At 66.4% G+C, this 112,404-nt stretch carries 104 protein-coding genes, 1 pseudogene and 1 riboswitch (1 of these 106 only partly in view); of the genes and pseudogenes, 33 read left to right on the forward strand and 72 right to left on the reverse strand.

Annotation, left to right across the window (positions count from 1 at the left end):
• Positions 1-376: 376 nt before the first annotated feature.
• The gene (locus WG901_RS00005) at positions 377-1,156 is read right to left on the reverse strand and encodes an acid phosphatase (protein ID WP_339584978.1); all 780 of its coding nucleotides are present in this window, start codon (positions 1,154-1,156) and stop codon (positions 377-379) included.
• Between the two features lie 578 nt (positions 1,157-1,734).
• Here WG901_RS00005 and WG901_RS00010 point away from each other — a divergent pair.
• Positions 1,735-3,279, forward strand: a complete 1,545-nt coding sequence (locus tag WG901_RS00010; protein ID WP_339584979.1) for a calcium-binding protein — start codon at positions 1,735-1,737, stop codon at positions 3,277-3,279.
• A gap of 169 nt (positions 3,280-3,448) precedes the next feature.
• Here the strand turns inward: WG901_RS00010 and WG901_RS00015 are convergent, their stop codons facing one another.
• Positions 3,449-3,922 carry a hypothetical protein gene (locus WG901_RS00015; protein WP_339584980.1) on the reverse strand — a complete coding sequence of 158 codons (474 nt, stop codon included), beginning with the start codon at positions 3,920-3,922 and terminating at the stop codon, positions 3,449-3,451.
• Positions 3,923-4,062: 140 nt separating this feature from the next.
• Between WG901_RS00015 and WG901_RS00020 the strand changes: the two genes are divergently transcribed.
• The 5 genes from WG901_RS00020 (at position 4,063) to WG901_RS00040 (ending at position 9,599) form a co-directional block, all read left to right on the forward strand.
• Positions 4,063-5,217, forward strand: a complete 1,155-nt coding sequence (locus WG901_RS00020; protein WP_339584981.1) for a cytochrome P450 — start codon at positions 4,063-4,065, stop codon at positions 5,215-5,217.
• Entirely contained in the window at positions 5,217-6,086 is an 870-nt protein-coding gene (locus tag WG901_RS00025; protein ID WP_339584982.1) for an oxygenase MpaB family protein, read from the forward strand. The genes WG901_RS00020 and WG901_RS00025 overlap by 1 nt, the downstream gene beginning before the upstream one ends.
• A gap of 519 nt (positions 6,087-6,605) precedes the next feature.
• Positions 6,606-6,965 (forward strand): hypothetical protein, encoded by a 360-nt coding sequence (locus tag WG901_RS00030; RefSeq protein ID WP_339584983.1) that lies wholly within the window; start codon positions 6,606-6,608, stop codon positions 6,963-6,965.
• Between the two features lie 234 nt (positions 6,966-7,199).
• Complete coding sequence (locus WG901_RS00035) at positions 7,200-7,817, forward strand: OB-fold-containig protein (protein ID WP_339584984.1); 618 nt, start codon at positions 7,200-7,202, stop codon at positions 7,815-7,817.
• 36 nt (positions 7,818-7,853) lie between these two features.
• Positions 7,854-9,599 carry a flotillin family protein gene (locus tag WG901_RS00040; protein WP_339584985.1) on the forward strand — a complete coding sequence of 582 codons (1,746 nt, stop codon included), beginning with the start codon at positions 7,854-7,856 and terminating at the stop codon, positions 9,597-9,599.
• Position 9,600: 1 nt separating this feature from the next.
• Here the strand turns inward: WG901_RS00040 and WG901_RS00045 are convergent, their stop codons facing one another.
• The 6 genes and pseudogenes from WG901_RS00045 to WG901_RS00070 form a co-directional block, all read right to left on the reverse strand.
• Positions 9,601-10,182, reverse strand: a complete 582-nt coding sequence (locus tag WG901_RS00045) for a hypothetical protein (RefSeq protein WP_339584986.1) — start codon at positions 10,180-10,182, stop codon at positions 9,601-9,603.
• A 147-nt stretch (positions 10,183-10,329) separates the two neighbouring features.
• Positions 10,330-11,526 (reverse strand): toxic anion resistance protein, encoded by a 1,197-nt coding sequence (locus WG901_RS00050; RefSeq protein WP_339584987.1) that lies wholly within the window; start codon positions 11,524-11,526, stop codon positions 10,330-10,332.
• Between the two features lie 143 nt (positions 11,527-11,669).
• Positions 11,670-12,307 (reverse strand): annotated as a pseudogene (locus WG901_RS00055) (tyrosine-type recombinase/integrase).
• 134 nt (positions 12,308-12,441) lie between these two features.
• Positions 12,442-13,815: an efflux transporter outer membrane subunit gene (locus WG901_RS00060; protein WP_339584988.1), complete on the reverse strand. Its 1,374-nt coding sequence runs from the start codon at positions 13,813-13,815 to the stop codon at positions 12,442-12,444.
• Positions 13,815-14,969: an HlyD family secretion protein gene (locus tag WG901_RS00065; RefSeq protein ID WP_339584989.1), complete on the reverse strand. Its 1,155-nt coding sequence runs from the start codon at positions 14,967-14,969 to the stop codon at positions 13,815-13,817. The genes WG901_RS00060 and WG901_RS00065 overlap by 1 nt, the downstream gene beginning before the upstream one ends.
• On the reverse strand, positions 14,966-16,618 hold the full coding sequence (locus tag WG901_RS00070; protein WP_339584990.1) for an MFS transporter: 1,653 nt from the start codon (positions 16,616-16,618) through the stop codon (positions 14,966-14,968). The genes WG901_RS00065 and WG901_RS00070 overlap by 4 nt, the downstream gene beginning before the upstream one ends.
• 382 nt (positions 16,619-17,000) lie before the next feature.
• On the opposite strand from WG901_RS00070, the gene WG901_RS00075 reads away from it, so the two are divergent.
• Positions 17,001-17,252, forward strand: coding sequence for a hypothetical protein (locus WG901_RS00075; protein ID WP_339584991.1), 252 nt, complete (start codon positions 17,001-17,003; stop codon positions 17,250-17,252).
• 157 nt (positions 17,253-17,409) lie between these two features.
• On the opposite strand, the gene WG901_RS00080 is transcribed toward WG901_RS00075, so the two are convergent.
• Together WG901_RS00080 and WG901_RS00085 are read right to left on the reverse strand one after the other, a co-directional pair.
• The gene (locus tag WG901_RS00080; RefSeq protein WP_339584992.1) at positions 17,410-18,399 is read right to left on the reverse strand and encodes a phosphotriesterase family protein; all 990 of its coding nucleotides are present in this window, start codon (positions 18,397-18,399) and stop codon (positions 17,410-17,412) included.
• Positions 18,400-18,478: 79 nt separating this feature from the next.
• On the reverse strand, positions 18,479-19,393 hold the full coding sequence (locus WG901_RS00085) for an SDR family NAD(P)-dependent oxidoreductase (RefSeq protein WP_339584993.1): 915 nt from the start codon (positions 19,391-19,393) through the stop codon (positions 18,479-18,481).
• Between the two features lie 445 nt (positions 19,394-19,838).
• Here WG901_RS00085 and WG901_RS00090 point away from each other — a divergent pair, with 445 nt between their 5' ends.
• The 4 genes from WG901_RS00090 (at position 19,839) to WG901_RS00105 (ending at position 24,098) form a co-directional block, all read left to right on the forward strand.
• Positions 19,839-21,149, forward strand: a complete 1,311-nt coding sequence (locus WG901_RS00090) for a cytochrome P450 (protein WP_339584994.1) — start codon at positions 19,839-19,841, stop codon at positions 21,147-21,149.
• Between the two features lie 2 nt (positions 21,150-21,151).
• Entirely contained in the window at positions 21,152-21,346 is a 195-nt protein-coding gene (locus WG901_RS00095) for a ferredoxin (RefSeq protein WP_339586607.1), read from the forward strand.
• Between the two features lie 122 nt (positions 21,347-21,468).
• Positions 21,469-21,765, forward strand: a complete 297-nt coding sequence (locus WG901_RS00100) for a hypothetical protein (RefSeq protein ID WP_339584995.1) — start codon at positions 21,469-21,471, stop codon at positions 21,763-21,765.
• 542 nt (positions 21,766-22,307) lie between these two features.
• Positions 22,308-24,098 (forward strand): thiamine pyrophosphate-binding protein, encoded by a 1,791-nt coding sequence (locus WG901_RS00105; protein ID WP_339584996.1) that lies wholly within the window; start codon positions 22,308-22,310, stop codon positions 24,096-24,098.
• A gap of 58 nt (positions 24,099-24,156) precedes the next feature.
• Here the strand turns inward: WG901_RS00105 and WG901_RS00110 are convergent, their stop codons facing one another.
• Genes WG901_RS00110 through WG901_RS00125 form a run of 4 tightly spaced genes read right to left on the reverse strand, consistent with a single transcriptional unit; the run spans position 24,157 to position 27,689 of the window.
• Positions 24,157-24,987: a TauD/TfdA dioxygenase family protein gene (locus WG901_RS00110; protein ID WP_339584997.1), complete on the reverse strand. Its 831-nt coding sequence runs from the start codon at positions 24,985-24,987 to the stop codon at positions 24,157-24,159.
• Positions 24,988-25,000: 13 nt separating this feature from the next.
• Positions 25,001-25,429, reverse strand: coding sequence for a nuclear transport factor 2 family protein (locus tag WG901_RS00115; protein ID WP_339584998.1), 429 nt, complete (start codon positions 25,427-25,429; stop codon positions 25,001-25,003).
• Positions 25,430-25,444: 15 nt separating this feature from the next.
• Positions 25,445-25,984: a CoxG family protein gene (locus WG901_RS00120; protein ID WP_339584999.1), complete on the reverse strand. Its 540-nt coding sequence runs from the start codon at positions 25,982-25,984 to the stop codon at positions 25,445-25,447.
• 7 nt (positions 25,985-25,991) lie between these two features.
• Positions 25,992-27,689 carry an FAD-dependent oxidoreductase gene (locus WG901_RS00125; RefSeq protein ID WP_339585000.1) on the reverse strand — a complete coding sequence of 566 codons (1,698 nt, stop codon included), beginning with the start codon at positions 27,687-27,689 and terminating at the stop codon, positions 25,992-25,994.
• A gap of 191 nt (positions 27,690-27,880) precedes the next feature.
• Between WG901_RS00125 and WG901_RS00130 the strand changes: the two genes are divergently transcribed.
• Positions 27,881-28,501, forward strand: coding sequence for a carboxymuconolactone decarboxylase family protein (locus WG901_RS00130; protein ID WP_339585001.1), 621 nt, complete (start codon positions 27,881-27,883; stop codon positions 28,499-28,501).
• 13 nt (positions 28,502-28,514) lie between these two features.
• Here WG901_RS00130 and WG901_RS00135 read toward each other — a convergent pair whose 3' ends face one another.
• From WG901_RS00135 to WG901_RS00145, 3 genes are read right to left on the reverse strand one after another with little or no spacing between them, the layout of a single operon-like run.
• On the reverse strand, positions 28,515-28,934 hold the full coding sequence (locus tag WG901_RS00135) for a response regulator (protein ID WP_339585002.1): 420 nt from the start codon (positions 28,932-28,934) through the stop codon (positions 28,515-28,517).
• A complete protein-coding gene (locus tag WG901_RS00140) occupies positions 28,924-31,428 on the reverse strand; it encodes a CHASE3 domain-containing protein (RefSeq protein WP_339585003.1) in 2,505 nt (834 codons plus the stop codon). Before WG901_RS00140 ends, WG901_RS00135 begins: the two co-directional genes overlap by 11 nt.
• Positions 31,425-32,060 (reverse strand): response regulator transcription factor, encoded by a 636-nt coding sequence (locus tag WG901_RS00145; protein WP_339585004.1) that lies wholly within the window; start codon positions 32,058-32,060, stop codon positions 31,425-31,427. The genes WG901_RS00140 and WG901_RS00145 overlap by 4 nt, the downstream gene beginning before the upstream one ends.
• Positions 32,061-32,188: 128 nt before the next feature.
• On the opposite strand from WG901_RS00145, the gene WG901_RS00150 reads away from it, so the two are divergent.
• Positions 32,189-32,851 carry a hypothetical protein gene (locus WG901_RS00150; RefSeq protein ID WP_339585005.1) on the forward strand — a complete coding sequence of 221 codons (663 nt, stop codon included), beginning with the start codon at positions 32,189-32,191 and terminating at the stop codon, positions 32,849-32,851.
• Between the two features lies 1 nt (position 32,852).
• On the opposite strand, the gene cobU is transcribed toward WG901_RS00150, so the two are convergent.
• The 9 genes from cobU to WG901_RS00195 are packed head-to-tail and all read right to left on the reverse strand — an operon-like array spanning position 32,853 to position 41,381.
• Positions 32,853-33,365: a bifunctional adenosylcobinamide kinase/adenosylcobinamide-phosphate guanylyltransferase gene (cobU, locus tag WG901_RS00155; protein ID WP_339585006.1), complete on the reverse strand. Its 513-nt coding sequence runs from the start codon at positions 33,363-33,365 to the stop codon at positions 32,853-32,855.
• Positions 33,362-34,831 carry a cobyric acid synthase gene (locus tag WG901_RS00160; RefSeq protein WP_339585007.1) on the reverse strand — a complete coding sequence of 490 codons (1,470 nt, stop codon included), beginning with the start codon at positions 34,829-34,831 and terminating at the stop codon, positions 33,362-33,364. The genes cobU and WG901_RS00160 overlap by 4 nt, the downstream gene beginning before the upstream one ends.
• On the reverse strand, positions 34,819-35,757 hold the full coding sequence (gene cbiB, locus WG901_RS00165) for an adenosylcobinamide-phosphate synthase CbiB (RefSeq protein ID WP_339585008.1): 939 nt from the start codon (positions 35,755-35,757) through the stop codon (positions 34,819-34,821). The genes WG901_RS00160 and cbiB overlap by 13 nt, the downstream gene beginning before the upstream one ends.
• Entirely contained in the window at positions 35,750-36,703 is a 954-nt protein-coding gene (locus WG901_RS00170) for an aminotransferase class I/II-fold pyridoxal phosphate-dependent enzyme (protein ID WP_339585009.1), read from the reverse strand. The genes cbiB and WG901_RS00170 overlap by 8 nt, the downstream gene beginning before the upstream one ends.
• Entirely contained in the window at positions 36,700-37,431 is a 732-nt protein-coding gene (locus WG901_RS00175; RefSeq protein ID WP_339585010.1) for an adenosylcobinamide-GDP ribazoletransferase, read from the reverse strand. Before WG901_RS00175 ends, WG901_RS00170 begins: the two co-directional genes overlap by 4 nt.
• Positions 37,428-38,000, reverse strand: coding sequence for a histidine phosphatase family protein (locus tag WG901_RS00180; protein ID WP_339585011.1), 573 nt, complete (start codon positions 37,998-38,000; stop codon positions 37,428-37,430). The genes WG901_RS00175 and WG901_RS00180 overlap by 4 nt, the downstream gene beginning before the upstream one ends.
• Positions 37,997-39,010 (reverse strand): nicotinate-nucleotide--dimethylbenzimidazole phosphoribosyltransferase, encoded by a 1,014-nt coding sequence (gene cobT, locus WG901_RS00185; RefSeq protein WP_339585012.1) that lies wholly within the window; start codon positions 39,008-39,010, stop codon positions 37,997-37,999. Before cobT ends, WG901_RS00180 begins: the two co-directional genes overlap by 4 nt.
• Positions 39,007-39,414, reverse strand: coding sequence for a DUF1636 domain-containing protein (locus WG901_RS00190; protein ID WP_339585013.1), 408 nt, complete (start codon positions 39,412-39,414; stop codon positions 39,007-39,009). Before WG901_RS00190 ends, cobT begins: the two co-directional genes overlap by 4 nt.
• Positions 39,414-41,381: a TonB-dependent receptor plug domain-containing protein gene (locus tag WG901_RS00195; protein WP_417601974.1), complete on the reverse strand. Its 1,968-nt coding sequence runs from the start codon at positions 41,379-41,381 to the stop codon at positions 39,414-39,416. The genes WG901_RS00190 and WG901_RS00195 overlap by 1 nt, the downstream gene beginning before the upstream one ends.
• A gap of 83 nt (positions 41,382-41,464) precedes the next feature.
• Positions 41,465-41,657, reverse strand: a riboswitch (cobalamin riboswitch).
• Positions 41,658-41,725: 68 nt separating this feature from the next.
• Here WG901_RS00195 and WG901_RS00200 point away from each other — a divergent pair.
• Entirely contained in the window at positions 41,726-42,583 is an 858-nt protein-coding gene (locus WG901_RS00200; RefSeq protein WP_417601977.1) for an ABC transporter substrate-binding protein, read from the forward strand.
• Here the strand turns inward: WG901_RS00200 and cobO are convergent.
• From cobO to WG901_RS00220, 4 genes are all read right to left on the reverse strand, one after another.
• Positions 42,580-43,188 carry a cob(I)yrinic acid a,c-diamide adenosyltransferase gene (gene cobO, locus WG901_RS00205; RefSeq protein ID WP_339585015.1) on the reverse strand — a complete coding sequence of 203 codons (609 nt, stop codon included), beginning with the start codon at positions 43,186-43,188 and terminating at the stop codon, positions 42,580-42,582. The genes WG901_RS00200 and cobO overlap by 4 nt on opposite strands.
• Before the next feature lie 110 nt (positions 43,189-43,298).
• A complete protein-coding gene (locus WG901_RS00210) occupies positions 43,299-44,708 on the reverse strand; it encodes an aldehyde dehydrogenase family protein (protein WP_339585016.1) in 1,410 nt (469 codons plus the stop codon).
• A 139-nt stretch (positions 44,709-44,847) separates the two neighbouring features.
• Complete coding sequence (locus WG901_RS00215) at positions 44,848-46,614, reverse strand: thiamine pyrophosphate-binding protein (RefSeq protein WP_339585017.1); 1,767 nt, start codon at positions 46,612-46,614, stop codon at positions 44,848-44,850.
• A gap of 182 nt (positions 46,615-46,796) precedes the next feature.
• The gene (locus tag WG901_RS00220) at positions 46,797-47,975 is read right to left on the reverse strand and encodes a CaiB/BaiF CoA transferase family protein (protein WP_339585018.1); all 1,179 of its coding nucleotides are present in this window, start codon (positions 47,973-47,975) and stop codon (positions 46,797-46,799) included.
• 158 nt (positions 47,976-48,133) lie between these two features.
• Between WG901_RS00220 and WG901_RS00225 the strand changes: the two genes are divergently transcribed.
• From WG901_RS00225 to WG901_RS00240, 4 genes are all read left to right on the forward strand, one after another.
• Entirely contained in the window at positions 48,134-49,300 is a 1,167-nt protein-coding gene (locus WG901_RS00225) for an acyl-CoA dehydrogenase family protein (RefSeq protein ID WP_339585019.1), read from the forward strand.
• Between the two features lie 70 nt (positions 49,301-49,370).
• The gene (locus WG901_RS00230; RefSeq protein WP_339585020.1) at positions 49,371-50,258 is read left to right on the forward strand and encodes an HpcH/HpaI aldolase/citrate lyase family protein; all 888 of its coding nucleotides are present in this window, start codon (positions 49,371-49,373) and stop codon (positions 50,256-50,258) included.
• Complete coding sequence (locus tag WG901_RS00235; RefSeq protein ID WP_339585021.1) at positions 50,258-51,529, forward strand: acetyl-CoA hydrolase/transferase family protein; 1,272 nt, start codon at positions 50,258-50,260, stop codon at positions 51,527-51,529. The genes WG901_RS00230 and WG901_RS00235 overlap by 1 nt, the downstream gene beginning before the upstream one ends.
• A gap of 1 nt (position 51,530) precedes the next feature.
• Entirely contained in the window at positions 51,531-52,298 is a 768-nt protein-coding gene (locus WG901_RS00240; RefSeq protein ID WP_339585022.1) for an enoyl-CoA hydratase/isomerase family protein, read from the forward strand.
• Position 52,299: 1 nt separating this feature from the next.
• Here WG901_RS00240 and WG901_RS00245 read toward each other — a convergent pair whose 3' ends face one another.
• The 4 genes from WG901_RS00245 to WG901_RS00260 all read right to left on the reverse strand — a co-directional run bounded on the left by WG901_RS00245 (position 52,300) and on the right by WG901_RS00260 (position 57,154).
• Entirely contained in the window at positions 52,300-53,223 is a 924-nt protein-coding gene (locus WG901_RS00245; protein ID WP_339585023.1) for a GGDEF domain-containing protein, read from the reverse strand.
• 207 nt (positions 53,224-53,430) lie between these two features.
• Positions 53,431-55,269, reverse strand: coding sequence for a flavin-containing monooxygenase (locus tag WG901_RS00250; RefSeq protein ID WP_339585024.1), 1,839 nt, complete (start codon positions 55,267-55,269; stop codon positions 53,431-53,433).
• A gap of 90 nt (positions 55,270-55,359) precedes the next feature.
• Positions 55,360-56,268 (reverse strand): SDR family NAD(P)-dependent oxidoreductase, encoded by a 909-nt coding sequence (locus WG901_RS00255; RefSeq protein ID WP_339585025.1) that lies wholly within the window; start codon positions 56,266-56,268, stop codon positions 55,360-55,362.
• A 16-nt stretch (positions 56,269-56,284) separates the two neighbouring features.
• Entirely contained in the window at positions 56,285-57,154 is an 870-nt protein-coding gene (locus WG901_RS00260) for an SDR family NAD(P)-dependent oxidoreductase (RefSeq protein ID WP_339585026.1), read from the reverse strand.
• Positions 57,155-57,377: 223 nt separating this feature from the next.
• On the opposite strand from WG901_RS00260, the gene WG901_RS00265 reads away from it, so the two are divergent.
• Positions 57,378-58,970 (forward strand): SMP-30/gluconolactonase/LRE family protein, encoded by a 1,593-nt coding sequence (locus WG901_RS00265; RefSeq protein WP_339585027.1) that lies wholly within the window; start codon positions 57,378-57,380, stop codon positions 58,968-58,970.
• Positions 58,971-58,993: 23 nt separating this feature from the next.
• Positions 58,994-59,404: an EthD domain-containing protein gene (locus WG901_RS00270; protein ID WP_339585028.1), complete on the forward strand. Its 411-nt coding sequence runs from the start codon at positions 58,994-58,996 to the stop codon at positions 59,402-59,404.
• A 47-nt stretch (positions 59,405-59,451) separates the two neighbouring features.
• Here WG901_RS00270 and WG901_RS00275 read toward each other — a convergent pair whose 3' ends face one another.
• Complete coding sequence (locus WG901_RS00275; RefSeq protein WP_339585029.1) at positions 59,452-59,967, reverse strand: nitroreductase/quinone reductase family protein; 516 nt, start codon at positions 59,965-59,967, stop codon at positions 59,452-59,454.
• Positions 59,968-60,153: 186 nt separating this feature from the next.
• On the opposite strand from WG901_RS00275, the gene WG901_RS00280 reads away from it, so the two are divergent.
• On the forward strand, positions 60,154-61,515 hold the full coding sequence (locus WG901_RS00280; RefSeq protein WP_339585030.1) for an aromatic ring-hydroxylating oxygenase subunit alpha: 1,362 nt from the start codon (positions 60,154-60,156) through the stop codon (positions 61,513-61,515).
• Positions 61,516-61,577: 62 nt separating this feature from the next.
• On the opposite strand, the gene WG901_RS00285 is transcribed toward WG901_RS00280, so the two are convergent.
• Positions 61,578-61,736: a hypothetical protein gene (locus WG901_RS00285; protein WP_339585031.1), complete on the reverse strand. Its 159-nt coding sequence runs from the start codon at positions 61,734-61,736 to the stop codon at positions 61,578-61,580.
• A 455-nt stretch (positions 61,737-62,191) separates the two neighbouring features.
• Between WG901_RS00285 and WG901_RS00290 the strand changes: the two genes are divergently transcribed.
• Positions 62,192-62,419 carry a hypothetical protein gene (locus WG901_RS00290; protein ID WP_339585032.1) on the forward strand — a complete coding sequence of 76 codons (228 nt, stop codon included), beginning with the start codon at positions 62,192-62,194 and terminating at the stop codon, positions 62,417-62,419.
• Between the two features lie 5 nt (positions 62,420-62,424).
• On the opposite strand, the gene WG901_RS00295 is transcribed toward WG901_RS00290, so the two are convergent.
• From WG901_RS00295 to WG901_RS00365, 15 genes are all read right to left on the reverse strand, one after another.
• A complete protein-coding gene (locus tag WG901_RS00295; protein WP_339585033.1) occupies positions 62,425-62,574 on the reverse strand; it encodes a hypothetical protein in 150 nt (49 codons plus the stop codon).
• 92 nt (positions 62,575-62,666) lie between these two features.
• Entirely contained in the window at positions 62,667-64,487 is a 1,821-nt protein-coding gene (locus tag WG901_RS00300; protein ID WP_339585034.1) for a response regulator, read from the reverse strand.
• A complete protein-coding gene (locus WG901_RS00305) occupies positions 64,474-65,349 on the reverse strand; it encodes a CheR family methyltransferase (RefSeq protein ID WP_339585035.1) in 876 nt (291 codons plus the stop codon). Before WG901_RS00305 ends, WG901_RS00300 begins: the two co-directional genes overlap by 14 nt.
• Positions 65,334-68,426: a response regulator gene (locus tag WG901_RS00310; protein ID WP_339585036.1), complete on the reverse strand. Its 3,093-nt coding sequence runs from the start codon at positions 68,424-68,426 to the stop codon at positions 65,334-65,336. Before WG901_RS00310 ends, WG901_RS00305 begins: the two co-directional genes overlap by 16 nt.
• A gap of 280 nt (positions 68,427-68,706) precedes the next feature.
• Positions 68,707-70,185, reverse strand: a complete 1,479-nt coding sequence (locus WG901_RS00315) for an aldehyde dehydrogenase (RefSeq protein ID WP_339585037.1) — start codon at positions 70,183-70,185, stop codon at positions 68,707-68,709.
• A gap of 25 nt (positions 70,186-70,210) precedes the next feature.
• Positions 70,211-71,041 carry an HTD2 family dehydratase gene (locus WG901_RS00320; RefSeq protein ID WP_339585038.1) on the reverse strand — a complete coding sequence of 277 codons (831 nt, stop codon included), beginning with the start codon at positions 71,039-71,041 and terminating at the stop codon, positions 70,211-70,213.
• Complete coding sequence (locus WG901_RS00325; RefSeq protein WP_339586609.1) at positions 71,038-72,306, reverse strand: MFS transporter; 1,269 nt, start codon at positions 72,304-72,306, stop codon at positions 71,038-71,040. Before WG901_RS00325 ends, WG901_RS00320 begins: the two co-directional genes overlap by 4 nt.
• A gap of 25 nt (positions 72,307-72,331) precedes the next feature.
• Positions 72,332-73,282 carry an SMP-30/gluconolactonase/LRE family protein gene (locus WG901_RS00330; protein WP_339585039.1) on the reverse strand — a complete coding sequence of 317 codons (951 nt, stop codon included), beginning with the start codon at positions 73,280-73,282 and terminating at the stop codon, positions 72,332-72,334.
• A gap of 24 nt (positions 73,283-73,306) precedes the next feature.
• A complete protein-coding gene (locus WG901_RS00335; protein WP_339585040.1) occupies positions 73,307-74,182 on the reverse strand; it encodes an NAD(P)-dependent oxidoreductase in 876 nt (291 codons plus the stop codon).
• Between the two features lie 24 nt (positions 74,183-74,206).
• Positions 74,207-75,415, reverse strand: coding sequence for a CaiB/BaiF CoA transferase family protein (locus WG901_RS00340; RefSeq protein ID WP_339585041.1), 1,209 nt, complete (start codon positions 75,413-75,415; stop codon positions 74,207-74,209).
• Position 75,416: 1 nt separating this feature from the next.
• On the reverse strand, positions 75,417-76,562 hold the full coding sequence (locus WG901_RS00345; protein ID WP_339585042.1) for a CoA transferase: 1,146 nt from the start codon (positions 76,560-76,562) through the stop codon (positions 75,417-75,419).
• 153 nt (positions 76,563-76,715) lie between these two features.
• Positions 76,716-77,915 (reverse strand): FAS1-like dehydratase domain-containing protein, encoded by a 1,200-nt coding sequence (locus tag WG901_RS00350; RefSeq protein WP_339585043.1) that lies wholly within the window; start codon positions 77,913-77,915, stop codon positions 76,716-76,718.
• Positions 77,916-78,143: 228 nt separating this feature from the next.
• Entirely contained in the window at positions 78,144-78,725 is a 582-nt protein-coding gene (locus WG901_RS00355) for a cysteine hydrolase family protein (RefSeq protein WP_339585044.1), read from the reverse strand.
• Between the two features lie 186 nt (positions 78,726-78,911).
• The gene (locus WG901_RS00360) at positions 78,912-79,553 is read right to left on the reverse strand and encodes a GntR family transcriptional regulator (protein WP_339585045.1); all 642 of its coding nucleotides are present in this window, start codon (positions 79,551-79,553) and stop codon (positions 78,912-78,914) included.
• Between the two features lie 8 nt (positions 79,554-79,561).
• A complete protein-coding gene (locus WG901_RS00365; protein ID WP_339585046.1) occupies positions 79,562-80,788 on the reverse strand; it encodes a CaiB/BaiF CoA transferase family protein in 1,227 nt (408 codons plus the stop codon).
• 86 nt (positions 80,789-80,874) lie between these two features.
• On the opposite strand from WG901_RS00365, the gene WG901_RS00370 reads away from it, so the two are divergent.
• The gene (locus WG901_RS00370) at positions 80,875-81,519 is read left to right on the forward strand and encodes a Smg family protein (RefSeq protein ID WP_339585047.1); all 645 of its coding nucleotides are present in this window, start codon (positions 80,875-80,877) and stop codon (positions 81,517-81,519) included.
• Positions 81,520-81,612: 93 nt separating this feature from the next.
• Here the strand turns inward: WG901_RS00370 and WG901_RS00375 are convergent, their stop codons facing one another.
• Entirely contained in the window at positions 81,613-82,605 is a 993-nt protein-coding gene (locus WG901_RS00375) for an enoyl-CoA hydratase/isomerase family protein (protein ID WP_339585048.1), read from the reverse strand.
• 235 nt (positions 82,606-82,840) lie between these two features.
• Between WG901_RS00375 and WG901_RS00380 the strand changes: the two genes are divergently transcribed.
• Positions 82,841-84,118: a hypothetical protein gene (locus WG901_RS00380; protein ID WP_339585049.1), complete on the forward strand. Its 1,278-nt coding sequence runs from the start codon at positions 82,841-82,843 to the stop codon at positions 84,116-84,118.
• On the opposite strand, the gene WG901_RS00385 is transcribed toward WG901_RS00380, so the two are convergent.
• From WG901_RS00385 to WG901_RS00405, 5 genes are read right to left on the reverse strand one after another with little or no spacing between them, the layout of a single operon-like run.
• Positions 84,115-85,182, reverse strand: a complete 1,068-nt coding sequence (locus WG901_RS00385; protein ID WP_339585050.1) for a phosphotransferase — start codon at positions 85,180-85,182, stop codon at positions 84,115-84,117. The two genes, WG901_RS00380 and WG901_RS00385, sit on opposite strands and share 4 nt — an antisense overlap.
• The gene (locus WG901_RS00390) at positions 85,179-86,375 is read right to left on the reverse strand and encodes an acyl-CoA dehydrogenase family protein (protein ID WP_339585051.1); all 1,197 of its coding nucleotides are present in this window, start codon (positions 86,373-86,375) and stop codon (positions 85,179-85,181) included. The genes WG901_RS00385 and WG901_RS00390 overlap by 4 nt, the downstream gene beginning before the upstream one ends.
• 17 nt (positions 86,376-86,392) lie before the next feature.
• Positions 86,393-87,145 (reverse strand): SDR family NAD(P)-dependent oxidoreductase, encoded by a 753-nt coding sequence (locus WG901_RS00395; RefSeq protein WP_339585052.1) that lies wholly within the window; start codon positions 87,143-87,145, stop codon positions 86,393-86,395.
• The gene (locus WG901_RS00400; RefSeq protein ID WP_339586610.1) at positions 87,142-88,128 is read right to left on the reverse strand and encodes an NADPH:quinone oxidoreductase family protein; all 987 of its coding nucleotides are present in this window, start codon (positions 88,126-88,128) and stop codon (positions 87,142-87,144) included. The genes WG901_RS00395 and WG901_RS00400 overlap by 4 nt, the downstream gene beginning before the upstream one ends.
• Before the next feature lie 35 nt (positions 88,129-88,163).
• A complete protein-coding gene (locus tag WG901_RS00405) occupies positions 88,164-88,943 on the reverse strand; it encodes a glucose 1-dehydrogenase (RefSeq protein WP_339585053.1) in 780 nt (259 codons plus the stop codon).
• Between the two features lie 77 nt (positions 88,944-89,020).
• Here WG901_RS00405 and WG901_RS00410 point away from each other — a divergent pair, with 77 nt between their 5' ends.
• Together WG901_RS00410 and WG901_RS00415 are read left to right on the forward strand one after the other, a co-directional pair.
• Positions 89,021-89,863 carry a GntR family transcriptional regulator gene (locus WG901_RS00410; RefSeq protein WP_339585054.1) on the forward strand — a complete coding sequence of 281 codons (843 nt, stop codon included), beginning with the start codon at positions 89,021-89,023 and terminating at the stop codon, positions 89,861-89,863.
• Between the two features lie 190 nt (positions 89,864-90,053).
• Positions 90,054-90,353, forward strand: coding sequence for a hypothetical protein (locus tag WG901_RS00415; RefSeq protein ID WP_339585055.1), 300 nt, complete (start codon positions 90,054-90,056; stop codon positions 90,351-90,353).
• Between the two features lie 144 nt (positions 90,354-90,497).
• Here WG901_RS00415 and WG901_RS00420 read toward each other — a convergent pair whose 3' ends face one another.
• From WG901_RS00420 to WG901_RS00430, 3 genes are read right to left on the reverse strand one after another with little or no spacing between them, the layout of a single operon-like run.
• On the reverse strand, positions 90,498-91,586 hold the full coding sequence (locus tag WG901_RS00420) for a DUF2332 domain-containing protein (protein ID WP_339585056.1): 1,089 nt from the start codon (positions 91,584-91,586) through the stop codon (positions 90,498-90,500).
• A complete protein-coding gene (locus tag WG901_RS00425; protein ID WP_339585057.1) occupies positions 91,583-92,002 on the reverse strand; it encodes a cupin domain-containing protein in 420 nt (139 codons plus the stop codon). Before WG901_RS00425 ends, WG901_RS00420 begins: the two co-directional genes overlap by 4 nt.
• Complete coding sequence (locus WG901_RS00430; RefSeq protein ID WP_339585058.1) at positions 92,002-92,841, reverse strand: alpha/beta fold hydrolase; 840 nt, start codon at positions 92,839-92,841, stop codon at positions 92,002-92,004. Before WG901_RS00430 ends, WG901_RS00425 begins: the two co-directional genes overlap by 1 nt.
• Before the next feature lie 95 nt (positions 92,842-92,936).
• On the opposite strand from WG901_RS00430, the gene WG901_RS00435 reads away from it, so the two are divergent.
• Positions 92,937-93,620 (forward strand): TetR/AcrR family transcriptional regulator, encoded by a 684-nt coding sequence (locus WG901_RS00435; RefSeq protein ID WP_339585059.1) that lies wholly within the window; start codon positions 92,937-92,939, stop codon positions 93,618-93,620.
• 5 nt (positions 93,621-93,625) lie between these two features.
• Here WG901_RS00435 and WG901_RS00440 read toward each other — a convergent pair whose 3' ends face one another.
• Complete coding sequence (locus WG901_RS00440; RefSeq protein ID WP_339585060.1) at positions 93,626-94,540, reverse strand: isocitrate lyase/PEP mutase family protein; 915 nt, start codon at positions 94,538-94,540, stop codon at positions 93,626-93,628.
• Positions 94,537-95,889, reverse strand: coding sequence for an MmgE/PrpD family protein (locus WG901_RS00445; RefSeq protein ID WP_339585061.1), 1,353 nt, complete (start codon positions 95,887-95,889; stop codon positions 94,537-94,539). Before WG901_RS00445 ends, WG901_RS00440 begins: the two co-directional genes overlap by 4 nt.
• A gap of 163 nt (positions 95,890-96,052) precedes the next feature.
• On the opposite strand from WG901_RS00445, the gene WG901_RS00450 reads away from it, so the two are divergent.
• A complete protein-coding gene (locus WG901_RS00450; protein WP_339585062.1) occupies positions 96,053-96,934 on the forward strand; it encodes a TauD/TfdA dioxygenase family protein in 882 nt (293 codons plus the stop codon).
• Here WG901_RS00450 and WG901_RS00455 read toward each other — a convergent pair.
• Entirely contained in the window at positions 96,931-97,968 is a 1,038-nt protein-coding gene (locus tag WG901_RS00455; protein WP_339585063.1) for a S66 peptidase family protein, read from the reverse strand. The two genes, WG901_RS00450 and WG901_RS00455, sit on opposite strands and share 4 nt — an antisense overlap.
• A gap of 177 nt (positions 97,969-98,145) precedes the next feature.
• Between WG901_RS00455 and WG901_RS00460 the strand changes: the two genes are divergently transcribed.
• Positions 98,146-100,566, forward strand: a complete 2,421-nt coding sequence (locus tag WG901_RS00460) for a PQQ-dependent dehydrogenase, methanol/ethanol family (RefSeq protein WP_339585064.1) — start codon at positions 98,146-98,148, stop codon at positions 100,564-100,566.
• Between the two features lie 429 nt (positions 100,567-100,995).
• Positions 100,996-101,586: a response regulator transcription factor gene (locus WG901_RS00465; protein WP_264442141.1), complete on the forward strand. Its 591-nt coding sequence runs from the start codon at positions 100,996-100,998 to the stop codon at positions 101,584-101,586.
• A gap of 217 nt (positions 101,587-101,803) precedes the next feature.
• On the opposite strand, the gene WG901_RS00470 is transcribed toward WG901_RS00465, so the two are convergent.
• Genes WG901_RS00470 through WG901_RS00510 form a run of 9 tightly spaced genes read right to left on the reverse strand, consistent with a single transcriptional unit; the run spans position 101,804 to position 109,532 of the window.
• Entirely contained in the window at positions 101,804-102,184 is a 381-nt protein-coding gene (locus WG901_RS00470) for a hypothetical protein (protein ID WP_339585065.1), read from the reverse strand.
• Between the two features lie 2 nt (positions 102,185-102,186).
• Positions 102,187-102,630: a chemotaxis protein CheW gene (locus WG901_RS00475; RefSeq protein WP_339585066.1), complete on the reverse strand. Its 444-nt coding sequence runs from the start codon at positions 102,628-102,630 to the stop codon at positions 102,187-102,189.
• 20 nt (positions 102,631-102,650) lie between these two features.
• Positions 102,651-103,022 (reverse strand): response regulator, encoded by a 372-nt coding sequence (locus WG901_RS00480; RefSeq protein WP_264442144.1) that lies wholly within the window; start codon positions 103,020-103,022, stop codon positions 102,651-102,653.
• Positions 103,023-103,043: 21 nt separating this feature from the next.
• Positions 103,044-103,601, reverse strand: a complete 558-nt coding sequence (locus WG901_RS00485; protein WP_339586611.1) for a chemotaxis protein CheD — start codon at positions 103,599-103,601, stop codon at positions 103,044-103,046.
• A 12-nt stretch (positions 103,602-103,613) separates the two neighbouring features.
• On the reverse strand, positions 103,614-104,648 hold the full coding sequence (locus WG901_RS00490) for a protein-glutamate methylesterase/protein-glutamine glutaminase (protein WP_339585067.1): 1,035 nt from the start codon (positions 104,646-104,648) through the stop codon (positions 103,614-103,616).
• Positions 104,645-105,514 carry a CheR family methyltransferase gene (locus WG901_RS00495; protein WP_339585068.1) on the reverse strand — a complete coding sequence of 290 codons (870 nt, stop codon included), beginning with the start codon at positions 105,512-105,514 and terminating at the stop codon, positions 104,645-104,647. The genes WG901_RS00490 and WG901_RS00495 overlap by 4 nt, the downstream gene beginning before the upstream one ends.
• A complete protein-coding gene (locus WG901_RS00500) occupies positions 105,511-107,841 on the reverse strand; it encodes a chemotaxis protein CheA (protein ID WP_339585069.1) in 2,331 nt (776 codons plus the stop codon). The genes WG901_RS00495 and WG901_RS00500 overlap by 4 nt, the downstream gene beginning before the upstream one ends.
• Positions 107,838-108,095 (reverse strand): STAS domain-containing protein, encoded by a 258-nt coding sequence (locus WG901_RS00505; protein WP_339585070.1) that lies wholly within the window; start codon positions 108,093-108,095, stop codon positions 107,838-107,840. The genes WG901_RS00500 and WG901_RS00505 overlap by 4 nt, the downstream gene beginning before the upstream one ends.
• Before the next feature lie 27 nt (positions 108,096-108,122).
• Positions 108,123-109,532 carry a methyl-accepting chemotaxis protein gene (locus WG901_RS00510; RefSeq protein WP_339585071.1) on the reverse strand — a complete coding sequence of 470 codons (1,410 nt, stop codon included), beginning with the start codon at positions 109,530-109,532 and terminating at the stop codon, positions 108,123-108,125.
• A gap of 222 nt (positions 109,533-109,754) precedes the next feature.
• Between WG901_RS00510 and WG901_RS00515 the strand changes: the two genes are divergently transcribed.
• From WG901_RS00515 to WG901_RS00525, 3 genes are all read left to right on the forward strand, one after another.
• Positions 109,755-110,780, forward strand: coding sequence for a chemotaxis protein CheB (locus WG901_RS00515; protein ID WP_339585072.1), 1,026 nt, complete (start codon positions 109,755-109,757; stop codon positions 110,778-110,780).
• A gap of 320 nt (positions 110,781-111,100) precedes the next feature.
• Positions 111,101-111,742 carry a PilZ domain-containing protein gene (locus WG901_RS00520; protein ID WP_339585073.1) on the forward strand — a complete coding sequence of 214 codons (642 nt, stop codon included), beginning with the start codon at positions 111,101-111,103 and terminating at the stop codon, positions 111,740-111,742.
• A 15-nt stretch (positions 111,743-111,757) separates the two neighbouring features.
• On the forward strand, positions 111,758-112,404 hold the 5' portion of the coding sequence (locus WG901_RS00525; RefSeq protein ID WP_339585074.1) for a putative bifunctional diguanylate cyclase/phosphodiesterase. 1,168 nt of this gene lie beyond the right edge of the window; the window shows 647 of its 1,815 coding nt (coding positions 1-647); it begins with the start codon at positions 111,758-111,760; its stop codon lies off the right edge, out of view.

Here is a 112,404-nt window from a genome sequence, read left to right on the forward strand (position 1 = left end):
CCTCGCCAAGGGGCTAAACCCGCGCGCATCCCCGCAGCGTCCAGCTTCGCCTCCAACAAATGCCGAAGTACAGCTCATGCCTGGAGGTGTCCGAGACACGGCGCCTGCGGGCGCGCATCCGGCGCTGCCAAAGGATCTTTTCGATCGCCTACCTGCAGCGCGGCGAAGCGTTTGAGGTCTGGCGATGGGAGCGCGTCACCGGTTTTGCAGCAAGTCCGTACGGAAGGAGCGCATGGCCGGGAACTTCGCGATCTTCGACCTCGAACTGGATCAAGGCGATCTCGCGACGATTGCGGCACTCAACGCCATGGCGTGCCGCGATGCGAGGGCTCTGCGCCCGCGTCGCCGATGGCCGCGGCATCGCTCACCTCGAGGGTCACTCGGCTGCGAGCGCCGCGATCTCCGCCGCGCAATCGCGCTTCATCGCGACCGGCGGCAGGGTCGACAGTTCGCGCCGCGCCGCGTCGAGGTCGGCGGTAAAAGCGGAATTGGTCTGCAGCCGCACGAAGGTGGCGGTAGCCGTGACGCGGCCTTCCTCGATGTCGCTGAGCCAGTGCACGTTGCAGACGCGCCGGCTGTCGCCGAAGGCGCGCGCCCGCGCGACGAGTGCCGTCGTCCGGGCGGGGATGAGCTCGGCCAGGACCAACCCCCAGCCATAGCCGATCGCGCTGTGGCCCGAGGGATAGGACCCGTTGAGGCGCAGATAGCGTTCGGCGTCGGGCGTGCAGCTCGGCCCTCCGTTCTCCATGAACGGCCGCGGCCGCTTGTAGTGATCCTTGGCTGAGGCCGTCGAATTGGAGAAGTCTATCGCCGCGCGGAACAGCAGATTGTAGGTGGCCGGCGTCGCTTCGGCATCGATCTGCCGGCCCGCGGCGCACGACATCGTTCCGGTCGAGGTGGGCGTGAACAGGTCGGCATCGCTCGTCGCGAGAACCCACCGCGCGCTGCCGCGCTGGGCGATGGCCTGTTTGGCGCCTTCGAGGTCGCGCGCCTGGGCTGCCGATCCGGGCTTGGGCGGCGGCGGGACGAGGAGCAGTCCGTCGGGCAGTTCGTCTGCTGCGAGATAAGGCGTCGGCCGCTTCGCCGGGATCGGCACGCCTGCCATGGTCGGCGTGCCAACCTGGGGCGCCCGCTCTGCCGCCTGCGATGCGTCCACGCGCTCGGCCGCCATGAGGACTACCGGAAGAGCGAGCAAGGTGACCCGACGCTGGGTTAGATTTCGGCGGGTAGCGTTTCGGTGCCCGTGTGCGATCATGGACTTCTCCCTGAAGCGTATTGTGGATGGCGAACCCTAAGACGCACGGCCTAGCGCAAACCGAACCAAAAATTGCAGCTTCGATGGCGAGAGCAAATACGAATATTGCATCTTGCGAGCTCTTGGCCGGGCGGTCGCTCGCCCGACGCAAAAGGCGGTTTGCGCCGACTTAGCCGTCGTTCGCCCCGATTTGGACGCGCCTGTAAGCGGGAACGTTCACATTCCCAGCCGTGTGCGGAAAGCCTTGAGCCAGAACCGTTCGAGATCCTTGATCAGGATTAGTCGCGCCGGGCGGTGTCGGCTTTTCCAGTGCAGTCTCGCCAGCCTTTGGTCCGATAATCGCCACGGGTCGATGCCTAAACGAGGCGGAACTGCGCCTCGCCGTCGTGGGCGCGGCCGCCGCGTCATATTCGGCGTGACCCCGGTCGGATAGTCTCTCACGGCGCGCGGCAGACGTCGCACGCTTCGAGGAGACGGCGATGACTGCCCCGATCACCAGCGAACTGAACCTCGCCACCCGCTTTGGCGTGCTGGTAAGCGGAACCGGTGCGGCCGACACGATCACGCCGGACAGCGCCCCACCCGGGCAGCCGCTGGTCGGGGCCGGACCCGACCTGATCCTGGCGCTCGGCGGCGATGATCTGCTCGACGGCGGATTCGGAGCGGATCTCATGCTTGGCGGGGACGGCGACGACACGTACGTGGTCGACGACTTCGGCGACCTCGTGATGGAATTTCCGTTCGGCGGGTGGGACACCGTTCGCAGTTCGATCTCCTATTCGCTCGATGCGGCCCCGGACACGCGCTTCACGGTCGAAAATCTTGCCCTGACCGGCGCAGCGGCGATCGACGGTACGGGCAACAGCCTCGACAACCTTTTGACCGGCAACGCTGCGGCCAACGTGCTCGACGGCCGAGCCGGCAACGATCGCATCGACGGCGGCGCCGGTGCCGACACGATGATCGGCGGTCTCGGCGACGACACCTTCTACGTCGACAATATCGGCGATCGCGTAATTGAGCGCGCCGGCGAGGGCAATGACCGGATCTATTCTAGGGTCGAATACAACCTCACGGGCCAGGCCGTCGAAACCCTCGTGCTAATCGGCACCGCGAGTGCCAATGGCTTCGGCAACGAGCTGGACAACACGCTGATCGGCAATGCCGAGCACAATTACCTCGACGGTCTGGCGGGCGCGGACGTCATGCGCGGCGGAGGCGGCGACGATGCCTATAGCGTCGATGATCTCGGCGATGTGGTCGACGAAACCTATGGGACCGGCATCGATGCCGGCGGTCACGATCAAATCTTCACGTCGGTCTCGATCTCGCTCACGGGCACGGCGCGCTTCGTGGAGGACGTCACGGTCTACCGCCCGGAGCCTGTCACCGTGATCGGCAACGATCTCGTCAATTTCTTCATGGGCGGGTACGGCGATGACACGCTCGACGGGGGCGGCAATGACGATCGCATTTGGGCCAGTGTCGGCAACGATCGCGTCTTCGGCGGCGATGGCAACGACGATCTCGACGGCTACACGGGCGATGACGAGATATTCGGCGGCGCCGGCCGCGACTACATCCGCGGCAGCGAGGGCCTCGATCGCCTGACCGGGGGCACCGGTCCCGACGTGTTCCGCTTCTTCGGCTTCAGCACGACCTATAGCGGCTTCGGCGCGGATTCAACACTCGCGACGATCAACACGATCACCGATTTCAATCGTGCCGAAGGCGATGTCCTGGAACTGCGCTCGGGCGGCTTCGCTGGCAAACTCGCCTTTCGGGGCGAGGTGACCACGCCCGGGTTCAGCCTGACCGCTGGCGCAGCGCTGGGCGGCGAGGACCTGGGACCGGGCTTCAGCCAGATCTGGTCCCATCGCGAGGGCGAGACGACCTACCTGATCGGTGATCTCAATGATAATCGTCGCCTCGACCTGACCGACATGGTCGTCGCCATGAACGGCCCGACCGCGCCGCTGGTACTCGCGATAACCGACTTCATACCAGGGTCATTCACGGTTTGAGGCGTGTGTGGACCATGCTGGTATCTATCTTCACGGTTCCACCGCAAAGCTGACATTGCTTCGGTTCGATATCAAATTCGCTGCCTGTAGAGCGGTCACTCATTCAGGTTGACCGATCTCGGCTTGCGAGGCGGCGGCTAGGCAGCAGAGGTGGAACCGCGACGGCCGATCACGATACTGTGCTGATCCTGGCGATGATCAGTCGATCGAGAAGGTTGGCAACCGTGTCCAAGTCGAGGAGCGGTTCCTCGCGGAGCCACCAGTCGAGCAGTTCGATCGTCCCGACGATGGCGAAGCGGATGGCGAGCCGTCTCGGCAGCCAGTGTGGCGACAGATCGGGGAGATTGGCCATGCGGTCGAACAGGTAGCGGACGAGCATGCCGCGCGTGGCGTCGCCCGCGCCGTTCAACAGCGCGAAATACGTCGCGCGCTCGACATCGACCGTCTGCACCAGTTCCCGCGCCGCAGCATGCGTACCGCCGTTAAGCAGCGCCGGCATCATCTGTTCGACGAGCCCGCCCGCCAGATGCGCGACCGTATCCACAAGCAGGTCGCGCGGGTCCGCATAGTGCCGGAAATAGGTCGCATAGCCGACCCCGGCACGCTCAGCGATCATGGCGCCCGTGACGGTATCGAATGCCATGTCAGCCAGGAGTTCGAGCAGTGCCTGCCGCATCGCCGCGCGTGATCGCACCACCCGCGCATCCTGTCGCTCACTCGCCCTTGACACTGCAGACATCGTTCCAATTTATGATAAGTAACTTATCAAAAGTGGGGTCGAAGATGGACGCCATCGTTTCGCAAGTCGAGCGGCAAAACGGTCAGAAGACCCAAAGCAAATCGGCGGGCGCCGCGCGCAGCGGACCCGTGCGCGAAGCGCTGCCGGTCCGCGGTTACGAGGCCGTACGGCGCGTGCTGCGCGATCCGGGCCTTCGGCAGGCCGGTTTCAAGGCCGATCTCGTGGAGCGCGCGGGCAGGGCGGTGCGTCCGCCGATCCTGTTCCTCTCGGGCGAGGCACACCGGCGTCAGCGCGCCGCCACCGCGCGCTTCTTCACGCCCCGCGCGGTCAAGGAACGGCACCGGCCGGTGATCGAGGCCTGCTGCGATCGATTGATCGGCGAACTGCAGCGCAACGGCCACGCGCAGCTCGACACCATGGCGCTAGACCTCGCGGTGACCGTCGCCGCCGGCATCGTCGGGCTTACCGACAGCGACAAGCGCGGCATGATAAGGCGTCTCGATGCCTTCTTCTCGCCGGCGCTCGCCACGCGCCACGATCTAATTTCCGGCGTGATCGCGACCGTGCTGGGCCAACTTCGCATGTTCCATTTTCACGTTCGCGACGTCCGCCCCGCCATCGCGGCGCGACGGCGTCAGCCGCGCGAGGACGTGATCTCGCACCTGTTGTCCGAAGGATATTCGGACCGCGATATCCTGGTCGAGTGCTTCACCTATGGCGCGGCGGGCATGGTCACCACGCGCGAGTTCGTGACCATGGCAGGCTGGCACCTTCTCGAGAATGCGGAACTGCGCGGTCGTTTCCTGGCGACCAATCGCGTGGGCCGCGTGGCCATGCTCGAGGAAATTCTGCGGCTCGAGCCGGTGGTCGGCACGCTCTATCGCCGCTCTGCGGGTGAGGAAGCGCCGCTCGCGCTCGATATTCGCTCGGCCAATATCGACAGCGAGGCGATGGGTGTCGATCCGCAGCGTCTCGATCCCGGCCGGCTGCGCAGCGAGCGCGTGGGCGGAGCAGGCCTTGCCTTCGGCGATGGCGAGCATCGTTGCCCGGGCGCGGGCGTGGCGCTGAACGAGGCCGAGGCTTTCCTCGATCGTCTGCTGCGCGTGCCCGGACTGCGGCTGGCCCGCGCACCCGACCTCGGCTGGAATCCCCTGGTCACCGGTTACGAGCTTCGCGATTGTCGCCTTGAGATCGTCTGATGCTGGGCGCTTTGAAAGAGCTCATGCGCCCGCCTGCGGGCATGGTGGCCGATTTCAGCGCACCGATCGGCGCGCCGTCGCTGGCGCCTGCCCATGGTGTGTCCTGGCGGGTTTTCGCCAATCCGGTGACGGTTTTCATCGGCGGCACGGCCGCGGTGCTGATGGAACTGGCCGAGCCGTCGGTGCGCGCGGGCGTTTGGGGAAATAGCAGTTTTCGCCACGATCCGCTGGGCCGACTGCGCCGCACGGGCTTCGCCGCGATGATGACGGTCTATGGGCCGCGCCGCGATGCCGAACGGATGATCGCGCGCGTGGTGGCGATGCACGAAGGCGTTCACGGCACGACGCCCGACGGGTTGCCCTATCGCGCGAACGATCCGCAGCTATTGAATTGGGTGCAGGCCACGGCGATTTTCGGCTTCACCGAGGCTTATGCTGCCTATGCCTCCGCCTTTAATCCGGCCGAGAAATCAGCGGCCTTTGCTGAAGGCCTGCCCGCTGCGAAACTCTACGGTGCGGTGGACGCGCCCGGGTCGTGGGAGGCGTGGGAACGGCTGCTGGCAGCGACTGCGCCGACGCTCGAAGGATCGGATGTACTTGCCGAGTTCCTCGACATCATGGCCGATGAGGCAGTCCTGCCGGTCTCGGTCCGATGGCTACAAAGGCTGCTCGTCCGCGCGGCGGTGGAGATCGTGCCCGAGCCGGTCAGGAGTCTTCCGCAATTGCGAGAGCGCGGACTTAGGACATCCGAGCGGTTGCAGGTTCGCGCCATCGCCCTAGCGGCGAAACTGCTGCGGTTCTCAAGGTTGCCGCCCGCCCAAGCTGCGAAGCGTATGCGCCCAAGTTATCGCCTCAGATCGCCGACATAGCCGCCGTAGTAGAGCGCAGGCGGCACACCTGATAGCGGCCGCTGGTTGATGTCGAGCATTCACGACGTCGTGCTTCCCCGAGGGGTGACGGCCACCTCCGCCGACTTAGCGATCGTTGACCAGTGCTTTTGAGGCCGCCAAAAGCGGCGTCGTGACGCTCGAAACCGTGTCCATCTGGCTGGCTGTTTCGGCAGGGATCTTAACTGCATGCTGTGTTGCCATGTTTCATCTACATAGAGATATGACTGCAGCCATCGCCTCTATCTATTCTTGGCGGTGTGGGGGCTCAGCGCGCCGTCGCTTCGCCGCTGCTGCTGCTCATCTGGATGCTAAAGCTGCGCCTCTAGCTTAGCGCCCGCGGGCAAAAGACCAATCCGATGCCCGGCTCAACGATTTAAAACCAGTCGTTGACACGATGATAGGGGCGGCGGTCATGACGTTCGGACGGCAGATACTTGCCGATCGTGCAACCGTCAGTCCGCGCTTGCCTTTCCGGAAATCCGGGTGTCAGGAAGCGCGATGTCACCGCACACCCGCGCCATGATCGCCGCCGCAGCTTTTGCCTATGCCACCGGCCAAACAGTCGCTGGCGTTCACGACCATGCGGCAGGCCGGGACCTTCGGATCGGAGCTGAAGCGCGCGGTGCTCACCTCCAAGGCTATGACGGCGACCGCCCAGCCAAGTTCGGCGGTACGCTTCCCGAACTTTACGATGGCGGTGACAAGGCCTTCGTGACCCTTGAGATCGATGGCCTGAACGCGAAGGGATATGATCGCGGTTCGTCGAGCCACTATTCGCTGACGATTACCGACCAGATCGTCCAGCTGTACGACCATGGGCAGGCCGAGTGGTTCGACTACAGCATCCAGCCCGCCTGAGCGCTGGCTTGCAAGTGGCTCCTATCCTACCGCAATCGAATGCGTAAGTTCGCCGACCTAGCAGTCGTTCCTGGCTAGCTTTGCTCATCGAGAGCAGGCGCTCGTTCATAATCTCGGGGTGGCTCGACCCAACGGACCTAGCAGTGCCGACTAACGCCCAAGGCGATTGCGACTCGATCTGAACTGGAACGGGTTTCTCTATCCTCGCCGAGCTCGCGCTGCTAATTCCTGCTTATGCTCGAACAGCTTCTGACACCCGGCTATCTCGCTTTTTCGGCGAGCTTTGTCTTGATGATAGGCATCGGTCTCGTCGAGGCGGTCGGACTCGGAATCGGTGCTCTCGATCTCGATGTCGACATGCCGGAACCTGACGGCTGGGCGGTCCTCGATTGGCTCGGTCTAAGAAGCGGCTTGCCGATCCTCATTTGGCTGACGTCGTTGCTGGCCTGCTTTACCTTCGTCGGAGTCGTCCTGCAGCAGAGCGTTGAAGCACTGTTCGGCGCTCCTCTGCCCATCGTTGTCGCCGTGGGTTTCGCCTTGGTTCTCGGCCTAATTGCGAATGCATTCTGTGCCGGCGTGGTGGCGCGATTAATGCCGGAGTACCAAACGACCGTCGTCGATCGAGAGGCTCTTCTTCGGCGAAGGGCCACAGTGCTCGAAGGCACGGCGCGCCGCGGTTCGCCGGCTCGTGCAAAGGTAACCGACCAACATGGTCAGGCTCATTACGTGATGGTCGAACCGCACGAGGACGGCGATGCGGTAGCGCAGGGCGAGATCGGCCTGCTCGTACGCCAAGATGGGCCGCTGTTCTTCATCCTGCCAGAAACCAATGCAACGCTGTCCGTCGTCTGACAGGTCGGCCTCTCGGCAAATCAATAGGAGAGTTTGATGCCCGCACCGTTGGTGAACATTCTCGTATACGCGGGAATCATCCTCCTCGCCCTGATAGTGATCGGCGTGATCCTCACGCGCCTCTATCGGCGTGCGACCAAGGATGTCGCCCTGATCCGGACGGGTTTCGGTGGCGAGAAAGTGGTGCTCAACGGTGGCATCATGGTGATTCCGGTATTGCATGAGCTGATGCAGGTGCGCCTTTCAACCGTGAAACTGGAAGTCTCGCGTCTAAACAAGGATGCGCTGATCACGCAGGACAAGCTGCGCGTCGACGTTGTCGGTCTGTTTCACATCAAGGTGAAGCCCGATGCGCAATCGATCGCCGCCGCCGCACAGACGCTCGGCAATTCGGTCAACAACCCAGACGCGGTGAAAGCCTTGCTCGATGGCAAGCTGGTTTCGGCGCTCCGTTCGGTCGCGGCAACGATGACGATGGAGCATCTTCACGCCAATCGTGCGGACTTCATCCAGAAGGTCCAGGAAGCGCTGATGACCGATCTGGACATGAACGGCTTCCAGCTCGAGTCCGTTAGCATCACCCATTTTGACCAAACCGCCTTCGAGCATTTCAACGAGAACAATGCTTTCGACGCGGAAGGTCTCACCGTGCTCACGCGCACGATCGAAGAGCGCAAGAAGATCCGTAACGACATCGTCGCGACCAACCGCGTCGAGATCGAACAGCGCAATCTCGATGCCAACAACCAGTCGCTCGCGATCGCCCAAGAGGCGGAACAGGCGCGCCTGTCTCAGCAACAGACCCTGGCCGCGCGGCGTGCCGAGCAGGCCACCGCCATCGCCACGGCCGAAGCGGAGCAGACCCGACTGGCCGAGATCGCGCGCATTAGCGCCGAGCAAGCGCAGACCGTTGCGCAGACCGAGGCCGACAAGGTCATCCAGACGGCGACGATTGCCCGCGATGGCGCGGTTCAGACCGCGACGATCGAGCGCGATCGCAACATCGAACTCGCCCGCATCACGACCGCCGTGCAAACCGCGCAGAAGTCCGAAGAGGAATCCACCGCGACGGCGGCCGCCAACGAGGCGCGTGCGCTCGCCGTGAAGGCCGAGGAAAGCGTTCAGACCGCCAAGGCGACCGAGATCGCCAATCGTAACAAGAACGTGGCGGTTATCGCCGCCACGCAGCGAGCACAGGAAGAGGCCGTCCAGATCACGGTCGCAGCCAGCGCCGAGAAGGAGGCGGCCGACGCCAGGGCAGCAGCGCTGCGCACCGAAGCCGCCGCCGAAGCCGAGGCAGAGAAACTGCGCGCCGATGGCCGCGCAGCGGCATTTTCGGTCGATGCGGCCGGTCAGACCGCGCTCAATGAAGCCACAAACGTGCTGAACGCCGAGCAGACCGCGCTGCTGCTGCGCCGCGCCATGCTCGAGGCGCTGCCCGGCATCATCGCCGCGGCCAGCAAGCCGATGGAGCAGATTGACAAGATTTCGATCCTCGATGCTCGGGGCCTGCACGGCGATGCCGGAGTGCCAGACGGCTCGAGTGGCTCGGGCAACCTAGCTGACGCCGCGGTCGCCGCGGCCATGAAGTACCGCGTCGGCGGACCGCTGATCGACGCTCTGATGGCGGAGCTGGGCATGTCTGGCGGCAGCGTCGGCGGCCTACTTTCGGGCGCTGCGCCGGTTGCGCCGATCCCCACCCCGAGCATTGCCGAGAAGAACGATGAAGGTGCCAGGCGGGCTCGCTCGAGCAGCACGAATGGCGACGCCAGCAGGGTGTAGGTCAGTCCCTGTCGTGGTCGCCGCTCGTGTCATAACGCGTATCGAGATAGCGGCCACGGATCGCCAGGGCGTCGAGGTCTGCGGCGGCAATGGTCTTGCCGATGGTTTCGATCTCGCGGGCGACCGTCTCCAATCCGGCATGCAACTGGGCGGCCGGGGTGGAGCCGGCATGCGGCTGATGCGTGAGCGCGGCGGGTAGGCTCGTGTAGCTCTTGATTAGCGAGGGGACATGCTCCCCAAGCAGCTTGCGCAGCTCATAGGCCGCCGGATCGCTCGCGCTCAAGCCGCCGAGCCTTGGTGAGACTTCCTCCAATCGGCTCTCGAGAAGGTCTATGACCGTTTGGGTCTGCTGTGGAAGCCGGCGGCGCTGCATTTCCAGCCAGTCTTGGGTCTGGCTGATCAGCGTGGGCAAGTCCGACCCGGGGCTGGGTATGACCTCACGACCTCGCGTGCGCGGAAACAGCGCGAGCAGCACAAATGCAGTGGCCATGACGAGGAACGTCAGGAGAATGCCACCAGAGTCGAGGCCACCAGAATAGTCGGCAAAAATCAGGGCGCTGATGAAAATGGCGAATGTGGCCAAAACTGCCCGCAAAAGACGCTTGAGCCGATAGCGCCAGCGAAGCCGACTGGCTTTTCGCACCCGCGCCCAGCGCTGCCGCCGGAGTTCGCGGGCTGGGATTCCGGATTGAGATTTAGAGCTATCGGACATTCTCACGAACGGTCTCGATCAGTCGAGGGATTCCAGCAAACTGTTCCGCTCTGCCCCAGTAGAGCCCTGCGCCTGCCCTTCAGCCCGCGCGATATAGTCCTTCGACTTGGAAATCTCGCCTTCGAGCGAGGTCACGGTCTGCTTCATGCTGTCGAGCGCCTTCAGCTTGAACGTATCGATGCTGTCCATCGTGTCGTAGATCGTCTGGAACGCGCGGCTGAGGGTTTCGAGCGGCACTGCCGCGTTGACCGATTGCTCGTGAATGCGTGCGGTGTTGTCGCGCATCATCTGTCCGGTGGCGTCGATGATCTTCGCCGTCGTCGTGTTGAGCGCGGTGATCTGATCTAGGACCAGCTTTTGGCTCGTCAGGGCCTGGGCGACCGTGACGGCCGTACGCAGAGCGCCCACGGTCGTGGTCGAAGCACGGTCCACGCCCTTCACCAGCTCGATGTTGTTCTTCTTGACGAGATCGAGCGCGAGATAGCCCTGAACGCTCAAAGCCATCTGCGTCAAAAGGTCCTGAGTGCGCTGTCGGACGTAGAACAGCGCACTCTCCTGAACGGCCTTCGCCTTGGCCGGATCGGTCAACTGGAGTTGCGCCGCGCCCGTTTCGAGCTTCTCATCGAGCAGCTTCGACATGAAGATCATCTGTTCGAGCTTGCCCAAGGCTTGCCAGAGCTTCTGCCGCTCCACGTCGATCGCGGCATTGTCCATCAGCAGTTCGTCTTTCCCGCCCTGCAGGCGGGTGAGGATCGTGCTGATGTGGCTCTGTGCATTCTTATAGCCGTCGAAATAGTTGCGCAGTTTGTTGCCGAACGGGATTATGCCAAACAGTTTCCTCGGCGCGAGCAGGTTTCCGCGCGTGGAGGGATCAAGGTCCTCTACGGTGCGGCGCAGCTCCGCGAGGTCGGCTCCCACTCCGGATGTTTCGTCCATCGCCCGCACGGGCCGGTCGAGGAAGCGGTTCGATTGTCCTGCGGCCTCGGCGATCTCTCGGCTGCCAAGATGAGTGAGTTGATCGACCCGGCGTCCGAATTCGGGAGAGTTCACGTCCTGGGCGATCAGATCGGCGATAAAATCGTCGACGCGGCTCTCAAGGATCGTCTTCTGTTCGTCCGCTACCGGAACGAGGCCCGCAGCCCGTTCTGGCCGAACGATGGCTACAGGCTCGGGCGGCGTCAGCTTGAGTTCGTCAATCTGCACTTCGCCCGTCATCTCCGCGTCCTTTTCAGCTGTGCGTAGTGCACCTGCAAATTTCTAAGGGGGCGATGGGGGAAGTACAAGTTTTGCCGCTTGGTCATTGGCACCTCGCGATCTTCCGGATCGAAAATCGGCCAAGCAGCACGGCCGGCGAATTTTCAAATCTCCGTCCTCTCAGAGAGTGTTAGTGCGTCATCTATGTCCACGCCGAGGTAACGAACCGTGTTCTCGATGTCAGAACGGCGCGTAGGTTTCCGGTCGCTTTGCAGATCATCGACGCTTTCGTGCGGCGCAGCGAGTGCGTGCCGTACTCCCGGCGATCGAGCCCGATCGTCGAAACCCATTCATCGACGAGCCTGGCATACTGCCGAGTGCTGAGATGGCCGAGATAGTCCACGCGGCTTGGAAAGAGAAAGCCGTGTATATAACCTCGGCGTCGCTCGAGATATGATGTCAGGCTCTTTCGCGCTTCCGACATTATCTCGAATTGCACGGGACGCCCTGTCTTCTGCTGGATCACAGTCGATCGATTGCGGATGGTACCGCCGCTCACGACGTCACCGATCCTGATTTTGACGAGATCGCAGCCGCGCAGTTTGCTGTCGATCGCCAGTTCGAACAGCGCCCGGTCGCGCAATTGGCGATGCTCGTCGAGATAGAACCGAATGGCCCAGATATCGCACGGTTTCAGGGGGCGCTTTGGTCCCACGTTTTGGCCCGCATTCCAGGGGCGCCGTTCATGCACTGCAGGGTCAAGGTCTGAGTGTCCCGTGACGCTTCTCCAATGGCCGGAAATGGCCGATCAGAGGGTCGCATTCGACTGGGGCGTAAGCGTGTTCCGCCGACATAACCACCGTTCCAATGGCAGTACCTGCTTCCCGAAAGCGGTCATCTGTTCATCTTAGGCTGCTGCTTTGCTGATCGTAGAAGCTACGCACCAGGCTGCCAGCCGCCGCCGAGTACCTGATACAGCGTGACCAACGCGGTTATCTGGTCGGCGCGCAACTGGACAAGGCCGAGATCGGCCTGGAGCAGAGCGCGCTGGGCGTCGAGTTCCTCGAGATAGCTGGAGTAGCCGGCGCGATAGCGGTTGCGCGCGTGGCGGCGGGCATCGGCGATGGCGGCGCGCTGGGCCTCGGCGATGGCGCGCTGCCGGCCCAGGCTGGCGACATTGGCGAGAGCGTCCTCGACTTCGCGGAAGGCGGTAAGCGCGGCCTTGCGATAGGCGAATGCGGCCTGGTCGCGCCGCGCCGCCGCGGTCTCAACTCCGGCGCGCAGCCGCCCGCCTTCAAACAGCGGGGCGAGGACGGAGCCGCCGACAGACCAGATCGCGATCGGATCGAGCAGCAGGCTGTTGAACACCTCGCCCGCAGACGCCGTGAGGCGGACGCTCGGCAGGAACTGCTTTCGGGCGGCGGACAGCGTCGCGTCGGAAGCGGCCAGCGCCAGCTCGGCCTGGCCAATGTCAGGCCGGCGGCGCAGCAGCTCGGAGGGCAGCCCCTGGTCGGGCACCGCCGGGGCGGTCAGCGCGGTTAGCGAACCCCCGCGCTCGACCGGGCCAGGCAATTCGCCCGCCAGCAGGCGCAGCGCGTTCTCCTGCCGGGCGATCGCTAGCTCGACCTGCGGCAGGATCAGTGCGGCGGCCTGGGATTCCGCCTCGGCCTGCCGCAGTTCGAGCTGTGAGGTGTAGCCGACTTCGGCGCGCGAACGGGCAATGCGCAGGCTCTCGCTGCGGGCGTCGATCGTGTCCTTCACCACCACGCGCCGGGCGTCGAGCGCGAGCAGGGTGGCATAGCCCGAGGCCGTCGCCGATGCGACGGAGAGCCGGGCCGCATCGCCCGCCGCCTCGCTCGCCAGCCAGTTCGACCGCGCGGCCGAGACCTGGTCGGCGATGCGGCCGAACAGGTCGACCTCGTAGGCTGCCTGGACCACGGGCTGCGCCGAAGTGGACTCGCTCGGCTGGCCGAAGGCGTTGACCGAGCGCGCGCGCGAAGCGCCGGCACTGGTGTCGAGCGTGGGTAACAGCTGGGCGCGGGCCAGGGTCTCCTGCGCCCGCGCCTCCCGCACCCGTGCGATGGCGATAGCCACATCAACATTGTTCGCCACCGCCGCCTCGACCAGCCGAGTCATCGCCGGGTCGCCGAAGGCCTGCCACCACCGCGGATCGACCGTGCCGTGCCCAGGCAGGCCATTGAGCCACTGCTCGGGCGTCGCCACTGTCGCTGCTTCGGGCCGCGGCGTGGCGGGGCGGGGGGCCATGCAGCTGGCGAGCGGCAGCAGCAGCAGCAGGGCCACGCGGCGCATCACGGCCTCGACGCTCTGCCGTCGCTGGTATCGACCCGCGCCTCCACCGACATGCCCGGTCGCAGTCTTGCATAGAGCGGATCTTTCGTATCGAGCGCGATGCGGATGGTGATGCGCTGAGGCACCTTGACGAAATTGCCGGTCGCGTTGTCCGACTTGATCACCTGGAACTCGTTGCCCGCGGCCGGCGCCATCCGCTCCACCTTGCCGTGGATCTCGGCGCCGTCGAGTGCGTCTATGCGCAGCCTTGCCGGCTGGCCCGGCGCCATGTGCGCGGTCTGCGCTTCCTTGAAATTGGCCGCTACCCAGACCTGCGGCGGCACCAGGAACGTGAGCTGCGAGCCTGCGGTGACATATTGCCCCAGCCGCACGCCGACCTCGCCCAGCCGCCCGTCTTGCGGCGCGCGGATCGCCGTGTTGGCAAGGTCGATCTCGGCGAGGCGCAGCGCCGCCTCGGCGCCTTCCACATTGGCGCGTAGCCCGCCGCGGCCGACGGTCACGGTGCGCACCTGCTCACCCGCCACCTGTTGCTGCGCCTGGGCTTGGAGCACGCCGGCCTGTGCCGCGCGCAACGCCGCCAGGGTCTGATCGCGCTCGCGCAGCGACAGCGAGCCTTCGCCGACCAGTTCGTTCACCCGCCGCATATCCGCCTGAGCGCGGGCGAGCTGGGCGCGGGCATTGGCGACATTGGCGGTCTGCCCGGCGAGCTGCGCCTGGCTGGAGCGCTCGCTTTGCGTCGAATTGTCCAATGTCGCGTTCTGCGTGGCGAGCTGCGCGCGGGCCTGGTCGACCCGCTGCCGATAGATGCGGTCGTCGATCCGGGCGATCACCTGGCCGCGCTTCACCTGCTGATAGTCCTGCACCAGCACTTCCACGACATAGCCGTTCACCTGCGGCGCGATCACCGTGGTCTGGCCTCGGACATAGGCGTTATCGGTAGTCTGCAGGCGCGAGGCGAACGGCGGCAGGCCCCAGGCATAGAGCACCAGCAGGATGGCTGCGACGATGAAACCCACCGCCAGCAGAGTGACTGTGCGCCCGGCCCTCGGCGGCGCCCAGCCGCGCCGGGGGGCCTCGGCCTCGTGCACTTCGGCTTCCTGCGGAAGCTCGGTTGGGTCATCCATGCGTTGGTTGTCGGGCTCTTGCTCGGTCATTGCGCGGCTCTTTCCCTCATGGCCTGCATCGCCGCCAGCTCCGCAGCGAGCGGGGTCTCTCCCCGCCGACGGAAATAGATCCAGCGCGAAAGAAGATAGAGGAAGGCTAGCGTGGCCAGAACCCCCACCAGGATGAAAACGTCGTTGAAGGCAAGGATGTTCGCCTCGCGCGCAACCTGCTGGGAAAGCAGCAGGCCGCCCTCCGCTTGGCGCAAGGCCGGATCGCCCAGGTTGCGGGCATAAGCGCCGCTCAATTGCTGCAGCCGCTGGGCCACCAACGGATCGGTTGCCATCATCGACTGGACGATGTCTTCCGAATGAAACCGCTCGCGCACGACTTGGAAAGAACCGAGTAGCGCCGCCCCGCCGATCCCGCCCAATTGCTGCGAGATGCCAAAGATCGCGGAGAAGCTGACGATATGGCTGGGCCCTTTGGCCATGGCCTGGACAATGCCGGCCATCAGCGTGGGCCCAATGAAATAGATTGCCGCGAACGAGATCATCGCCTGGGTGACATAGAGCTGCACCGGCCGCGTCAGGTTGCTGGCGTCGGTGTCGAAGAACGAGGCGGCCGCGATCAACACGCAGGAGAGCATCACCGGTTCCAGCAGCCGCGTCGGGTTCAGCTGGGCGATGCCTGCCACCAACCCGGCGATCGATGCCAGGGTGACCACCACGAAAAAGCCGACGAGTTGCTCTTGCCCCATGCCTACCACGCTGAGCAAGCCGGCGGCGCCGAAGCTCTGCTCGGACAGCAGGATGCGCATGGTCGCGGCGATCAACGCGAAACGGATCACGCCCGCGGTGCCCATCCAGCGGGTGTTGAGCAGCGGATTGGCGCGGTTGTGCTCGACGATCAGGGCTGTGCCGATCAGGAGGATCGCACCGGCCAGCGCCACGCCGATCCACGGCGTCGACCACCAGACGATGCGCCCCTGCACCAGCACGGCGCAGAGCAGCGCCATGCCCGGCGCGAAGAGGGCAAAAGTGAAGAAATCGAGCGGCTCGAAGGCCTCGATCCGTTCGCTTGGCGGCAGGCGCAGCAGCGAAACGCAGGCGAGGCAGGCCAGTGTCAGGCCGAATTCGAACAGAAACAGGTTCTGGATGTCGCCGTTGGCCAGCAGCGCTGGCGAGATCACCCGTGCGAGAGGAGTCGCCACTTGCGCCACACCGACGCCCAGCACGAAGCCGACAAGGCGGGCCGCGGGCGGCATGGCTTGCATGAAATAGAACAGCGCTAGGGTCGACAGCCCGCTGGCGACGATGCCGCTGACGCCGCGCACGACGAGCTCGGTGCCATAGGAATGGACGAACAACTGCGACAGGTTGAGCGCCAGCAACGCGGCTAGCACGGTGCGGGCGAAGCGCTGGATGCCGAATTGCTGCCGCGCCTTGATCAGCAGCAGCGACATGCAGATGTTGGTCATCGAATAGGCCGCAGTGATCCAGCCGCCCTCGACATTGGTCAGTCCCAGCGCGCCCTGGATCTGCGGCAGGTTGGCGGCGAGCAGCCCGTTGATGAAGCCGCCGGTCAGCGCCAGCAGCGTGCCGATCAGGAAATAGCCGATCCGCCGCCGCCTGGGGTGGTCGGGGGTGGCCGGCGAGCCGGGCATCATCGGCCGCTCGTGCGGCTGGAATTGATATTCCACTGCCTTCGAACGGCTGTTCAAGCGCGACCTCGTCTTTCGCATTCAGCGCTCCGGCGCATGCGCGATCTCGGATGTTGGCCTGTCGCGGCCGAATGTCCATAAGGATGGTAACGCGCGCGGGGGCAAGCCATGCTGCTGATATCCGCCCCTTGCATGCCTTGGTCGTGGCCGGTCTGGAGCGTTGATTTCAATTGCCCTGCTTGTGGGAACAAGTCTGCCCGCCACTTTGCTGGCCGAACATAGCAAATGATCCGCGACTTCGCCAGGAGCATGCTCACTGTCCGGGACGTTCAATCCGTTTAGTCTAACAGCTGCCGTCAACGCGGCCCCGCTTGCGACTGCGACCAACTGGTTCAACTACGGGCGGGGCGAGGACGAGCTGTTGACCGCGCGTCTCGTCGCAGATGGCGCGCTCGTCCACCTGCCCGCGGGTGACCTGCGCGTGTACGAGGTGCCGGACAGCAGTTCGCTCCTCAAGGACCTGGCATTCACGGTCAACGTCGACAACGTCTTCGACAAGGCTCCGCCGCTCTATCGTGGGACCTATTCCGGCGGTGGCAACACGTCGGTCGGTTTCGCCAACGGCTTCACGCTCGGTCGCCTGGTCCGGGTCGGCGTGTCGAAGAAGTTCTGACCAGCTCTCCGCGAGGGCGGCCGGGTTTTCCCGGCCGCCCGTTCGGACGCCCTGGGGCAGGCGAGAGACTTTCTCCCATAACGTCGAAAGCCATGAGAGCGGGGCGAAACTACGACGCCGTCCGGGATCCCATCAGCGCCGTAGGCCGAGCGCGCGATCAGCGCTCGCTGAAGTGCCGCGCTGCGCTTTCGAAATGGCGGCGCGGGTTGTCGATGAACATCGTGTCGAGATCGCGCTCGCTGAGATCGGCCTCCCGCAGCGCCGGAATCACGTCGTCGTGGATGTGGAGATAATGATGCCGCGGCATCGCGGCGTGGTAGTCCGAAACCTTGGGGAAGAAGTCCGACCAGGCGCAGCAGTCGTGTGACAGCGCCAGACTGCCGACGTAGCCGCGACGGACCATCTCCGCGATCGTCGCGACGCGTTCTTCCATGGTGATAGCAAACTCGACGCCGAAGCGGTCCATTCCGAGCAGCGAACCTTTGTCGGCCAGCCTCATCAGATAGTCGATGTCCTTGCTGTCGCCGCAGTGACCTATGGTCACGTCCTCGAGATTAACGCCCTCTTCGGAGAGGACGCGCTGGGCGATCAGCCCGGTCTCGGCCTGCGGCGTCGTATGCACGGTTATCGGAACTCCCGTCAGCACGTTGGCGCGCGCGACGGCGCGCATGATCCGCTCGACCCCAGGGCGCAGCCCCTGCATGTCGATCGCGCACTTGAGTTCGCCAGCCTTGAGTGCGGTGCCTCCAACGCCCTCGGTGATGTCCCGGACGAAGAGATCGACCATCGGCTCGGGCCCGTCGAGCAATAGGCCGGGGCCGTGGAAGGCGAAGGGGCCGGGCACCGCGTCGAAGGTATAGGCCCCCGTCGAGATGACGATGTTGAGATCGGTCAGCGGCGCGACCTTGGCAAGGCTCGGCACGTGGCGACCGAGGCCGAGCACGGTCAGGTCGATGATCGTGTCGACACCGCTGGCCTTTAGCGCGTTGAGCCGCGCGGCGGCGTCGGCGATCGTCTGGTCTTCGAAGAAATCGGGCCGGTAGTTGTAGGTGTATTCCATGTCCATGAGGAAAATGTGCTCGTGGATCAGCACTTTCCCCAGCGCTGTCGTGTCGACAGGCCCGCGCAGCGTTTCCACTTTGGACATCGCATTTCTCCCACGCCGTGCCCCGAGCCCATCGATAAGCGACGGAACTCATGGGCTCGCGCCCTCGCCGGGGCGCTGCTCAGTTGGCGCCGCGCGCCATCGCAAAACTCTTCGTCAGGTGCTCGGCGAAGCCATTCTCGGCCGGGTGGAAGGTCCAGGCCTCGGCGGGATCGCGAATGGCTCCGATCTCTTCGGCGACGCTCTCGATCGACCATTCCGGCCGCCAGACGCCGCGGGTCTCGGTCACGTAGGCGCGCGCCAGGCGGCCGGCCACGGACACGTAGAGCTCACCTGTGACCGCGCAGTCCTCATGGACCAGATAGCCCACCATCGGCGCCACCATGTCGGGGCCCATGGGCGGGTACTGCGAGATATCGAGACCCTCGGCCATGCGCGTGACCGCGCCGGGCAGGATGATGTTGCTCTTCACGTCGCGATCTGCGCCTTCGATGGCGATCACGTTGTTGAGCCCGATCATGCCCGACTTCGACACCGCATATCCGACCGTCTGGGGCATCGTGTAGAGACCGCCGATCGAGCCCGTCAGCACCACGCGGCCATATCCGGCCTCGCGCATGTGCGGGAAGGCCGCGTGGGTGACATGGAATGCGCCGAGCAGGTGGACGTCGACCACACTGCGGAAGGCCTCGGTTTCGATGGTCGCGAAGTCGTCGAAGCGGGTGTTGCCGGCATTGTGGATCAGCACGTCAATGCGGCCCCAGCGATCGAGCGCGCTCTCGACGATCGCGCGTCCGCCTTCGGGCGTGGCGACGCTTGCCGTGCAGGCTATTGCCTCTCCGCCTTCGGCTTCGATCCGGCGAACGGCCTCGGCGGCGATGCTTTGGTCGGCGCCCGATCCGTCGAGCGTGCTGCCATTGTCGTTGATGACGACGTGCGCGCCGCGGCTTGCGAGCAGGCGCGCATATTCGAAGCCGAGCCCGCGGCCCGAGCCGGTGATGACGGCCACCCGTGCATCGAAGCGCATGTCGACCATTCCTCTTCCCCTTTGCTCTTTCGACCAGGCTTGCCGTGCGCTGAACGCGCCGCAACCGGCGTCCGAAGTTCTTTCCAGCCTTTCATGCGCTGAACTTTATTGCACTCAGCTTATGCTCGGTAGCGCATAGGAAGCTTGATCTTTCTGGACAATCGGCGGTGAATTTCATCTGAGTTCGATGCAATCAATTCATCGCAAGCGCCGACGAAGTCGACACTCGACCATGAAAATCCTTTCGTCCAAAGCGGTCGCCCATTCAGGGGTGGGCCCGCACGCAAACCGGCAACGGGGAAGCTAGTAGGCTACGCCTTGCCAAAATCGTGCGGGTCAAAGCAATCCGCCGCGTTTGCATCGCGCGCCGGTTGTCTTTGCAAAAGTGACAACGGTTCGGCTATCGCCTTGCATGGGAACGAGCGTCGCAAACAGCGCTCAGTGAGGAGCGATCATGACGGACCAAGCTCAGGATTTCGAAGCGTACGATTTCTTTCTCAGCGACCGGTGGGTCGCCGACCCTTATCCGTATTTTGACTACCTTCGGAACCAGTCACCCGTGCACCGCGAGCCGCATCACGGGATTCTCATGGTCACCGGTTACGCTGAAGCCCTGGAGATCTACAACGATCCCGAGCGCTTCTCCTCCTGCATGTCGACCACGGGGCCTTTCGGGGGCTGCCCGATCCCGCTCGACGATCATCGCGACGAGGACATTTCCGAGCTGATCGAGCAGTGGCGCGACAAGACACCGTTCCATGACCAACTCCCCACTATGGACCAGCCGGTTCACTCGGCTCACCGGTCCCTGCTGATGTCGCTGATCACGCCGCGGCGCCTCAAGGAGAACGAGGACTTCATGTGGAAGCTGGCCGACGAGCAGATCGACACGTTCATCGCCGACGGCGAGTGCGAGTTCATGAATGCCTTCGCCCAACCCTTCGCCGTGCTCGTCGTTTCCGACCTGCTTGGGGTGCCGCCCGAGGACCGGGTCGAGTTCCGCCAGCACCTCATTCGCGTGGAGCAGCAGAGTGGCGGCGCCGTGGTCGGCGGTACCGATGGCGAGGTGACCCACGGTCCCTTGGAATTTCTCTACGACAAGTTCTCGGCCTATATCGAGGATCGCCGGGCCAATCCAAAGGACGATGTCCTCACTGGCTTGGCCAAGGCGTTGTTCCCCGACGGTTCGGTTCCCGAGCCGATGGACGTCGCCCGCATCGCCGCCAACGTCTTCGCCGCCGGGCAGGAAACGACGGTGCGGTTGCTAAGCTACGCCTTCCAGCTGATTGGCGACCGCCCCGACATCCAGCAGCGATTGCGCGAGGATCGCAGCCTCATCCCCAATTTCGTCGAGGAGTGTATGCGCACAGAGGGGCCGGTCAAGGGCGACTTCCGCCTGACCAAGATGCCGACAACAGTGGGCGGCATCGACGTTCCGGCAGGCACTTTCCTGTTTATCGCAAACGGCGCGGCAAATCGCGACGCCCGCAAGTTCGACAATCCGGCCGAGTTCCGGCTCGACCGCAAGAACGCCCGACTTCACGTCGGCTTCGGCGCAGGCCGCCACGCGTGCCCCGGTGCGCCGCTGGCGCGAGCCGAGACGATCGTTGCGCTCAATCGCATGTTCGACCGGACCAGCGATATCCGCATTTCGGAGAAGGTCCACGGGCCTCGTGACGCGCGGGAATATCGCTACCTGCCGACCTTCATCCTCCGCGGACTGACGCACATCGCGATCGAGTTTGATCGAAAGGAGGCGGCTTGACCATGAAAGTTCAGGTAAATCCGGACATCTGCGCCGGTTTTGGCATCTGTACCGGCATAGCGCCCGAAGTGTTCGAACTGCACGAGGACGGCTATGCCGTGGTGCTGGTCACCGGCGTGGCAAAGGAAGACGAGGACACGATGCGCCGGGCGGAAAACCAGTGCCCGGCGCGCGCCATCTCAGTTTCTGAAACGTGATCTGCCCGAAAGGCCGGCCAGGATGTTCCAGAGTATGACGCCTCGCGCCAACTTTTCGGTCATTGCTGCTCCTTTAGCAGATGCCTAAAGGCGGACGCTGCCGAGTATGAGAGTTTATTGCGATGATGCCGAAGCGTGATCGACGATTGCTCGCAGCAATGCTCTTGCTGGTAACGGCCGCCATTGCCGGATTGGTGCAAGCATGGATCATCCGCCTCCACCTTGATGCTGCGATACTCGGCCATTGGGATTGGTTCGCCGATACGTTCGGCGTCGAAGCACCCGCGTCAGGGCCAGACAAATTCTGCTTCGATAATTGCGCGCCGCCCCTGCCGCTTTGGGCGGGTTGGATTAGCCTTGCGACGTTCTTCGCCGGTTTGCTGGCGCTCACCCGGGCGTGGTGGAGACCAAGGGGCTGATGCCGCCGACAACCCCGTCACTCGGCGTCTCGCTAGCGTACCCCAATAGCGGATATCGATGAGAGGAAAGATCTGAGGCCGCGATTCAGGCTCGAATGCCGAACCACTGAGCTCCTGCTGCGGTCAATCCGGAGAGAGTTGCCCATACTCCGCACCAAAACGCTAAGTGGATTGATGGGCTGTCCCAGTAACCTTGAGACATAACACGCGACAATGGGAATCTCGTGAAGATGTCTTCGGTTATCGATATTAGAAGCAATAACACCGGAAGACCCGCGCTAACAGCTATAAGCGATTTGAGCCATTGACCCGATCGGCGCGCGAGTGCGACATTGCCAGAATCCCATCCCCGCAACCAACATGAAACCATCACAAACAAACATCGAACCCCAAGGCGCTTCGCCAGGGGGCTAATTGCGGCCGCATGCCGGACAGGCGCCATCCGCAGCCACATTGCCATTGACTCGCCGCGCAAGACCGCGAAGTGCCGCAATGATTCCAGCCGGTATCATATCGTGCCGGCGGCAGGAGGATGATCAACGATGCCCAGCCAAACGATGCCCGAACGCCTTCTCGACCTGATCCAGGCGGAGGGCATCGATACGCTGTTCGGCATTCCCGATCCCAGCTTCTTCGCCTTGTTCATCGAGGCCGAGCGCCGCGGCATCGAGGTGGTCTCGCCGCACCACGAACAGGCCGCGGGCCTGACCGCCGACGGCTTCTTCCGCATGACTGGCAAGCCGGTCGTCCTGTGCATGAACAAGGGCCCGGGCGTCGGCAACATCGCCGCGGTCGCCAACTTCTTCCGCAAGGAGAACATTCCCGCGGTCTTCATCATGGCCCAGCGCCAGCGCATCTACGAGCAGCGCGTGCGCCGCGGCAAGATGCAGTACATGAGCCAGCCGCCGATCTTCGAAGGCGTGATGAAGTACATCGGCGTCATCGAATATCCCGACCAGACCGACGAGATCATGCACGAGGCGTTCCGCCAGGCGATGACCGGCGTACCCGGGCCGACCTATGTCGAATTGCCGCTGGGCGTGATGCAGGCCAAGTTCGACCTGCCCCCCGTCGCCGCGCCGAGCCGCTACCGTCTGACCCGCCAGCGCGCCGACGACCTGTCGATCCAGGAAGCCGTCGACCTGCTGCGCGGCGCCAAGGCGCCGGCCCTGCTGTTGGGCCAGGGCGTCTTCGTCAGTCGCCAGCACGAGGCTGGGGCCGCGCTCGCCGCGAAGCTCGGCTGTCCGATCCTGCAGTCGAACGCGGTCGAGGCTGTACTGCCGGGCTTCGACGACCGTACCTTCGCTTACAGCTCCGAAGCCGGCGGCCAGATCGCGTCGGCGTCCGACGTCGTCCTGGCAATCGGCACCGAGCTGGGCGAGGCGCTCAACTACGGCCGCGGCCACGCCTGGAAGGACGGCGATGCGACGCGCAAGTGGATCTACGTCGAGCGCGACGCCACGGCCTTCGGCGTCAACCGCCCGATCGACGTGCCGCTGGTCGGCGATCTCAAGGACATCGTGCCCCAGTTGACCGAGGCGCTCGGCGATCTCAAGCGCGAGGCTCCGGCCCGGCTTGGCGAATGGACCAAGATCCGCGACGACGCCAAGCAGGCGCTGACGGACCGCATCCCAACCACCTCCGAGCCGGTCCACACCGGCCGTCTCGCGATCGAGGCGACCAAGGTGCTGCCCGAGGACACCATCCTCGTGCGCGACGGCGGCGCTGCGTCGATGTGGTTCTCGGCGCTGCTGCAGTGGACCCCGCGCGATGCGATGTGGAGCTCCAACTGGGGCGCGATCGGTAACGGTCTGCCCATGGCGCTCGGCGCGCAGCTTGCTGCGGGGGACAAGCGCCGCGTCGCGCTGCTGACCGGCGACAGCGCCTTCCTGTTCCACATCTCCGAGCTGGAAACCGCGGTCCGCAAGAACCTGCCGCTGATCTGCGTGGTCGCGGTCGATCATGCCTGGGGCATCGAGGCGGCATCGTACAAGGCGAACTTTGGCGACAACACGGCGACGCCCGAAGCGCGCTGGGGCCAGGACGTGCGGCTCGACCTGACCGCGCAGAGCTTCGGCGCCCACGGCGAATACGTCACCCGCGCCGAGGACATCGGGCCGGCGGTCGAGCGTGCGCTCGCCTCGGGCAAGCCGGCGGTGATCCACGTCGAGGTCGATCAGGCGGCGAACAGCTCGTTCAACGGAATTCCGGGCTTCCTCGAATTCCGCAACTGGTTCGGCGAGGAAGGCGACTTCCTCGGCGTGCCCGGCGCGGCCCCGGCACCAGCCGCCGGCAGCGGTGGCGGTTCGACCGAGAACAGCAGCGGGTACTAAGGGAAACGCCGCCGCCGATCGCAAGGTCGGCGGCGGTTCTGCGTTCAGGCGTTTGCGTTCAGGCCAGGGCTTCGACACCGGCGATGCCGGTGCGGTGCATGCGGCGGCCGGAGTCGACGGCATAGGGCACCACCCTGTGCAATGCCGAAGGATTATCCCAGATCACGCAGTCGCCCTCCTGCCACTCGTGGCGATAGGAAAAGGCAGGCTGTGCGGTCCAGTCGAGCAGGCGGGCGAGAAGCGCGCGCGCCTCGGCCTGGTTCATCCCGGGTATCTGATCGGCGGTCGAGCCGATGATCAGCGACTTGGTGCCGTCGCGGCGCGTCCAGACCAGCGGATGTTCATGGCGCAGCGCGCGGCGCGCCTCGTCGATGCCTTCGGGTCCGCAAACCTCGCGGACCGAGGCGGTGACCGTATGGACGACGCGCAGGCCTTCGAGATCGGCCTTCTCTTCGTCGGACAGCGCGGCATAGGCGGCCTTGGTGGTGGCGAATTCGGTCTGGCCGCCCTTGGCCGCGAGCTGACGCGCGCTGAGCAGCGAGGCCTTGGGCGGCGGCACGTCGACGGTGAGTCCGTCCATGTGCCAGAAGAAGGTGCCGAAGACGTATTCGCGCTCGATCGCCGCGCCCTCGTTCAATGTCACCTCGTAGACCGCGGCGGCATCGGCGCGGCCGGGGACCTGCGCCGCGACGTTGACGCGCTCGCCCAGGGCGTCGGTCAGCGCCAGTTGCTCGGCGTCGGACAGGCCGATCTGCGGCAGGACCAGCACGGTGTGCCGTTCGAGCAGCGCGAGCAGTTCCTGGCTCACCGCGGGATCGCCGATCATGGCACGGTCGAGTTGGACCTTGGCGCCGATCGCGGGTTTGAGCACTTCGACTTGCAGAGTCATGACAAGCTTCCGATCAATTGCCGTGCGCGAGTTCTTCGCCCATCTGCGCGAGCAACGGCATGATCGTGCGGTCGGCGAGCACGGTGCAGAAGTACTCGTTGAGCTGGCGGATCTTCCCGTCGCGGAAGGTGAAGATGAAGACGTACTGGTTGCAATAGGGCTCGCCGTTGCTGAGCACCGCGTCGCCCTCGAATTCGAGCACGACGCGGTCACCCTCGGCGGTCAGGCTGTGCACCGTCGGGCGGAAGCCCGTCGGCACGACCTGGCGGAAGGCTGCGACGGTGGCGAGCATCGTCTCGCGGTTGCGCCAACCCGAGACCTGGCCGAAGCCCTTGGTGAAGGTCTCGGCGTCCTCGGTGGTGCAGCGGGCCATGCCCTCGGCATCGCCGTCGCTCATCGCCTGCAGGAAATCGAGCGCGATCTGCTTGTCGGCTTCACTCATCGTTCTCTCCCGTTGTCATGACTTGGCGCCGAAGAGCGAGCGCCACAGCTGCCGCAGCCAGGCGAGGAAGCCCTTCTCGGCGGCAGGCTCGGCGCTCGCGGCCCCGGCCGGTTGTGCCTGGGCTTCGATCGTGTCGCGCAACTGGCCGGCGAAGCCCTTGGCGAGCTGCGGCAGCAAGGGCTTGCCCATGGCCTCCCACATCGGTGCCATCGGGCCGCTGCCTTGGACCTGGACCGTCAGTTTGACCTCCGTCTCGCCGGGCCCCGTCGCGGTCGCCAGATAGGAACCGCCGCCCTGGACCGGGTCGCCTTCGAGCTTGTAGGTGAAGGCCACGCGCTCGGGTCCGTCCCATTGGTCGACCTTGACCTGGACGCGGACCGTGCGGACGAGTCCGCCGACGCCGACCTTCAGGGTCCAGCGCGAGTTGTCGTCGTCGATCACCTCGCAGTCCTGCATGCCGGGCATCAAGCTGGCCCAGCCGCGGATGTCGCGCGCGAAATCCCAGACCTTTGTGATCTCTTCGCGGATGGTGACGGTCTGTTCGGTCTCGATCATCGGACGATCACAGTCCCATCCGCGCGACTTCGCGCTCGAGCGACGTGCTCGGTTCGCCGCAGGCTTCGCGCGCGGCCAGCCAGCCGTAGGTCATGCCGCGGGCGTTCGAGATGCCGCTCTGCATCACCGCGCCGGTTTCCATGCGCGCGGTCGAATTGCCCGCGGCGTAGAGGCCGGCGATCGGCCTGTCGTCCCAGCCGATCACGCGTGCGTGGTGGTCGATCATCAGGCCGGCTGCGGCGATGCCGGTGCCGCCCATGCGGCGCAGCTCGACCGCGTAGAACGGGCCCTTCTCGAGCGGGGCGAGGTTGGGATTGGGCTTGTGGTTCACGTCGCCGCACATCCAGGCGCTCCACGGGTGGGTGCCGCGGCCGAAATCCGGGTCCTCGCCCTTTTCGGCATGGGTGTTGAACCGAGCCACGGTCGCCTCGAGGTTTCGGGCGTCGATGCCGATCTTGCCTGCGAGTTCGGCCAGGGTGTCGGCCCTGGTGCCGAAGCCTTCGGGGAAGTCCTGGCCCGGGGTCACCGAGAAGAACGGGTATTTCGCCAGGACCTGGCTGTCGATCACCACCCAGCAGGGGAAGTTGGGATGGGTCTGGGTGCCGCCGTCGATTTCGTCGATCTTGTAATAGAAAGAGCGGTAGAAGGCCTCGTTGCCGAAGCGCTTGCCTTCGCGGTTGACCACGATCGTGTGCGGTTGGCCGATGACGGGCAGGGCGCTGCGCCAGAGCGGGCGACCTTCCTCGTCCTCCTCGCCGGGCACGGTGACGCCGAGCGAGGTGATGTCGGGCACGGTCGCGATCCGCGCGCCGAGCGGGCCGGCGAGGCGGAAGTTGGCGCCGTTGATCCCGGAGAACAGCATCGATCCCTGCTCGAGCTGGCGGGCGAGGGTCTTGTTGAGCTCCTGGTTCTGCTCGTAGCTGCTGACCGCGACGACCACGGCCTTATTGGCCTTGATGAAGCGTTCTTCCCCATCCTGAGTGACGCGCACGCCGACGACGCGCGTGCCGTCGGAGATCAGCTCTTCGGCGTTGGTCCCCGTCAGCAGCGGAATGCCGCGGTCGATCGCGCCCTTGACGAAATAGGCTGCGAGGCCGGCGCCGAGGCAGCGTTCGTCGTTGGTCAGGCGCTCGCCCATCTTGGCGAAGTCCCACTGCATCATGTTGGCGGTGCCGCCGCCCGCGGCCATGTCGGCATGGGTAAAGCCATAGGGCATCTGCGGCGAGACGCGCGTGCGGCTCTGCCAGTCGCCGAGCGTCTCGCCCTTGAACGGCTTGCATTCGAGCATGCGGCCTTCGGCCACGGCATCGTTCGAGACGGTGTAGTAATAATCGGGGCAGTCGCGGATCACTTCCATCTCGAGGCCGATGCGGTCCTCGAAATAGCGCAGCGCTTCGCGCGCGTGGACGACCTTGTTGAGGATCGACAGGTCGCTGCCGTAGTCCATCGACAGGCGCTTTACATAGCGGAAGCCGCTGTCGACCGAGTCCTCGATGCCGAGCTCGGTGGCATGGTGATTGCCCGCGACCCAGACCTCACCCATCGACAGCGCGGTGACGCCGCCGACCTGGGCCGATCGTTCGAGCACTACGGCGCTGGCGCCGTTCTCGTGCGCCGTGATCGCCGCCGAAAGCCCGCCGATTCCCGAGCCGATCGCGACGAGGTCCACCTCCATGTCCCATTGCGACGGCAGATTGTTCAGCATTCCTGGAATCCTTTTCCCAACCCCGGCGCCATCCTGCGCTTGCGAGTCCCGCCGCTGGCCCGTTTATCTCGCGTTTGCTGCCTCACTTGCCAGCGGCGGGCAAGATTAAAAGATACGAAAGAGTATTTTTATGAGCAAAAAAGATCCGCCCGTCTGGCGTGATTGACAAGCCTGCTGAACAACTGCTTAGCATGCCCGGCAAAAAGGAAGAGGATTTCGCGATGCTGCCCAACGATCCGCCGCCGCGGCTGCCGCCCGTCGATGCCGATGCGATCGCCCCGGAGGCGCGCGCCTTTCTCGAGAAGTGGACCGGCGGCTTCTTTCAGGGAGCCGACAAGCATCCGGTCCTGTTGACCTTCGCACACAATCCGAAGCTTGCCGATGTGTTCTCGGCGTTCAACATCCATCTGCTGACGACCAGTACCCTGCCGGTGAAGCAGCGGCAGATCGCGATCATGCGGCTCGCCTGGATCACCAAGGCGGTCTACATGTGGTCGAGCCACCTCAACACGAGCATTTCGTGTGGGCTCGACGATTCCCTGTTCGAGCCGATCAAGGTCGGCGCATCCGATCCCTATTTCACCGACTTCGAGCGGCACGTGATCCGCGCGACCGAGGAACTGATCGCGAACTACGAGATCAGCGAGGAAAGCTGGGCGGCGTTGATGAGCGAATGGAGCGAGGCCCAGGTGCTCGATTTCCTGTTCACCGTCGGCTGCTACACGACGATCGCCTACGTCATGCGTTCGACGGGCGTTCAACGGCTGCCCGATCTGCTCGCTTCGGCCGAGCGATACGGCGCTCCCGAATAGGCGGATCGCCGGGCTATTCGCTTTCGCGCAAGGCGCTGATGCGTTCGTAGTGCTCGCGCACGTTGCGCGCGAGCGAGAGCGGATCGAACGGCTTCGTGATCACGCCGTCGGCGCCTTCGTTGATATAACGGTCGACGTCGGCCTGGCGGGCGTTGGCGGTGATGAACAGCACGGGCAGCCTGGCGAATTGCGGCATGTCGCGCAGGCGTGCGAGCACGTCCTTGCCCGACATTTCGGGCATCATCAGGTCGAGCAGTGCGATATCGGGCACGAAGCCCTTGGCGATGATGTCGAGCGCCTCTCGCCCCGAAGGCGCGATGCGGACGTCGAGGCTCGGATCGAGCGCGAGCGCCATCTCGACGATGATCCGGATGTCGGGCTCGTCATCGACGTAGATCACCTTCAACCGGTCGCCCAAGCGCCTAGCGCCCATCGCTGATCTCCGCTGCCTGCTTCTGCCGATCCAGAATTTCGTTGATTGTCTCGACCAGCGTGAACAGCGATCGGCGCGACTTGGTGAGCACGGCCGCCACCTCGTTCGCGAAGGCGCCGTTCCGTTCCTGCGCCGAATAGATGATCACCGGAATCGGGGCTTCACCGCCGAGCTCGGCCAGCAGTTGTTCGCCGCAGCCGTCGGGTAGGCCCAGGTCGACGATGACGACGTCGGGCCGATCGCGGGCGATCATCTCGCGGGCAGAGGCGAGGTCGGTCGCTCGTGCCGTTCGCGCACGACCTTCGAGCGCCGCCGCGGTGATCTCCAGCGTATCGGTATCGTCGTCGACGTGGAGGATCAGCGGCATGGAATGGCGCGCACGTGCGATGACGCTCGCCATCGCCGTGTTGAGACGGGCGGCGTCGAGCGGGCGCGGGATCCAGTCGATGACGTCGAGCGAAGCCAGCTGGGCGCCGGGCTCGTCGCCGCCGGCAATGGCGATGACGGGCAGGTTGCGCAGCGTCGGATCGCTGTGGATCTCGTGGAGCAGCCGCGGATTGTCGCCCAGGTAGTGGTAGTCGAGCAGGAGTGCGACATAGTGCTGCCGCGAGAAGGCGGTCATGAGCGCCTCGGTGGTGTCGACGACGTCGGCGCGGATCGAGCGGTTCTCGAGCGCGTCGGCGATGCCGCGCGCCTCGCTTTCGTGTGCGCAGATCAGAACGCGCGGCGCCGCGCCGTTTTCGGGCTGGCCCGTCACCGTGTTCCACAAAGGCAGGTTGAAGCTGAACACGCTGCCGCCGCTCGGCGCCGGGGTGTACCAGATGCCGCCACCGTGATTGCGGACGATCTCGCGCGATATGGCGAGGCCCAGCCCGGTTCCGCGCGCCTGGCCCGCCGGGCTCTGGATCGACTGGGCGAAGCGGGTGAACAGGCGATTGCGCAGTTCGGCATCGATGCCGGGACCGCTGTCGATGACGCTCGCCTCCGCATGGCCGTTGCGTCGGATGATCTGCAGCGAGACCGTGCGTTCGGCGGGGGTGAAGCGGATGGCATTGGCGAGCAGATTGTTGAACACCTGGATCAGCCGCTCGGCATCGCCGCGGATCATTACCGGCTCTTTCGCGAAATCCGATATCAGTTCGACCTGCTGGTTCTCTGCCATGCCGCGCACGGCGTCGAGCGCACGCGCACCGACGTCGCGCAAGTCGATAGGCTGGAAATCGAACGACATTTCGCCCGCCTCCAGCTTCTCGATGTCGAGAAGGTCGTTCACCAGGCGGATGAGGCGGTTGGCGTTGTTCTCGGCGATTACCACCAGCCGCAGCATGGCCGCGGGAAATTCCTGCCCGAGACTGCCGCGCAACAGGCCGAGCGAACCGACGATCGAGGTTAGCGGCGTGCGCAATTCGTGGCTGACGGTCGAGAGGAACTGGTCCTTGATCTGCTCGACCTTCTCGCGCTCGGAAATGTCCCGCAGCGCGGCGACGATGTGGACGCCGTCAGGCAGGGGCATGATCCCAAGCGCAGCCTCGACCGGTATCGTCGTTCCGTTGGCGCCTCGCGCCGTGAGGTTGTGGCGAAACGGTTCGATCAGGCCCTTGTCGGTCAGACCGATACGATCGAGGAATAGGCCTTCGCCGGGGGCAAGATCGACGATCAGAGAAATGTCGCGGCGGATGAGCTCGTCCTCGGCATAGCCGAACAGTTGCGAGGCCGAGCGGTTGATCGTCTCGATGCTGCCGCTGGGATTGATCAGGATGATCGCGTCGAGGGTGCTGTCGAAGATCGCACGACGACGCGCCGCGGCTTCGCGCGCGGCGCGCTCGAAGCCCGCTCGACGATGCTCGCTGCGCCAATAGAGGACGCCGATGCCGATGAAGGTCAGCGCAACCATGGCGACGATGAACCAGCTGATCTGCTCGGTCGCGCGCGTCCGCTCGTTCTGGCGCGCCAGCGTCTGGGCCAGTCGCTGCGCTTCGGCCGCCCGCGCTTTGGTCGCCTCGCTGCGAAGCTCGTCCATGAGCGCCTTGCCGTAGCCTTCGCTCACCGAGGCGGCGGCCGGGCCGAGGCCGCCGCTGCGACGCAGCCCGATCACTCGCTCCATTTCGCCGAACTTGGCGTCGCTGATCTGTTTGAACCGCTCGAGGTGGCGGCGTTCCTTGTCGGTCGTCGGTAAGGACCACAAGGCCTGGAGCTGTTCCTGCACATCGCGCCGTCCCTCGCGATAGGGTTCGAGGAAGGTTTCGTTGCCGGTGATGACGAAGCCCCGCTGGCCGGTCTCGGCATCCTTGATCGAGGAGAACAGCTCGCTGATCAGAAGCTGGCGGGCATGGGCCTGGCGCGCCTCGTCCTCGGTGCTGCCGAGCCGGCGGTATTCGGTGCTGAACCAGAACGCGAGCGCCGCGAGCAGCAGCGGAATAAGCAGAAGCACTGCCAGGCCGGCGCGCAGTTCGAAGCTTCGCGGCCCGCTTGTCTGGTCGTCTTCGCCGATCACGGCTCACCCTCGGGATCGAGCAGTGGCTTGACCGAGAGAATCGCCTGCAGCCGATTGCTGACCCCGAGCTTGCGGAAGATCGCGGTCAGATGCGCCTTGATCGTCGCTTCGGTCAGTTCGAGATCGGCGGCGATCTGTTTGTTGAGATCGCCGCGAACCAGAGCCGCGAGCACGCGCTTCTGGGCCGAGGACAGCGTCTCCATTCGCGCGCCCATATCTCGCAGCGCATCCGGGATCGCGGGTGCGGCAGGGAAAACCACACCACCGGTGACGAGGGTGCCGATCGCCATTGCGATCTGATCGAGTGGCTGGCTCTTGGAAATGAAGCCCGCTGCCCCCACGGCCTTGGCCGCGTTGATGATTTTCGGCTCGTCGAAGGCCGAGATGATCGCGATAGGCACGTTGCCGAGTACGTGCTGGAGGCGAAAGAAGCCCGAGAAGCCTTCGGCGTCGGGAAGCTGATAGTCGAGCAGCAGCAGGGCGATGTCCTGGCGCGTCTGGGCGATGCGTTCGGCCGACTCTATTTCCGTCGCCTCTTCGACGACGAGATGCGGAAGCTGCGACATGATCGCCATCCGAACCGCATCTCTTACCATGGGGTGATCGTCAGCGATCAAGACCCTGCGTCGCATCAGCTGCCAATCCCCATTGCATTTAAACAGTGTTTATCTGGGATCCAGCGGTCAATATGTTCGTGCACTCCCCCGCTGTCGAGGGAGGCAAAGCTCCATTTCGGTGTCATCGACGAGGTGAGCGACATATGTCGGCAAGATCGATCCTCTTGATCGTCACGGAAGACGCGGCCCTAGCCGCGGCGGTCTGCGGTTTCGTGGAGCCGCTGGGCTGGAGCTGCCGGCCCGTTCGGGACAGCGCCAACGCGTCCCGGGCATTGGCGGAATCGCCCGCGGCGGTGCTCGTCGACCAGCGCTTTCCCGATGCGCCGGGCCTGATGGCGGGAATCCGCGAAAAGCCCGCGCCGATCAATGGCACGCCGATTCTGACGGTTGGCGGCGCGGATCGCGGAGCCGTGGGTTCGGGCGGCCAGCTCGACCTGCCGCTCGATCGCGCGGCCTTTCTCGCTCTGCTGCGGCAATGGGTTGGCCCGGTCGAAGATCACGCCTCGCGCGGCGAGCCTTGGCATTTCCGCTACAAGCTCCTGCGGCTGCTCGGGCTCGACAATGCCGATGCGATGCTGCGGCGGCTGCGATCGAACCTCGGTGAGGCGGTGGAACGCGCGTTGACCGACGGTAGCGCGATTGCGGCGCATCGCCTGGCGGGGCTTGCGGGAATTTGCGGCTTCGCAGACGTGAGCCAGGCCTGGAGCCGGGCCGACCGTCACGAGGACGGCGCGCTGGCCGCCGCGATCGCGGTCTCGCAGCGCGCCATGGCCGATATCGATGCCGCGCTGGGCCCGTCGGCCTAGGTTACTTGAGCCGCAGCGGCAGGCCGGCGGCGACGAAGACCACCTCGTCGGCGGCCGCGGCCACTGCCTGGTTGATCCGCCCCGCGAAATCGCGAAACCGGCGGGCGAGGGCATTGTCGGGCACGATGCCGAGGCCGACCTCGTTGGCGACGAGGATCAAAGTTCCCTGGAAGCCGCTCACGGCCTCGGTCAGCGCCGCGAGCTCCGCGTCGAGCTCTCGCTCGGCCAGCATGACGTTGGTCGCCCAGAGCGTCAGGCAATCGACCAGCAGCGTCTCATCCGACGCCGATCGTGCGGCGATGGCGGCAGCGAGGTCGAGCGGTGCTTCGAGCGTCGCCCAGTTCGGGCCGCGATCGGCGCGATGCAGCGCGATGCGCTCGCTCATCTCTTCGTCCCAGGCCTCGGCCGTGGCGACGTAGGTCAGGCGCCCGCCGTGTTCTTCGGCGCGGCTCTGAGCCAGGCGGCTCTTGCCCGAACGCGCGCCGCCGAGCACGAGCAGGCGATGAGCGGTCATGACCAAGGCTCTCCGGCTTGCCGTGCGAGGGTGATCAGCGCGGGCACGTCGAGATGCCGTTCGAGTTCGGCGGCGATATCATCGAGCGCGGCATCGACATCGGCATCATAGTCGACGCCCGCCCCCTCGACGCCGATCCGGCCGAGCAGCGTACGGCGCAGATCGGCGCTGGCGAGCAGGCCGTGGACGTAAGTGCCGAGCACGCGGCCGTCGGCACTGATCGCGCCGTCGTCGCGGCCGTCGTCGAAGTGGGCGAAGGGACGCGCCCGGTCCGCGCCCGTCGTTTCGCCCATGTGCATCTCGTAGCCGGTAAAGCCCGCATCGAGCGCCTGTCCCGCGACCTGGCGCAGCGCTTTGCTGCCGGCGAGCCGCGTGTCGAGATCGAGCAGGCCTAGCCCGTCGATCGCGCCCGGCGGACCTTCCAGGCCGTCGGGATCGTCAATCCGCCGGCCCAGCATCTGATAGCCGCCGCATAGCCCGAGCACGAGACCGCCGCGCCGCCGATGCGCGAGGATGTCGACGTCCCAGCCTTCGGCGCGCAGCGCGGCCATGTCGGCGACCGTGGCCTTCGAGCCGGCGAGGACGACCAGCGCGGCTTCGGCAGGGATCGGCTGGCCCGGAGGAACCATGACCAGCTCGACGCAGGGTTCGAGCTTGAGCGGATCGAGATCGTCGAAGTTCGAGATCCGTGGCAGGATCGGGCAGGCCACGACCACGCGGCCCTGGCCGCGATCGGCGCGTTTTTCGAGGATCACCGCGTCCTCGCTGGGTAGCCGCACGGTCGCGCGCAGCCAGGGCACCAGGCCGAAGCCGCGCCAGCCCGACAGCGCCTCGATCTGGCGGTAGCCGTCCTCGAACAGCGCGGGATCGCCGCGGAACTTGTTGATCACGAAGCCGCGGATCATCGCCGCGTCGGCCGGATCGATCACCGTGCGCGTGCCGACGACCGCGGCGATCACCCCGCCGCGGTCGATGTCGCCGACGAGCACCACGGGCACCCGCGCCGCGCGCGCGAAGCCCATGTTGGCGATGTCGCCCGCGCGCAAGTTGATCTCGGCGGGCGAGCCGGCGCCTTCGACCACGACCACATCGCACTCCGCTCGCAATCGTCGGTAGCTCTCCATCACTTCGGTCAGCAGGGCGCCACGCGCCTCGCGGAAGTTGCCCGAGCCGAGCGTGCCGCGGACCTTGCCGTGGACCACGAGCTGCGAGGTGCGATCGGCCTGCGGCTTGAGCAGGACGGGGTTCATGTCGGTATGCGGCTCGACCCGGCAGGCCAGGGCCTGGAGCGCCTGGGCGCGGCCGATCTCGCCGCCGTCGACCGTGACCGCCGCGTTGTTCGACATGTTCTGCGGCTTGAACGGCCGCACGGTCAGCCCGCGGTTGGCTAATGCGCGGCACAGACCGGCGACGAGCACCGACTTGCCGACGTCCGAGCCCGTGCCCTGGAGCATCACAGCGCCCATGCGACGCCTCCTGACATAACCCAGAGCAGCAGGCAGGCGCGGACATAGACCGCCAGTGCGCGGCGGATGTCGCGCGCGCCGGCCTGCGACGAGCCGTCTCCGATCCAGGACTTGTCGTGCATCACGCCGTCATAGGCGATCGGCCCCGCCAGGCGAAGCCCCAGTACGCCGGCCATCGCCGCTTCGGTCCAGCCGGCATTGGGCGAGGCGTGCAGTCTGGCGTCGCGCCACATGGTCCGCCAGCCACCGACGCCGGCCAGGCAGATCACCGCGCCACCGATCCGCGCTGGCAGAAGGTTCAGCAGGTCGTCGGTCCGCGCCGCGGCCCAGCCGAACAGGCGCCAGCGTTCCTCGCGGTGGCCGATCAGACTGTCGGCGGTGTTGATCGCCTTGTAGGCCCAGACCCCGGGCAAGCCGGCGACGAGCAGCCAGAACAGCGGCGCGGCCACCCCGTCGCAAAAGCTCTCGGCCAGGCTCTCGATCGCCGCGCGCGCGATGCCGGCTTCGTCGAGTGCGGTCGTGTCGCGGCCGACGATCATGCCGACCGCCCGGCGCGCGGCGGGCAGGTCGCCGGCGGCAAGCGCCTGCGCGACCGGGCGGACGTGATCGAACAGGCTGCGCTGCGCGAGCGCGGGGAAGGCGGCCAGCGCGACGCCGATCCAGCCGAACGGGCCGAGCGTGGCAAGCAGCGCGCATTGGATCAGCCAACCGCCACCGCCGGCGATGGCGATCAGCAGCAGGACGGTGAGGATGCCCGCGAGCAGGCGGCGACGCTCGGGGCTCTCAGGGCGGTTCCATTTGCTCTCGCAGCGGGCGATGATCCGCGCGAACAGGCCCACGGGGTGGCCGATCCGGCGATAGAGCGCGCCTGGCCAGCCGATCGCCGCGTCGAGGGCGAGCGCGACGAGGGCTACGGGTTCAGCCAAGCGTCAGCGCCGTGTCGAGCCTTGCGAGGTCGGCCTCGCTGCCGGGCAGGCCCAGCCGCAGCCAGCGCGGATCGTAGTCGAACGGCCGCGTCAGGATCGCGCGCCGGGCCAGGCGTTCGAACAGCGCCTCGGCTTGGTCGGTCTCGACCAGGCGGAACAAGGGGCAGCAGCCACGCGCGGCGAGGCCGTGACGCGCAAGCACCGCGTCGAGCGCCGCCGCCCGGCGGCGCAGGTCGGCGCGGCTGGAAGCAATCCAGGCCGCGTCGCGATAGGCCGCGATACCGATCGCGATGCTCGCGGCCGAGACCGGCCAGGCGCCGAGCCTCGCGCGGAACTTTGCGATCACCGCGCGCGGTCCGATGACGAAGCCCAGCCGCAGTCCGGCGAGGCCGAAGAACTTGCCGAACGAGCGGAAGATCACCAGCCGGCGCTCATCCGACACCGCGCCGGCTAGGCTCAGCTCGGGTGCGTGGTCGGCGAAGGCCTCGTCGATCACCAGCCAGCCGCGATGGACCAGGAGGCTTTCGCGCGCGTGGGTCGTGCCATCCGGGTTGTTCGGATTGGCGACGATCAGCGTGTCGTCGCCGGCCTCGGCCAAGGTGGCCGGTCGCGCGCCGCCGAACATGTCGCCGTGGGTGCGGTAGGACGGTGCGAAGTAGGCGGCAGGGGCGGGCAGCACGTCGCCGGCCAGACGCAGACCGATTTCGGTGCCGGGCAGCGCGCAGACGTGCTGCGGGTCGGCGCCGAAATGGTCGGCGGCGGCGCGTTCGAGCGCGGCGAGGCCGGATTCGTCGGGCAGGGCCTGCCAGTCGATCGCGAGGTCTGCGGGCACGGGCCAGGGATTGGGGTTGATCCCCGTCGAGAGATCGAGCCAGGGCGCATCGCCGTCGCCGAAATGCGTGCGCGCCGCCGCGATGCCACCGCCGTGCCAGGTCCAGCGCGTCATATCAGTCTGGCCCCGACGATCGCGGCCAGCAGCAGGCCCGATTCAACGATCTCGATCCCTGCGCCGTGGCCATCGCCCGAGATTCCGCCAAACCGTGCGCGCAGCCAGACGGCCCAGAGCGGGACGAACAGGAGGGCCGCGAGCAGTCCGGGTACGAACCAGCTCGCCGTGAGCAGGGCGGCGCTCCACAGCGCCAGATCGAGCGGCCGCACCGCGTCGCGGAAGCGGGCGCCGAGCCCTTCGTGCAGCGGCGGCAGCCAGCGTGTCCAGGCGAGCGGGCCGATCCGCGCGGCGAAAGGCACGAGCAGCAGCGCGATTGGCGGTGCGGTGACGAGCAGGGTGCGGATCAGCACGAGCTTGGCGACGAGTTGCAGGCCGATCGCCACGACGGCGAAGCTGCCGACGTGCGGATCGGCCAGGACCGCGCGCAGGCGTTCGGGATTTCCCTGGGCAAGCTTGTGCGCAGCGCCCGAAGCGTCGGCCACGTCGCCGAGGCCGTCGAGATGCAGCGCGCCGGTGACCGCTACCCATAGCACGAGCCCGACCAGCGCGCCCAGCCAGGGGTCGATGCGCGCACCGAGCACGGCGCCTAAGCAGACGATCGCGCCGACCGTTAGCCCCGCGGCCGGAAACCAGCGCATCGAGGCGGCGAATTCGGCATTGCTCACGGTCACGCGCGGTAGCGGCAGCCGGGTGAGGAACTGCAGCGCGATCACAAGTCCCTTCACGTGCGCAGCCCGACGATCTGACCCGCAGGTTGTGTGCCGGGCCAGACGCGGATCGAGAGCAGCGCCGCATAGGGCAGGTCGAAGGCCCAGCCGAGACGGTGGTCGAGACCGCAGAGCAGACTCAGCGCCGCGCGCATCGCGCCCCCGTGGGTGACAACCAGCGTGGACCTCGGTTCGAGCGCGGTCAGCGCGACGCGGACGCGATCGAGCAGCGTCGACCAGCTTTCGCCCGCGGGTGGGGCGTGGGCATCGGGATCGTCCCAGAAGCGCCCGAGCGCCTGGCGGTCGATCTCCTGGGCGGCCAGTCCGTCCCATGCGCCGAAGTCGAGCTCGCGCCAGCGCGGATCTTGCCGCGCCGTCAGGCCGCGCGGCTCGGCGATGGCCGCGGCGGCTTTCGAAGCACGGGAGAGGTCCGAGCTGACGATCGCTTCCAGCGCCAGGTCCTGCGCACGCGCCACGCAGACGGCGATGCCGCCCGGGGTAGGGGCGGCGTCGGTATGGCCGAGGAACAGCCCGGGCGTTTCCGGTGCGCCGTGGCGCAGCAGGTGGAGGAGGAAGCCCTCGCTCATGCCGCGCCGGCGATCCCGGCTTCGGCGAAAGTGGCCATGAGGTCGTGCGCGGCCAGCGCCGAGCGGACGATCTGCGCCGCCACGGCTGCGCCGCTGCCTTCGCCGAGCCGCATTTCGAGCCGGAGCAGGGGTTCCAAACCGAAGCGCTCGAGCAGCCGCGCATGGCCGGGCTCGGCCGAACAGTGCCCGGCCAGGCAATGGTCGGTGATCGCCGGATTGACCGCGGCCAGCGGCGCAAGGGCCGAACCGCTGATGAAGCCGTCGAGCATGACCGGCACGCGCAGCCGGCGTGCGGCAAGCACGGCGCCGGCGATTGCGACGATCTCGCGCCCGCCGAGCCGCCGCAGCGTCTCGAAGGCGCTGCTCGGTGCGTTCGCGTGGAAGGCGAGCGCGCTTTCGACGGCTGCGATCTTGCGCTCCATCCCGGCCATGTCGAGCCCGGTACCCGGGCCGACCCAGGTCCGCGCACGGCCTCCGAAGCTGCGCGCGCAGAGGGCGGCGGCGGCGGTCGAATTGCCGATGCCCATCTCGCCTACGGCCAGCAGATCGAGATCGGGCGTTACCACCGAAGCGCCGATCGACAGGGCTTCGAGGCACTCGGCCTCGCTCATTGCCGGCGCGCGGGTGAAGTCCTCGGTCGGCCGGTCGAGCGCGATCGGCACGACCGTCAGTTCGAGCCCGGCAGCCTCGGCGAGCGCGTTGATCGCGGCGCCGCCGGCGGCGAAGTTGGCTACCATCAGCGCGGTGACGTCGGAAGGAAAGGCGCTGACCCCGCGCGCGGCGACGCCGTGGTTGCCCGCGAAGATCGCGACGCGGCCGCGATCGAGCCGCGGCTTCTCGCGGCCCTGCCAGCCGGCGAAGAACACCGCGATATCCTCGAGCCGCGCCAGCGAGCCCGCGGGCTTGGTGAGCTGCGCCTGCCGCGCCGCGGCCGCCGCAATCGCCGCCGGGTCCGGCCCGGACAGGTCGGCGAGCGCGCTTTCGAAATCGGTGATCGAGGAAAAGCTCATTCGGCGACGAATCCCTCGGGCGGCGCGCGCGTAATGAAATGGCCTTTCACACCCTGTGGCCAATCGCGGAACGGCACGCGGCCGTGTTCGCTGGTGGCATAGCGGACGGCATAGTCGAGGATCGCACGCGCGGCATCCTCGTCCGGTGCGAAACGGCCGAGTACGTAGGAGATCTTGCCCGGTGCGCGCAGGTGGATCGTGCAGAATTCGGTGCAGGCGAAGAGGCAGGGCATTTCCTGCACTGCGATATCGGCATAGCGCGCGTCCGAGGCCTTGACCGCCTGCAGTGCGGCGACGAGCAGCGCGCCGCCGCGGCGGCCTTCGCTGTCCTCGCGTTGGTCCGCGGAGAGCTTGCAGGTGTTGCAGGCGACGACGGCGGGGCCGGGTGTGACGGGTGTCAGCATCAGAAGCGTCCCCGCAGGCCGGCATAGAAAACGCGGCCGAGAGCGTTGTAGCGGATCGCGGTCGAATAAGTCTCGTCGAACAGGTTCTCGACCCGGCCGATCAGGCGCAGACTGGGCGACAGCGCATATTCGGCGCGCAGGTCGACCAGCGTATAGGCGTCGAGCACCGTGGTGTTGGCCGCATTGTCGAAGGTCTTGCCCGACCAGCGGATCGCGGCGCCCGTGGTCAGCCCGAAGGGCCATGCGTAGGAAACCGAGCCGTTGGCCGTGTCGCGCGGGCGGCGCGGCAGCCACTTGCCGAAGTTGGCGCCCGGCGAGCGATCCTCGGCGACGGTCCAGCTGTAATTGCCGTCGAGTTGGAAGCTGCCGAGCTTCAGCGCGGCGGCCGCCTCGATCCCGTGCGCCTCGGCGCGCGAGACGTTGGCATAGTAGCCCTGGCGGCGCGTCGTAGCGTTGCCGGGGACGAAGCAGAGCGCGTCGGTCGATGTGGCGGCGCAGGAGTTGAAGATGATCTGATCGCGCGTCTTGCGCTGAAACCAGGTCGCGCCGAAGACCAGCTTGTCGTCGAACAGGTGCTGTTCGGCGCCGGCCTCCCAGCCCTTTGCCCGCTCGGGCGCGAGGCTCGCGACACCGTATTCGGAGAACAGCTGGTAGAGCGTCGGCGCCTTGAAACCCTCGCCGTAGCTCGCGCGCAGAACCGTGCCGGTAGGCAAGTTCAGCACGCCGCCCGCGGCGAAGAGCCACTTGCCGCCGAAGCGATCGTGATCGTCGTGGCGCAGGCCGGCGTTCAGGGTGAGGCCCCCTATCGGCTGGGCGCTGAGTTGGCCGTAGAAGCTGGTGATGTCGGCGCCGCCGCGCACGGGGGCGGGAACCGGCGTGGCCAGGGCGGCGGGCGGCGAGGCCGAACGGAAGCGCGAGCGCTCGTTCTCGGCGCCGGCGAGCAAGGTCCAGCCCTCGGCGATCGCGAAAGCGCCCTGGTACTCCAAGCGGCGGTTGTGGCCGGCGGCGTCGAAGGTCTGCGCACGCGCGCGGGTGGGGTTGAAGTTGTCGCGGTCGGTGTCGGTATAGGTATAGCCGATGCGGTTGCGGAAGCGGCCGTCGAGCAGGTCCAGGTTGATCCCGGCATACCCTACGAATTCGCGGTTCAGCGAATATTCGAGGCTGTCGGCGGTGGATGCGTCGATCTCGGTCTGCGACGAGGCGTAATAGCCGCGCAGGTCGGCCGAGATCCCCGGTGCGAGTTCGATCACGGCGCGGCCGCTGACGTTGCGGTTGATATAGCCGTCCGCCTCCTTGCCGCCGAAGGCCGGGGCGAGCGCGCTAATGCCGTCGGTGGTGAAGGCCTGGCCGCCGAGGCGCCAGGCCAGCGGGCCGGTCTTGCCGCCGATCGCGGCGCGCGCGCTGACGGTCTCGTGCGAGCCGGCCTCGACGTCGAAGCTGCCTTCGAGCGTCTTTGCGGGCAGGGCCGTCACGACGTTGACCACGCCACCGATCGCCTGGCTGCCCCAGAGGATCGATTGCGGCCCGCGCAGGACCTCGATCCGCGAGGCGTCGCCGGCGAGCAGGTTTGCGAAGTTGTAACCGCCACTGCTGGCCGAGGGATCGTTGAGCTTGACCCCGTCGATCACGACGACGGTCTGCTCGCTCTCCGCGCCGCGGATGCGCAGCGCGGTCGTGGTGCCGTAGCCGCCGTTGCGTGAAATGCTGATGCCCGGCGTGCGCAGCAGCAGTTCGGTGACGCCGATGTCCTGGGCACGGTCGATCGCCGGCTTGTCGAGCACGGTCAGCGAGGCGGGAACCTGATCGACCGGGATCGCGAGCCGCGTCGCGGTGACGAGAATCGTGTCGGAAGAGGACGGGACCGGGGCGGCCGCGTCGGGGGCGGGGGCTTCCTGCAGTTCGTCGGCCTGGGCCGCGAGCGGCAGTGCCAGAAAGGCAACGGAAACGAGATATTTCAGTACGCGCACGACCAAATCTCCCCCACGCATGCGTGGCTGGACTTGTCGTCGCTCGGGTTCACCCCCGTCCGCTCGGCACACCCTGTCCGCGCGAAGGACGACCGCGACGGGCAGGTCTCCTGGCTTGCGGGTCACTGCCGGTTCGCGCCGCCTTCTCGCGATCCGAGGATCGCAATGGCCTATGGCGCGATGGCTCGCCGCTCACAGTTGCAGGGGCAGCCGGGGTCTCGAACCCCGTTCCCTTTTCATCACCCTTGCGGGTGAACCTGTCGCAGGGGCGGCGTTAGGCACATCGCTGCATTGCGTCAATGACGGCGCTTGCCGCCGGCGCGGGCTCGGCTATGTCCCGCCGGATGCGTCTGGTCCTCCGCACCCTGATCCTGCCGATCGCCCTCGCCGCCATGGCGGGTGGCGTGCTCGCGACGGGGAAGGTTCGCCCGGCACTGGCCCGGCCGCCGCAGCGCATCGTCTCGCTCAATCTCTGCGCCGATCAGCTCGTGCTGCGGCTGGCCGATCGCAGCCAGATCGCCGGGCTGACGCGCAACGCCACCGACCGCGAGATGTCGGCCGAAGCGGTGCGGGCGCGGGGCTTGCGGCTGCTCAGCAAGTCGGCCGAGGAGATCGTCGCGCTCGATCCCGATCTGATCGTCGGCATGCCCGCGCGGCGCAGCGCCGCGATCAAGGTACTCGAGGACCAGAACTACCGCATGGTCGATCTCAAGCCCGCCGAGCAGTACGACCAGATCCTGTCCTCGATCCGCAGCACGGCGGCGGTGGTCGGCCATTCCGATCGCGGCGAGGTGCTCATCGCGCAGATGGACCGCGAACTCGCCGGCATTCCCCGGCTCGGCCGTGGCCGCGTTGCCGCCTATTACCAGCGGCGCGGTTTCATGACGGGCACGGGTACCCTGATCGACGAGGTCATGGCGCGCGCGGGGCTGGTCAATCTCGCGACGAAGCTGGGCAAGCCGGCGCTGTCGCAGGTCAGCCTCGAGGAGATGGTCGCCGCGCGGCCCGACTTCCTGATCGTCGAAAGCGCGACCGATGTTGTCCGCGATCAGGGCACCGAGATGCTTCACCACCCGGCGCTCGCCGGTATTCCGCGAATCTCGATCCCCCAGGCCTGGACCGTCTGCGGCAGCCCGGCTTACGTCCGCGCGGTGCGGGGGATTGCCGAGCAGATCGCCCGGCACGACCGCGGCAGGCGCTAGAACTCGATCCCCGCCTGCGCGCGCACGTTCTGCTCGCGGAACGGGTGCTTGACCAAGGTCATTTCGGTGACGAGATCGGCGATCTCGACGAGGCCCTCGGGCGCATTGCGGCCCGTGACGATGACGTGCTTCATCGGCGCGCGCGCGGTGACCGCTTCGAGCACCTCATCCAAAGGCAGGTAGTCGTAGCGCAGGACGATGTTGAGCTCGTCGGCCAGGACCATGTCGTAGCTCGGATCGGCGATCATGCGCTTGACCTCGTCCCAGGCCTCGCGCGCCACGGCGATGTCGCGCGCGCGGTCCTGGGTGTCCCAGGTGAAGCCTTCGCCCATCGGCTTGAACTCGACCTGGTTCGGGAAGGCGTCGAACACGGCCTTCTCGCCCGTGGTCATCGCACCTTTGACGAACTGCACGACGCCGACCTTCTTGCCGTGGCCGATCGCGCGCACGACCATGCCGAGCGCCGCCGTGGTCTTGCCCTTGCCCTTGCCGGTGTTGACGATCAGCAGGCCCTTATCGACGGTCTTGGTCGCGCCGATCTTCTCGTGCGCGGCCTGGCGCTTCTTCATCTTCTCGGCGTGCTGTTCTTCGGTGCGTTCGGCCATGGGATGGGCTCCTTCGGGCGCGGCGGATAGCCGAAGCGACCGAGGCCGCAAACGGAAAAGGCCGGGCGTGGTGAAACGCCCGGCCTTCATGAACCGTTCGAAATACCGCGTCAGCCGATGATCGACTTGATCTCGAGATATTCGTGGAAGCCGTATTCGCCCCACTCGCGGCCGTTGCCCGAGCGCTTGTAGCCGCCGAACGGCGCGTGGAAGTCGAAGCCGCCGTTGATCCAGATCGCGCCCGTGCGCAGCTTGCGCGCGATCGCGCGGCACTTGTCGGCATCCTGACCCGAAACGTAGCCGCCGAGGCCGAACAGGCTGTCGTTGGCGATGCGGATCGCGTCGGCCTCGTCCTCGTAGGGGATGATCACGAGGACCGGGCCGAAGATCTCCTCGCGGCTGATGACCATGTCGTTGGTGCCGACGAAGACGGTCGGCTTGACGAACCAGCCCTTGTCGAGACCCTCGGGACGGCCGAGGCCGCCGGCGATCAGCGTCGCGCCCTCGTCGAGGCCCTTTTGGATATAGTCCTGGATGATGTTGAACTGGCTCTTCGACACGACCGGGCCCATCGCCACGTCACTCAGCGGATCGCCGACGGTGACGGCGTTGCAGGCCTCGGTCGCGGCGTTGACCGCTTCGTCGAGCCGCGATGCCGGCACCAGCAGGCGCGAGCCGGCCGAGCAGGTCTGGCCCGAATTGCCCATCATGCCGCCGGTCGCGCCGGCGACGTTGGCGGCCAGGGCGTCGTCGTCGAGCACGATCCAGGCGCTCTTGCCGCCGAGTTCGAGGCCGACGCGCTTGACCGTCTCGGCCGCGTCCTTCTGGATCTGCACGCCGACCGGCTCCGAGCCGGTGAACGAGATCATGTCGACGTCCTGGTGCGTCGACAGTGCCGTGCCGATCACCGAGCCCTGGCCCTGGACCATGTTGAACACGCCCGCCGGGGTACCGGCGTCATGAATGATCTCGGCCAGGATCTGCGCCGAGTAGGGCGCGAGTTGCGGCGGCTTCAGGATCATCGTGCAGCCCGCGGCGAGCGCCGGGAAGATCTTCACGCAGGTCTGGTTCATCGGCCAGTTCCACGGCGTGATCAGGCCGCAGACACCGATCGGCTCGTAGCGGATCAGGCTGGCGCCCTTCTGCTGCTCGAAGGGGAATTCCTTGAGCACGTCGATCGCGGTCTGCAGGTGGCCCGCGCCCAGGCCGACGTGGAAGCCGCGACCGAGGCCGACCGGCGCGCCCATTTCCTCGACGACTGCGTCGCCGAGCTCGTCCGAGCGCTTGGCATATTCGGCCTGGATCGCCTCGAGGATCTCGAGACGGTCCTTGACCGAGGTCTCGCCCCAGGTCTCGAAAGCGCGGCGGGCGGCGGCGACGGCCTTGTCGACGTCGGCGGCCGAACCCAGCGAGATCGTGCCCGAGACCGCTTCGGTCGCGGGATTGATGACCTCGGCGGTCTTCGCCGTGACCGGATCGACCCATTGGCCGTCGATGTAGAACTTCAGATACTCGCGCATAACGTCTCCCGAAACTTCACGGAGCGGCGGGCGGGGGAATCGCCCTGGCCCGAAAGGAAGTGCCCCAAAGAAATAGGCCCGCCCCGTACTGTGTCCAGTATGGCGCGGGCCTGAATTTTCGTCCTGGTGGCGAACCCTCTTACTGGGTGCCTTCCGCGTACCAGGTGCGGAACTTCTCGTACTTGGGCATCTCTTCCGAGTTGGCCTTCGGATCGATCGGCACGTGGATCACGGTCAGGCCGCCGCGCTCGTAGGCCGCCTTGATCGCCGGGCCGAGGTCCTTGGCTTCGCGGACATATTCGCCGTGGCCGCCGAAACCTTCGCCGATCTTGTCGAAGCGGACCTTGTCTGACCAGTGCGTGCCGGTTTCCGCGGTGCCCTGGCCGAAGGTGCGCTTGTAGACGCCGACCTCGAGACCCCACTGGAAGTCGACGCCGACGACGCAGACCAGAGTCAGGTTCTTGCGCACGGCGACTTCGAGCTCACCGACGTGGAACAGGAACGAGCTGTCCGAGGTCAGCAGCATGCCCGGGCGCTTCTTGCCGGTCGCGGCTTCGTCGGCGAGCATGGCGCCCGTCGCATAGGGCAGACCCGTGCCGATGTGGCCGTAGTTCTGGTTCCAGATGACGTCGTGCGGCTTCGACTGCGAGTAGGTCCACTGGTAGATCACCGTGGCGCCGCCGTCGCGGATCAGGATGCCGTCCTTGGGGAAGGCCTTCGTGGCTTCGACGACGAACTGCGCGGTGTTCATCGCGACATTGCCCGAACCGTCGGTCTTCTCGCCGGCTTCGACCGCGAGCTCGTCGAGCTCGGCCTGGCCGTCCTTCATGAAGCGGCGCAGGCTTGCGGCCTCGGGCAGGGCATCGCCGATGGCGCGGCTGAGCTGCGGCAGCACGGCGCGCAGATCGCCGACCAGCGGCACGTCGATCGGGCGGTTGACGCCGATCGCGGTGGCATCCTGCTGGATGTAGATCCACTTGCGGGTGGCTTCGCCCGCGTACCAGTGGCGCCAGCGACCGTAGTGCAGCGGCTCGCCGAGCTCGGTGCCTACGGCGACGACGAGATCGCTCTCTTCGACCGCGTCGATCGAGGCGTCGGAGAACACGTACTGGAAGGTGCGGTCCTCGATGCCTTCGATATAGGCGGTGCCGCCCGAGGTCTGGATGACCGGGCAGTTCATCTTGAGCGCCAGCTCCTTGAGCTTCTCGCCCGACTTGGTCGTGTGGACGGCGTGGCCGACCAGCAGGATCGGGTGCTTGGCGGCCTTGATCAGCTTTACGGCCTCGGCGATGCGGTCACCGTCGGCGCCGGCATCGGTCAGGCGGTAGCGTGCGGGCGGCAGGGCCGCTTCGGGCTCGAGCTCTTCGAGCAGCACGTGGCTGGGATATTCGATGTAGGCCGGGCCCGGCGTGCCCGACATGGCGACGCGGATCGCCTCGCGGACGATCTCGTCGGTCTGGTCGGCATATTCGATCGACGAGGAGAACTTCACCGAATCCTCGATCATCGGCTCCTGGCGGACGAACTGGATGCGGCCGCGGCGCACGCGGCGCTCGGTCACGCGGGCGCGCTGGCCGCCCAGGATGATGACCGGGTCGTTCTCGACCTTGGCGCACTGGATGCCCGGCATGGCGTTCGCCAGGCCCGGCCCGAGCGTCGCGATGCACAGCGCCGGCTTGCCGGTGATGCGCGCGGCGGCGGCAGCCATGTGGACGGCCGAGGCTTCATGGTGCGGCGAGACGACGGTCCAGCCGCGCTTCTCGGCTTCGAGGAACAGGTGGACGAAGTTCGGATCGGGGATGCCGAACAGCGTGTTGACGCCTTCGGCCTCGAACAGTTCGAGGATGCGCTTGTAGACGGGGGTACCGCCCTTCGATTCCGCCTGGGGCTGGTCGTCGTATGACATCGTCTGGATTTCCTCTTCAGATGATATTCGAAATGGATTTCAGGGAGTTGTCGGGCGCCGGCGGTCGACCGGGGCAGACGGGTGCTTGCCCCGCAGAATCGCCTTCACTCTCCCAATGACTGTTTCGGCACCGCTCCTAGCTCAAGAGAGCAGGGTCGCCAACACTTGATCAACACACCTGTTCATTGACTCTCCGTATCCAATCCGAGCTCGGTCAGGAGCGCGGCATTGTGTTCGCCGAGCCGCGGGGCAGGCCCCTGGACCTGGCCGGGCGTGGCCGAGAACCAGGTCGGCACGCCGGGGAAGCGCGTCGGCCCCTGCGGCGTGTCGATCGTCTCGAAGAAGCCGATCGCGTTGAGGTGCTCGTTATCGAACAATTCGTCGGTGGTGCGCAGGATCGCACAGGGAATGTGCAACTCGCGCAGCAGGTCGAGCCATTCCTGCGTGGTGCGGGTCAGGAAAGTCTCGCCAAGCAGGCCATAGACGCGGCCGATCTGCTTCGCGCGCTTCTCGAGCGTCGAGAACTCGTCGGTCTCCCAGGCCGGTTTCACCGCGGCCATGAAGGCATTCCAGTGCTTGTCGTTGTATACGAGCGCGGCGACGTAGCCGTCCTTGGTCTTGTAGGGACGGCGGTTCTTCTCGACCGCGCGGTGATAGTGCGCGGGGGTCGTCGGCGGATCGAACATTGCGCCGTTGGCGTGCTCGACCAGCATGAACGAGGACATCGCCTCGAACATCGTCACCTCGACCTCCTGGCCCTCTCCCGTACGCTCGCGATGGAACAGCGCCATCATCGTCGCGTGGAGCGCGTGGAGGCCCGCGACCTTGTCGGCCATGATCGTCGCGACGAAGCCCGGCTCGCCGTTCATCAGCCCCTGGACGTGGGTGATGCCGCATTCGGCCTGGATCGTGTCGTCGTAGGCCGGCTGGTCGGCCTCGGGCCCGCGGCGGCTGTAGCCGTAGCAATTGGTATAGACGATGTCGGGGCGGATCGCGCGGACGGCCTCGTAGGAGAAGCCGAGCTTGGCGATCGCGCTGCCGCGCATCGAGTGGATGAAGACGTCGGCCGTGGCGATCAGCTTGCGCAGGACCGCCTTGTCCGCCTCCTGCCGCAGGTCGAGCATCAGGCTGCGCTTACCGCGGTTCACGTTGACGTAGATGCCGCCCATGCCGGCCTCGGGGCCGACCGTGATGTGGCGCGTGTTGTCGCCCGCGGGCGGCTCGATCTTTATCACGTCGGCGCCCATGTCGGCCATGATCTGCGTGGCGTAGGGACCGAACACGACCGAGGTCAGGTCGACCACGCGGATGCCGGCCAGAGGCCCGGACCCTGCTCCCTTTTTCGCGGCGCTGTTGCTCAAAGAATCCTCCAGGGTTCACCCGCCTGCTAACCGATCGGCGTGCTCAGGTCTATGCGTATTTTGGTTCAGTGTGCCAATATCGGGTTGAGCTTGGTTGTCTTGCTTCCCTCTCGCTGCTAGGCGGGCGCAGACACCCGCTCAAGCCAGAGGTTGCAACCGTGGACTTTGCCTTCACCGAGGACCAGCAGAACATTCGCGAAGCCGTGCTCAAGCATTGCTCGCAATTCTCCGAGGACTACTGGCTCGAGCACGACCGGAGCGGCGAATGGCCGGTCGAGTTCCACAAGGCGATGGCCGAGGCCGGCTGGCTGGGCATCGCCATGCCCGAGTCGGTCGGCGGCGCGGGCCTCGGCATCACCGAGGCGGCGATCATGATGCAGGCCGTGGCCGAGAGCGGCGGCGGCCTCGCCGCTGCCAGCGCGATCCACGGGCCGGTCTTCGGGCTCGAGCCCGTCGTCCTGTTCGGCACCGAGGAGCAGCAGCAGCGGATGATCCCGCCGATCCTCTCGGGCCAGGAGAAGATGTGCTTCGCGGTGACCGAGCCGAACACCGGGCTCGACACCACCAGCCTCAAGACCAAGGCCGAGAAGGTCGAGGGCGGCTATCGGCTCAACGGCGAGAAGGTGTGGATCACCAATGCCCATGTCGCCGACAGGATGTTGATCATCGCGCGCACCACGGCGCTCGAGGACGTCAAGAAGAAGACCGAGGGTCTGACCCTCTTCTACACCAAGCTCGATCGCGATCACATCGAGCACCGCCTGATCCCCAAGATGGGGCGCCACGCGGTCGGATCGAACATGCTGTTCATCTCGGACCTGTTCGTGCCCGAGGAGGACCGCATCGGCGCCGAGGGGCAGGGCTTCAAGATCCTGCTCCAGGGCCTCAACCCCGAGCGCGTGCTGCTCGGCGCCGAAGCCACGGGCCTCGGCAAGGTGGCGATCGCCAAAGCCTCGAAGTACGCGCAGGAACGCATTGTCTTCGGCCGGCCGATCGGCCAGAATCAGGGCATCCAGCACCCGCTGGCCAGGGCCTGGATGCAGGTCGCCGCGGCCGAGCTGATGGTGTGGAAGGCCGCGAGCCTGTTCGACCAAGGCAAGGAATGCGGCATCGAGGCCAACACCGCCAAGTACCTCGCGGCCGAGGCCGGCTTCGAAGCCTGCCAGACCGCGGTGATGTCGATGGGCGGCATGGGTTATGCGCAGGAATACCACGTCGAGCGCTATCTGCGCGAAGTGCTGATCCCGCGCATCGCCCCGGTCAGCCCGCACCAGATCATGAACTTCATCGCCGAACGCGTGCTCGAGCTGCCGAAGTCCTATTGAGCCGATAACGGTTGAGGTTTGCGCGGATAATGCATTATCCGGCCGGCGAACTCTGCCAAGGAACCTGACCATGCCCATCGCCCACGAACCGATCTCCGCGCGCTCCTGGCTCTTCGCCCCCGGCGACAGCGAGAAGAAGATGACCAAGGCGATGGAAGGCACGGCCGACATCGTGCTGATCGACCTCGAGGACGCCGTCGCGACCGAGAACAAGGTCGCGGCGCGGGGGATGGTGCACGATTTCATCAAGAACAACCCGGCTCAGCGCGCGCGGCTATGGGTGCGGATAAATCCGTTCGACGGCCCCTATACGCTCGGTGATCTCGCCGCGATCCTGCCGGCCGCGCCGGGCGGAATCATGCTGCCCAAGGTCTATGGCCGCCAGGAGGTCGAAAAGCTCGACCACATGCTGTCGGTGCTCGAAGTCGCCAACGGCATCGAGGAGGGCTCGACCCCGGTCATCGTCCTGATCACCGAGACCGCCGAGGCCATGTTCCACACCGGCGACTACAAGGGCGCGCCGCGCGTGGTCGCGCTGACCTGGGGCGCCGAGGACCTGGCCGACTCGATCGGCGCGAGCTCGAACAAGAACCCCGACGGTTCCTACAGCTTCACCTACGAACTCGCGCGCAGCCTGACTGTGCTCGGCGCGGCTTCGGCCGGGGTCACCGCGATCGAGACGATCTCGGCCGACTTCAAGGACCTCGAGGCTTTGCGCAAGCGCGCCGAAAGCGTCCGCCGCGACGGTTTCCGCGGTATGCTGGCGATCCATCCGGCGCAGGTCGACGTGATCAACGAGGCTTTCACGCCGACCGAGGCCGAGATCGCCGAGGCGCAGGAGATCGTCGACGTGTTCGCCGCCAACCCCGGCGTTGGCGCGATCGGCTGGAAGGGCGGCATGCTCGACCGGCCCTATCTCGCGCGCGCGCAGCGGCTGCTGAAGCTGGCGGGTAAGTAATGCAGGCGATGGAGGCTTCTGGCGACCTCGACCTCTCGCGCTATCTCAAGCCCGGCGATCGCATCGTCTTCGGCCAGGCCTGCGGCGAGCCGACGACGCTCGTCGAGGCACTGATCGCGCAAGGGGCGGGGATCGGTAACCTGTCCGCCTTCATCGCCACCTCGTTCTCGGGCCTGTTCGTGCCCGAGACCGCGGGCGCCTTCCGTCTCTCTTCGATGGGCGCGATCGGCGCGCTGCGGTCCATGACCAAGGCCGGCGCGCTCGACGTGATCCCGGTCCACGTCAGCCAGGTCGGCCCGCTGATCGCCGCAGGGGTGATCCCCTGCGACGTTGCGATGATCCAGGTCAGCCCGGCCGACGCGGACGGCAACCACTCGTGCGGCCTGATCAGCGACTACGTCCGCGCCGCGATCGACAGGGCGCGCGTCGTCATCGCCGAGGTCAACGACCAGGTTCCCTATAGCCACGGCGAGCTGATCCCCGGATCGGCGATCGACGTGAAGGTCGCCGTTTCACGCGCGCCGGTCGAAGTCGCGGCGGCCAAGATCGGCGAGACCGACGCGGCGATCGCGCGCCACTGCGCTGGCTATATCGGCGACGGCTGCGTGATCCAGACCGGCGTCGGCGCGGTACCCGACGCGATCCTGCGGCTGCTCCACGACCGCAAGGACCTCGGCGTCCACTCGGGCATGCTCGGGGACGGACTGGTCGATCTGTTCGAGGCCGGCGTGATCACCAACGCACGCAAGGAGATCGACCGCGGCGTCACGATCAACGGCGCGCTGATCGGCACGAAGCGGCTCTACGATTTCGCCAACAACAATCCGGCGATCCGCATGACGCCGACGAGCTACACCCACGATGCCGCGGTGCTCGGCCAGCTGTCGCGGCTGGTGACGATCAACTCGGCGCTCGAGGTCGATCTGACCGGCCAGGTCAACGCCGAGCAGTCGGGCGCGGCCTATCTCGGCGGCACCGGCGGCCAGGTCGATTTTGTCCGTGCCGGCGCGCGCTCGCCGGGCGGGGCGGCGCTGATGGTCCTGGCCTCGACCGCCAAGGGCGGGACGCTGAGCAAGATCGTGCCCACGCTGGCAGGCCCGGTCACCACGGCGCGCACCGAGGTCGACGTCATCGTCACGGAATACGGCGCGGCTGAGCTCAAGGGCCAGACCCTAGCCGAACGCACCAGGCGCCTGATCGCCATCGCCCATCCGGACTTTCGCGAAGAGCTCGACCGGGCGGCTCACGAAATCCAGACCCGGGGGTTCTGATATGACCGACGCCGTCCTGTTCGATGCCCGCGAAGACGGCATCGCCATCATCACGATCAACCGTCCCGAGCAGCGCAACGCGCTGAGCCGTGAGGTCCGTGAAGCGCTGTGGGATGTCTGGCGGCGGTTCGAGGCCGACGACGGCTTGCGCATCGCGATCCTAACCGGTGCCGGCGAGAAGAGCTTCTGCGCGGGCGGCGATCTCAAGGAGATGGTCGAGGCGGGCATGACCGTGCCGCCGGCCGACTTCATCCCCGCGCCTTACGACAACCTCCAGCTGACCAAGCCGACGATCGCCGCGGTCAACGGCTTCGCCTTTGCCGGCGGCTGGCTGATCGCGCAGAACTGCGACCTCTGCGTCGCCAGCACCAATGCCAAGTTCGCGATCACCGAGGTCAAGGTCGGTCGCGGTTCGCCCTGGGCGGCGCCGCTGATCCACATGATCCCGCAGCGGATCTTCATGGAGATCGTCCTGACCGGCAAGCCGATTACCGCGCAGCGCGCTTACGAGATCGGCCTGGTCAATCGCTTGGTCGAGCCGGCCGAACTGCTCGATAGCGCGATAGCGCTGGCGCACGAGGTGCTCGAAGGCGCGCCGCTGTCGGTCAAGGCCGCGCGCGAAACGGTCATGCTGTCGACCGAGATGGGCCGATCGGCCGCACTCCAGGCCGCGCGCGCCGCGCACGAATTTGCCTATAGAAGCGACGACGGCCAGGAAGGTCCGCGCGCTTTCGCCGAGAAGCGCAAGCCCGAGTGGAAGGGGCGCTAGCTCAGGCGCGAACGAGAACGCCCGCGCGATCGGCCTTGGCGGCGTAAAGCGCACGGTCGGCGCTAACGAACAGCGCCTGCGGATCGAGCTCTTCGGCTTCGGGCGCGAAAGCGAGCCCCGCCGAAACGCCGATCGTCAGCCACTGACCGTCCCAGGCCACCGGCGCGAGCAGGTTGCAGATCCGCGAACGCACCTTGGCCTCGATTTCGGCGTGGATTCCGTCAGGCGGAAGCAGGACGGCAAATTCATCGCCGCCGATACGCGAGACAAGCGAGGCATGCGGGAAAGCCCGGCGCAGTCGCTCGCCGAGTGCCACGAGACAGGCGTCGCCCGCGGCATGACCCCAGAGATCGTTGATCTGCTTGAAGCCGTTCATGTCGAACAGCAGCAGCGCGCCGACGCGGTCTGTCTCCGGCTCGTCCTTCGCGCGATCGAGGAAGCGCTGGAACGCGGCGCGGTTGGCCACGCCGGTCAGCGGATCGCATTCGGCTTGGGCGCGCAGGCGTTCCCATCGCTCGTAGTCCTCGGTGATGTCCTGTTTCATCCCGAACAGCGTCACCGCGCGCCCGTTCGCATTTTGCGTGGCGGCGGTGATGCGGATCCAGCGCCGACTGCCGTCGGGACGTATGATGTCTGCGTCGAGCGAGAAGCCAGCGCGCGCTTCGATCGCGCGGTGACGCTGGCGTTCGAGTCGTTCGCGCGATTCCTCGCCGTACATCTCGACCACCGCGCGTCGCTCGGGAATTTCGGACAGGCCGAACAACGAGAACACGCCACCGGTCCAGGTAAGCCGCTCGCTGTGGAGGTCGCAGGACCAGGCGCCGATCGATACGAGCGGGGCCGCCTGCTCGTAGAGTTCAAGCGCGGACAGGCCGTTGTCGTTGAAAGTGGCGGTGCCGTCGTTGAGAGCTCTCGATACGAGCATGGCTTTGACGGCTCCGTCCGCGGATCTGGCCACGAGCTTGGCCGCGACGGATGAAGCCTAGGGATCGATGGTAAAGACGACGTTTACCGCAGCAGCGTGAACTTGCGTTATCGCTCGGAAACAAAAGGAAAGGCGCCACAGGAGTCTTCGCCTTTTTGGAGAAGTCCTGCGACGCCTGATATCCTTCGCGCCCGTGTGTGGAGCGGTTTACTTCTCCACCGTCATCCCGGCGAAGTCGCGCTTCTGGCGCCAGTCCTCGAGCATTGCCTGCCAGTTGTCCCAGCCCAGGCCCCAGCCGCGGAACAGGAACCACTTGGCTTCCTTGTCGCCCTCGTTGGTGAAGTAGCTGGGCGTGCAGTCGTTGAGGATGCCCGAGAGGTCGAGCTCCAGTTCCTTGAACCGCTTGAGATAGGCGTCCTGGCCTTCCTGGCTCGGCTCGATCGACTTGACGCCGCTCTCCAGCGCTTCGCGGATCACCCAGGCGGCATGACGGCCCTGTTCGCCGAACTGCAGCGTCGTCGTGCCGTTGAGGCCGCCCTGAACGTAGCCGGTGAAGAACATGTTCGGGAAATTGTGCGCGGTCATGCCGTGCAGCGTCTTCGGGCCATCGGCCCAGTAGTCGTAGATCGACACGCCGTTGCGGCCGACGACATCGTCGAAGCCCCAGCGGCGCTTGAGGTCGCTGGTCACTTCGAAGCCCGAGGCGAAGATGATCGCGTCGATCTCGTATTCCTGACCATCGGCGATGAAGCCGTTCTCGGTCATGGCTTCGAGGCCCTGGGTGGCCGAGACGTCGATCAGCTTGACGTTGGGCTGGTTGAACGTGTCGAGATAGTCGTTGTTCGACAGCGGCCGCTTGCACATGAAGCGGTAGTAGGGCTTGAGTGCCTCGGCCGTGGCCGGGTCCTTGACGATCGAATCGACGCGGCGGCGGACGCGCTCCATCACCTGGAAGTCCATCTTCTCGCGGCGATCCCAGAACTCGGGCATCGGGTGCTCGGTCGCGCCCTCGGCCTTGAGGTCGGCGTTGATGTTGCGGTTCACTTCGGTCCAGAAGTCGCAGATCAGGTCGGGCGCATCGAGCGGCAGGATCTCGTTCGCCGCGCGCAGGAAGTTCTCCTGGCGCGCCGCCTGCCAGCCGGGCTGGAGCGAGGCCGCCCATTCGGGATCGGTCGGCGGATTGTCGCGCTTGTCCACGCCCGAGGGCGTGCGCTGCAGCACGTAGAGCTGCTTGGCATATTTGCCGAGGTAGGGCACGGCCTGGACCGAGGTCGCGCCCGTGCCCAGGATGGCGACGCGCTTGTCGGCCAGCTTGGTGAGTTCGGGATTGCCCCATTCGCCGCCGGTGTAGTCATAGTCCCAACGGCTGGTGTGCGACTTGTGCCCCTTGAACTTGTGGATGCCGGGGATGGCCGGGAACTTGGGCGTCGACAGCGTGCCGCCGGCCATGATCACGAACTTGGCGCGGATCGAATCGTCGCGGTCGGTGGCGACGTGCCAGCGCTTGATGCTCTCGTCCCAGGTCAGGCCCTTGATCAGCGTGTGGAACACGCCGTTGTCGCGGAAGCCGAACTTGTCGACGATCATCTGGATATATTCGTAGATCTGCTTGCCGTCCTCGAACTTCTTCGAGGGCAGCCAGCCCATTTCCTCGAGCAGCGGCAGATAGCAGTAGGCGTCGTTGTCGCACTGGATGCCCGGATAGCGGTTCCAGTACCAGGTGCCGCCGAAGCCGCCGGCGTGGTCGATGACCTTGAAATTGGTCACGCCGGCCTTGGTCAGGTGATAGGCGGCGAGAATGCCTGTCCAGCCGCCGCCGAGGATCGCGACGTCGACCTCCTCGTCGAAGGCATCGCGCGGCACGACCGGGGTGAACGGATCGTGCGCATAGGTGTCGTGGGTCAGGTGATCCTCGGGTGCGGCATACTGCTCCTGGCCTTCGCGGCGGATGCGCTTGTCGCGCTCCTGCGCGTACTTGGCCTTCATCGCCGGGATGTCGATTTCCTCGGCGGGTGGAACATTGGTCGGTTCGCAGACGAAGGTCATGGGCAGTTCCGGCTCTCTCTCGGGTGTGTCTTGGTGCGGGGAGGGCCTTAGCGCGCCGCGGACCCCAATGGCAGCATTTTGTGCGAGCGTTCAGCCGCCCTTTCGCGCCATGTCGAAGCTGTAGACGATATGGCCGACGTGGCCATGCAGGCCGAAGTCCTGCACGTCGCTCTTGTCGTGGACCTGGGGCATGGCCTGGTCGACCTCCTCGATCGTCCAGCTCGGCTGGTAGACGCCCCTGGTCTCGGCGATGAAGGCGCGGGCGATGCGGCCGCCGATCGCGGCGATCATCTCGCCCGAGACGTCGCAGCGCTCGTGCGCGAGCCAGGCGACGGTCGGCGAGACGAGCTCGGGCTCCATCGGCGGATACTGCGACACGTCGAGGCCTTCGGCCATGCGCGTCACCGCCGAGGGAACGATGACGTTGGACTTCACGTCGAATTCCTCGCCCTCGAGCGCGGCGACGTTGTTGAGGCCGATCATGCCCGACTTGGAGATGCCGTAGTTCACGCAGCGGTTGTTGCCGTAGATCCCGCCGATCGAGCTGGTCAGGACGATGCGGCCGTAGCCCGCGTCGCACATCAGCGGGTGGACTGCCTTGACCATGTAGAAGGCACCCATCAGGTGGACGTCGATCACCGACTGGAAGTCTTCGAACGAAAGCTCGCGGATCGTGCCGTAGCGGACATTGCCCGCATTGTGGATCAGGATGTCGACCTTGCCGTAGGTGTCGAGCGCGGTCTGGACGATCGCCTGGGCGCCTTCGGGCGTAGCCACGGAGTTGGTGTCGGCCACGGCCTCGCCGCCCGCCGCCTTGATCTCGTCTACCAGCTGCTGCGCGACGCCGACGTCGAGGCCGTCTCCCTTGATCGGCGCGCCGAGGTCGTTGACCACGACCTTGCAGCCCTTCTCGGCGAGCAGGCGCGCATAGGCCGCGCCGAGCCCGCGGCCGCCACCGGTGATCACCGCCACGCGGTCGTCGAAACGCAGTTCAGTCATCGGGATTCCTTCAAGGTTAGACCGGCTGCCAGATCGGCGAGCCGCGTTCGGCGCGGTTGGACGGGACGACGCGGCCGTCGATGTCGGTCAGGCCGTACTCCTGGGCCAGTTCGGCGTTGATGAAAGTTCCGCCCGATCGCGCCATGATCGCGGGATCGGCGGCGAGCGCGGCGACAACGCGGCCGGGAAACTCGGGCGAGCTGCCTGCCGAACTGCGCAGTTGCGCGGCCATGCCCGGAACCGACTTGAGGTTCTCGATCGCGCGCTCGGTATAGGTGAAGCCCTGCCACAGCGACAGCGAGGCGACGCCGTGTTCCTTGAGTTCGATGGCCATGTCGCGCGCCATGCGGTCGAGGCCGGCCTTCGCCGTGCCGAAGATCGGCCCGTAGGTATAGGTCACGCCGACGTAGCCCGAAATGCCGACGATCAGCCCCGACTTCTGCGGCACCATGATCCTGGCCGCATGCCAGGCGGCGACGTAGGCGGCGCGCAGACCGATGTCGAACATCTCCCAGTTCGACAGCGGCTTTTCCCAGAAGCCACCCGGCTGGGTCAGTTCGGGCGGAATGACGATGGCGTTGTTGACGAGCAGGTCGAGCCGACCCTGTTCGTCCTGCACTCGCGCGAACAGCGCGGCGATCTGCGCATCGTCGGCAAGATCGAGCTGGACGGCAATGCCTTTGCCGCCGCGCGCATCGACTTCTGCAGCAGTCTCGCCGATCGTGCCCGAGAGGCCCTCGTGGCCCGCGGCGATGGTCCTGCCGGTGACGTAGACGGTGGCGCCCTGCTCGGCGAGCGCGAGCGCGATGCCCTTGCCCACCCCGCGACTGGCGCCGGTGACGACCGTGACCTTGCCGGCCAGTGGTTTATCCGCGCCCGAAGCCATCGTCTCTCCTCTCGCACTCTTATGCCGGCGAGGAATGCCGCGCATCGGTGTGAGCGTCTTGACCTATGCAGACAAAATCGGGCGTTTCAACCCGGGCCGCGGTCTCGACGGCAAGATTGTATACGTTCGACGAGTCCCGGGCTTGACGCTCGCTCGTACAGCCGTCCAGAAGATCGCCGAGCTTGACCGGGAAGCCCGGTCGAGGAGCCGGGAGAGCACGACAATGACCCAGACCACGCCGCGCTATGTCTCGACCAATCCGGCTCAGACCGTCGAGGGCTGGACGCTCGATCGCCTGACGCGGCCGAGCCGCCTGTTCAGCGCCAACGGCCTCCACACGGGCAAGGACGGGCGCGTCTATATCGCATCGGTTGGCGGCAGTCAGGTCAGCGCGATCGACGTCGACACCGCCGAGATCGAGGTCATCAGCCCGATGGGCGGCGCGATCATCGGGCCCGACGATCTGACCTTCGACGACGAGGGCAACCTCTACGTGACCGAAATCACCGAGAACAAGGTCAAGGTGCTGCGGCCCAACGGTACCAGCGAGGTTCTTGCCGACCTGCGCGTGGCCAACCCGATCACCTTCCATCAGGGACGGCTGATTGCCGGCGAACTCCACTATGGCGGCCAGATCGTCGAGGTGAACCGTGGCGGCGGCATCGAGCGCGTGATAGCGGACAACGTGCCGATGGCGAACGCCTTCCAGGTCGGGCCCGACGGCAAGCTCTATTTCCCCGCGCAGGCGGCGAACGAGATCTGGCGCGTCGATCTCGACGGTGGCGAGCCCGAAGTGGTCGTGAAGGATCTCGGCGTGCCCGACTCCGTCAAGTTCCACCCCGACGGCTATATCGTCTCGACCCAGGTCCATAGCGGCCAGGTGCTGAAGATCGATCCGCGCACGGGCGCGAAGGAGGTTCTGGCGGACATCGGTCCCGGGCTCGACAACGTCGCCTTCGTCGGCAACCGCACCTTCGTCTCGCACATCACCGGCTCGATCCACGAGATCGTCGCGCCGGGCCAGGCCAAGCCGCTGGTCGAGAAGGGCATGCAGTGGCCGCTCGGCCTTGCCGTGGCCGAGGATGGCGAGCTGTTCATCGCCGACGGTGGCTTCACCTATACGCTGCAGCCGGGCGGCGAGCCCGAGCTGGCGGGCATGCTGTTCTCGCCGGGCTTCCCCGGCTGGGTGCGCGATGTCGCCGCCGCGGGCGCGGGCGAGTGGATCGTGACGACGGCCAACGGCGACGTCGCCCGGTTCCGCCCGGCGGCGGAGGAAAGCGAGATGCTGGCCCAGGGCTACGATCGCCTGATGGGCTTGGACGTGGCGACGAGCGGCGCGGTGGTCTTCGCCGAGATGCCGACCGGACGCCTGCTCTCGGTCGAAGGCGGCAACGTCAGCGAACTGGCGCGCGGACTGGATCAGCCGATGGGCGTCGCGGTCGGTCCCGATGGCGCAGTCTATGTCGCCGAGGCCGGTGCGGGCCGTGTCACCAAGGTTGCGGGCGGCAAGACCGAGACCGTGATCGACGGCTTGGGCACACCCGAAGGCCTGGCGATCGTCGGCGGCAAGCTCTACGTCGTCGATACCGACAGCAAGCAGGTGATCGAGAGCGACCTGGCGGGCGGCAATCGCCGTGCGATCGGCGCGAACCTGCCCGTCGGCGCGCCCGCGGGGATCATCCCCAAGCAACTCGGCAGCGTCGGCGACATGTGCGGTCCGATGACCACCTTTGCCGGTCTAGCGGCGGGCGGCGATGGCACGATCTACGTTGCCGGCGCGGCCGAAGGCAGCGTGCTCGCGCTGCGCCCGGCCTGATAGAACATCAAAGGAGAGAAACGATGCTGAAGCAGATCTGCTTCTTCAAGAAGCGGCCCGACATGACGCTCGACGAGTTCATGGACTACTACGAGAACCAGCATTCGCAGCTGGCCAAGAAGTCGGGCGCCAAGCCGGCGATCCCCAACGCCGTGCGCTATGTCCGCCGCTACCTGAAGCCCGAAATCAACCCGGTGACGGGGCAGGTCCACGATGCCGGCTACGACTGCATCATGGAGATCTGGTGGAACAGCCGCGAGGACTTCGAGAACTCGCAGCGCATCATCGCCGATCCCGAACGCCTGCCGATGACCAAGGCCGACGAGAAGAACCTGTTCGCCAGCCACGACAATCCCATCGTGACCTGCATCGAATACGATTCGCCGATGGGCCCGAACGGCGAGACCGGTCGGGTGGAAGTGGTCTACGATTGATCGTCAATTCCTCCCCGAGACAAGCTCGGGGAGGAACTACCTCTCGCTCAATACTGCCGCAGCCCCGTCGCGTCGTCTTCCTTGAAGACCGGGATCGGCTCGATCGCCTTCATCACCACCAGCGGAATCTTGCGGCTCGTCGACTTCTGATAGTCGGCGTAGAACGGGAAGCCGTCGACCATGAAGTCCCAGATCTTCTGGTATTCCTCGCCCTCGGGCTCGCGCCAGGTAGCGCGGAAGGCCTGGGTGGCGACCTGGAACTCGACCTCTGCCATCTCCTTGATGTTGAGATACCAGTCGGGGTGGGTATCGGCGCCGCCCTTCGAGGCGACGATCACCACTTCGCCGGCGATGTCGCCGTAGCAGAGCGCGGTGATGAAGATCTTGCCGCTCTTGCGGCCCTTGTACTTGATCATGCAGTGCGTCGCGAAGGAGCGGCCGCCCACGGCGGTGATGTCCATGATATGGCCCTCGGCGCCGCCCGACTTCAGATACATTTCGCGGTGCTCGGCCACCCAGTCCTTGCGGACCGCGGCGATGGCGGATGACGATTCGTCACTCATGTCACTCTCCGTGGATACATAGTCTGCCGGCCATCTTCGGCATTTCACCCGGGCTGTCCAGCCTGCAGAACCCTCGCTTTCTTGACCGAGGTCAATTATATGCTGAACGGGTGTGCAGTATTGCGTGCCTGTGCCAATACCGACATAGCGAGCCGATATAGGGCCGAACATTTGCGAGGGAATGCGATGACCGAGATGGGAAAGATCGTTGAGGTGGCGGACGAGCTGACCGCACCGGTCACGATCGGGCCGGAAGCCTACATTTCCGAGGAATACGCAAAGGCCGAGGCCGATAAGCTCTGGCGCAAGGTCTGGCTCCAGGCCGGTCGGCTCGAAGACATCCCCAATGTCGGCGACTACATCACCTACGACGTGCTGGCCGACTCGGTGATCATCATGCGCAGCGGCGAAACCGAGCTGCGTGCCTTCCACAACGTCTGCCCCCACCGCGGTCGCCGGCTGATCGACACACCCAAGGGCCAGCGCAACGCGCGGGGCAACAAGACCAATATCGTCTGCGGGTTTCACGGCTGGACCTTCGATCGCCAGGGCTCGTGCACCTATATCGAGCACCAGGAAGACTGGCAGGGCAAGCTGACCGAAGAGCGCACCGCGCTCGGCAAGGTCCAGGTCGACACCTGGGGCGGCTGGCTGTGGATCAACCTCGATCCCGATGCCGGCACGCTCGCCGAATACCTCGAGCCGGCGGCGGGCCTGCTCGATCCGTTCGAGCTCCAGAACATGCGGCCGCGCTGGCGCAAATGGGTGGTGTTCGACTGCAACTGGAAGGTCGCGATGGAGGCCTTCAACGAGACCTACCACGTCTCGACCACGCACCCCGAATTCATGGAATTCGGCCAGTTCCGCGGCTGGGGCCGCAACCAGGGGCTGCACTCGAACATCGGCTACGATGCGCCGAAGGGTCGTGAGGAAGACCAAGCCAAGCTGCGCCTCGGCGCCGGCGACGATCCGCGCAAGTCTACCTGGGAAATGCAGGACTTCACCTGGAAGAACGCCAATACCAACACGACCATGACCCTGGTCGAGGCGGCCAAGCGCCTGATCGACGAACTGCCCGAGGATACCCCGGCGCCCGAGGTCTCGAAGCACTGGCTGGCCTCGGCCCGCGCCGCCGACGAGGCGCGCGGCGTGGTCTGGCCCGTGGTCGATCCTTCGCACACGGCGAAGAGCGGCACCTCGTGGCAGATATTCCCGAACACGCAGATCGGCCATGCGGTGAACAACATGCTGGTCTACCACTATCGGCCCTACAAGGCCGATCCCAACAAGTGCATCTTCGAGGCTTCTGTCTACGAACTGTACCCGGAAGGCGAAGCGCCCGAGACCGATTGGGAATATACCGAACCCGGCGACTGGCCGCCTGTGCTCCAGCAGGACTTTGCCAACATGGCCGCGGTGCAGGAAGGCATGAAGAGCTCAGGCTTCCGCGGCACGCAGCCCAATCCCTACATGGAACGGACCGTGCCGAGCCTTCACTACAATCTGGCGCGCTTCATGGGCACAGGGGCGCCGCGCAAGATCGATTGATCCAGGCCGTCGTTCCCGCCTTGGCGGAGATGACAGGGCTTCACGCGACGCGGCGCGGCGCCCTAACGCCGGCCGCGCGTGGCTTCGCGCACGCGCCGCAGCAGATCGTCGAAGTCGCCATCACGCGGGACGAGGTAGATGTCCTTGAGATCGCGCCCCACGGTTTTCATGTCCCTTTCGGTCAGAAGCCCGATGGCGACGATCTTGTCGGTGCCCGTCATTCGTTTGCCCTCGAATACTTCACTGGAACCATGTTCCGGGTATCAAGCGGTTCAGGATTCCCGCCTCGTCCTTGGATGGGGTCGGGGTCGTTATCATCAAGGCGATGACGTAAAACGTGGTCAGGCCGACCAATACCCAGACCACTTTCCGCAGCATCATCTTTCGATCGAAACGATGGCGGACATGTCATTGGGCGACCTCGATAAATAAAGCGTCATGAAGAATGTACGCGGTGGCGGCGTTAGGGTTCCTGCCGCGATGGCTCGCCTCGTCGCAAGACGGCGCGGGTCGGTCGACCGGCCCGGTGCGCGAGCAGCGGGATCGGGCTTAACCCATGTTGGTGGCAAACCGGCGGAAGCCATGGTAAAAGGCAAACAGCGCCGGCCGTAATCGGCCAGTCGGCGCCTGAGAGACAGCAGACGTATGCGCTCCCGCCATAGCTCGGAGCATCACCATGCCTTTGTTTACGATAACGCCATCGGATACCGATCATGCGCCGGTCGAAGTCTCGTCGCCGGACGCGGCTGCCGTGCTCCACACGATCGCGCGCTTGAACTGCGGCGAAGCCGAAGTGCTTGAAGACGGGATTTACGTCTTTTCGGTGCGGCTCGACAACAATGGCCTCTGGCATATCCACCAGCGTAGCGAGGCGGACGCCGAACCGATCCCGGTTTACGGCTGACGCGTCTAACGTCCGCCGCGTGCGATCGCGCGAAGCAGATCCGCGAACTCGTCGTCGCGCACAGGATCGTACAACTTGCGCATCCCTGTATGGAGATTGCGGCGCTCCTCCGCGTCTATGCGGCGGAACCGGCGAGGGGCGTTGAAATCGGGCATGTCGGTAGCAATAACGTCAGTAGCGGCGAAGCGTTCCCTGACGGCGGCGAGTTGTGTCGTTGATCCGTCCAGCCGTGGGCTCGTCGAGCCTTCTATTCGCTGGTTTCGAGGCGCTGGCACATTGTGCCGATCTCCAGCAGCAATAGCTTGGCATCGAACGGCTTGCCGATCAGTGGTGCTTCGAGATGGCCGACGGGCAGGTGGTCGCGGCCGTAGCCGCTGACGAAAAGGAACGGTATCCCGGCACTGGCAAGCGCGTCGGCCACGGCATCGACCGGTTGGCCCTGGAGGTTGCCGTCGAGAATGACCCCATCGATCGCCAGATCGGCGATCAGGCGCAAAGCCGCGGCGGGATCCGACGCCGCGCCGACCACCACCGCGCCGGCATCCTCGACGATTCCCGTAAGTTCGAGCGCGATCAGGGGCTCGTCCTCGACGATGACCAGCCGTAGCCCCTTGATGCCCTGACTCGCGCTGGCGGCGCCCGATGAAGCCGCCGTGCTAGAGCCGCCCGCCGCGATCGGGGCGGTCTTGGCCGAGCCGAGATAGGGCAGGGTCAGCCGCCAGACGATCCCGGCCGTGTCGTAGGTCGCGGTGGCGCTGCCGCCGTCGGCCCTGAGGCTGCGCTCGATCAGCGCCGTGCCGAAACCCCGGTGCGTCGGCGCCGCGAGTGCAGGGCCGCCGCGCTCGATCCAGTCGAGTTCGAGCAAGCCGTTCGCCACGCGCCAGGTCAGGCCGACACTGCCTGCAGGCACCGACAGCGCGCCGTACTTGTGCGCGTTGGTGACCAGTTCGTGGAGCACGAGCGCGAGATGCAGCGCCGGCTCGGGGGCGAGGTCGATATCTGGGCCTCTGGCGGCGAGCCGCTCTGCCGCGAAGGTGCCGATCGCGGCCTGGCCGGCGATCAGTTCGCGCAGGCTAGCCCCTTGCCAGGTCGCGCTGCTGAGCAGCGAATGCGCGCGCGCGAGTGCCTGGACCCGACCGAGGAAGGTCGGCGCGAAGTCCGAAGGCCCTGAAGAGTGACGCAGGGTCTGCTGGGCGATCGCCTGGACCGACGCGAGCGTGTTCTTCACGCGGTGATTGAGCTCGCCGACGAGCAGGCGCTGGGTCTCCTCGGCGCGCTTGCGCTCGGTTACGTCGAGCATCTGGACATTGATCGACATCAGCCGGCCACCAGCGTCGCGGAGTGCCGAGCAATAGCATTCGCAGTCGAGCGTATAGCCTTCGGCCGTGCAGAACCTGAGCGTGCGGGTCGCGCGCTCGGTCGCGCCGTCGATCATTCCCGCCAGCAGTTCGGCGAAGTGGCCGTCGTCGTCGGGGCAGATCCACTTGATCCGCGCGGCACGGAAGCCCGCAACCTCGGCCGAGCGCCAGCCGAACAGCCGCTCGGCGCCCTGCGACCAGGCGATGATGCGCTGCTCGCGATCGAGCTCGACGATGGCGAGCGGCGAATTGTCACGGTGCGCGGTCAGCCGGGCGAGGGCAGCGGCGTGCTCGTCGCGCTGGCGCGCGAGTTCCGCGCGCTGCCGGTACAGCTCGACGAAGATTTCGACTTTGCTGCGCACGACCTGCGGGTCGACAGGCTTGAACAGATAGTCGACCGCGCCGGCCTCGTAGCCGCGGAAGCGGCGGCGCTCGTCGGTGCCTACGGCGGTCAGGAAGATGATCGGCACGCGCCGCGTGCGTTCGGCCCCGCGCATCAGCTCGGCCAGCTCGAAGCCATCCATGCCGGGCATCTGCACGTCGAGCAGCGCGAGCGCGACGTCGTGAACCAGCAGCAGTTCGAGCGCCTCGATCCCCGAGCGCGCCTGGAGCAGCTGGACCCCTTCGTCGCGCAGCAGGGCTTCGAGTGCGATCAGGTTCTCGGGGACGTCATCGACCGCGAGGACGCGGACCAGGTCAGGCGGCGTCATCGGCGATCCCCCGCAGTGGAGCCGTGTTGCGGCGGTAGATCTTCTCGCGCTCGTCGAAGTCGGCGAAGGCCTCGGAATGGCGAGAGAACCGCAAGGTCTCCTTCGAGCCGAGCCCGAGGAAGCCGCCGCGCACCAGCGATTCCCCGAACAGCCCGAGCGCGCGATCCTGCAGGTCGCGATCGAAGTAGATCAGCACGTTGCGGCTGGAGACGAGGTGGACTTCGGAGAAGACCTCGTCGCTGGCCAGGTTGTGCTCGGCGAAGACCGCGCGGCGGCGCAACGACTTGTCGAACACCGCGGCGCCGTAAGCCGCCGTGTAGTAGTCCGAGAGCGAGGCCTTGCCGCCGGCGAGGCGGTGGTTCTCGGTGAACTGGGGGATCCGCTGGAGATCGTAGATCCCCGCCTCGGCCTTGGTCAGCGCGGCGGGGCTGATGTCGGTGCAGTAGAAGATCGTGCGATCCTCGAGCCCTTCCTCGCGGAACAGGATCGCCAGCGAGTAGAACTCCTCGCCATTGGCGCAGCCGGCAATCCAGACCTTGAGCGAGGGATAGGTGCGCAGGTGCGGCACGACCGTCTGGCGCAACGCCAGGAAATAGGCAGGATCGCGGAACATCTCGCTGACCTGAATGGTCAGGAAGCCCATCAGCTCGGCGAAGGTGGCGGGCTGTCGCAGCAGGCGGTGCTGGAGCTCGGACAGGCTGGCCAGGCCGAAGCGCGCCAGTGCGCGCGCCATGCGCCGGTGCAGCGAGGCGCGCGAATAGCCGCGGAAGTCGTAGTGGTACTGACGCCAGATCGCTTCGAGCAACAGGTCGAGCTCGATGTCCTCGTGCGGTTCGAAGGTTTCGATCAGCGCGGCATCCATACCCGTACCAGACTGAGCAATTTGTCGACGTCGAGCGGCTTGGCGAGATAGTCGTTGGCGCCGGCATTGAGGCATTCCTGCTGGTCGCGCTCCATCGCCTTGGCGGTCAGCGCGATGACGGGGAGGTTGCGGCCCCAGTCGCGCCCGCGGATCTCGCGCGTCGCCGTGAGCCCGTCCATCTCGGGCATCATCACGTCCATCAGCACCAGGTCGATCGGCTCGGCCGGATCGCGCGCGGCCGCGTCGAGCGCCTGCAGCGCCTCGATGCCGTTGCGCGCGATGCGCACCTCCACGCCATGCGGTTCGAGCACCGAGGACAGCGCATAGATGTTGCGGATGTCGTCCTCGACCACGAGCACGCGGCGGCCTTCGAGCGCGGCGTCGCGGTTCAGCGACTTGACGATCAGCTGCTGCTGCGGCTCGGGCAGCTCGGAGACGATCTGGTGGAGGAACAAGGTCACCTCGTCGAGCAACCGCTCGGGCGACTTGGCGCCCTTGACGATGATAGACTTCGAATAGCGCCGCAGCCGCAGCTCCTCGTCCTGCGACAGGTCGCGGCCGGTGTAGACGATCACCGGCGGGAAGCCGACGCTCTCGTCGGCGCTCAGCCGCTCGAGCAGGTCGAGCCCCGAGGCGTCGGGCAGGTTGAGGTCGAGCACCATGCAGTCGAAGGTCTCGCGGCCGAGCATGTCGAAGCACTGCGCGGCCGAATGGGCCTCGACCGTCTCGACGTCGCGCGAGGCGAGCAGCAGGCGCACGCTCTCGGCCTGCTGCGCATCGTCCTCGACCACGAGCACGCGGCGCAAGCGGTGCGCCATGCGCTCCTCGAGGCTTTCGAGCATGCCGACGAGCTGCTCGCGCAGCACGGGCTTGAACAGATAGCCGATCGCCCCGCCCGACAGCGCGGCCTGGCTGTCGTCGTCGACCGAGACGACGTGGACCGGGATATGCCGCGTGCGCACGTCGCGCTTGATCCGGTCCAGCACCGAGAGCCCGGTGTGGTCGGGCAGGTTCATGTCGAGGATCACGGCGCTGGGCACGTACTGCCGCGCCAGCAGCGCGCCTTCGTCGGCCGTGCCGGCGATCAGGCACTGGAAGCCCTGCTCGTGCGCGAGATCGGCGAGGATCTGCGCGAAGACCGGATCGTCTTCGACGATCAGGATCACCCGGCTGTCGCCGCTCAGGCCCTCGCGGTCGTCCTCGGGGACATTGGCCGGGCGGCGCAACGCGGGGGCGGGATTGGTCGGCTGGGGCCGCGCCGCGATAGGTGTCGGCGCGGCCGCCTGCTGGAAGAACCCCGGCTCGTAGCGCTCGGGCAGGGCCAGCGAGAAGGCGCTGCCCTGGCCCTCGGCGCTCTCGACGCCGACGTCGCCGCCGAGCAGACGGGCGAGCTCGCGCGAGATCGACAGGCCCAGGCCCGTGCCGCCGTACTTGCGGCTGATCGTGCCGTCGGCCTGGCGGAAAGCCTCGAAGATCACCTGCTGCTGCTCGACCGCGATGCCAACGCCGGTGTCGCGCACGGTGAAGGCGATCCGCCCATCGATTTCGCGCGATACCTGGAGGGTCACGCTGCCGCGATCCGTGAACTTGATCGCGTTCGACAGGAAGTTCTTGAGCACCTGTTCGAGCCGCTGTGGGTCGGTTTCGATCTCGGCGGTATCGGCCCCGGTTTCGATCGCCAGCTCGAGCCCCTTGGAGGCGGCCGAAGGCGCGAACAGCGCCTTGAGCTTGTCGAGCATCGGCCCGACGCGGATCTTGCGCGGCTGCAGTTCGAGCTTGCCCGCCTCGATCTTCGAAATGTCGAGGATGTCGTTGATCAGGGTCAGCAGGTCGTTGCCCGAGGTCTCGATCGTCTGCGCGTGCTTGACCTGGTCGGCCGAGAGATTGCCCGCGCGGTTCTCCGCCAACAGCCGCGCCATGATCAGCAGCGAGTTGAGTGGCGTGCGCAGCTCGTGGCTCATGTTGGCGAGGAATTCGGACTTGTAGCGGCTTGCCGTTTCGAGCTCGCTGGCCTGCGCGCGCAAGGAGGCCTGGGTGCGCGAAAGATCGTCGCGCTGGCCTTCGAGCTGGCGCGTCTGGTCCTCGAGCTGGGCATTGGTCTGCTCAAGCTCGCTCTGCTGCGCTTCGAGCCGCGCCGCCGATTCCTGAAGCTGGCGGCTCTGCGTCTCGAGCTCGTCATTGCTCGCGCGCAGCTCCTCGCTCTGCGCCTGCAGTTCCTCGGCCTGCTGCTGGGTTTCTTCGAGCAGCTCCTGCAGGCGGGCTCGGTACTTGCCCGAGCGGATCGCCACGCCGAGCTGGCCGGCGACGCGCGTCATCAGCGTCTCGGCGTCGGCCAGGCGATCGGCGGGCAGGCCCAGCTCGACCACGGCGTTGACCACGCCGTCGGCGAAGGTCGTCGCCAGCAGCAGTGACTGGGGCTTGGCCGCGCCCAGGCCCGAGCCGAAATAGAGATAGCCCTCGGGCACTTCGGTCAGCACGAAATTGCGGCGGTCGGTCACCGCCTGGCCGAGCAGACCGTCGCCCAGGTCGAAGCGCTCGGGCACCTTGGCGTCGGCGGGAACGCCGTAGGTCGAATAGCGGCGGAAGCCTTCACCGTTGCGGATGAACACGGCGCCGGCGCGCGCGCCGAGATAGTCGCAGAGGAAGCGCAGCGCCTGGCCGCCGAGCTGGTCGAGCGGCAGTTCGCCACCCAGCGCTTCGGCGAGACCAACCTGGCCGCCTTGCAGCCATTCTTCGCGGCGGATCGCCAGCCGGTTGCGGATGAAGAAGAAGCCCACGCTCGCGAGAATCCAGGCGACGGCCACGCCGATCGAGCGGTTGATGATGGCCACTTCGGGATCGACCCCGGCGGGCGCGAGGCTGAATCCGGCGATGGTCAGCAGCGTTGCGATCGCGGCCATGACCAGCGGTACCTGCGCGCGTGGCGCGAGATAGGCGAGAACCACGGGCAGGAGGTAACTGACCCAGACCGCGGTTCCGAGCGGGAACAGCATGTCCGCGACGAAAGGCAGCGCCAACAGCGCTGCGAGGGCCGTGTAGAGCCACGGCGCGCGATCGCTAACGTCGACCGGCTTCATGCTGCGCTCGGCTTCGAATGGCTATCTTTGGAAGATGCGACGTTGACGGCCGTCGCAGCCGGAATGCTTATCGAAAACACATGAAATCCCACCGTTCTGGCGCGAACGCCGGGCCGGGCGAATGGTTCCAGAGAAGGTGAGATTTTTTCGTGGAGGGATCGGCGGTTAGGTGCGGCTGGCTATTTGCCTTCGTACACACTCTCTGTCGGTCGCCTCTGCGCAGGGGCGGCCGACAGGGAATAAGGCGGGAGAGGGGAGCGGTCTCGCCGTGCCCCGATGATCAGAACTTCATCGAGAACGGATCGCGCTTGTCGCCCGAGAAGTCGATGAAGACGTTCTTGGTCTGCATGAATTCCTGGATCCCGGCCTCGCCGCGCACGCGGCCGAAGCCCGAATCCTTCATGCCGCCGAACGGGGCCTGCGGTGCGGCGACGCGGTAGGTGTTGACCCAGACTACGCCCGACTGGATCGACCGCATCATCCGCAGGCAGCGGCTGATGTTCTCGGACCAGATTCCCGAGGCCAGGCCATAGGGCGTGTCGTTGGCGATCGAAACCGCCTCGTCCTCGTCGTCGAACGGGATGATCGACAGCACCGGGCCGAAGATCTCCTCGGCCGCGACCTTCATCTCGTTCTTCACGTCGGCGAAGATCGTGGGTTCGATGAAGAAGCCCTTTTCAAGCCCAGGCCCCTCGGCGCGGCCACCACCGGCGACGAGCCGCGCGCCGTCACCCTTGGCGGCTTCGATGAAGGAGAGGATCTTGGCGAACTGCGGCTCGTTGGCGGCGGTGCCCATTTCGGTCTCGGGCAGGCGCGGATCGCCCATCCTGATCATCGCCGCGCGCTTGGCCAGGCCCTCGACCATGCGATCGTAGACGCCGCGCTGGACCAGCAGCCGCGAGCCGGCGATGCAGGTCTGCCCCGTCGCGCCGAAGATGCCGGCGAGCGCGCCGATCAGCGCGCGGTCGAAGTCGGCATCGTCGAACACGATGTTCGGGCTCTTGCCGCCCAGTTCCATCGTCACGGGCTTGAGGTTGCTGCCCGCCTTGGCGGCGATCAGCCGGCCGACGCCGGGGCTGCCGGTGAACGAGATCTTGTCGACCAGTGTCGAGCCGGTCAGCGCCGCGCCGACGTCGCCCGCGCCGGTGACGACCTGGACCACGCCCGCGGGGAAGCCGGCCTGCTCGCAGAACTTCGCCACTTCGAGCGTGGTGGTCGAGGCGTGCTCGCTGGGCTTGAGGATCACGCAGTTGCCCGCGGCGAGCGCCGCCGGCAGCGTGTTGGTCAGGATCGCGACGGGCGAGTTCCAAGCGGTGACGCAGGCGACCACGCCGTAGGGAACGCGGATCGCGAAATCGAGCGTGTCCTTCTGGTCGAGCGGGATCACGTCGCCGTGCATCTTGTCGGCCCAGGCCGCGTAATAGCGGAAGATCCGCGCGGCATAGCCCATCTGGTTGTGCGTCTCGCGAATGACCTTGCCGTTGTCGGTGGTCTCGAGCAGCGCCATGCGATCGGCATCGGCGTCGAGCAGGTCGGCCACCTTGTTGAGCAGCTTGGCGCGCTCGCCAGGCGTGGTCTTCGACCAGGTCCTGTCGAAGGCGCGGCGGGCGGCGTGGATCGCTTCCTCGACGTCGCCCACCGTGGCGACGGGGATCGTCGCGTGGACCTCCTGGTTGTAGGGATTGATCGCGGGCAGGGTGCCGCCGTCGGCAGCGGGCCGCCACTGGCCGTCGATGAAGAGCTGGTAGGTCGTGGTCACGGGTATTCTCCGGGGGAGGAAAGGCTCAGACGGCAGTGGTGCGGACGGTGGCGACCATGTTCCGGGCCTCGCCCTGCTGGGTCCAGACTTCGGCGCCGTCGTCGGTGACGTCGCCGCAGACGTGCAGCGGCGCGCCGTCGAAGGCGGGCTTTTCGCCGCGGAAGTCGAAACCGGTGATCGGCGCCGACAGCTTGCGCGCGGCGAGGTCGATCAGCAGGGTCGCCTGCAGCGGACCGTGGACGACGAGCGCCGGATAGGCTTCTTCCTCGATCGCATAAGGCCGGTCGTAATGGATGCGGTGGCCGTTCATCGTCAGCGCCGAATAGCGGAACAGCAGCACCGAATTGGGATCGAGCGTCTCGGCCCAGGCCGCAGCCGGTGCCGGGCCGGCGACGGGCGCGGGCAGCGAACCGGCGGCGGGCTCGCGATAGACAAGGTCCTGCTCCTCGCGGATCGCCACGCCGTCGCCCGCGTCGAACTCGTGCTGGACGGTGACGAAGACGAGCGTGCCCGAGCGGCCGGTCTTCTCGGTGACCGACAGGATCGTCGAGGTCTTGGTCACCGTGTCGCCGACATGCAGCGGCTTGAGGAAGGTCAGGCGGCCGCCGGCCCACATGCGGCGCGGCAGGGCCACCGGCGGCAGGAAGCCGCCCTTGGCCGGATGGCCGTCGTTGCCGAGGCCCTGCGGCGGCTTGACGTCCCAGAAGTAGAGCCAGTGGTGGAGCAGCGGCAGTTCTTCGCCGGCCTTGAGCGCGCCGTCGCCGCCGAGCGCCACGCTCAGCGCATTGCTGCGCGCGGGCTCCAGCACGTCCACAACGCTCTGGCTCTTGCCGATCCAGCTGTCGAATTCGCTCACGCAGTCTTTCCTTCGATGATGGGCCGCGAACGGCCGAAGATGGTGCCGGCCAGGGTCGCCAGGCCGGCGGTCAGCAGCAGCACGCTCGTGGTCTGGGACGATCCCTGGACGACGAGCAGCTGCGCGATGAACGGAACGACGGCGCCGCCGAGCACGCCGCCGAGATTGAAGGCGAGCGAGACGCCGGTGTAGCGCGAGCGCACGGGAAACAGCGTCGCCAGCCAGGCGCCGAGCGGGCCGTTGTTGAGCCCGAGCACGAACATCGCCGCGCTCAGGGTGACGCCCGCCACGGCCATCGAGCCCGAGCGGAGCCCGGCCTCGAAGACCAGGCCAAGCAGGGCGGTGCAGGCGGCGCCGATGATCAACACGCGACGCGGGCCGGCGCGGTCGGCCCAGACGCCGGCGATCAGGATGCCGCCGACGTAGAAGCAGTTCGCCAGGATCTGCAGCAGCAGGAAGCTCTCGCGTTCATAGCCGAGACTCGACACCGCCAGCGCCAGGGCAAACGAGGTGGCGAGGTAGAACACTGCGAACGTCGCGACCACGCCGCCGGCGCCCGCGAGGACCTGCCAGCCGTGGCGCGAGACGATCTCGACGATGGGCACGCGCACGACCTCTTCGCGCGCGACGGCCTGCCGGAACTGCGGCGTTTCCTCGATCTTCAGGCGGATCCACAGGCCCAGGATCACGAGCACGGCGCTGGCGATGAACGGCAGGCGCCAGCCCCAGGCCATGAACTGCGCGTCGCTCAGCAGCAGGCCGATCAGCAGGAACACGCCGTTGGCGGCGAAGAAGCCGATCGGCGAACCGAGCTGCATGATCGAGACGAAACGCGCTTCCCAGCCTGGCGGGGCATGTTCGGCGGTCAGCAGCGCCGCGCCGCCCCATTCGCCGCCGAGGCCGAAGCCCTGGCCGAAGCGCATCAGGCAGAGCAGCGCCGGCGCGATCCAGCCCGCCTGTGCATAGGTCGGCAGGAAGGCGATCGCCAGGGTCGAGACGCCCATCGTCAGCAGCGAGGCGACGAGGGTGGACTTGCGGCCGATCCGGTCGCCGAAATGGCCGAAGACCACGGCGCCAAGCGGCCGCGCGAAGAACGCAAGGCCGAAGCTCGCGAAAGCCAGCAGCGTCTGCGCCGCGGGCGACTGCGCGGGGAAGAACAAAGGGCCGAAGACCAGCGCCGCGGCCGTGCCGTAGATGAAGAAGTCGTAGAACTCGACCGCCGTGCCCATCAGCGCGGCCAGCAGCACGCGCCGCTTGGCCTGCATGGGATGAGGGGTGGCCGCGCTCACGTCAGCCCCGCTGGTGCAGCAGCGGCAGGCCCGCGCGCGGCCAGTCGACCGCGATCAGCAGGCCGCGGCCCGAGACGGTGATATAGGCGGTCTTCATGTCGGGCCCGCCGAAGGCGATGTTGGTGCAGTAGGGCTCGGGGCCCTCCCAGTATTCGAGCTTCTCGCCTTCGGGCGAGAATACGGTGATGCCGCCGGTGACCAGGGTCGCGACGCAGATGTTGCCATTGGCCTCGAGCGCCATCGAATCGAAGCGCTGATAGCCGGTGGCCTGGCCGAGCATCTGGCCGCCGTTGGGCGAGGGCCAGGCGATCTTCTCGACCTCGCCGCGGCCCGTGATCGGCCAGTGCCAGAGCCGGCCGGTCTCGGTCTCGGAGACGTAGAGCGTCTTCTCGTCGGCCGAGAGCCCGCAGCCGTTGGGCGTGACCATCGGGAAAATCGCCTGCTTGATCCACGAGCCGTCGGCCGCGGCGTGGTAAACCACGCCCTGGTCCATGACGCCGTCATAGGTCTTGCCGTGATCGGTGAACCACAGGTCGCCCTGCGCGTCGAAGACGATGTCGTTGGGGCCGTTGATCGCTTTGCCGTCGCAGTGGGTGTAGAGCGTGGCGACTTCGCCCGAGGCCAGGTCGACGCGCTGGATCGAGCCGCCGGTGTAGTCTTGCGCGCGGCCGTGCGGGCGGTCGTAGCCCTGGGTCGCGAAGATGTCTTCCTTGAGCCAGTGGAAGCCGCCGTTGTTGGCGACGTAACAGGCGCCGTCGGGGCCCATCGCCGCGCCGTTCGGCCCGCCGCCGAGCTCGGCCGCGACCGACTTGGTGCCGTCGGGCAGGATGCGGACCAGCCGGCCGCCCTTGATCTCGACCACGAGGACCGACCCGTCGGCGAGGACGATCGGCCCCTCCGGGAAGTCGAGCCCGTCGGTGACGATCCGGTAGTCGAGCTTGAAGGTCTGCATCGTGGTTTCCTCTCCCGATCGCCGCTATTTGCGGTCGACCACTTCGATGATCGCCGGAAAGTATTTGTCGCCGATGCCCGCGTCGATCGCCGCCTGGTAGTATTCGGAGACCAGCCGCGGCAGCCGCGGTTCGACGCCCATCTGCTCGGCCAGTTCGATCGTGTAACCGATGTCCTTGAGCGCATAGGCCATCGGGAAGGCCTTGGCCGGGAAGTCGCGCGGCGCCATCGCCTTCTTGGCGTGGGTCTGCAGCGCGAAGGAGTTGCCCGAACCAAGCCCGACCGCCTGGATCAGCGTCTCGGGCGCGACGCCTGCGCGTTCGGCCATGACCATCATCTCGGCGATCGCTGCGACCTGTTCGAACAGCAGCGTGTTGTTGACCAACTTGACCACCTGGCCGCAGCCCACTTCGCCGCAGAGCGTGACGTCCGAACCCATGTAGCCGAGCAGCGGCGCGATCTTCGCGAACAGCGCTGCGTCGGCGCCGACCATGATCGACAAGGTGCCGTCGATCGCCGCCTGGCGCGTGCGTGCGACCGGCGCGTCGGCGAAGACGAGGCCCTCGTCGGCCAGGCTCGCCGCCACCGCGCGCGCCTCGGCGACCGAAGTGGTCGAGAGATCGACGATCACCGTGCCGGGCCGGGCATGCTCGGCGATCTCGGCTGAGACCGCCGCGACCTGCTTGCCGCCGGGCAGCGAGAGGAACACCACCGTCGCGGCTCGAGCGACCTCGGCCACCGAAGCCGCCGCCACGGCGCCCGAGGCGACCTGGTCCGCGACCGCCGCAGGCACCATGTCGAACACGTGCACGGGCGCGCCGTGCTTGGTCACGGCGTTGCGGCACATTCCCGATCCCATCACGCCGAGGCCGATGAAGCCGAGGACAGGCACTTCACTCATTCCCGCACTCCCATTGCCGATCGTTCAGTAGATCACTTCGGCGTCTTCGAGCGCCGTTCGTTCGTCGCGGCCCAGGCCCAGCAGCTCGCCGTAGACGTAGTCTTCGTCCTCGCCGAGCTTGGGCGTGCCGCGATGGATGCCGATCTCGGCGCCCTTCGACAGCCGCATCGGCACGCCGACCGCAGCGCGGTGCTTGCCGTCGGGCTCCTGCACCTCGCAGATCGCGCCGCGCGCACGCAGGTGCGGGTCGGCGGCGATCTCGGGCGTGGTCCACGAACTATGCGCGGCGACGCCCAGACCCTGGAGCAGTTCGGACGTGTCGTCGGCCGGCCGCGTCGCGGTCCAGGCCGAGAGGATCGGTTCGAGTGCGGCGCGGTTGGCGTTGCGATCGGCGGCTTTCAGGAAACGCGCGTCCGTGGCCAGCCCCCCCGCAAAGGCGCCGTCTTCGTCTATCAGCGCGGCCAGCGCCTGCCATTCGGCATCGGTGGTCACGGCGATCGAGACCCAGCGATCCTCGCCCTGCGCCGGATAGACGCCGTGCGGCGCGTGGCTCAGGTGCGCGTTGCCGATGCGGCGGGGCTCTTCGCCCGCGGCGGCCATCAGCAAGGCCTCGCCGAGCAGCGACGAGGCTACCTCGCGCGCCGAAACGTCGACGAGCCCGCCCGCGCCGGTGATCCGCCGCCGCTGCAGCGCGGCCATCACCGCAACGGCCGAATTCATGCCGACCGTGTGATCCATGACGTGGCGCATCTCCACGGGAGGCCCGTCGGCATAGCCGGTCATCTCACCCAGGCCGCCCCAGGCGCCGAACAGCGGCGCATAGCCGGCGAAGTGCCTGTCGGGCCCGCTCTGCCCCGAGGACGAGACGCAGAGCATGATGATGTCCTGCTTGACCGCCTTGAGATCCTCGAAGCCGAGCCCGAGCCGGCCGATCACGCCGGGGCGGAAGCTTTCGGCGGCAATGTCCGAGACCGCGACCAGCCGCTTGGCCAGCGCGACGCCTTCGGGCTTCTTCAGGTTGATCCGCACCGAGAGCTTGGTCGAGGCGACCTGATCGAAAGTCGCGGGCCCCATGCGGCCATAGACCGGATGCGGTTTGCGAAACGCGTCGGGCCGCATGGCGGACTCGATCTTTACAACCTCGGCGCCGAGCTGGCTGAGCAGGTGGGTGCAGAAGGGGCCCGCGTTGTGCACGGTGAAGTCGGCGATGCGGATGCCGGCGAGGGGTTTCATGTCAGGCCTCCACCGCGATGTTGTGTTCGCCCAAGGCCGGCGGGCCGCTGCGCAGTTCCAAAGCCGCACCGTCGAACTGGAACGGCGAGACCAGCATGTCGAACACGCCCGCGCCGGTCTCGACCGGCTGGAACAATCCGCGGACCTTCTCGTGCGGATCGCGCACGACTTCGGCCGGCGTGTAATACTTGGCCAAGGGCACCGACAGCGCCTGCCCTTCGCGGACGATGTCCTCGACCTTGCGCACGGCGGCCCATTCGCGAATGTGGCCGTTGATCATCGGCCCCTGGCGGCTGCGTTCGAGCGAGTCTTCCAGAGCCGGATCCTGCGACCATGCGGGCTTGCCCAGCAGTTCGACCAGCCCGTGCCACTGGCGCTGTTCGAGAGTAAGTAATTCTACGTATCCATCGGCGCAGGGGATCACCCCGCCATAGCGGAACGAGCGTTCGACCCGGTGCTCGATCGAGCCGTCGCCGAGCCGCTGAATGGCGAAGGCGCCAACCGCCAAGGTCGCATCCTGGCTGGCGACGTCGACGAACTGGCCGCCGACCTCGGGCCGCGCCCAGAGCGCCGACAGCGCGCCGAGCGCCGCGGCGATCCCGCCCTGCATCGCGCCGAAATGGCCGTGGACCTTGAGCGGCGCGCGATCGGGAAACATCTCGACCGCGAGGCCATTGGGCAGCAGATAGCCCTCGCCCGAGGCGTGCTGGACCTGGATGTCCTCGCCCTTCCACTCGGCCTTGGGGCCGTGCGCGCCGAAGGGCAGGACCGAAACGTGCACGAGATCGGGATGACTTTGCGCGACGGCAGCCTCGTCGAGGCCGAGCGCCTGGCGCTCCGCGACGGGGGTGTCGTCGATCAGGATATCGGCCTGGCTCAGCAGCGCGCCAAGCGTGGCGCGGCCCTGCTGGGTGTCGAGCTCGGCCACCTGGCTGCGGAAACCCGCGGAAAGATAGGCGAACAGCGCGGAAACGCCGTCCTTGAGGAATGGCGGCTGGCGGCGGAGGGCGGAGCCCTGCGGCGGCTCGACCAACAAGACCTCGGCGCCCATCGTGCCGAGCAGCCGCGCGGCATAGGCCGCAGCGACGCCGCGCGCGATGACCACGATGCGCAGGGAGGCGAGGGGGGCGTTTGTCGAGGCAGTCATAGTTCGATCCGATCTTCAAGGATCCTCCCCTGCAAGGGGAGGGGGACCGCCGCCAAAGGCGGTGGTGGAGGGGTGTCGCCCTCTCGAGAGCGGGACACCCCTCCGTCAGCCCGGCGGGCTGCCACCTCCCCTTTTAGGGGAGGATCAGATAGATCAGCGCACCACCGGCAGTTCGAGATCGAGACCCGAACCGTCGACGAACACCCTGGTGCTCGGATCGAGCGAAGGCAGGATCACCGTGGCGAGGCCCGGCGTGGTCAGTTCGCCGCGCTGGTTCTCGCCCCTGATCTCGATGTCGACGAGCGCGTAGCCGTCCTTCATGTACTTGCGCGTCACGGTGCCGCGGCCCCAGGTGCAGTCACCCATCGTGTTGAAGCGGCTCATGCGCGTCTTGATGCGCTTGAGGAAGCCGGCGTCGCCCATCCAGTTGGTGACCAGCGAAGCCATCCACGACGAACGCTGTGGGCCGTAATCGTAGACGCCGGGGACGCCCACTTCCTTGGCCGTCGACTCGCGGTGGTGGCCAATGCCCGTGTATTCGATGCCGCCGCCGGCTTCCGGGTTGCGGAAGAAGTGGCCCGGGTGCTTGACCGCGTTCTTGAAGATCACGCCGTGGGTGTGGCCGCGGCCGCAACCCACGAGGAAGCCCATCGTGTCCATCAGCGACAGCGGGCCGCGGACGATCTCGGGAAGCTTTTCGCCCTCCTGGACCTCTTCCCAGTAGCGGACGTTGCCGCCGCGGATGTTCTTCTCTTCGTCGAGGATCGCCTGGTCGATGTGCTCGAATTCCTCGGCGGTGTATTCGTGGGTCTTGATGTCCGAATACTTGCCGGCGTCACGCGCGGCCTTGCGCTCGTGGCGGGTGCAGGTGCCGAGAGCGCGCGAGACGAGCTCGCCGCGCTGGTTGTAGTAGCTGGCCTCGACGTACTGGAGCACGAGGGTGCCCGAGAACTGGCTTTCCTTGACCTCGACCCCGACGACGCGCTCGATCGCGGTGATGCGATCGCCCGGACGGATCTGGCGGAAGATTTCCCAGTCGTTGCCGGCGTAGAAGCCGTGGACGCCCGGCAGGCCCCAGCGCGTGCGGCCGACCCAGCCGAAGGCCATCGGGAAGTTGGGGTGCGCCAGGATCGAACCGTGGCGCGTCAGACGCGCGGATTCGAGGTCACGGTAGAGTGGGTTGAGATCGCCGATGCCGTTGCAGAAGTTGCGGATCGTGTCCTCGGTCGCGTCCTGCAGATAGGGCCCTTCGGGGCGCAGCTGCATGCCGATCATGTTTTCGGCGGCCTTGATCGCCTCGGGAGTGATCTTTCCTTCGGCGGCGGCGTGGCCGATGTCTTTGTCTGCGCTCATCGCTTGGCTCCTGATGCGGCGCGGGGATGCTCGGCGCCGGCTGGGGTGGATTCGATGAGTTGGTGCATAATGCATTATCTTGAGGGGTCAAGCGGGCAGCGCATCGTTCCGCGCTTGTTTGCAGGCCGAGCGTTACCTGGGGTTGTCGGGCCGTTGCAGTGCGTTTGCAGTGGCGTGCAGAGCGCTTGCAATTTGCTTGCAGAGGCGCCTTTCGGGCCGCGCGGCGGGTCAGGCCTGCCAGTCGAAATCGGTGCTGTCGACGATCGATCCGTAGCGGCCCATGCAGGCGACAGCGTGCAGGTGCTCGTCGGGCGTGACGCCGGCGCAGCAGTCTTCGAGCACCACGACCTCGTAGTCGCGATCGTGCGCTTCGCGCGCGCCCGAATGAACGACGCCGTTGGTCGAGACGCCGCACATCACGATCCGCTCCACCGCGTTGGCGCGCAGGATCGGTTCGAGCGACGTCCCGTAGAACGGACTCACGCGGTGCTTGATCACGTCGAAGTCCTGCGGATCGGGCGCTAGCGCGGCGTGGACCTCGCTGCCCCAGGTGCCGAGCTGGAATATCCCGTTTTTGCGCGCGCCCGAAAAGATGGGCGAGGCGGCGGGAGCCTCGCGATAGTCGGCAGAAAAGCCGACGCGGACATAGCCGATCAACGCGCCCGCCGTCCGCGCGGTGGCAATGGCCTTGGCGGTGTTGTCGAGGACGTTTCGTTCCTTGACCTGAGTGCCATAGGTCTGCGCGTTGAAGCCGTCCTCGGCGACGAGATCGTTCATCATGTCCATGACGAGGAAGAGCGTTTTCTTCATGGGTTTGGCCTTTGATTACAGTAGAAAAGAAGGGGTATCTCGCACGATGACACAAAGACGCGAAGAGGTCGGCATTGCGGCGAAGCCGCCGCTCTCTTCCCGTGATGTTTCAGGGAGAAAACTGGCCTTCGGCCGAGCGCAACCTCTTCGTCCCTTCGTGTCTTCGTGCGAAAAAATCCTTGTTCTTCAGGCGGCCGAAACCGAATGCTTGAGCTCGGTCCAGCCCGCCTCGATATGCTGCCGCGTCGCCAGCATTGCCGCCGCGACGTCACCGCCGATGAAGGCCTGGAGCAGGTCGCCGTGCTCGTTCGCCGCGCGGCTGACGCGGCCCTTCAACTGGTTGATCAGGTCGAACGGATAGCGCGCCCACAGGATCTGCACGAAGTGCAGGGTCTGCGGCATCCGCGCGATCTCGAACATGCGGTGGTGGAAGCGGTAGTTGGCAGCGCGCGCGGTCTCGTTGTCGCCGGCGTCGAAGGCCGTGGCGAATTCGTCGGCCATCACCTTGAGTTCGGCGATGTCGGCCGCGGTCGCACGCTCGACCGCGCCGCGCACGAGCTGGGTTTCGAGCAGGATGCGCAGGTTCAAGGTCTCGGTCGAAGCCTCGATGTCGAACGGCGCGACCACCGCGCCGCGGTAGGAATCGCCGGCGACATAGCCTTCGGCCTCGAGCAGCTTGAGCGCCTCGCGCACTGGCGTGATCGAGGTGTTGAGCAGCGTGGCGATTTCCTGCTGCTTGAGCCGCGCGCCACGGGCGAAGCGGCCCGATATGATGCCTTCGCGCAGGAAATCAGCGACTTGCTCTTCCTTGGTGCGAAACTGCATCATCGTATCGGTCAACTCTTCTGTCGCACCGGGGCCCAGGCGAAATCGCCGTCCTGATAGGCCTTGGCTGCGCCCGAAGACAACAGCGCCTCGATTTCGGCAGGGGCATAACCGAGCGCTTCGAGGAGCGGGCGCGTGTGCTCGCCGATCTCGGGCGGGGGCAGATTGGGCACGATCTCCCCGTCACCGGCAAACTCCGGCACTTCGAACTGCAGGCCGCGGAAGGTCAGCTCGCGCAGCTTGCCCGGCTGGCGGGCCTGCGGCGCCTCGAGCACGCGCTCGAGCGGCACGACCTCGTTGAAGCCGAGCCCGGCCGCGCGCAGCCGGCGTTCGGCCTCGGCCTGTGAATAGCGGCCGACCGCCGCGCTGACTGCCGCCTCGACCGTCTCGCGCGCGGCCTTGCGGTCGCGCAGCTTGGCATAGGCCGGGTCGCCGTCCTCGGGCATGTCGAGCGCCTTTGTCAGCTTGGCCCAGTGGGCATCGGTCAGGATTAACAGATAGATCCAGCGCGAATCTGCGGTCAGGTATGAACCATAGCCGGGCATCGAGAACTCGCCGCCGCCTTCCTTCTCGAGCCGGCCAAGCAGCTGGGTCTTGAGCTGCATGCCCGCCAGGTCGCGCGCCGCGAGGTGCAGGCCGGTCTCGTAGAGGCCGATCTCGATGCGGCGGTCGGCCGCGGTGGGTGCCGGGTTGAGCAACGTCGCCAGCACGCGGATCACCGCATAGGTGCCGGCGAACTGGTCGTGGTACGACGGCCCGAAGCGCGTCGGGCGGCCGTCGACCCGGTGGTCGTCCATCGCGCCGGTCGCGGCTTCGGCGATCGGGTTGGTCATCAGGTCGTCGGCCTGGGGACCGTGAGTATAGCCCTTGACGTGAACGTGGATCACGTCGGGATTCGCCGCTGCGCAGTCGTCAGCCGTGACGCCGAGCTTGCGTGCCGCCGAGGGCGCGAGGTTGTGGATCACGACGTCGGCGGTAGCGGCGAGGCGGCGGAACACCGCCTTGCCGTCGGCGGTCGTCAGGTCGAGGCAGATCGCCTGCTTCGAATGGCTATAGGCGACGATCGTCCCGCTCGGCCCCCCGCGCACCAGCGAGCGCGTCGTGTCCCCCGCCGGCGGCTCGATCTTGATGACCTCGGCCCCAAGCTGGGAAAGGATATGCGTGGCGAACGGCGCGGCAATCATCGTGCCCAGCTCAAGCACGCGCTTCCCCGCCAACGGTCTGGATCGATCGGTCATGCGGCTCTGCTGACAGATAATGCATTATCCATCAAGAGGGTATCGGGCGGCTGGAGCCTGTGGTCGGCTTGTCCTATAGCGCTGGCATGACGAACACGAAGCATGACGAAGTGACGATCGACCGGCAGGCGCTGGCGCAGGAGGTGATCGTCTCGGCGGGGAAGCTGCTGCGGGCCGCTGGCTTCGATCGTGACGAGATCGGCGATTTCTTCCGGCAGGCGGCCGATATGCTCGGCGATGGCACGGGGGCGGCGACCGTGCCTTCGCAGGGCCGGCCAGCGCGCGGGCTCGCCGGCGTGACGGCGCAGTTCGCCGGCCATTCTGCGGTGCAGGAACTGGCGCGGCTCGGTGCCGAAGCGCAGGGCTTGCTGCCGCTGGCGGAGGACAGTCCGCAGCTCAAGCAGGCGTTCGACACGGCGATGCAGATCGTGCCGCTGCTCGCCGAGGCGCAGAACGCCTTGCGCGTCCTAGCCGGCGACGCGGACCTGCCGCTGGTCGCGAATCTGTCCGAGGCGGCCGATGCCGGTGGGGAGATCGTCTGTCTCGAGCAGTTCGAGACAGCCTATGACGAAGCCCTGGCCGTGCTCGGTGCGGTGATCGAGGCGCTGATCGAGCGCCGCGACGGCGAGGCTTTCGCGTTCCTGCTCGGCCACTTCGCCGAGAACGGCGTAGTGATCGGCGGACCGCTGGAAGCCGTGATCGCCAGAGGCGCCCGAACCTTCGTCGGCTAGCCCGTCACAAAAAGAAACGGCCCCCACAAGGGGAGCCGCCAAGGTTTACGCGATCGCTCGCGGGGTGACTTTCACACGGCCCGAAGGCACGGGTCATTCGGCCTTCTTGCGGCCGCCCATCGACAGGCGCCAGTCGGGCGGGAACAGCGAATCGTTGTCCTTCACCGCGTTGTTGAGGCCCTTGTCGAAGGTCTCGTCGCCGAGCGTGAGCTGGTCCTCGTTCTTGACCATGCCAAGCATCGATTCGAGCCAGGCTGCCAGGATCGAGCCCTTGTATTCGCCCTGTTCCTGCTTGAAGACCTCGAAGAAGGTCTTCTGCATCATGACGGTGTCGGTCGGGCGGCAATTGGCGCAGGCCATCGCATATTTCATCGTCTCCGCTTCGAGCTGATCGCGCGGGACTACCGAGTTGACGAAGTGCAGTTCCTTCATCTCGGCGGCGGTGAAGGGGCGGCCGGTGAAGACCATTTCCTGGAACTTGCGCAGGCCCATCATCGTCGCCCACTGCCACATGCGCGGCGCCCAGCCGACGTAGCGGAACGAGGGGTGGCCGAACAAGGCGTCGTCCGACGAGACGATCAGGTCGACGTCGGCCGCCTGGTAGAAGTGCCAGCCGTAACAATAGCCCTTCACTTCGAGGATCGAGATCTTCTTGAAGTCCTGCAGCGCGCGGTTGCCGAAGTTCGAATTGGCATAGAGTTGCACGAGCGAGGCGAGGTAGCGATAGGAATCGCCGGCCGGATACTTGACGCCTTCGTCCTCACCGATGCGGAATTCGCGGAGCAGCGAGGCGCGCGAATCCGCCGAGAGCATGTCGGCCTGCTCGGGCAGGTCGCCGCCGCCCCCGAAGTGCTTGCCGTTGCCGCGGATCACCAGGACCTTGACGTCGTCGTCGACATTGGCGCGGTGGATCAGGTCCGAATAGCGCAGCCGCATGTCGACGCTCATCGCGTTGAGGTCGTTCGGGCGGTTGAAGGTGATCGTCGCGATCTTGGTGCGCGGATCCTTCTCGTAGAGGACCGCTTCCTCTGCCGGCGGAATCTTGGACGCGGCGCGCGCGGCACCCGCGGTCGTTGCAGAAACCATTTTCCTCTCCTCGATGCGACTCTGGCCGGCGCACGCAGTCGACTCGAAGTCGGTTGGCGGCGTGGTCAGGTGGATCATTGCCTGGAAAATTTTGTGGGGCAATCCAGAGGGACGATCAACGCGCGCGGAGGCGAAGGGCGGTCGCAGGTCAGCGCGATTGCGAACACAATCAATTACCCGCCGGCTATCATGGGATAGGCAGCAGCGCTAATCGAAGGCCAGAGGTGTCGACGGAATGGATTGGATCGAAGGTGATATGTTCGGCATGGCGATGCCGGCCCATCCCGAGGCCTTGCTCGCTGCCGGCGCGGCGTTCCTGACCGAGGCCTTCCACAAAATCGGTTCGCTGTCCGCCGATAACGCCGTCGCGCAGATCAGCCGGTTCGAGGACTGCCCGCGTGGCAGCACGGGGCGCAAGGTCCTGCTCTCGGTCGAATATGCCAGGCCCGATCCGGCGCTGCACACCGACCTCTTCGTCAAGTTTTCGCGCGCTTTCGACGATCCGTTGCGCGACAACCAGCGCTACGAGATGGAAGATGAGGCGCGCTTTGCGGCGCTTTCGGTCGGCGACTTTCCGATCGATGTGCCCGCCTGCTATTTCAGCGACTTCCACCACGAGAGCGGCACCGGCATCATGATCACCCAGCGCATTCCGTACGGGGAAGGGCGCAACGAGCGGCACTACGAGAAATGCCTCGACTGGGAGATGCCCGATCCGCTCGATCACTACCGCGTGATCATCGCGACCAACGCGCGGCTCGGTGTGGCGCATCGCGCCGGCCGGCTCTCCCCCCGGATCGACGAATATTTCGGTTTCGACCGCGCGGCGGCGATCGCCTCGGATAGAATCCGCTACGATGCGCAGAAGCTGAAGAACCGGGTCTCGCGCTATGCCGAGTTCTGCCGCAATTACCCGCAGCTCCTGCCGGTCAACATCCGTGCCGACAGCTTCCACGAAGCCCTGATGCGCGACGTGCCGCGCTTTCTCGAACACGAGCAGGCGATCAAGACCTGGCTCTATGCGCGGCCCAAGAACGTGGTCTTCGCGCACTGGAACGCCAACGTCGACAATGCCTGGTTCTGGCAGGACGAGGACGGCCAGCGGCATTGCGGTTTCATCGACTGGGGGCGCGTCGGCCAGATGTCCGTCGCCCAGGCGCTGTGGGGCACGCTGTCGGGCGCCGAGCCCGAACTGTGGGACGCGCATCTCGACGAACTGCTCGCGCTCTACGTGGCGCAGTTCGATCCCGCGCAAGGGCTCGATCCGGCTGAAATCCGGCTCGAGATGGACATGCACGTCGGCCTGCTCGGGATCTGCTGGCTGCTGGACGCCGTGCCGCTGATCCTGCGCGAGATCCCCGATCTCGACCAGGCCGAGAGCCGGCGTGACCGCCGCTTCGTCGAGAGCGAACGCGCGCGCACCCAGCTCCACATGCTCACGGTGTTCATGAACCTGTGGGAGACGCACGATCTCGGCCGCAGCCTCGATACCGTGCTGGCGCGGGTCGCCTAGCCGCAGGCCTCCATCGCCTCGGCTGCCAGGCGGGCCAACAACGGGAACTTCTGTCCGCGTTCATGCGCATGCGCAGAGGCGGCGGTGCCGCGGATTGCACGGCCTTTGATGCCGTGGAAGATCGCGGCGAGGCGGAAGAAGTTGAAGGCGATGTAGAAGTCCCAGTTGGGGATCGCATCGCGGCCGGTGCTGCGGCAGTACATGGCGATGTATTCGGCCTCGCTCGGGATATTGAGCGCGGCAAGATCGGCGCCTTTGAGGCCGGCGACGATGTCGGGCGGCATGCGGTACATCATCGCGTGGTTGGCAAAATCGGCGAGTGGATGGCCGAGGGTCGAGAGCTCCCAGTCGAGCACGGCCAGGACTCGCGGCTCGGTCGGGTGGAAGATCATGTTGTCGCAGCGATAGTCGCCGTGGACGATCGAGGATTCGTCGCCTGCCGGGATGTTGTTCGGCAGCCATGCGACCAGTCGGTCCATGTCGGGATCGCGCCCGGCTTCCTCGTCGGCGAGGTACTGTTTCGACCAGCGGCCGATCTGGCGCTCGAAGTAGTTGCCAGCCTTGCCGTAATCGTCGAGGCCCACCGCCGAAACGTCGACGCTGTGAAGCTGCGCCAGAGCGCCGTTCATCGCCGCGAAGTAGGCCGGCCGTTCCGCGTTCGAGACTCCGGGGAAGGTCGCGTCCCAGAAGATCCGGCCCTCGACCATGTCCATGACGAAGAACCAGGTGCCGATCACCGAATCGTCGGTGCAGGTGCCGAAGACGCGCGGCACCGGAAAGCGAAGCGGCGACAGCGCGCTCATCACCCGCGCCTCGCGCTCGACCGCGTGGGCGCCTTTGAGGATGTCGCCCGGCGGCTTGCGGCGCAGCACATAGCGGCGGTCGGGGGTGACGAGCTGGTAGGTCGGGTTCGACTGGCCGCCCTTGAACTGGCGGACCTCGAGCGGCCCGGCATAGCCCTCGACGTTCGCCTCCATCCAGCGCGCCAGCGACGCCGTGTCGAAGCCATAGCCCTCGCGGACTGCGGTCGTGCCCGAGTTCGCCGCTTCGTCGTGCGTGCTCATGCCTCTTGCGCCTCGCGCCATTCGCGGCGGATCTTCTTGGCGAGGCTCCATTTGTGGACCTCGGTCGGGCCGTCGTAGATGCGGAACGCGCGGATCTCGCGGAAGACCTGCTCGACGATCGTGCGCTCGGTCACGCCGATCCCGCCCATCACCTGCACGCAGCGATCGGCAATCCGCATCAGCGCCTCGGACACCGCGACCTTGGCCATCGAGCTTTCCACCGTGCCGAGATCGCCGGTGTCGAGCACCTGCGCGCACCAGTAGATCATCAGCTCGGCCTGCTTGAGGTCGATGCGGTTCTCGGCGAGCATGAAGCCCACGCCCTCGTGCTCGATCAGTTGCTTGCCGAAGGCCAGGCGGCGGCAGGCATAGTCGGTGGCGATCTCGTGCGCGCGGATGCAGGCGCCGAGCCAGCGCATGCAGTGCGAGAGGCGCGCGGGGCTCAGGCGGATCTGCGCGTACTTGAAGCCTTCGCCGGCCTCGCCGAGCATCTGGCTGGCGGGCACGCGCAGGCCGTCGATCGTCAGGGTGGCGTGGCCGCCGGGCATCGAGCTGTCGATCGTGTTCGGCACCTCGTCGATGCGGATCGCTGGATCGGGCAGGTCGACGAGGAACATGCAGGCACCTTCCTCCGCCTTGGCCATGACGATGCCGACCTTGGCACCGGCGAAGCCGGTGATGAAGGTCTTGCGGCCGTCGACGATCCAATCGCCCGAACCGTCTTCGGCGCGGCGGCAGGTTGTCTTCATCATCGAGGGGTCGGAGCCCGCGCCCTGCCAGTCGGCCGGCTCGGTCATCAGGAAGGCCGAGCGCGCCTCGCCCGCGAGCAACGGCCTGAGGAAACGCTCCTTGATCGCGTCGCTGCCGACATGGCCGAGCAGGTACATGTTGCCCTCGTCGGGGGCGCTGGTGTTGCAGCCGTAGGGCCCCAGCGGCGAGAGGCCCGAGCGGATGAGCAGGTAGGCGGTCTCGACCTGCGTGCGGTGCGAACCGTCGGCTTTCACATGCGGCGTCAGCAGACCTTCGGTGCGGCCGAGCGCCTTGAGCTCGGCGACCAGCTCGTCGGTCGGCGCGCCGTGGTGATCTCGGCGCGGGTCGCGCTCGTAGGGCACGATCTTGTCACGCACGAAAGCCTCGATGCGCGCGCCGAGCGTGCGGACCTCTTCGGAAATGTTCATCGTCGCGGCGTCCATCGGCCGTCGTCTCCCGGTTAAAGCGTGCTGGTGAGATGGCCCCCGTCGACCACGATCGTGGAGCCGGTCATGTAGGCTCCCGCGTCGGAGGCGAGGAGGAGAAGTGGTCCGTCGAGGTCTGGCAGGCTACCGAAGCGGCGTTGCGGCACGCGCTTCATCATGGCCTGGCCGAGGTCGCCCGACAGGAAGGCATCGTTGAGGTCGGTCTCGAAATAGCCGGGTGCCAGCGCGTTGACGCGGATCTTGAAGCGCGCGAATTCGAGCGCGAGGACCTTGGTCAGCTGGATAACGCCGGCCTTGGATGCGGCATAGGAGGCCACGGCACCCGCCTGGCGCAGTCCGAGGATCGAGGCGACGTTGACGATCGACCCGCCGCGGCCGTGCGCCTTCATCCCGCGCGCGGCCGCCTGAGCGACGAGGAACACGCCCTTGAGGTTGGTATCGACGACCTGATCCCAATCGGCCTCGGTCATGTCGATCGCCGGTCCGTCTGCTACGACGCCGGCGTTGTTCACCAGAATGTCGGTTTCGGCGAAGACCGATGCGGCGGCTGCGATCGAGGCGGGGGACGTGACGTCGAGCGCGAGCGTGTCGCAGGCGCCGCCGATTTCGCTCGCCGCTTCGGCAAGCTTTTCGACCCGCCGCGCCGCCAGGGTGACGTGGGCGCCGGCCTCGGCGAGTACCTTGGCGAAATGGAGGCCGAGGCCCGAGGAGGCGCCGGTGACGAGCGCGCGCTTGCCCGCGACCGAGAAGCGATCGGCGGTGCTCATGCGGTTTCTCCGGCCTTGACGATGACCTTGCCGGTTACCTGGCGGTCCATCATCGCGCGGATCGCTTCGCCGCCTTGGGCGAGCGGGTAGCGCGCCGATATCAGCGGCTTGATCCGGCCTTCGGCGAGCATGGCGTAGAGCTCGGCCATGTTCTGCTGGTGCAGATCGGGCGTGCGCGCGACGAAATCGCCCCAGAACACGCCGACGATGCTCGCGCCCTTGATCAGCGGCAGGTTGAGCGGAAGCTTCGGGATCTCGCCGCCGGCAAAACCGATCACGAGATAGCGACCGCCCCAGCCGATCGTGCGGAAGGCAGGATCGGCGAGTTTGTCGCCGACCGGATCGTAGATCACGTCGACGCCCTTGGGCGCGAGTGCCTTGACCGCGGTCTTGAGGTCGGCGGTGGTGTAGTTGATCGTCTCGTCGGCGCCGTGGGCCTTGGCGATAGCCAGCTTTTCCTCGGTCGAAGCGGCGGCGATCACGCGCGCGCCCATCGCCTTGCCGATCTCGACTGCGGCGAGGCCAACGCCGCCGCTCGCGCCGAGCACGAGCAGGGTCTCGCCCGGCTGGAGGTTCGCGCGCTGCTTAAGCGCGTGGTGCGAAGTGCCGTGGGCCAGGGTGATCGCCGCCGCGACGTCGAGATCGACGCCGTCGGGGATCGGCGTGGTCGAGGCGGCCTTGGCGACGACATATTCGGCAAAGGCGCCCCAGTTGGTCAGCGCAGATACCGTGTCGCCGAGGGCGAAGCCGGTCACGCCTTCGCCGAGCGCGGTCACCGTGCCCGAAAGCTCGCCGCCGGGGGCGAAGGGCAGGGCGGGTTTGAACTGGTACTTGTCGAAGATGATCAGCGAATCCGGGAAATTCAGCCCGGCGGCGTGGATCTTGATGAGGACTTCGCCGGGGCCGGGCTGCGGCACCGGGGCATCGCTGCGCAGCTTGAGCGCTTCGGGTGGGCCGTGCTCTTCGCAGAGCAGCGCGGTCATCGTAGTGGGTATGGAGGTGTTGTCGGTCATGGGGCTCACATTGCGGAAAGGCCGCCGTCGAGCTTGAGCTCGGACGCGGTCATCATCGAACTGTCGTCGGAAGCGAGATAGAGCACGGCTTTGACCACGTCCTCGACCTCGCCGATGCGGCCGATCGGCACCTGCCGGGCCAGCTTGCCGAGGATCTCGTTGCGGTCGCGGTCGCCGACGAAGCCGTCGAGCAGCGCAGTGCGCACGAAGGTCGGGTGGATCGAATTGCAGCGGATCGGCCAGCCCTTGCGCGCGCAGTGCAGCGCCACCGACTTGGTCAGCATCCACAGCGCGGCTTTCGAGGCGTTGTAAGCGGCCATGTTGTGCGAGGCGATCATCGCCGAGATCGACGACATGTTGACGATCGAGCCCGGACCGCTCTCGCGCATCAGCGGCAGGGCATATTTGCAGCCGAGGAACGGCCCGTCGGCATTGATCGCCATCGAGCGCCGCCAGGTCTCGAGGTCGAGGTCCTCGACCGAGCCGACCGCGACGATACCGGCGTTGTTGACCAGCACGTTGAGGCCGCCGAAGCGCTCGCCGCAGGCGGTGATGGCGGCTTGCCAGTCTTCCTCGTTGGTAACGTCGAGTGCTTGCGCGGCGGCCCGGCTTTCGCCCCACACGGCCGCGATGCGATCCGCCGTGGCCTGCGCGCCGGCGCCATCGCGGTCGGTCGCGAGCACGCTCGCACCCTCGCGCGCCAGGCCTTCGGCGATGGCTGCGCCGATCCCCTGCGCAGCACCAGTCACCAGCGCCACTCGTCTTTCGAGGCGGAGCGCGGTCATCGTTTCTCGCTGAATTTGAACGTCGTGCGAATCATTCCGGGTCCTCTCCGGTCGGCCTTACGATCCGATGCGCTATCATGGAACAATTTCGTGGGGCTATATCACCTGCACGAATTGTCAGTATGCTCGCGTGCCCGGGCAACGCTCTTTCCTGCAAGCCAGGCTTGACTGGTCATCTGGCCGACAATCGCGTAGGGCAATGTCAAGGTCGATCGGAGTTCGCAGGACAGATGGAGGAGTTGTCGGGAGAGGGCGCGAGCCACTCCGTCTATCGCGGTATCCTCGAAGCGCTCGAGGCCGGATCGGTCATTCCGGGGCAGCGCCTCATCGAATCCGAGCTCTCCGCGCAATTCGGCGTAGGCCGCAACGCCGTGCGCGAGGCCATGCAGCGGCTGGCGGCGCGCGGTGTCGTCAATCTGCACCGCAACCGCTCCGCATCGATACGCCAGATCGATACCGACGAGGCGAACGAAATTTTCGACGTCTCGGGTGCGATGACCGAGCTGCTGTTCGGCCTAGCGGCTGCGCAATATGATTCCGACCGGCATCAGACCGAATTGCAGGGTGCACTCGACGACTTGAAGGCAGCCTATGCCGACGGCAAGGAGTTCGTCTTCAGCCGCGCGCGCCGCGGGCTCTATCGCGTCGTCCTCAAGATCGCCGACAACCGTGAACTGAGCCGCATATTCCCCGCTGTCGGGACGCACATCATCAACGCGAAGTACCAGTCGCGCAAATTGCAGGCCATCCGCATCCGCGACTATCAGAAGATGGTCGCAGCCGTGATCGATGGCAACGTCAAGCGCGCCGGGGCGCTGGCGCGCAAGCATAACGAGGCCGTGCGCGAGGCGGTCAGCGAACATGCTGCTTTCCATCAGCGGCCCCTGCTCGGCAACCGCAAAAGCCCGGCCGGACTCTGATATTCGCACTCGAAAACAAGGCCTTGGTGGCCCCTCTGTTCGTCGATGGCAGTTTTCCGGGCTTTGCACCGTGGAAACGCGCCGCGATGCCGTCAGCCGAGCATCTGGCGCGATGGTCCGATGATTTACGCTTAGGACTTTGCAAAAAATGGGGTTAGCCTGCGCCTCCCAATACACAGGAGGGGACCTTATGAAGCGTTCGATCATTTGCTTGACTGCTCTCGCAGCATTCTCGCTGGCCGGCTGTGGCAAGAAGGAAGATGCTGCCGCCGAAGCCACCGAAGCGAGCAGTGAAGCCGCCGCGGCTGCTGGCGAAGCCAGCGCTGCCGCCGGTGAAGCAAGTGCAGCGGCGAGCGACGCAGCCATGGCGCCCGAGGGTGCTGCCAAGGAAGCTGCCGGCGATCACGCTGCTGCCGCGGGCGACAAGGCCGAAGCGGCTGGCGAAAAGGCCGAAGCTGCTGGCGAGAAGGCCAAGGACGCAGCTCACTAAGCTGCGTTGGAACCCGGGCGCGTGGACCCGCCCGGGTTCTCCTGGCCGCGCGGCATGAGCCCCGGCCATCCCCACACCATCAACCGTCCTGCCGAAGCCGCTTTGTCCAGCGTGCTTCGGCGGACATCCCGGCTCTTCGGGCCATCAGACCTTCCAGTCGATCACCCCATAGTCTGCGTTCGGCCAGCCGAGCACTTCGCGCGCGGCCTCGCCGTCGCGATAGCGTATGAGGTTGATGCCGCCGGTCTTGAGATCGTGCGATGGCGATGCAGCGCCACCGGGCTGGTTCTCCCAATCCTCGAAGACATAGGCGGGTTCGATCGCGATCCGCCAGATTGGGCGTTCGCGGCTCGCTTCGCGTAACATAGCGTCGAGCTTGGCGCGCGCTTCGGCCGGCCAGTAGAACAGGCAGGCCGAGTGGAACACGCAGAGCGGGTCGCGCGTGCCGGCCAGCGCCGCCGGCAGATGAACCAGTGCATCGCCCTCCATCATGCGGATGTCGGTCTGCGCGACGATGCCGAGCGCGGTAGCCAGCCGCTGCTGCTCGGCGCGCAATTCGGGGAAGCAGAGCGCGAGCAGCCAGCGGCGCTCGTCTTCGGATCGCGCGTCGATCGTGTGGAGGTCGATGCCCGTGCGCGTGCCCACGCGCGGGATGAACAGTTCGGGCCCGTCATGCAGTTCGCCTTTGAGAAGCAGCGGCGCGTCGGGGGCGCCGATCACGCCCTGGTTGTCTAGTTCGTAGGCGAACTTGTCGAAGGCCAGAAGCACGCCGCCGCTGCAGCCGATCTCGATCAGGTTCAGCGGCTCGCCGGCTTCGCGCGCGACGATGCACATCGGCGGCAGCAGCGCGCGGCAGCGCTCGGCATAGGTTGTCTGGACCGTGCGCGTCTCCAGGAGTTCGCGGATCTCGTCGCGGTGCGCGCGGCAGAAGCGGACAAGTTCAGGATAGGCCCGATCGGCGGGCAGCGGATCGTCGTCGAGCGTTGCGAAATAGCGCGCGAGCGGATCCGCAGGATCGCGCAGCAGCACATAGTGCACGGCCGAGAACAGGTGTGTCGCCGCCGCCGCGCCCATGCCGTCGCCGGCGAGCGCGAGCATCCCGGGATCGGACACGACCTCTCGGCAGAAGGCTTCATAGAGCGGCGCGCGCATCGTGCGGAAGATCTGCTCGCTCGCGCGGAAGCCCGCGGCGATGTCGTCGTGGCGGTTTTCTCCGGTAAGGGCCGAGGTCATGACGTCACTCCCGTATCGATGATCTGGCGCTTGCCCGGCAGATGGAACGAGCGATCGTCGCGAGCGCGGAAATTGAGGAAATGGACGCCTTCGGGCCCGGCGGTGAAGCCGTAGAACACACCGCCGGCGATATAGAGGCTCGCGCCCGCGCCGATCGTCCGCGTGCCGACCTTCATCTCGCCCGATAGCACGTAGATGATCTCGTCCTCGTCGTGGCTGTGGAGCGCGACCTCCTCGTGCGGATGCATGCGCAACTCGACAAGCTGCGGCGTCGTCTCGCTGCCTGGCTCGCGGATCTTGTAGGCACTCGCCGGTCCGCCGTCGGGCAGGAGCGCGCGGGCTTCGGCATGCTCGGCCCGGACCGGCGATATTTGCCACGGCTTCTGCTCGGGCGTGGTTATGCGGACCTTGGCCATCAGGCGCTCTCCTTTTCCCTTACGGCGCGCGCGAAGTCGCGGATCAGCGCGGTGACCGCCTCGGGTCGCTCCATCATGCTGAAGTGGCCGGTCTCCGGCAGGACCACGACCTGCAGGCTCGGCAGCGCTGCGCGCAGGCCGTCGAGGTAAGGGCTGGTCTCGGTGCTGCGGACGAAGGAACGGCGCGGCGTGAACTTGTCGTGATAGGTGCTCTGGATCGCCAGCACGGGCAGGTCTGCGGGCAGGCTGGCAAACACCGTGTCGGCGCGGTCGCGGTCCCACTCCTCGAGCGCGCGGGCCGCGGCCCACATCACCGCTTCGGGCGGGGAGGACATCGTCGCGATCACCCGCGCGCGGACCGCGGCATCGGCAAAAGGGCCGATCGTCTTGTCGAGGATCGCGGCGAGGCTGCGGTCTTCATCGGGTGGCGGCGCCACGGCTGGAGAAGACACCGTGGCGGCCTGGCTTCCCAGCGTCCGGCTGCCGTCGAGCAGCACGAGGCCGGCAGCGTTGGCGGGCTTTTGCCAGACCGCCTCGGCGGCGATCCGAGAGCCCAGGCTGTGGCCGACGATCACCGCGGGGGCGAGATCGAGCGCATCGACCAGCGCGTTGACGTCGGCCGCCCAGCGCGCGATCGAAAGGTTTCCATCGGCACCGTCCGAACGGCCGTGGCCGCGGAGATCGAACGTCAGAACGGCGAATGCCCGCTCGAGCGCCGCAGCCTGGAGCGCCCAGTCGCTGCCGGCGCAACAACCGCCGTGGATCAGTACCACGGCCGGTCGGCCTTGCCCGGCCAGTCTATAGTCGAGGCGCGTGCCGTCGAGGGTCAAGCCTGGCATGGCGCCCCCAGGCATTGACTTGCGACGGGCCTGCGGGTGATCTCTCGGCGTGCAGGAACGGCGATCACGTCCGCCCGCTGCGGGAGATGCCAAAGGTGCAAGTCCAGTTCGATCCGCGGATCGTTCCCGATCCCTATGCGCCTCTGGCGGCCGGACCGGCGGACGCGCGGGGTTCGTTCGAGCGCCAGCGCATGCGGCGCGCGGCGATCCTCGCGACGACGCGTCGCGTGCTTGCGCAAGGCCCCGAAGGCTTCACCCTGCGCCGGGTCGCCGACGAGAGCGGCGTTACCGTCCAGACCTTGCGCAACGCCTTCGGCAAGCGTGACGAATTGCTCGTCACCGCCATCAACGAGCACACGAGCGCGGTCTGGCATGCGCTCGGTGGTTTCTCGCGCGGCGCGACGCTGTTCCTCGATCTTGCCGAGATGTATTTCCACTGTGCCGCGGCGACGCCAAAGTTCCTGCGCGCGATGGTCACCTCGGCCGTGGGCAGCGCGCAGCCGCTCGCCGTGCTTCAGCGCCACGGCTCCGCCATCAAGCTCGCGCATCTGCGTCGGCTCGTCCGCGAAGGCAGCGTTCGGCCGGGCGCGGATATCGAGGCGCTGGGCGCGCAGATCACGCGGCTCAACACCTTCATGATGTACGAATGGGCCGCGGGCGGCGCCGCGCAGGAACTGCGCGAGCAGATGGTCGCGGGCAACCGACTGCTGCTGCTGGGCGCGGTCAGCGCGGCCGCGGCGCCGCAGCTCGAAGCCTGGCAGATGAGCGCGGCGGCCTAGTCCTCTCATGTCGCGTCGTCAGCATTGCGGAAGCGCGTCTCGAACTCGGTGAAGGCGTCGAGCCCGAGCAACTTCATGATCCCGCCGGGAGCGGTGATTTCCGGCGGCACTAACGCGCGATAGGCGGCTTCGCTGCCGCTGCGGCGCAGTTCGACGAAAGAGCGGTAGAGTGCGTTGACTGCGGCCTCGATCGGCCCGCCGGTCAGCCCGAGCACGCGATATCCGATCGCGGCCATGTCGGCGGCGGTATAGCCATCGGGGATCAGCACGCCCTTGACCGGCCCGTCGATCGCGCCCGCCAGGCGGGCGTAGACTTCCATCTGGTCGTCGGGCGAAAGCGCCGTGATCGGCCGGCCGTCGACCAAGAAGCAGATCGGCATGGCCAGATCTGCGCCGGCCGCCAGGTAGCGATTGCAGCGCTCGATCAGCGCGTCGAAGCCGAGCACGTCGGCATCCGAGCGGGCAATGATCATGAAATCGGAATCTCGCCGCGCCGCGAGGGCGGCACCCAGCCGTGCGAGTTGTTCTTCGACGCTCACGACCGATCGCCCCTCGATCGCGGGGCAGCGCTTGGGACCCTGCTGATCCTCGATCTGGATTCCGGCGATCCCCGCATCTTCCATTTCGCGAACCAGCCGCGCCACGTTGTGGACGCCGCCGAAGCCGGTCTCGCCGTCGCAGGTGATCGGCAGGTCGACCGCGCCGGTGATGCGGCGGGCCTGATCGACCAGTTCGCTCAAGGTCAGCAGGCCGATGTCGGGCCGACCGAGCAGCGCTGCCTCCACCCCGAAGCCGCTGATCGCCAGCGCCTCGAATCCGGCATGCTCGGCCAGGCGGGCCGACAGCGCGTCGTAGCAGCCCGGCATCACGAGGCAGGCGTGTTGCGCCATCAGCGCGCGGAAGCGGGCGCCGGCGCTCATGCGACGAGCTCCGAGAGGTCGGCCAGCGTTTCGAGCGCACGCAAGCGCTCGAGCAGGGCCGGGCCTTCGGCGACCTGCCCATGGCGCGCGCAGTCGAGGAACTTGGCGTCGAGATCGGCGTCGCACAGCGGCAGCCGGGCGTGACCGCGCGGGTAGCGGATCGGGCCGGAGTCGAGCCGGCCACCGTCGCGCGTTTCGATCCGGACGCGGTCGAACCTCGCGAGGCCGGGTTGCTCGGGGCATTCGTCGTCGACCAGCTCGGTCTCGGTCAATGCATATAGCGCGGCGATCTCGGGGCGGTGGATATAGTCGTCGGAGAGCTGGGCGAAACCCACCGCGCGGTCGGTCAGTGCCGCGGCGACATTGTGGTTCAGGCTGAAACGCGCCTGGGTACTGGTCTCGGGATGGGGGAAGCGCAGAGTGGCGGCGGGCGCCCGGCCAAGAGCGACCGTGATGCGCGCCACGTCCTCGGGGCGTAGCCGTTCCTGGATTGCGAGATCGATCACCCCGTCGATGGCGCGGTGCGAGGCGTAGCAGACCGGATAGCGCTTGACCGAAAGGCCCTCGCTCAGCAGCCGCAGGTCATCGGCCTTGGCGGCGAGGCGCAGCGGGCCGTCGACATCGACCGCGCCGCCGGGGGAGATCGCGCGCAGGAAACCGTGCGGACTTTCGAGCGCGGTCGGCGAGCCGGTGAGGCCGGCGCGGGCAAGGCTTACGGCCTCGATCGCGCTCGCGGCGGCGCGGCCGGCCTGAAGCGGCTTGGCGGGGGAGCCGAAATTGGCGATGAGCCCGCCAGCGAAGCTCGCCGCCATGGCGATCGCGTGGGTCGCAGTCTCCGCGTCGAGTCGGTTGAGCGCGGCCGCGGCTACGGTCGCGGCGACAGTGCCGAGCATCGCCGTGGGGTGCCAGGCACCGAGATGATAGCTGCCGCTCTCGCGCCGGCCGAGCTCTGCCCAGGCCTCGTAACCCAGCGCATAGGCGCGCAGCGCGTCGCCGCCCGAACGGCCGAGCCGCTGGGCTTCGGCGAGGATTGCGGGTACCAGCACGACGCTCGGATGGCCGTGCACGGCGACGTCGTCATAGTCGAGCACGTGGCCGGCCATGCCGTTGAGCAGCGCGGCGTCGCGCGCCGCGAGGCGACGACCGCCGAGCAAGGATCGCGCTTCGCCGCCTTCGACCAGACTTTCCGCAAGCAGGCCAACCGGCGGTTCGCACCAGCCGGCCAATGCAACGCCGATCGTGTCGATGAAGGCGCGCGTCGCGGCATCGAGCGCGGGGTGGCCGGGCGGTACGGCGGGGCCCTGCGCGGCCAAGCGCGCCAGTCCCGCTGTCAAACCCGTGTCGGCCACCGTCGTCTCCCGATCGATCCTCGTTCTGGGTCATCGCGGCTTGCCGGCGGCATGGCCAGAGCGACACCCGGGTTTTATTTGCTACTTTCGCCGGAAAGCAAAGTGATGGCCCGCCGAACGCGACCCGATCCGCTTAGAGGTAGCCTCAACAGGAGGTCTTGCGATGCCGATCACGATCATGCCGGTGCAGGGGGATTTCGTCGCACGCGTCACCGGTGTCGATCTGCGCCAACCGCTGTCCGCCGAGGACCGCGACGCGATCGTGCGCGCCTGCGATGCCTTCGGCGTCCTCGTCTTTCCCGGGCAACTGCTTGAAAAGGAGGAACTCGTCGCTTTCGGCCATGCCTTCGGCGAGGTCGACACGACCTTGCAGACGAAGCTCCTCAACCACGTGCAGAACCGGCTCGGCATGGACACGATCACCGACATCTCGAACGTCGATGCCGAAGGGCAGGTGGCAGGCCCCGAGCACTGGCAGACGATCACCACGATAGGCAACCGCTTCTGGCACAGCGACGGCTCGTACAAGCATCAGCCGATCCGCTACTCGATCCTCAACGCGGTGACCGCGGTCGAACGGGGCGGCGAGACGCAATATGCCGATCTGCGCGCGGCCTACGACGATCTCGACCCTGTCACGCGCGACTGGATCGCCGACAAGGTGGGCCAGTTCTGGTCGCACAACACGCGCGACATGCTCAAGATCCCCGATACCGAAGCAGAACGCAGCGCCTTTCCCAAGGCGCGCTGGCCGCTGGTGCGCGTCCATCCGGGCTCGGGCCGCAAGGTCCTGTGGTGCGACAGCAAGACTTACGCGATCGAGGGCCTGCCGCTGCCCGAGGCGCGCGCATTGGTACACGACCTGATCGAGCACATCGGCCAGCGCGAGCATGTATATAGCCACCACTGGACGTCGGGCGACCTGGTCATGGCCGACAACCGTTGCACCGTGCATCGCGGTCGACGGTTCGATCACAGCGAACGTCGGGAGATGCGCCGGGTCGAAACGACAGACGATTCGCTCTCGCTTGGCGAAGCGGCCTAGGTCACGACCGCTTCGAGGATCCGGATCGTTCCCGCGTCGGCGTCGATCTCGGCGCGGATGCCCACGGGCAGGCTGACCTGGTTGGCGACGTGGCCGAACGGCGCGCCCTGGAACGCGGGCACGCCCAGCGGCTTGAGGTGGTTATCGAGGATCTCGGACAGGCTGAAGCCGATCCCCGGGGAATCGTCGGTGCCGCAATTGGTGCACTGGCCGAAGACCACGCCTGCGACCTTGCCGAGAAGGCCGCTGAGCGCGAGCTGGGTCATCATCCGGTCGATCCGGTATTCGGCCTCGTCGACCTCCTCGAGGAACAGGATCGCGCCGGTCATGTCGGGCATGTAGGGCGTGCCGACCATCGCCGCGAGCACGGCCAGGTTGCCGCCGAGCAGCCGGCCCGAGGCCTTGCCGCTGCCGAAGGTGCGCACGCGGCCGCGACGCGGAACCAGGCGATCCTCGCCGCCCCCGGGCATACGCCAGGTCGGCGTCTCGGCATCGAACGCCAGGCGCTTGAATGAATCCCAGGAAAGCGCGCCCCAACTGCTCGACAAGGTCGGGCCGTGGATCGATGGGCAGCCGGTCTTCGCGGCGAGGGCGAGATGCAGCGCGGTCACGTCGCTGAAGCCGACGAGCAGCTTGGGATTGGCGCGGATCGTGTCGAAGTCGAGATAGGGCAGGGTGCGGGCCGAGCCCCAGCCGCCGCGGACCGCGAAGATCGCGCGCACATCACGGTCGGCAAACATCGCGTCGACGTCGTCTGCACGCTCTTGGTCGGTGCCCGCGAGATAGCCGTAGCGCTTCATTACGTGCGGCGCCGGTTTGGGAACGAGGCCCATGGCGCGCACGGTGTCGAGGATCGCCTCGAGGTCGAAGCGGTCCACGGTGAAGCCGGCCGGCTCGATGAGTCCCACTGTGTCGCCCGGGCGCAGCCGCGGCGGCTTGCGCGTGAGGGGCGCGGGCGCGGCAGCCGGAATGCCGGTGGACGAGCTTACGGCTGCGGCGCTCAAGGCTGCCAGCGCGGTGCGTCGATCGAGCATGACGTAGGTCTAGCAGCAAAGCTCATGCCTCGCGACGGCAATCGCCTTGGCGTTTCCCGGCATTTCCACCGCTATCACATTGACGTGAGCCACTGTGTATCGCATCAGCGCGCGATATCGCCGATGGGTGGGATCGCGCGCCGTTCGAACGTCGCGGACAGACAGGGGGATTTCGAAGTGCCTTCAACTTTCGTGCGCAATGTTCTGGCGCTCGCCTGTGCGGCACTGGCCGTTGGCGGTTGCCATCGCGCGGCCCAGCCGATCGAAGAGGCCATGGTCGCCAACGGCGACGAGTGGCCGAGCTGGGGCCGCACGGGCCACGAAACGCATTATTCGCCGCTCGATGAGATCGACGCCGACAACGTCGGCGATCTCAAGCTCGCCTGGCATTTCGATCTCGAGCCCGGTTATACGCCGACGACGCCGCTGATGGCCGAGGGCAAGGTGTTCATCACCACCGGCCACTCGCTGATCCGCGCGCTCGACGCGGTCAGCGGCAAGGAGCTGTGGCAATACGACGCCGGCACGCGCGCGCGCGCCACCTCGCCGCTGGACATGTCGTGGGGCAACAAGGGCATCGCCTATTCGGAAGGCCGCGTGTTCCTCGGCACCAGCGACGGCTATGTCGTCGCGCTCGATGCCAAGACCGGCAAGGAAACCTGGAAGGCGCAGGACTTCCCCACGGACGATCTGCGCACGATAAGCGGGGCGCCGCGGGTGTACGACGGTAAGGTCATCATCGGTCACGGCGGCGCCGATATCAGCCCGCTGGAGGGCTTCGTTTCGGCCTATGACGCCAAGACGGGCAAGCTCGCCTGGCGCTTCTACACGGTGCCGGGCGACCACGACGATGCCACCAATCGCAAGGCCCAGGAGGTCATGCGCAAGACCTGGCCGAGCGGCTGGAAGAACCCCGACGGCACGCGCCGCGGCGGTGGCGGCACGATGTGGAACGCCTTCAGCTACGATCCCGAGCTCAACCTGATCTTCCTCGGCGTCGGCAACGGCTACCCCTACAACCAGAACCTGCGCAGCCCGGGCGGCGGCGACAACCTGTTCCTGTCGTCGGTCGTCGCGGTGAATGCGAACACCGGCGAATATGTCTGGCACTATCAGGTCTGCCCGGCCGAGCAGTGGGACTGCACCGCCACGACCGACATGACGCTTGCCGAGCTCGAGATCGACGGCAAGCCGCGCAAGGTGCTGATGCAGGCGCCGAAGAACGGCTTCTTCTACGTGATCGACCGCAAGACCGGCCAGTTCATCTCGGCCGAGAAGATCGCCAAGGTCACCTGGGCCGATCGCATCGATCAGAAGACCGGCCGTCCGGTCGAGAACCCGGGCATCCGTTACAACGGCAAGCCCGGACTGTTCGAGATGTGGCCTGGGCCGACGGGTGCGCACTCCTGGCAGCCGCAGGCCTACAGCCCGCTCACGGGCCTCGTCTACGTTCCGGTGATCGAGCAGGGCGCGGTTATCGGCGACATGGCGCCCGGCGAGAAGGGGCTGTCTGCCGGCATGGGCGTGACGCTCTTGCCCGAAGCTGGGCTCAAGGAAGGTGCCCACGCCTGGCTGCGCGCCTGGAACCCCGTGACGCAGAAGCTCGCCTGGCAGAAGGAGCTTCCGGGCTCCTGGCCTGCGGGCGTGATGACCAGTGCGGGCGGTCTCGTGTTCCAGGGACGCATGGATGGCAAGTTCGTCGCCTATGATGCCAAGAACGGCGCTGAAGTCTGGTCGTTCGACGCGCAGGCGCCGATCGTCGGCGCACCGATCACCTGGCGCATGAACGGCAAGCAGTACGTCACCGTCATCACCGGTGCCGGCGGTCAGGGCGCGGGCATGCAGAGCCTGGGCAACCAGGAACTCAACACCGACTATCGCCTGCCACGCCGCGTGCTCACTTTCGCGCTGGGCGGCACCGATACTCTGCCCAAGCTCGATTGGCCCGAGCCGACGCCACCTGTCGATCCCGAGTTCAAGCCTGATACGGCGCGGGCTCAGGCGGGGGCTATCCTGTTCGGCACACGTGCCTGCCTGGTCTGCCACGGCTGGAACGCGGTCGCTTCCGGGGCGGCGCCCGACCTGCGGCTCTCGCCGGTGATCCTCGACGCTGCGGCCTTCCGCACGATCGTCAAGGAAGGCGGACTCAAGCTCAACGGCATGCCGCAGTTCCCGGACTTCTCCGATCAGGAACTCGAAACCCTGCGCTTCTTCCTGCGGACCCGTGCGAGCACGTTCCAGGCCGAGCGTGCGGCGATGATAGCGAAGCGCGCGGCGGCGGGCGGCTCGAACGCCAAGGCGGCCGACTATGCCGGCAAGTGGAACATCGTGGTCCAGTCGCCGGTCGGCGCTACCCCTGCCGTGCTCGAACTTGTCGCCAGCGGCGACACGCTGCGCGGCAAGGTCTCGGCCGAGCAGGGCACGGTCGACGTCAGCGGCAAGGTGGAGAAGGGCCGCGCGACCTTTTCGGGCAAGGCCAGCATGCCGATGCCGATCACGGTCGGCTACGATCTGACGCTCAAGGACGGAAAGCTGATCGGCGAGAGCTCGAACGGACCCTTCGGTACTTTCCCGGTGACCGGCACCAAGGCTCCCTGAATTCGGCCTTTTTCTGCGATTTTCATCGTCCGCGCGTACCCCGCGCGGGCGATGAGGCGCGCCTGTAGACCAAGGTCGTAGCACTTGCTTGGTTTAGGGCTAGTATTTCCACGTGGGTTTTGTCATCAAACGACAACCATGTGTCGCGGAATGTGAAGCACGCGGTTCGTGGTTAATGTAGGGAACCAACAAGCCCGGGCAGTAGCTCGGACGGCTTCCAGCATGCGAGGTGCGCTCGAATGTTGATAACGTTTTGTCTTGTGGCGCTTTTTATCGGTTCACATGAGGTGCGACGTTTCGGACTGCGGTCCCCTGCTGGAAGATTAGCTGGATAGCACGCCTGCCCCCAGGTTGCCGTCCCCGGTCACGCTAGTTCGAGAAGATGTGAACTTAACGATGTACGATCTTGTTTTCACTATCGATCAAGACGTGAAGCGTCGCGCTTCGCTTTCCTTCTTCCTGAACAACCACGGCACCTTTGCCGAACCGTTCGAGACCATCGACGAGTTCATCGGCTGCTGGCCCAAGTCGGGCGTGATCCTGATCCATGACGAGGGCAACGCGGTTGCATCGCTCATGCATGAGATCTGCAGCCGCCACACATGGCTGCCCGTCGTCGCCTATTCCGAGAATCCCGATCCCTCGCGGATCGTCGAGGCGGTTCTCGGCGGCGCCATCGGCTATGCCAACTGGCCCGGCTGCGGCGATGCCCTGCTCGACGCCATCCGCAACGCCGGCACCCGCTCGGGCGCGGCGATCGCCGCCGGCTCGCGCAAGACGATGGCGCTCAGCCGGATCGAGAAGCTTTCCAAGCGCGAGCGCGAGATCCTGGCCGGTATGGTCGAGGGGCTCAGCAATCGTTTGATCGGCAAGCACCTGTCGATCAGCCCGCGCACGGTCGAGCTGCATCGCGCCAACCTGCTGAGCAAGATCGGCGCCCGCCACAGCGCCGAAGCGATCCGCCTGGCGATCGAAGCTTCGCTGCCCGCGTTCGAGCCGGTCGTCCTCGACGCCGCCTGACGCATCGATCCAACACAGAAAAACGGCGGTTCCGCAAGGAGCCGCCGTTTTTCTGTGCGCTGACGATGCGTGAAAAGCACCGTCGCCCAAACGCCGAGAGCGCAGCGCCGTGACCGGGGCTCCCATGCCGCCCGGTTACGGAGCTGCGCTCTGCGTGCGCGATATGTCTGGTTGCGGGCGCCCGGTACGGAGGCAAATACGTACCGGGTGCGTCGCGTCAGTTCGGCTTGATCTGCACCTTGTCCCCGGTCCCGTCGGCTTCTCCGCCGATCTGGTCCCAAGGCTGCTCCTCGTCGTCGGTTTCTTCGACCGCGAGGAGTTCGTAGAGGCGGGTGCGGAGCACGTCGACGCCGATCGACGACATCGCGCTGTCCGGGCAGTCCGCCTGGAGGATTGCGGCAAGCGAGCGCTGCTTCTGCGCGATCAGGTCGATCGTCTGTAGCTCTTCCGTGTGGCGCTGGACCACGTCGGCATTGCCACAAAGGATCGTCCCCAGCGTCTCGATGTCGAGGCTGAGATCGAGCAGCACGTCAGCGATCGCCCGGATGTGGGGCCCGCTCAGAAGGGGCCCGCCCGAGGGGGTGGGAACCTCTTCCATCATCATGCAGCGTGCGCCAGCTCTTCGGCGTCGGCGTTGAGCGCCTGCAGGTTGAGCACCATGACCATGCGGTCCTCGATCGCCGAGAGGCCTTCGAGGAAGGGCACGACGCCATCCTGCGACATCGCCGGCGGCGGCTGCAGCGTGTCTGCGGCGATCGTGACGATGTCGCTGACCGAGTCGACGATCAGGCCGCGTGCCTGGCCGGCATACTGGGTGACGATGATCGCGTGGCGCGGCGTCGCCTCGGTCGGTTCCCAGCCGAGACGCGCAGCGAGATCGACCACGGGCAGCACGGTGCCGCGCAGGTTGACCACGCCGGCGACGTAGTTCGGGACGCGCGGCAGGCGGGCGGTCGGCGACCACGCGCGGATTTCGCGGATCGCCATGATGTCGATCCCGAAGAGCTGGTCCGCCACCTCGAAGGTGATGAGTTCACGGTGCATGGGTCTGTAATCCTCTGGGATCAGTGAGAGACGCGGCGGACTGCCGCGATGAGCTTCTCGGTGTCGAAAGGCTTGACGATCCAACCGGTCGCGCCAGCCTGGCGGGCGCGAGCCTTCTTCTCGTCCGAGCTCTCGGTCGTCAGCACCAGGATCGGCCGGTCGCGATGGCGGCTGCCACCACGCAGGCGTTCGATCAGGCCGAAGCCATCGAGCCGAGGCATGTTGATGTCAGTGATGACCACATCAGCCTCGTTGCTCGCAAGCCACTCTAGGGCCTCGATGCCGTCTTCAGCCTGCACCACGTCAAAGCCGTTGGTGCTCAGCGCATGGTTCAGAAGCGCTCGCATGGATGCGCTGTCGTCTACCGTAAGTACCCGCGTTGTATCGGTCATGGGTTTGCCTCGTATAATCCTTTAAAACAGTTCGACGTCACCGGAGGAGACCTGCGGCCGCGCGACCGGTCTCTCTGGTGGCGCCATCTGAGCGTCCACGTTACGGCAGCGCACCTGGCCGGCGGCCGGTCGAAAATCGACGCGCCGGGCAAAGCTGCCGCCAAGATCGAAACGCATCAGCGGTATGCGTTCGTTCTCGAGGAACGAGCGGGCGAAGTCGGCATTTGCGCTGCCGATCGCCTTCATTCCGGTACGCAGGTTGGCGCCACCATAGAGGTGGGCCTTCATGCGACTCTTCAAGGCTCCCCAAGCCAACATGTCGTTGATCAGCATTTCCATGAGGTAAACGCCGTAGTGGACGTCGACCGCATCGGTGCCGCGACTGGAGGGAGGCTCGGCCAGGAGGAAGTGGTTCATGCCACCCACTCCGGCAATCGGATCGACCAGGCAGGCCGCGACGCAGCTGCCCAGGACGGTGTTAAGTTCGACACGGGGGTCTGTGCTGACGCGCACCTCGCCCTGCATGACCGTGACGCGGATCGCGTCCGTCGGCCCTCTGGGCTTGTCTATGGGACTCATGGAACTCATTTTTTATGCGGCCTTCCCGAGAGCGTAGGTCGCGATTTCGCCGATCGGTGCGATCACGCCGGCGGCGCCGAGCGAGATCGCCGCGCGCGGCATGCCGAAAACGGTGCAGGTGGCTTCGTCCTGCGCGATCGTCGCCGCGCCGGCCTGCGACATGGCGAGCAGACCGCGCGCGCCGTCGCTGCCCATGCCTGTCAGCAGGGCGCCGACGGCGCGGGGACCGACGGTCTGCGCGACCGAGCCGAACAGCATGTCGACCGAGGGCAGGTGGCCCGAGACCGGATTGCCCGGACGCAGGCGCGCGTAATACTTGCCGGCCGTGCCGCCAACGGTCAGGTGACGGTCGTCGCCGGGTGCCAGATAGCAATGGCCCGGCTTGAGCGGCATGTCGGGCTCGGCGAGCATCACGGTCGCCGGCGAGCTGATGTCGAGCGTCTTGGCGATCGCCGGGGCGAAGCGCGGGTTGACGTGCTGGACGATGACGGTCGGCGGACAATCGGCCGGGAAGTTCGCGAGCACGGTCTGCAGCGCTTCGACGCCGCCGGTCGAGGAACCGATGGCGATGAGGTCCGGGCGGTGCGCACGGATCGCGTTGTTCGTGCGTGCCGCGACGGGAGCCGGGGCGCTCGCGCCACCGCGGTTGAACTGGACCTGCGCGGCCTGGCGGATCATGTCGCCCAGCTTGGTGCGGGCGCCAGTGCGCAGCGCGGCGTCGAGATCGGCCTTGGCATAGCAGTCGATCGCACCGAGCGTCAGCGCTCGCGCCGTCGTCTCCGCGCCCTGCTGGGTCGAGCCCGAGACGATGATCACCGGCGTCGGACGCAGGGTCATGATCTTCTCGAGGAAGTCGAGCCCGTTCATGCCCGGCATTTCGATGTCGAGCGTGACGACATCGGGGTTGTGGACCTTCATCAGCTCGCGACCTTCGGCGGCATTGCCCGCCGAGCCGACGACCTGGATGTCGGGCTCGGCCGAAAGGCACGCCGCGAGGATCGCGCGCATGGTCGCGGAATCGTCAACAATAAGAACCCGGATCGTCATGCCGCGCTTCTCTGATAGATGGTTGGACCGACAGGCTGGAGCTGCGCGGCGGCGGGACCCGTGACGCGTTCGCTATGGCCGATGTAAAGAAAACCGCCAGGAACGAGCGCTTCCGCGAAGCGGGAGATCAGCCGTTCCTTGGTCGGGGTATCGAAATAGATCATCACGTTCCGGCAGAAGATCACATCGAACTGCCCCTTCATCGGCCACTGGCCGTGAAGGTTGAGCGTGCGGAAGCGAACGAGCCCGCGCGCGGTCTCGTCGAGCGTCGCCATACCGCTGGACACCTTGGTCCAGGGCTGACGCAGCTGTGCCGGCACCGCTTCGATATCCTCGACCGGATAGGTCGCGGCCGAGGCCTTCTTGAGCGCGTGCTGGGCGATGTCGCTGGCGAGGAAGCGGATGTCCGAACCGGCGATGCGACGGCCGGTGGCCTTCTCCTCGCCAAGCAGGGTCATCACGATCGACCAGGTCTCTTCGCCGCTCGAGCAGCCGGCTGACCACAGGCGCGCGGGCTGGCCGCCCTGTACCTGCTTGAGCAGCTTGGGCCGCGTGGTCTGCGCGAAATGCTCGAAATGGTGCGGCTCGCGATAGAAGAACGTGTGGTTCGTCGTCAGCGCGCCGATCGCCCGAGTCTGCTCGGCCGGGTTGTTGCGGATGTGGTCGATATAGGCCGCGAAAGTGCCGCAACCCGATTCCCGGACCAGCGGCGCCCAGCGCGAATAGACCAGCATGGCCTTGCCCGATTCCAGCACGATGCCCGCGCTCGAATAGGCCAGTTCCGAGACCGTCTTGAAGTCGGCGGCGCTGTAGATGTCGGGGCTGATCCCCGGCATCGGTTCCGCAGTGGCGGCGGCGAGGCTCATGCGGCCTGCCTTTCGGGTTCGATCATCGCGCCGCCGACGAGGCCGTCGACGTCGAGGATCAGGGCCACCTGGCCGTCACCGAGGATGGTCGCGCCGGCGACGCCGTCGACCGCACGGAAGTTGGTGTCGAGGCTCTTGATGACGAACTGGCGCTGATCGCAGATGTCGTCCACCAGCAGCGCGGCCTGGCCGGCAGCTTCGGTGTCGACGACGATCAGCACGCCGCCATCGGGGCCGCGCGAGGCGCCGCTGCCGCCGATCGTGTCGCGGACCGAGATCACCGGGATGAACTTGCCGCGCATGTTGAACATGGCGCGCTGGCCCAGACCCTGGACTTCGCCGTCCTTGGGTCGGAGGCACTCGACGACGTGCGCGAGCGGAACGACCATCGATTCCTGGCCGACCGCGACGATCATGCCGTCCGAGATGGCGAGCGTCAGCGGCAGGGTGAGGGTGAAGGTCGTGCCCTTGCCCTCTTCGGACTCGATGGTGATGCGACCGCCGAGATCCTTCACGTTCTGGCGCACCACGTCCATGCCGACGCCGCGGCCCGAAACGCTGGTGATGCTCGCGGCCGTGGAGAAGCCCGGTGCAAAGATCAGGTTGTCGATTTCCTCGGGGCTGAGCTGCGCTTCGGGGGCGAGCAGGCCCTTTTCGACCGCCTTGGCGAAGACGCGGGCACGGTTGATGCCGGCGCCGTCGTCGGCGATCTTGATGAGGATGCGGCCCGAGCGGTGCTCGGCCGAGAGAGTCAGCGTGCCGTCGGCGGGCTTGCCCGCGGCGAGGCGCGCCTCGGAAGGCTCGATGCCGTGGTCGACCGCGTTGCGGATGAGGTGGGTCAGCGGCTCGCCGAGACGTTCGATGACGGTCTTGTCGAGTTCGGTGCTCTCACCGATCAGGTCGAGGCGGACGTGCTTGCCGGTCGACGAGGCGAGTTCGCGCAGGATACGCGGCACGCGGCTGAACACGGTGCCGATCGGCTGCGCGCGGATCGACATCGCGCTTTCCTGAATGTCGCGCGTCAGCGATTCGAGCAGCGTGATCTCTTCGTTGGCCTGGATGCCCTCGTTCGAGATGCGCTGCGCCATCATCGCCTGGGCAATGACGAGCTCACCGACCGAATCGATAAGCTTGTCGAGCTTGGCGAGATCGATGCGGATCGAGGCGCCGGCGGCTGCGGCAGCCGCCGCGGCATTGGCAGGCGCCGCCGCGGCTGCAGGAGCCGGGGTCGGAGCTGGCGCAGGAGCCGGAGCCGCCGGAGCGGCTGCGGCCGGCGCGGCCACGGGGGCCGGAGCCGCCGCGACCGGAGCGGGCGCGGGCGCCGCGACGACCGGGGCCGGTGCGGGAGCAGCGGCAACAGGAGCCGGAGCTGGGGCGGGGGCCGGGGCCGGGGCCGGCGCAGCGACGGGTGCCGGTGCCGGGATCGGAGCGGCGATCATCGTGGGCGGGATCGCTGCGGTCTCACCGAAAGCGATGCCGACGTCGTCACCGACGAAGTCGAAGATGTCGCGGACTGCCATTTCGCTGACATCGCTGGAGCACTGGAAGCTCCAGCCGAGATAGCCCTGCGCGGGATCGAGCCGGTCGAGCGGCGGCAGCTTTTCGACGTCGCAGGCGATGCAGGTCGCGCCGAGGCTGGCCAGTTCGCGCAGCAGCAGCAGGGGTTCGCCGCCATTGAGCATCGAGCCGTGGTGCGGACGCAGGTGAACGTGCAGGCCCGGGGCTTCTGCGGGTTCAGGCTGGGCCACGACTGCAGCTTCGGCCGGCGCGTCGCCGTCCATGCTCGGCATGTCGCCGAACATCGCGTCGAGATCGAGCTCGTCGAAGGCGTCGCCGAAATCCTCGTCTTCCTCATCGGACGACGCTGTTTCGGGCTCGGCGGCGGACGCGGGGGCCGTTTCGGCGACCGGAGCCGGTACAGGCTCGGGCGCTGCAGCCGGCGCGGCACCGGCATTGGCATGCTGGGCCGCCGTCAGTTCCTGGATGAGCTGCACGTCGTCAGGTGCCGCACCGCCATCGCGGGCGGAATTGACGTGATCGCTCAGCGTGTCGAGCGCGCGCAGCAACAGGCCGGTCAGCGGGGTGATGTCGACCAGGCCGTCGCGAACGTCCGAGAGCAGCGTCTCGAAGGTATGCGTATAGGCGGCCAGCGCGGTGAAGCCGAACGCGCCGGCGCCGCCCTTGATCGAGTGGACTGCGCGGAAGATCGCGTTGATCGTGTCGTCGTCCTGCGTGCCCGACTTGCAGGCGTCGAGGCCGGCTTCGGCGGCAGCGAGCGATTCTTCGCACTCGACGAAGAAGATCTGTTGAATTTCCTCGGCGGTCACGCGCGTGCCTCCTCGAAGAGCTCATGGGTCAGCCCGGTCAGGCTGGCGGCATCGCGGAGCGCCGGCGACGGATCGATCGCAACGCCTTCGGTGCTGCGGCGGGCACTGACCAGCAGTTGCAGCAACGCCTGGCTGACATGCGTCACCTGGCTGCCGTCAACGCTGAGCGGGGCGCCCATGGCCGCCACGAATTCGGGCAACAAAGTTTCGACCGTGGCGCGGTCGCACCGCGCGGGAAGGGAAATTGCAGACATTCGGGAGAACCCTTTCGCCGATCGATCTTAGAATTCGGCCCAGTCGTCGAAGTCCTCGACGGGGGACGACTTGATCGCGAGATTGCCGTGAACGGCCGGCATTGGCGAAGCGGCGGGGCGCGGCGCCGGCTTGACGGGCAGGGCGGCGACGCGCGGAGCGCCATAACCGCCTTCGCCGGTCGAGAAGCGCGCGACCAAGGCGGTCAGCTCGTTGGCCTCGTCGGCCAGGCTGCGCGAGGCGGCGGTCGATTCCTCGACCATCGCCGCGTTCTGCTGGGTCATGCGATCCATTTCGCTGACCGTCGTGTTGATCTGCTGGAGATTGAGCGACTGCGCATTGGCGTTGTCGGCGATCTCGGTCATCAGGCCGGTGATGTCGCCGACGCCGCCAAGGATCTTTTCGAGCAGGGCGCCGGTTTCGGCGACGAGCGTCACGCCGTCTTCGACCTGGCGGGTCGAGGCGGTGATCAGGGTCTTGATGTCCTTGGCCGCGTCCGCCGAGCGCTGCGCGAGCAGGCGGACTTCGTTGGCAACGACCGCGAAGCCCTTGCCGGCATCGCCGGCACGCGCCGCTTCGACACCTGCGTTGAGGGCGAGGAGGTTGGTCTGGAAGGCGATCGAATCGATCACGCTGATGATCTGGCCGATTTCCTGCGCGGACTTCTCGATCGCGCCCATCGCCGTGGTGGCGCGCGCGACGACCTTGCCGCCCTCGGTCGCTTCCTGGTGCGTGGCCGAGATCGTGCGCTGCACGACGGTGGCGCGCTCGGCGGTCAGCTTGATGTTGTCGGTGACCTGATTCATCGCCGAGGCCGCTTCCTCGAGGTTCGCCGCCTGGCGCTCATTGCGGTTGGCGAGGTCGTCGGAGGCCGAACGGATCTCGGTGGCACCATTGTGGACGCTCGACGCCGAGGCGCGGACCGACTGCATGGTTCCCGCGAGCGAGGCGACCGCTGCGTTGAAGTCCTTGCGCAGCTCTTCGTAGGCGCTGGGGAAGGGTTCGGTGAGCTGGAAGTCGAGCTGGTTCTGCGAAAGCTTCTTGAGGCCACCGCTGAGGCCGTCGGTCATGCGGCTGTCTTCGGCCTTGTTACCGTTCTGGAGCGTCAGGGCATTGTCGCGGAAGGTCGCCATGGCCTTGGTCATCCGGCCGACGCAGTCCTTGTGGTCTGTGTAGCGGATCGGGCTGCTGGTATCGCCCGCGGCGAGCGCTTCCATGCGCAGGACCGTGTTGACGTAGGGCGTGCAGATGCGCGACGAGGCGACCATCAGCGTGATCGCGGTGCCCACGAGCGCGGCACCGGCGGCGCCGATCAGGGCCGGGCTTCCGCCGGCGAGTGCCGTGGTGGCGACACCGACGCCCGCCAGCGCCGTCTGAACGCCCAGAAGGGCCTTGAACTTGGCCCGGATGGGCGAGTCTTTCTCGAACCAGTTAAGCATCTCGCCTCCAGCAGTCGCGGATATGTCGCGTGGCCATTTCCCGCATCGGGCGGGCAATCGTGGCGAGGCTGGATTAACCATCTCCGGGTGAATTCGGGGCTTAGCGGCACCCTGGTATTTCTACTATTTTATATCAGCCGTTTACTATAACTTACCCATCTATGAGCCGCATGAGCCTGGTAAGTCCGGGCAATCAGCGGAGGTAAACACGGTCCTATGTCTATGAACGACGCACGCGTCCTGGTGGTCGATGATTCAGCGGCCATGCGCGCGCTGTTTTCCGACGTGCTCGACCAGGCCAAGAACGTCCAGGTCGTGGGAACCGCGGTCGACGCCAATGACGCCCGCGACAAGATCGCGTCGCTCCGTCCCAACGTGATCACGCTCGACGTGGAAATGCCGGGCATGAGCGGTATCGAATTCCTCGAAGAGATCATGTCCACCAATCCGCTGCCGGTGGTGATGCTCTCCTCGCTGACCCAGGCGGGTACCGAAATCTCGCTCAAGGCTTACGAGCTGGGCGCGGTCGAGTGTTTCCCCAAGCCGCTGAAGGCGACGCCCGAGCAGTTCAACAAGCAGGTCGGCAAGCTTGGCAAGATCGTGCTCGCCGCGGCCAACAGCAACGTCAAGGACAAGAAGCCCAAGGTGACCGGCCCGGTCGTCGAGAAGTTCGACTGGAATGGCCGCATCGTCGCGTTCAGCGCGTCGATGGGCGGTGTCGAGGCGCTGACCGATCTGCTCGCCGGCTATCCGGGCAACTGCCCGGCCACCGTCGTCGTGCTGCAGACCCAGCCCGAACTGGCCGAGACCTTCATCAATCGCCTGAACAAGGACCTCAAGTGCTCGGTCCGGGCGCTGGTCGATGGCGCTCCGCTCGAGGAAGGCGTGGTCCACATCGCCGCCGACCCGAACAACCACGTCGTGCTCGAGCCCGGCTCGCCGCCCAAGCTGCGCCTGCTCGCGCGTGATCCGATCGAGGGCGTCCGTCCTTCGGCCAACCTGCTGTTCGGCACGATCGCACGTGCCGCGGTTCCCGCGGTCGGCGCCGTGCTTTCGGGCATGGGCACCGATGGCGCCAAGGGCCTCAAGCTGCTGCGCGACGCCGGTGGCAACGCTTTCGTCCAGTCGCCGCAGAGCGCAGTCGTTGCGGAATCGCCGAATGCCGCGATCGCGGCCGGTGCGGCCGAACGCGAAGTGCCGATCGACGCGCTCGCTGCGGCAACCCTGGCCTGCTGCAACAAGGCCTGATCGCTCGGCCGGTTCGTCCGGCTGGGCTTCGAAGTAAACGCAATAGCGGTGCGATTATTCGCGCCGCTATTCGTAGTGTGTTCGATCTCTGCGAGACGACTTCAAAGTGTAAAGAAATATCTCGTTTTTCCTAACGACTATATCGCAAATGCACGCGGTCCGAATTTATCGGGGATAAAGTGCCTCGTGTCATTTCTGGCATGAAACCAAATGGGGGTCGTGCGGATGACTGATTCGAATTCGCGACAATCGAACGGATATTATGGGTTCGCTGCGAACCCGGTCCATTCGCACGCCTCGTCCAGCAGAACGGTGACCGCGTGAACAGACCCGACAACCGCAGCGGCCAGCGCGTCATGACCGTATTCAAGGCGGCGCGGGTCGGCGCGGCCTGTGCCGATGACCTTGGCCTGATCCGCAACATCTCCGCCGAAGGCCTCATGGTCGAGACGCGGCTGACGCTCGCCATCGACGAGCCCGTGGTCATCGAGATCCAGTCGGGCAAGCCGATGCAGGGCCGTGTGCGGTGGTCCAAGAACGGGATGACCGGCATCCAGCTCTCCTCGGCGATCGACATAGCCGAGGCGCTGCGCACCAGCAGCCCCGGCGACGTGATCGATCGCATCCGCCCGCCGCGGTTCGACCGAGCGGTCGAAGCGACGCTGCAGTACGAGGGGCGTCACTGGCCGGCGATCACGCAGAACATTTCGCTCTCCGGTGCGCAGATCGTCACCGAAAGGGCGCTGCTGCTGCCGCGCAATGCGCATGCGGCGCTGCGGGTCGAAGGGCTCGGCATGCTGGGCGGCGAACTGCGCTGGCGCCGCGGCAACAACATCGGCATCCGCTTCGAGCATCCGCTGCCGCTACGCCATTTCCAGCAGTGGCTTCATCAGTTCGGCGAGCAACGCGTCCCCGCGGCCCTCCCGCAAAGCGTGCCGGCTCCGGCCATGCGCTCGATCTAGTCGACGAGTTTCGCGATGAAGCCCAACTTTCGCGAAGATTTCCTGGCGCAGGGTCTTGTCCCCGAGCGCCAGGGATCTGACCTCACCATCTGGCCGACGACGCCGTCTGCCGGGGAGCATCCGCTGCCGATCGAAGCGGATCTCGCCGCGTTCTATCAGGAGGCGCTGAACGAGGCGGCGATCGTCGACATCACCGATCCGCTCGGCACGATTCTGTCGGTCAACGATCGGTTTTGCGAGATCACCGGTTATGCGCGTGGCGAACTGGTCGGCGCCAACCATCGCATGCTGCGCTCCGACGAGCATGACTGGACGTTCTTCCGGCACATGCAGCGCGAGATCATGCTGGGCCACGTGTGGCGTGGCGAGATATGCAACCGTGCCCAGAACGGCGATCTGTTCTGGGTCGACACCACGATCGTTCCGCATCGCCGCCGCAACGGCCAGATCGAGCGCTTCATCGCGATCCGCTTCGACGTGACTGCACGGCGCCAGGCCGAAGAGCGACTGCGGCGCCTGGCGAACGTCGATCAGGTCACCGGACTGCCCAACCGCAATGCCTTCATGCGCAGCGTCGAGGACATCATCGCCGATACGCGCGCCACGCCGGGCCGCATCGCCGTGGGCATTCTTGACGTCGATCACTTCAAAGAGATCAACGA

The organism is Novosphingobium anseongense, from assembly GCF_037482895.1.
In the GTDB taxonomy this organism is placed as follows: Bacteria; Pseudomonadota; Alphaproteobacteria; order Sphingomonadales; family Sphingomonadaceae; genus Novosphingobium; species Novosphingobium anseongense.

What these genes read in the sequence shown, in the direction of transcription:
- WG901_RS00265 (WP_339585027.1), top strand. Translation starts at nt 57,378, where the DNA reads ATGACCCAGACCACGCCGCGCTATGTCTCGACCAATCCGGCTCAGACC.
- WG901_RS00010 (WP_339584979.1), top strand. Translation starts at nt 1,735, where the DNA reads ATGACTGCCCCGATCACCAGCGAACTGAACCTCGCCACCCGCTTTGGC.
- WG901_RS00515 (WP_339585072.1), top strand. Translation starts at nt 109,755, where the DNA reads ATGAACGACGCACGCGTCCTGGTGGTCGATGATTCAGCGGCCATGCGC.
- WG901_RS00305 (WP_339585035.1), bottom strand. Translation starts at nt 65,349, where the DNA reads ATGGATGCCGCGCTGATCGAAACCTTCGAACCGCACGAGGACATCGAG.
- WG901_RS00235 (WP_339585021.1), top strand. Translation starts at nt 50,258, where the DNA reads ATGCAGGCGATGGAGGCTTCTGGCGACCTCGACCTCTCGCGCTATCTC.
- WG901_RS00245 (WP_339585023.1), bottom strand. Translation starts at nt 53,223, where the DNA reads ATGCTCGTATCGAGAGCTCTCAACGACGGCACCGCCACTTTCAACGAC.
- cobO (WP_339585015.1), bottom strand. Translation starts at nt 43,188, where the DNA reads ATGGCCGAACGCACCGAAGAACAGCACGCCGAGAAGATGAAGAAGCGC.
- WG901_RS00370 (WP_339585047.1), top strand. Translation starts at nt 80,875, where the DNA reads ATGACGAACACGAAGCATGACGAAGTGACGATCGACCGGCAGGCGCTG.
- WG901_RS00145 (WP_339585004.1), bottom strand. Translation starts at nt 32,060, where the DNA reads ATGCGACGCAGGGTCTTGATCGCTGACGATCACCCCATGGTAAGAGAT.
- cobU (WP_339585006.1), bottom strand. Translation starts at nt 33,365, where the DNA reads ATGACCGCTCATCGCCTGCTCGTGCTCGGCGGCGCGCGTTCGGGCAAG.
- WG901_RS00350 (WP_339585043.1), bottom strand. Translation starts at nt 77,915, where the DNA reads ATGAGCGCAGACAAAGACATCGGCCACGCCGCCGCCGAAGGAAAGATC.
- WG901_RS00400 (WP_339586610.1), bottom strand. Translation starts at nt 88,128, where the DNA reads ATGACCGCGCTGCTCTGCGAAGAGCACGGCCCACCCGAAGCGCTCAAG.
- WG901_RS00250 (WP_339585024.1), bottom strand. Translation starts at nt 55,269, where the DNA reads ATGACCTTCGTCTGCGAACCGACCAATGTTCCACCCGCCGAGGAAATC.
- WG901_RS00495 (WP_339585068.1), bottom strand. Translation starts at nt 105,514, where the DNA reads ATGAGCCTCGCCGCCGCCACTGCGGAACCGATGCCGGGGATCAGCCCC.
- WG901_RS00380 (WP_339585049.1), top strand. Translation starts at nt 82,841, where the DNA reads ATGGATTGGATCGAAGGTGATATGTTCGGCATGGCGATGCCGGCCCAT.
- WG901_RS00275 (WP_339585029.1), bottom strand. Translation starts at nt 59,967, where the DNA reads ATGAGTGACGAATCGTCATCCGCCATCGCCGCGGTCCGCAAGGACTGG.
- WG901_RS00065 (WP_339584989.1), bottom strand. Translation starts at nt 14,969, where the DNA reads ATGACCGAGCAAGAGCCCGACAACCAACGCATGGATGACCCAACCGAG.
- WG901_RS00170 (WP_339585009.1), bottom strand. Translation starts at nt 36,703, where the DNA reads ATGACGCGCTGGACCTGGCACGGCGGTGGCATCGCGGCGGCGCGCACG.
- WG901_RS00475 (WP_339585066.1), bottom strand. Translation starts at nt 102,630, where the DNA reads ATGCACCGTGAACTCATCACCTTCGAGGTGGCGGACCAGCTCTTCGGG.
- WG901_RS00395 (WP_339585052.1), bottom strand. Translation starts at nt 87,145, where the DNA reads ATGAGCACCGCCGATCGCTTCTCGGTCGCGGGCAAGCGCGCGCTCGTC.
- WG901_RS00485 (WP_339586611.1), bottom strand. Translation starts at nt 103,601, where the DNA reads ATGAGTCCCATAGACAAGCCCAGAGGGCCGACGGACGCGATCCGCGTC.
- WG901_RS00415 (WP_339585055.1), top strand. Translation starts at nt 90,054, where the DNA reads ATGAAGCGTTCGATCATTTGCTTGACTGCTCTCGCAGCATTCTCGCTG.
- WG901_RS00300 (WP_339585034.1), bottom strand. Translation starts at nt 64,487, where the DNA reads ATGACGCCGCCTGACCTGGTCCGCGTCCTCGCGGTCGATGACGTCCCC.
- WG901_RS00190 (WP_339585013.1), bottom strand. Translation starts at nt 39,414, where the DNA reads ATGCTGACACCCGTCACACCCGGCCCCGCCGTCGTCGCCTGCAACACC.
- WG901_RS00160 (WP_339585007.1), bottom strand. Translation starts at nt 34,831, where the DNA reads ATGGGCGCTGTGATGCTCCAGGGCACGGGCTCGGACGTCGGCAAGTCG.
- WG901_RS00110 (WP_339584997.1), bottom strand. Translation starts at nt 24,987, where the DNA reads ATGACTCTGCAAGTCGAAGTGCTCAAACCCGCGATCGGCGCCAAGGTC.
- WG901_RS00310 (WP_339585036.1), bottom strand. Translation starts at nt 68,426, where the DNA reads ATGAAGCCGGTCGACGTTAGCGATCGCGCGCCGTGGCTCTACACGGCC.
- WG901_RS00405 (WP_339585053.1), bottom strand. Translation starts at nt 88,943, where the DNA reads ATGACCGCGCTCCGCCTCGAAAGACGAGTGGCGCTGGTGACTGGTGCT.
- WG901_RS00015 (WP_339584980.1), bottom strand. Translation starts at nt 3,922, where the DNA reads ATGGCATTCGATACCGTCACGGGCGCCATGATCGCTGAGCGTGCCGGG.
- WG901_RS00180 (WP_339585011.1), bottom strand. Translation starts at nt 38,000, where the DNA reads ATGAGCGAGGGCTTCCTCCTCCACCTGCTGCGCCACGGCGCACCGGAA.
- WG901_RS00025 (WP_339584982.1), top strand. Translation starts at nt 5,217, where the DNA reads ATGCTGGGCGCTTTGAAAGAGCTCATGCGCCCGCCTGCGGGCATGGTG.
- WG901_RS00030 (WP_339584983.1), top strand. Translation starts at nt 6,606, where the DNA reads ATGTCACCGCACACCCGCGCCATGATCGCCGCCGCAGCTTTTGCCTAT.
- WG901_RS00360 (WP_339585045.1), bottom strand. Translation starts at nt 79,553, where the DNA reads ATGATGCAGTTTCGCACCAAGGAAGAGCAAGTCGCTGATTTCCTGCGC.
- WG901_RS00285 (WP_339585031.1), bottom strand. Translation starts at nt 61,736, where the DNA reads ATGACGGGCACCGACAAGATCGTCGCCATCGGGCTTCTGACCGAAAGG.
- WG901_RS00375 (WP_339585048.1), bottom strand. Translation starts at nt 82,605, where the DNA reads ATGGTTTCTGCAACGACCGCGGGTGCCGCGCGCGCCGCGTCCAAGATT.
- WG901_RS00290 (WP_339585032.1), top strand. Translation starts at nt 62,192, where the DNA reads ATGCCTTTGTTTACGATAACGCCATCGGATACCGATCATGCGCCGGTC.
- WG901_RS00470 (WP_339585065.1), bottom strand. Translation starts at nt 102,184, where the DNA reads ATGGAAGAGGTTCCCACCCCCTCGGGCGGGCCCCTTCTGAGCGGGCCC.
- WG901_RS00200 (WP_417601977.1), top strand. Translation starts at nt 41,726, where the DNA reads ATGCGTCTGGTCCTCCGCACCCTGATCCTGCCGATCGCCCTCGCCGCC.
- WG901_RS00095 (WP_339586607.1), top strand. Translation starts at nt 21,152, where the DNA reads ATGAAAGTTCAGGTAAATCCGGACATCTGCGCCGGTTTTGGCATCTGT.
- WG901_RS00340 (WP_339585041.1), bottom strand. Translation starts at nt 75,415, where the DNA reads ATGAAACCCCTCGCCGGCATCCGCATCGCCGACTTCACCGTGCACAAC.
- WG901_RS00420 (WP_339585056.1), bottom strand. Translation starts at nt 91,586, where the DNA reads ATGACCTCGGCCCTTACCGGAGAAAACCGCCACGACGACATCGCCGCG.
- WG901_RS00050 (WP_339584987.1), bottom strand. Translation starts at nt 11,526, where the DNA reads ATGACGGGCGAAGTGCAGATTGACGAACTCAAGCTGACGCCGCCCGAG.
- WG901_RS00440 (WP_339585060.1), bottom strand. Translation starts at nt 94,540, where the DNA reads ATGAGCGCCGGCGCCCGCTTCCGCGCGCTGATGGCGCAACACGCCTGC.
- WG901_RS00130 (WP_339585001.1), top strand. Translation starts at nt 27,881, where the DNA reads ATGCCCGGCAAAAAGGAAGAGGATTTCGCGATGCTGCCCAACGATCCG.
- WG901_RS00020 (WP_339584981.1), top strand. Translation starts at nt 4,063, where the DNA reads ATGGACGCCATCGTTTCGCAAGTCGAGCGGCAAAACGGTCAGAAGACC.
- WG901_RS00490 (WP_339585067.1), bottom strand. Translation starts at nt 104,648, where the DNA reads ATGACGATCCGGGTTCTTATTGTTGACGATTCCGCGACCATGCGCGCG.
- WG901_RS00135 (WP_339585002.1), bottom strand. Translation starts at nt 28,934, where the DNA reads ATGGGCGCTAGGCGCTTGGGCGACCGGTTGAAGGTGATCTACGTCGAT.
- WG901_RS00040 (WP_339584985.1), top strand. Translation starts at nt 7,854, where the DNA reads ATGCCCGCACCGTTGGTGAACATTCTCGTATACGCGGGAATCATCCTC.
- WG901_RS00105 (WP_339584996.1), top strand. Translation starts at nt 22,308, where the DNA reads ATGCCCAGCCAAACGATGCCCGAACGCCTTCTCGACCTGATCCAGGCG.
- WG901_RS00255 (WP_339585025.1), bottom strand. Translation starts at nt 56,268, where the DNA reads ATGACTGAACTGCGTTTCGACGACCGCGTGGCGGTGATCACCGGTGGC.
- WG901_RS00335 (WP_339585040.1), bottom strand. Translation starts at nt 74,182, where the DNA reads ATGAGTGAAGTGCCTGTCCTCGGCTTCATCGGCCTCGGCGTGATGGGA.
- WG901_RS00330 (WP_339585039.1), bottom strand. Translation starts at nt 73,282, where the DNA reads ATGCAGACCTTCAAGCTCGACTACCGGATCGTCACCGACGGGCTCGAC.
- WG901_RS00295 (WP_339585033.1), bottom strand. Translation starts at nt 62,574, where the DNA reads ATGCCCGATTTCAACGCCCCTCGCCGGTTCCGCCGCATAGACGCGGAG.
- WG901_RS00115 (WP_339584998.1), bottom strand. Translation starts at nt 25,429, where the DNA reads ATGAGTGAAGCCGACAAGCAGATCGCGCTCGATTTCCTGCAGGCGATG.
- WG901_RS00365 (WP_339585046.1), bottom strand. Translation starts at nt 80,788, where the DNA reads ATGACCGATCGATCCAGACCGTTGGCGGGGAAGCGCGTGCTTGAGCTG.
- WG901_RS00230 (WP_339585020.1), top strand. Translation starts at nt 49,371, where the DNA reads ATGCCCATCGCCCACGAACCGATCTCCGCGCGCTCCTGGCTCTTCGCC.
- WG901_RS00325 (WP_339586609.1), bottom strand. Translation starts at nt 72,306, where the DNA reads ATGCAGGCCAAGCGGCGCGTGCTGCTGGCCGCGCTGATGGGCACGGCG.
- WG901_RS00390 (WP_339585051.1), bottom strand. Translation starts at nt 86,375, where the DNA reads ATGGACGCCGCGACGATGAACATTTCCGAAGAGGTCCGCACGCTCGGC.
- WG901_RS00355 (WP_339585044.1), bottom strand. Translation starts at nt 78,725, where the DNA reads ATGAAGAAAACGCTCTTCCTCGTCATGGACATGATGAACGATCTCGTC.
- WG901_RS00035 (WP_339584984.1), top strand. Translation starts at nt 7,200, where the DNA reads ATGCTCGAACAGCTTCTGACACCCGGCTATCTCGCTTTTTCGGCGAGC.
- WG901_RS00345 (WP_339585042.1), bottom strand. Translation starts at nt 76,562, where the DNA reads ATGACTGCCTCGACAAACGCCCCCCTCGCCTCCCTGCGCATCGTGGTC.
- WG901_RS00150 (WP_339585005.1), top strand. Translation starts at nt 32,189, where the DNA reads ATGTCGGCAAGATCGATCCTCTTGATCGTCACGGAAGACGCGGCCCTA.
- WG901_RS00260 (WP_339585026.1), bottom strand. Translation starts at nt 57,154, where the DNA reads ATGGCTTCGGGCGCGGATAAACCACTGGCCGGCAAGGTCACGGTCGTC.
- WG901_RS00280 (WP_339585030.1), top strand. Translation starts at nt 60,154, where the DNA reads ATGACCGAGATGGGAAAGATCGTTGAGGTGGCGGACGAGCTGACCGCA.
- WG901_RS00090 (WP_339584994.1), top strand. Translation starts at nt 19,839, where the DNA reads ATGACGGACCAAGCTCAGGATTTCGAAGCGTACGATTTCTTTCTCAGC.
- WG901_RS00125 (WP_339585000.1), bottom strand. Translation starts at nt 27,689, where the DNA reads ATGCTGAACAATCTGCCGTCGCAATGGGACATGGAGGTGGACCTCGTC.
- WG901_RS00385 (WP_339585050.1), bottom strand. Translation starts at nt 85,182, where the DNA reads ATGAGCACGCACGACGAAGCGGCGAACTCGGGCACGACCGCAGTCCGC.
- WG901_RS00505 (WP_339585070.1), bottom strand. Translation starts at nt 108,095, where the DNA reads ATGTCTGCAATTTCCCTTCCCGCGCGGTGCGACCGCGCCACGGTCGAA.
- WG901_RS00085 (WP_339584993.1), bottom strand. Translation starts at nt 19,393, where the DNA reads ATGGTCGACATGCGCTTCGATGCACGGGTGGCCGTCATCACCGGCTCG.
- WG901_RS00410 (WP_339585054.1), top strand. Translation starts at nt 89,021, where the DNA reads ATGGAACAATTTCGTGGGGCTATATCACCTGCACGAATTGTCAGTATG.
- WG901_RS00480 (WP_264442144.1), bottom strand. Translation starts at nt 103,022, where the DNA reads ATGACCGATACAACGCGGGTACTTACGGTAGACGACAGCGCATCCATG.
- WG901_RS00455 (WP_339585063.1), bottom strand. Translation starts at nt 97,968, where the DNA reads ATGCTCGATCGACGCACCGCGCTGGCAGCCTTGAGCGCCGCAGCCGTA.
- WG901_RS00510 (WP_339585071.1), bottom strand. Translation starts at nt 109,532, where the DNA reads ATGCTTAACTGGTTCGAGAAAGACTCGCCCATCCGGGCCAAGTTCAAG.
- WG901_RS00270 (WP_339585028.1), top strand. Translation starts at nt 58,994, where the DNA reads ATGCTGAAGCAGATCTGCTTCTTCAAGAAGCGGCCCGACATGACGCTC.
- WG901_RS00430 (WP_339585058.1), bottom strand. Translation starts at nt 92,841, where the DNA reads ATGCCAGGCTTGACCCTCGACGGCACGCGCCTCGACTATAGACTGGCC.
- WG901_RS00425 (WP_339585057.1), bottom strand. Translation starts at nt 92,002, where the DNA reads ATGGCCAAGGTCCGCATAACCACGCCCGAGCAGAAGCCGTGGCAAATA.
- WG901_RS00080 (WP_339584992.1), bottom strand. Translation starts at nt 18,399, where the DNA reads ATGTCCAAAGTGGAAACGCTGCGCGGGCCTGTCGACACGACAGCGCTG.
- WG901_RS00215 (WP_339585017.1), bottom strand. Translation starts at nt 46,614, where the DNA reads ATGTCATACGACGACCAGCCCCAGGCGGAATCGAAGGGCGGTACCCCC.
- WG901_RS00210 (WP_339585016.1), bottom strand. Translation starts at nt 44,708, where the DNA reads ATGCGCGAGTATCTGAAGTTCTACATCGACGGCCAATGGGTCGATCCG.
- WG901_RS00240 (WP_339585022.1), top strand. Translation starts at nt 51,531, where the DNA reads ATGACCGACGCCGTCCTGTTCGATGCCCGCGAAGACGGCATCGCCATC.
- WG901_RS00060 (WP_339584988.1), bottom strand. Translation starts at nt 13,815, where the DNA reads ATGCGCCGCGTGGCCCTGCTGCTGCTGCTGCCGCTCGCCAGCTGCATG.
- WG901_RS00100 (WP_339584995.1), top strand. Translation starts at nt 21,469, where the DNA reads ATGATGCCGAAGCGTGATCGACGATTGCTCGCAGCAATGCTCTTGCTG.
- WG901_RS00120 (WP_339584999.1), bottom strand. Translation starts at nt 25,984, where the DNA reads ATGATCGAGACCGAACAGACCGTCACCATCCGCGAAGAGATCACAAAG.
- cobT (WP_339585012.1), bottom strand. Translation starts at nt 39,010, where the DNA reads ATGAGCTTTTCCTCGATCACCGATTTCGAAAGCGCGCTCGCCGACCTG.
- WG901_RS00450 (WP_339585062.1), top strand. Translation starts at nt 96,053, where the DNA reads ATGCCGATCACGATCATGCCGGTGCAGGGGGATTTCGTCGCACGCGTC.